Here is a 115,343-nt window from a genome sequence, read left to right on the forward strand (position 1 = left end):
CATCGGTCACGGCATGAAGTTTGGTGTTCATACCGCCCTTCGTCCGGCCGATCAGGCGTCCCGGACCCCCTTTTTTACCCCAAGGCTCGACGCCGTGCGGTGGGCCTTCAAATAGGTCGCGTCAATCATGATCGTCTTGCGCTCTGGCGCCTGCGGTGTCGCCAAGCCCTCCATCATGCGGATGAAGACGCCTTTGTCGCTCCACCGCTTCCAGCGATTGTAGAGCGTCTTCGCCGGGCCATATTCTCTCGGCGCATCGCGCCACCTCAGCCCATTGCGGTTGACGAAGATAATGCCGCTCAAAACCCGCAGGTCATCGACACGCTTGCGGCCATGGCTCTTCGGAAAATAGGGCTGAAGACGCGCCATCTGCTCGTCCGTCAGCCAGAATAAATCGCTCAAATTCAGGCTCCTTCCCGGCCGCCTGAATCATAATCGCTGCCTCAAATCAATGGGTCCTGACCCTAGTGCCGCCCCTATCCAGATTATCCAATGATCATATTTCGGCGTGCGAGTAACGCACCGGGCCTTTCCATTCCAGTGGCTGGTGATAGGTAATTTGTTGCGAGCAATAAATTGGGGGCATGAATGCGGTGTAAAACAGGGCAACGATTTCACGCGACCGCGCGAACTCGATACAAGATAATTCTATCCGCGCTTTTCTTTTCCGCCTGCGGCACGCCAGCGCTCGCGGACAATATGAAACCGACGGAATCCGGTAGCTTTATTCCCCTGCCGGTCAGTGCCTTTGCCGAGCTTCCCTTTGTCGAAGATGTGGAGCTGTCGCCCGACGGCACCCAGTTGGCGGGACTCTTCGGGATCGGAGGCGAGCAGCGCATCATGATGATGCCGATCGTCGGCGACAGGTCCAAGGTGGTCGTGATCGCCGTTCCGGATCAGACCCAGGTTGCCTGGATTCGCTGGGTTGGCAACGACAATGTCGTCGTGGGCCTATCCGCGCTTTTGCCGGTCGAGACCGATCGCTGGTATATATCGCGCCTGATCGGCATCGACCGCGGCACCGGAAAGATAACCAAGCTCCTGTGGGACCTTGGCGGGCAGAATGCCTCTGATGTTCTGTGGATGCCAACCGATGGCAGCAAGGAGATACTCGTTGCCGCTCAAAGCTCGATCTACGGCAACACCCCTGGCTTCTGGCCGGCGGTTTATCGGGTTGACGTGGCGACCGGGCGCAAACGTGTAGTCGAAAAGGGCCGGACCGATGTCATCGACTGGGGCGCCGATCATCTCGGCCGCGTGCGTTTCGGCATCGGCTATCGCGACGCGACGACCAAATCGACCCTGCTCTTCCGATCGAGCGGTGAACGCGCGTTGCGTGTCATCGACAGCGCAAAACTCGGTGACGAAGAGGAACTGACCATCCCTTTTACTTCGTCCCCGACAGCAATCGCGGCTTCGTGATCAAGGAGAACGCAAGCGGTCGATCAGCAGTCGTCGAGATCGACATTCCGACCGGTAAGGACGTGCGAACGGTTTATGCCGATGACGAAGCGGATGTCGAACGCGTTTTGATGGCGTCCGACGGATCAAAACTGCTCGGGGTCAGCACAAGCGATCGGGATACGCCGCTGCGCTGGCTCGATCCGGCGATGGCCGCTCATCAAAAGACGCTTGAAGCGGCATCGCCGAATTCGGTCGTGCGGGTTCAAAGCTTCAGCGACGATCAAAAAAAGTTGCTCGTCCGGTTCAGCACGCCCGACAATCCGGGCCTGCTCTTCTATTACGATACGGTGACCGGCGACCTTATCAAGCTGGCAGCGATGAACGATACGCTCGACGGCAAGCGTCTCTCGCGGGTCAAGATGATCCAGTACAAGGCACGCGATGGGCTGGAGATCGAAGGCGTGCTGACGATGCCGCGCGGGCGGAGCAGCAAGAATCTGCCGCTCGTCGTCATGCCGCATGGCGGGCCGTGGGGGCATGACACGCTGACCTACGATTATTGGGCCCAGTTTCTTGCCGAGCGCGGCTACGCCGTGCTCCAGCCCAATTTCCGCGGATCGACCGGTTACGGAATTGCCTTCGAAAAGGCCGGCCAGGGACAGCTGGGCTTCGCGATGCAGGACGACATTACCGACGGCGTGCACTGGGCCGTTGCGGAAGGGATCGCCGATCCCAAACGTGTCTGTATCGTCGGCGGCTCATATGGCGGCTACGCGGCGATGTGGGGGATCGCGAAGGACCCTGACCTCTATCGCTGCGCGGTCTCGATCAACGGCGTCGCCAACCTCCGCCGCGAAGTCAACGACTTCGGCGGCATGATACGCGAGCGCCTCTATCGCGGGCAGTGGCAGAAAATGACCCCCGACTTCGCGGCAGTTTCCCCGATCAACGCCATAGCGCGGATCAAAGCTCCGCTGCTGCTGATCCATGGAAAGAAGGACGTGACGGTCGACCATGCTCAGTCGGCACGCATGTATTCCGCCATGACGAAGGCGGGCAAGGCTGTCGAATTTATCTCGGTTCCGCTTGCCGACCATTATTTTACGCGGGAAGCCGACCGGATGACATTGCTCATGTCGATCGAACGCTTCCTCGCCAAGCATAACCCGCCCGACTGACCAGCGTTAGGGGAACACCCACAAAACGTTCGACGAGTACAACATATCAAACGAACCCGCCAAGCAAGGCATCTTCTCGCCTTAAATCGAAACTTCAAGCGGGTTATAATAATGGTGTGCCCGCGAAGTCGGGAACGACGAACGGTTTTTTCTTCGCTGTCTTCATTTCGTAAACGAACTGACGCGAGAACAGCATCGACTTCTGGCATGCGCGGCCCCGGACCCACCTTGTTCCGGGAGACTCGATTCCATGGCCAGTCAGCCCAATCGCAAGATCGCCGCCGCCGTCGTTCGCGAAGATGCCGAGCCGACGCAGCGCCTGCTCGACCGCGCCTTCGCGCTGGCCTTCCGGGGGCTCGTCTATGCGCAGATATGGGAAGATCCGGTCGTGGATATGGAGGCGCTGGACATCCAGCCCGGCAATCGCATCACGACGATCGCCAGCGGCGGTTGCAACGTCTTCTCCTACCTCACCGCCGATCCGGCGGAGGTCGTCGCGGTCGACCTCAATACCGCGCATGTTGCGCTCAATAATTTGAAACGCACCGCGGCGGTACGGCTTCCCGACTATCCGAGCTTTCGCCGCTTCTTCGCCGACGCCGATAGCCGCGACAATGTCGCTGCCTATCGGAGCCATATCCGTCCGCACCTCGACGAAGTGAGTCGCCGCTATTGGGAAGGGCGTGACCTGATCGGACGCCGCCGTATCAACGGCTTTGCGACGGGGCTCTACAAGCGCGGGCTGCTCGGTCATTTCATCGGGGCCGCGCACCTGCTCGCTCGTATGATGAAGGTCGATCCGCGCCTGCTGCTCGACGCGCGCGACATCGACGAGCAGCGGCGCATTTTCGAAACGAAATTCGCGCCCTTCTTCGACAGGAAGTTCGTCCGCTGGGTCACCGATCAACGCTCGTCGCTGTTCGGGCTGGGCATCCCGCCGGCGCAATATGACGCGCTCGCGGGCGGCAAGCCGATGGCCGATGTGCTACGCGCGCGGCTTCAGAAACTGAGCTGCGATTTCGACCTCAAGGATAATTATTTCGCCTGGCAGGCCTTTGGCCGCGGATATGGGCGGGGCGCGGAAGCCCCTCTGCCCCCCTATCTGCAGGAAGCCAATTACGAGGCGGTCAAGATTCGCGCCGAGCGGGTAACGATGTTGCACGCGAATATGACCGACATGCTCGCCGCTTCCGGGGATGCGAGCTTCGACCGCTATATCTTCCTCGACGCGCAGGACTGGATGAGTGACGCGCAATTGATCGCATTGTGGACCGAGGTCACGCGCACGGCGCGAACCGGCGCCCGCGTCCTGTTCCGCACCGCTGCCGAGCCGAGCTTGTTGCCCGGACGGCTCCCCGAAACCTTGTTGGGGCGGTGGGATTATCGCGCCGATGACTCGCGCGGTTATACACGGCGCGATCGGTCCGCGATTTATGGCGGGGTCCACCTCTATATCCTGAAAGGCTGAGCATGATGGCGGGGGAGGGGCATGCCGCACTCATGGATGGCGTTTATCGCGGTCAGCGTCATATCTATGACCTGACGCGCAAATATTACCTGCTGGGGCGCGACCGGTTGATCGACGAATTGATGCCGCCTGCAGGCGGACATGTGCTCGAAATCGGTTGCGGCACGGGGCGCAACCTGATTGCCGCCGCGCGCTGCTGGCCGGGGGCGCATTTCCACGGCATCGACATTTCCGAAGAGATGCTGAAAACCGCGCGCGCGGCGATCGCGCGCGCCGGGCTGGGGCGGCGCGTGAGCGTAGCGCAAGCCGACGCGACCTGCTTCGACCCGCACAGCCTGTTTCGGATCGACCGGTTCGATCGCATCTTTCAGAGCTACACGCTGTCAATGATTCCCGAATGGCAGGATGCGATCCGCGAGGCCGTGCGTCACCTGTCGGCCTATGGCTCCCTGCATATTGTCGATTTCGGCCAGCAGGAGGAAATGCCCGGCTGGTTCCGCGCCGCCCTGTTCGGCTGGCTGGCGCGTTTTCACGTGTCTCCGCGCGCCTTTCTGATCGAGGCGGCACGCGAGGCGGCGAATGATATCGGCGGGCGGCTATCGGTGACCCGGCTTCATCGCGGCTATGCCTGGTCGCTCCGGATCGACCGGCATCCCCGCTGAGCCTTGCCAAGCGGCAGGGCGCCTGCTCTGTTCCCCTACGGAGGCGCGATGACCGAAACGATCCTGCCTGCGGGGGACGACGAACTGCCCGCGGTCGCCGAAACGCTGACACAGGCATTTCAGACCGATCCGGCGCTGTCTTGGATCCTGCCCGATGCGAGTCATCGCGCGCGTGCCTTGCGCAGCCTTTTCCGGACGCTCATTCCCGCCGACATGCGCGCGGGCTTGGCGCTGCGTGCGGCGGGCGACGAAGCGGCGGCACTGTGGCGCGCGCCGGGGAAAGCGCATAGCGGCGGCCTGGAATTCCTGCGTACGGTCGTCCCGCTAGTCGCAACCTTCGGCTTGGCGCTGCGGCGCGGGCTGTCCGTGCAGGGCAGCATCGACGCACACCGGCCGAAAGGGAGCTTCTGGTATCTCCATTATGTGGGCGTGCGTCCCGCGCATCAGGGCAAGGGCCACGGCGGACGGATCATCCGGGCACAGACGGCGGTGGCCGACGCCGAAGCGATGCCATGTTGGCTCGAAACGGCGACGTCCGAAAATGTGCCGCTTTACGAGCGGCTGGGCTTCGTCACCCAAGCCGAATGGGACATCGCCGGCGGCGGTCCGCATTTCTGGGGGATGATGCGGCCGCCGGGCTGAGGAATTCAGGACGCAGGGCGCGTCGCGCTGAACGAAAAATCGATATCGACGCGGGCGGCAATAGCATCGGTCGCCGCCCATTCGCCCTGACCGACGCCGAACGCCGTGCGGTCGATCCGGGCAGTACCGGCCACCCGCGCGCGGTCGCCGTCGATGCGGAGAGCGAAGCGTAGCGTTGTCGGCTTTTCCACCCCGCGCAGGTCGAGCGTGCCGCGCGCCTCGTAGCGCTCGCCGCCGAGGTGCCGGATGTCGCGTGCCGTGTAGACGGCCTTGGGGTGCGTGCCGCTGTCGAAGAAATCGCTGCCCTTCAGCGAATCGTCGCGCTGTCCGTCGCCGGTGTCGGCGGAGGCGAGGTCGACGGTGACGCGGATGGCCGATTTGGGCAGGTCGTCGGGGCTGAACCGGATCGCGGCGCGCCAGCGGCCGAAGCGGCCGTCGACCGCCTCGCCGTTCCAGCGGGCGGTGAAGCCAAGCCGGCCGCCCGAGGCGACCGTCCAGTCGGCGAGCGGCTGCCGGCTTTCCTCGGCTTCGGTTTCGGCTGCGGCTTCGGGTGCAGGCTTTTCGCTTTCCATGTCGGCGGCTGCCGGTTCGGCGGCGATTGGCGCTGCGGGCACGATCGGCGCGGCCGCCTGCGCCGCACCGGGTTTCGCGGAAGGCTGGCTCTTGTCGGGATAGATGATGGTGCCGACGGCAAAGGTTGCGGCGACGAGCGCCAGCGCGCCGGTCGCGGCGCCTCCCGCTTTCCCGCGTGCAAAGGGGATCATCCGCTGGAGTTCGGGCTTGCCGAGCAACCACTGATGACGAAGCGCGCCCGCGATATGGAGCAGGAACAATCCGATCGCGAGCCACGCCATCGCGCCGTGGATGCTTTCGGCGGGTTCATGCCAAGCGCGCCCGATGGGCAGGTGCGGCCAAGGGACGATCCCGTATAGCAGCGTCGGGACCTGCACTCGCGCGGTCGAGACGAGCAGCCAGCCCGTGAGCGGGCCGAGGATCATGACGACGTAGAAGAGCCAATGGACGGTATTCGCGAGCATGCGCGTCCACGCCGGACCCTCGGATGCGGGCGGTCGCGGCGTGAACAGGCGTGTCGCCAGCCGCGCGAGGCTGAGCAGCAGGATCGTGATACCGACCGATTTGTGAAGCTGATAACGCGCGAAGAGTTCGGGGCCATTATCCCCTTCGAGCGTCCAGCCGAGCGCGATCTGGAAAGCGAGGAGCAGCGCGATGAGCCAATGGAGTGTGATGGCGGTATAGCTGTAACGCGTTGCAGGCATGGCGATCCTTCTTCGACGGCGTAGGATTCACGCCTTACCTATCGCCTCGCGGAGGGGCTGTCGCTGGCGAATCAGTCGTCGAAACCGACGAACCGGACTGCTTCGTCGACGCTTTTGCGGTTCGACACCACGGCATTCGCCGGGAAATCGGCATCGGGCCAGCCCATCGCGACGCAGATCATGATCACCTGATCGTCGGGGATTTGGGCATGTTCGCGCACGACCGGCGACTGCATGATCCCTTGGCTGTTGATTACGCAACCGAGCCCGCGCGACCAGGCGGCGTTGACCAGCGCGTTCGTGACCGCGCCGCAGTCGAACGGCGCGATGTCGCTTCCGAGCAGCACACGGTCGTACGTCACGACGACACTGACCGGCGCGTCGAACTGGCGAAAACCGCGCAGCACCCAATCCTGCCGCGCATCCTTGTCTTCGCGCGCGATTCCCATCGCGCCGAACAATTGCTTGGCGATCTCGATCTGGCGCGTGCGGTGGTCATCGGCGATGCCGTCGAAGCGGCGAAATTCGCGGCTGTCGGGCTTTCCGGCAAGAATGCCGTCGGTATTGCCCCTTCGGATGGCGGCGAGCGGCTTGCCGGTGACAACCGCAAAGTTCCAGCACTGGTTGTTGAATGATGAAGGCGCGCGCATCGCGACCTCGAGAATCTCGGCGATCAACTCGCGCGGGACAGGCTTGTCGAGAAAGCCGCGGATCGAGCGCCGCCCGACGACGACCTCGTCGTAAGCGGGCGCGGGTTTCACGCGGCCTTCTGGAGCTGCAGTTCGAGACGGTCCCAGATTTCGACGAGCGCGCTCGTCAGCTCGCGCATCATCGCTTCATCATGCGCCGGCCCGGGCGTGAAGCGCAGGCGTTCGGTGCCGCGCGGTACGGTCGGGAAATTGATCGGCTGCACATAGACCCCATATTCGGCGAGCAGAATGTCGCTGATCTTCTTCGCGCGCACCGGGTCGCCGACCATCAGCGGGACGATGTGCGTCGTCGAATCCATCACCGGCAGGCCCGCGTCGCGGAAGCTCTGCTTCAGGTAAGCGGCGGCTTCTTGCTGCGCGTCGCGTTCGACGCTCGACGATTTGAGGTGGCGCACGCTCGCGAGCACGCCCGCGACGAGCACGGGCGACAGGCTGGTCGTGAAGATGAAGCCCGGCGCGTAGGATCGGATCACATCGACGATATTCTTGTCGGCGGCGATATAGCCGCCCATCACCCCGAATGCCTTGCCGAGCGTGCCTTCGATGATCGTGACGCGGCTCGCGGCCTCGTCGCGATCGGTGATGCCGCCACCGCGCGGGCCGTACATGCCGACGGCATGGACTTCGTCGCAATAGGTGAGCGCGTTATATTTTTCGGCAAGGTCGCAGATCGCGTGGATCGGGGCGACGTCGCCATCCATCGAATAGACGCTCTCGAAGGCGATCAGCTTCGCGGCCTCGGGGTCGTCGGCGGCCAGCAGTTCCTCGAGATGATCGAGATCGTTGTGGCGCCACACGCGCTTTTCGCAGCCCGAATTGCGGATTCCCGCGATCATTGATGCGTGGTTGAGCTCGTCCGAATAGATGATGCAGTTCGGCAGCAGCTTGCCAAGCGTGCCGAGCGTCGCCTCGTTCGAGATATAGCCCGAGGTGAAGAGCAAGGCGCCGTCCTTGCCATGCAGGTCGGCCAGTTCATGCTCGAGGTCGATGTGATAATGCGTGTTGCCGCCAATGTTGCGCGTGCCGCCCGAACCGGCGCCGACGTCGTGCAGCGCCTCTTCCATCGCCTCAATAACCTTGGGATGCTGTCCCATCGCAAGATAGTCGTTCGAGCACCAGACGGTGATAGGCTTCGGCCCGTTGTGGCCGGCGAAGCAGCGTGCGTTCGGAAACGCGCCCTTGTTGCGCAGGATGTCGATGAAGACGCGGTAGCGCCCCTCTTCGTGCAGCCGGTCGATCGCGCGTGCGAAGATATCGTTGTAATTCACGTTTCAGCCCCGCAGTCAGGTGCCAGTCCAAGCTGTTCGGCCGCTCCCTCCGGCGGCTATTAACACGCGGGCCAATAACGCCGAAGACTTCAGAAAGCCAGTGCGAACGATTCGCAGCACTTGGGCAAATCGTCCTATCAGATGGTTTCGATCACGCCGATGCCATAGGGAGCGAGCGCAGCGAGCGGCGGGGGCGGTCGGTCCTTGCTGCGCGTAAACACCGCGATGCCGGGTGCGTACCGATCGGGCCATTCCTGGCCCTTAGTCAGGTGCGCGATGCGCCGCGCGATACCCGCCGCGCCGTCGATCAGGCGAACATCGGGACCTGCCGCGGCCTGCAATTCCTCTTGCAACAGTGGAAAGTGGGTACATGCCAGGACGATCACGTCCATCGTATCGCCGCCGTGCTGGTCGCGCAGGCCCGCGATCGCCCGCGTTATGACGTCGGGATCGATCGCCTCGCCGCGCAGCTTCGCTTCCGCGCCGGTGACGAGCCCCGGGCTGCCGTGGCGCAGGACAGTCTTGCCGCGCGCGAAGCGCGTGCCGAGATCGTCGACATAGGGCTGGCGCACTGTGGCCTCGGTCCCGAGCACGCCGACCACACCGCTTTTCGTCATTTCGGCCGCCGGCTTGATCGCAGGCACCGTGCCTACGATCGGCAGGTCGAGCGCGGCGCGAACATGCGCGAGAGCAATCGTCGAGGCGGTGTTGCATGCGATAACGGCGAGCCGCGGCTGGTAGCGTTCGACAAGCCGACCAAGCAGCGCAGGCACGCGTGCCGCAAGTTCAGCCTCGCTCTTCTGCCCATAGGGTAGCCCGGCATAGTCGGCGGCGTAGACGATCGGCGCGGTCGGTAGCAGCGCGCGGGTCGGGCCGAGCACGGTGAGCCCGCCAAGGCCGCTGTCGAAGAAAAGGATGGGCGCATCGGGAGCGGGGACGTGCATCGGCGTCGCCTAGCAGGCAGCGGCATCGTCTATCAAATCCATTTTGGCGGGGCCGGCGTGCTAATCGATTGATTGCATCGGCGAACATCGCCACATTGACCGAACCGGCGTGAGGCTGAGACGGAGCGGGGATTTCTATGGCGTTGTTTTTGCTGGTCGCGGTCGGCTATCTTCTCGGCTCGATCCCTTTTGGCGTGATCGTGACGCGCCTGTTCGGCGCGGGCGATCTGCGCCGGATCGGGTCGGGCAATATCGGCGCGACCAATGTGCTGCGTACGGGGCGGAAGGGGCTGGCGGCGGCGACGCTGGTCCTCGACGGGGCCAAGGGCGCCGTCGCGGTCCTGCTCGCTCGGCACTTTGTCCCCGAACTGGGCGACCACGCCGCGATGATCGCCGGTGCGGCGGCGATGATCGGCCATTGCTATCCGGTCTGGCTGGGTTTTCGCGGCGGCAAGGGAGTTGCAACGCTGCTCGGCCTCGCGCTCGCGCTTGCCTGGCCGATCGGACTGGTCTTCGCCGTCGTGTGGATCGGCACCGTATTGCTTGCGCGTATTTCGTCATTGGGCGGGATGCTGGGTGCGGTGTCGGCGCCGGTTGCCGCGCTGGCCTTCGGTTATCCGGTCTATGCGATCGGTCTGGCAGGGCTCGCGGTGATCGTGCTCTGGCGGCACCGCGAAAATATCGCGCGGTTGCGCGCTGGAACCGAGCCGCGGGTCGGCGCCAGCAAGGAGCCTGCGTGACTCACGCCGAGCGGCTCGCACGGCTGCGGCTGATCCGCACGCCGCACGTCGGACCCGTAAGCTGGCACCAGCTCATGGCACGCTTCGGATCGGGCGAAGCCGCACTCGATGCCTTGCCCGACCTTGTCCTGCGCGGCGGCGCGGGACGTCCGCGAATCGCGCCGCTCGACATCGCGGAGCGCGAGGTCGAGCGTGTCGCAGCGCTTGGCGCCCGGCATGTCTTCAGCGACGACCGGGATTATTCGCCATTGCTGCGCGAGGTCGAGGGCGCGCCCCCGGTCATGGTGGTGCGCGGGGATACCGCAATGCTGCGCCAGCCGTGCGTGGCGATCGTTGGTGCACGTAACGCTTCGGCGGTCGCATGCCGCTTCGCCCGGCAACTCGCCGCCGATCTGGCGGCGCGCGACATAACGGTCGTCAGCGGCCTGGCGCGGGGGGTCGACACGGCGGCGCATGTCGGCGCGCTTGGCGGAGCGACGGTCGGCGTGATCGCGAGCGGAATCGATATTGCCTTTCCGCCCGAAAATGCCGCGCTGCAGGAAAAGATCGCAAGCGATCAGCTGCTGATCGCCGAACAGCCGCCGGGCGCTGAACCGCTCGCGCGGCATTTCCCGTCGCGCAACCGGATTATCGCGGGGCTGGCGCATGGAACGGTCGTGATCGAGGCGGCGCCGAAATCGGGATCGCTGATCACGGCGCGGCGCGCCGGCGATTATGGCCGAGAGGTGATGGCGGTGCCGGGCTCGCCGCTCGATCCGCGCGCACAGGGCTGCAACCTGTTGATCCGCGAAGGCGCAACGCTGGTCCAGACCGTTGACGATGTGCTGGAAGCGGTCGGCCCGATCGATACGCGTATGGTTCGAGAGCCGCCGTCGCGATATGCTGGCGCGCTTCCATCGTCCGACGCCGGGGACGGCGAGCGCCGAACTCTGGTCGGCCTGCTCGGGCCGACCCCGGTCGCGGTCGACGAGTTGGTTCGGCAATCGGGACAGGCGGCGTCGACCGTGCAACTGATTCTGCTCGAACTCGAACTGGCGGGGCGCGTCGAACGCCATGCAGGGGCAAAAATTTCGCTCCTGTGATCCGGCGCATAGCATCATGACTCGCTGTAAATAACGCTTCATCGCGGTTCAGCCACGGTTCAGCGGCAGGGCGACAGCTTGATGATATTGTGTCACATGGCGGGGAGATTGATGATGCGTAGCCGTTTCATGACGAGCGTTACGATGGTCGCGATTATAGCCGCCGCGCCGCCACCCATTCCTGCGGCGATGGCATATAGCTCTACGACCGGCGAACACGGCTATTGCCGCAATGCCGGCTCCCTGCCGCAACTCGGGCCCGAGGCGCGGCCGCAACAGCAGCAATCGAGCGGCGGAATCAAGACGAAGGGCAGCAAGCGTACGCGCGCCGAGGCGATGCCGACCATGGCGCCGCCGCCTCCTCCGCCGCCGCCCTCGCCGTCGCCGATATACGAGGAGTCCGCGCGCGATGTCGTGGTAACCGGTTCGCGGGTTGACGGCACGGCCCGCGAGGCCACAGCCGGGGCGTCCCCGCCGCCCGCGGGCTCGTCGTCGGACTTTTCGCGCGTTGCTCCCGGCGTCGTGCCGCCGCGTCCCTATCCGCGGCCGCAACCGCAGTCCGGCATTTTGACCGCAGGCGAGCATGACGATCTGCTTAACCCCGAGCTCTATGCCGCCTATGTCGGGCGCAGCGGCGATCTGGGGCAGGAGGTGCGCAGCCTGCCACGCGTCGACACCACGCGCGTCGTGACGGTCAAGGTCAATGATCGCAACGGCCAGCCGGTCCCTTTTGCCGACGTTGTCGTGACATGCAGCGACGGCAACAGCATCACAATGGCGACGCAGGCCGACGGCAGCACGGTCTTTTTCCCCGGCCTTGACCGGCTGAGCGAGCGGATCAGCGTTTCGGCGCGCAAGGCCGGGCGGAGCATCGCCGACGCGCGCCCCGTGCTGGTCTCCAACGCCGCGGGAGGACAACTCGTCGGGCTCACCGCAAACCAGGCGGCGACCAAGGTGACCAAGCTCGACCTGATGCTCGTCGTCGACACGACCGGAAGCATGGGCGACGAGATCAATTATCTACAGGCTGAGCTGCGCTCGATCATCGGCGCGATCACTGCGAAGCATCGCGATCTCGACATCCGGATCGGCTTTGTCTTCTACCGCGACCTGAGCGACGATTATGTTACGCGGACCGTGGCGTTCGATCGCGATATCGGGCGCGTGCAGGGCGTGCTGGCACGGCAGGATGCCAATGGCGGCGGTGATTATCCCGAAGCGATGGACCAGGCGATGATCCGCGCCATCGGGCAGGACTGGCGCCCCGATGCGGTGAAGTCGCTGCTGCTCGTCGCCGATGCGCCGCCGCACGACGACCGGTTCGGGCGGACATGGGCCGCCGCGGAAGCGGCGCGCGCGAAACGCATCCATATCACTCCCGTCGCGGCCTCGGGCGTCGCCGACAAGGCCGAATATGCGATGCGGGCGATGGCGGCGGCGACCCAGTCGCGCTACCTGTTCCTGACCGACGACAGCGGGGTGGGCAATCCGCACGCGCCGCCGGCGGTCGACTGCTATCTCGTGACCAAGCTCGATGCGCTTGTCCGCCGCGTGATCGATAGCCAGATCAGCGGTCGCCGGATCGAGCCCGAAGACCGGGAGATTATCCGCAGCGTCGGCAAATATGATGCGGGTAAATGTATCCTTCCCGCCGATTTCAAATGGCAGAACAGCTGACGCGATGAGGCGCCGGTCTCGGTTGAGGGCGAGTTGTAGAAGAGGCAGACGCCTCGACCGGCGCCGCGAAGGCGGTGCAATCGACGGCGAATGTCGTAGCCGGACTCGCGGCGGCGGCCAATATCGGGCTGCCGCGCTTCGGAAAGACACGCAAATTCCAGTTCACCGCCAAGCCGAGGCTTATGAAGCAGGAGTGGTGAAGGCGGCGAGTCCGCCAAATACATTGCTGGTCGGGCGGCTCGGAGCGCTTCGCGGAAAATCTCCGGCCCGGGCGCTCCGATATCCTCTTGACGGAAGGGCAGGGCGCCCGCCACCCTCGCGCGTACGTACGTAAGAGTTTTCGGGGAACGAATTTTTCAATGCAATTGGTAATTGTGGAATCGCCTGCAAAGGCGAAGACGATCGAGAAATATCTCGGCCGCGATTTCAAGGTCCTGGCGAGTTATGGTCATGTCCGCGACCTGCCGCCCAAGGACGGCTCGGTCGATCCCGACGACGGCTTTGCGATGCAGTGGCAGCTTTATCCCGACAAGGCGAAGCGGCTGAAGGAAATTTCGGACGCCGCCAAGGGCGCCGACCGTCTGATCCTCGCGACTGACCCTGACCGAGAGGGCGAGGCGATCAGCTGGCATGTACAGGAATTGCTGCGAAGCAAGAAGGCGTTGCCGCAGTCGGTCGATCGCGTGACCTTCAACGCGATCACCAAGCAGGCGGTGACCGACGCCATGGCGCATCCGCGCGAGCTCGATACCGATCTGATCGACGCCTATCGCGCGCGCCGCGCGCTCGACTATCTTGTAGGCTTCACCCTGTCGCCGGTACTGTGGCGCAAGCTGCCCGGCGCCAAGTCGGCGGGGCGCGTGCAGTCGGTCGCGCTGCGCTTGGTTGTCGAGCGCGAGCGCGAGATCGAAGCCTTTGTCGCGCAGCAATATTGGTCGGTGACCGGTCTGTTCGAGATGGGCGGCACGCCGTTCAGGGCACGGCTGTCGCGGTGGAAGGGCGACAAGATCGAGCGGCTGTCGATCACGAACGAAGCCGATGCCCTTGCCGCCGAAGCCGATGTGAAGGCGGGCCATTTTACCGTCGACACTGTCGAGACCAAGCCACTGACGCGCAACCCGCCGCCGCCCTTCACCACCTCGACGCTGCAGCAGGAGGCGGCGCGCAAGCTCGGTTTCTCGGCGAGCCACACGATGCGGATCGCGCAGGCGCTCTATGAGGATGGCGCGATCACCTACATGCGGACCGACGGCGTCCAGATGGACGGCAGCGCGATCAGTGCGGCGCGCAAGGCGATCGCGACACGCTACGACGGCGGCTATGTTCCCGACCAGCCGCGGCAGTATCAGACCAAGGCAAAGAATGCGCAGGAAGCGCACGAAGCGATCCGTCCCACCGATTTTAGCAAGGACAAGGCAGGCAGCGGGGACCACGCGCGCCTCTATGAGCTGATCTGGAAGCGCGCGCTGGCGAGCCAGATGGCGTCGGCGCGGCTCGAACGCACGAGCGTGGACCTCACCGACGGCACCGGCAAGACGGTGATGCGCGCGACCGGGCAAGTGGTAAAGTTTCCGGGCTTCCTCGCGCTTTACGACGAAGGCCGCGACGATAGTGCCGACGATGACGATGCGCGCCTGCTGCCCGCGATGGCAAAGGGCGACGCTCCCGCCAAAACCGGCGTCGAGGTCGAAAGCCACGAGACGCAGCCGCCGCCGCGCTATTCGGAAGCGAGCCTCGTCAAGAAGATGGAAGAGCTCGGTATCGGGCGCCCGTCGACCTATGCCTCGATCCTCCAGGTGCTGAAGGACCGCGCCTATGTGACAGTCGAGAAGAACCGCTTCATTCCCGAGGAAAGCGGACGATTGCTGACGGCCTTCCTCGAACGCTTCTTCGAACGCTATGTCGGCTATGATTTCACCGCGGGGCTCGAGGAAGAGCTCGACGACGTCTCGGGTGGCCGCGCGCAGTGGCAGGCGGTGCTCGAACGCTTCTGGCGCGATTTCAAGCCGCGCACCGGCGAAGTGATGGAGCAGAAGCCGTCGGAAATCACTGCTGCGCTCGATGAGTTCCTCGGCCCCTATCTCTTCCCTGACAAGGGCGACGGCAGCGATCCGCGCCTCTGCCCCAACTGCGGAACCGGGCGCCTGGCGCTGCGCGGCGGCAAATTCGGGCCGTTCATCGCGTGCAGCAATTATCCCGACTGCAAATATACGCGCAAATTCGCGCAGCCGGGCGGCAGCGACGGCGCCGATACAGGACCCGAAACGCTCGGCAACGATCCCGAAAGCGGTCTGGAAGTCACAAAGCGTAGCGGGCGTTTCGGTCCTTATATCCAGCTCGGCGACGGCAAGGAAGCGAAGCGCTCGTCGATTCCCAAGGATATTCCGGGCGAGGATTTCGATCTCGATTATGCGCTGCGGCTCTTGAGTCTGCCGCGCGAGGTTGGCGTGCATCCCGAAAGCGGCAAGCCGATCATGGCGGGGCTGGGGCGCTACGGTCCCTATCTGCTCCACGACGGCAAATATGCGAAGTTGACGGGCACCGCCGAAATTTTCGACATCGGGATGAATGCCGCGGTCGTCCGCATCGCCGAAGCCGCGGCGGGCGGTGGACGGGGGCGGGCCAAGGCCGAACCGCTCAACACCTTCGGCCCGCACCCGACGAGCGGCGGCGAGATGAAGCTGATGGAAGGGCGCTTCGGTCCCTATGTTACCGACGGCACGACCAACGCAACGCTGCCCAAGACCTCCGATCCGGCGACGCTCACGCTCGAAGAGGCGATCGCGCTGATCGACGCGCGTGCGGCGAAGGGGCCCGCAAAGGGCAAGAAGAAGGCTGCGCCGAAGAAAAAGGCTGCCGCGAAAAAGCCTGCGGCCAAGAAAGCGTCGGCGAAGAAGAAGGCCGCCGAATAGCGTTAATTTGCGGCGTTTGCGTCGCAGAAGAGCCGTGATAGGGTGGCGCATCGGGAGGTCTTTCGATGCGCCATGTCTATGCCGTAGTCCTGTTCGCCATCCTGTTTGCGCTGTCGCCGCTCGCGGCGGCGCAGGCGTCGCGTTACCTGATCGCGGCCGAGCCGATGACCGACACACCGTTGGGCACACGGGCGTGGCGCGTGCAATATTGGACGACGAACGGCAACGGCCAGCGCCTCGCGGTCACCGGCATCGTCGCCGCGCCGATGGAGGCGGTTCCGCCGCGCCCGCGCCGGGTGATCGCCTGGACGCATGGGGCGTGGGGGGTGGCGGAAAGATGTGCCCCGTCGCTCAGCCCCAATTTCTTCGAATATTCGACGGGGATGGATGCGGTGCGTAGCGGCTATGTCGTCGTCGCGCCCGATTATATCGGGCTGGCCAGCCCGACGATGCACCCCTTTCTCGTTGGCCCGGACACCGCCAATGCGGTTCTCGATGCGGTGCGCGCGGCACGCGAGATCCCCGGGGCAGCGGCGGGCAGCGACTTTGCCGTCTGGGGCGAATCGCAGGGCGGCCATGCCGCGCTGTGGACCGCGACGCACGCGCGGTCCTACGCTCCCGACCTGACCCTCGTCGGCACCGCCGCAGCGGCGCCGCCGACCGACCTCGCCGCCAATCTGCGCGAGGGGAGCGACAAGAATGCGCGTGCGCTGCTTCTGTCTTTCGCGCTGCATAGCTGGTCGAGTCTCTACGGCTTTTCGCAGGACGGTATCACCGGCCGCGCGAACCAGGGCATCATCCGCCGGCTCGCCGAGAATAATTGCGTCAGCTTCAACAAGAAACCCAAGCTCGGCACGATCCTCGGCATCCTCACCATCGCCCGTGCGACGAAGAACAAGGACATCGCCAAGATCGAGCCCTTCGGGTCCTTCGCGCGCGCGAACAGCGTCGACCCCGCGCGCGTACCCGGGCCGCTGCTGATCGCCCAGAGCAGCCGCGACACGATCGTCGCCCCCGCGGTGACGCGCAAATTCGCGAAAGCGGTGTGCCGGGGGCGGACGCGCGTGCGCTGGATCGACATGACCGGCGACCATGGCGCGAGCGCTAAGGACAGCGCGGGAGAGACGATCGGCTGGATCGGCGCGCGCTTCGATGGGCAGTCGCCGCCTGACGATTGCCGGCGGATTTAGCGACCTAGCTGAAGATGCCGGGGTCGACCGGCGCTTTCCCGGTCAGCCAGGCAACCGCGTCGGCGCGGAACAGGCAGGCAATAGACGCCAGGGTCAGCAGCGTGGAAATCAGCGACGCGACCAGCGCGGCGCCGCGAACCGCAGCGGGGTCGAAGAGCGAGACGAGCGTCCACAGGCTGCCGAGGCCCGTCCACACGACGTAAATCCATTTCGCGACATTGCTGCCGCGGCGCGCGATAAAATACCAGAAGGCGATCGAAATCCCGACGGTAATAGCAAGAACGAACCCCAAAAAGACGAGCCCTGTGGTCGCGCTCATCATCGCCGCGTCGCGTTCGATCTCGCGCGCCATGTCTTTCCAAGCGAAGCCGGCGGAGAGAAAGCCAATGAGGATCGATCCCCAGAAAAATCTTTCGAACCAGATGATCGATGGCGGCCTCTGCATAGTCTTCTCCCCTCAGTCGACCCAGTCGAGCCCCATGTCGCGGTATACCCCGCGGTCCTCGTCCCAATTTTCCTTGACCTTGACGTGCAGGAACAGATGGACCTTGCGGCCCATCAGCTCGGTCAGCTCGGCGCGGGCGCGGGCGCCGATTTCCTTGATCCGGCTGCCGCCCTTGCCCAGCACGATCGCGCGTTGGTTGTCGCGCGCGACGAAGATCTGCTGGTGAATCTCGGCGCTGCCGTCGGGACGAGTCTTGAACAGCTCGGTCTCGACTGTCGACTGATAGGGCAATTCTTCGTGAAGCTGGCGATAGAGCTGTTCGCGGGTGATCTCGGCCGCGAGCATGCGTTCGGGCGCGTCGCTGACCTCGTCTTCGGGGAAATGCCAGGGCCCCTCGGGCATCAGTTTGGCAAGATGCGCCTTGAGTTCGGGAACGCCGTCCCCGCTGCTGGCCGAAATGAAGAAGGTTTCGTCGAAGGCGACCCGGCCGTTGAGCTCGGTCGCGATCGTCAGCAGCTTGTCCTTCTTGGTCAGGTCGACCTTGTTCAGCACCAGATATTTCTTCTCGGGCCGGTTCGCGATGCCTTCGAGCACGCGCTCGACGCGCCCCGTCAGCTTCGCCGCGGCATCGACCATCACGAGAATCGCTTCCGCTTCTTCGAGGCTGCCCCAGGCGGCAGCGATCATCGCGCGGTCGAGCCGCCGCGTCGGGGCAAAGATGCCGGGCGTGTCGATCAGCACGATCTGCGCGTCACCCTCCATCGCGACGCCCATCAGGCGCGTCCGCGTCGTCTGCGCCTTGGGACTGACGATCGCGACCTTCTGGCCGACGAGAGCGTTGACGATGGTCGACTTGCCCGCGTTGGGCGCGCCAACGACAGCAACAAATCCGCAGGTGCGGGTCATGGCTTCATTCCTTCAAGTTGGGCGAGCAGCGCCGCCGCCGCGGCCTTCTCGGCCGCCTGTTTCGACGCGCCCTCGGCTTCGGCGCGGGCGAGCTTGCCGACGCTCACCGCGACGCGAAAGCGCGGCGCATGGTCGGGTCCCTCGCGCGAGACGATCTCATATTCGGGCGGGCGGCGTTTGCGTGCGAGTGCCCATTCCTGCAGCGCCGCCTTGGGATGTTTGGGCGCGGCCTGCTGGCCGTCGATCATCTCGCCCCAGTGCGCGAGGATGAAACGGCGCGCGGCATCGGCGCCCTTGTCCAGCCAGAGCGCGCCGATCAGGGCCTCCATCGCGTCGGCGGCGATATTGTCGCTGTAGCGCCCGCCATCGTTGCGCGCCTGCGCACCGAACCGAATGAGCGCGGTGAGGTCGATCTTGCGCGCGACCGCGGCGCAGGTAGCTCCCGACGCCAGCACATGCAGCCGCGACGACATTTCGCCTTCGCTCGCGGTGGGGAAGCGTGTGTAGAGTTCGGCAGCGATCACGAGCCCGAGCACGCGGTCGCCGAGAAATTCGAGCCGCTGATAATCGGCGCGTCCGGTGCTTCCGTGCGTCAGCGCCAGATCGTAGAGCGCCGGATCGCCCGGAGCGCCGCCGATGATGCCGGCGAGCGCTCCGGTGTCGAGGGGATCGTTCAAAAACCGTCCCCGATGCGGCTCCAGCGGGCGGCAGTGAACCAGCTGATCGGGTTGATCCAGCTGGCCGACCCGTCGGTCGAGAACATGCCGACGAGCGCATGGCCGACCAGATTTTCTTCGGGCACAAGGCCGATGCCCTGATTTTCCATCGCGGGGAAGCGGCTGTCGGCGCTGCGGTCGCGGTTGTCGCCCATCAGGAACAAATGGCCGGCGGGAACGGTGACGAGCGGTGTATTGTCCTCGGGAATGTTGACGATGTCGAGGATTGCATAGCTCTTGCCGCTGGGCAGCGTCTCGCGAAATTGCTTATAGCGGCACTGGCGCTGACCATCGGCGGTGATTTCTTCGAACTCGGGCGAATAGCAGGGCAGCGTGCCTGTCGCGCGCGATGCGTCGATCATGTTCGGCGTTACCGGAATGACAAGATCGGGCATCGCTTCGCGCTTCAGGGGCTTGCCGTTCAGCCAGACGATGCCGTCCTTTACCTGCACGCTGTCGCCGGGCAGGCCGATGACGCGCTTGATATAATCATTGTCGTTGACCGGCGGCGCCTTGAACACAACGACATCGCCGCGTTCGGGCGTGCGCGGGAAAATGCGACCCGGGATCAGCGGAACGCTGAACGGCAGGCTGTATTTCGAATAACCATAGGCCATCTTATTCACGAGCAGATAGTCGCCGATCAGCAGGCGCGGCTGCATCGATTCCGACGGGATGTTGAACGGCGACAGGAAAAAGCTGCGGAAGATCAGGACCGCGATCGCGAGCAGCGCGAGGAAGCGGACGGTGTCGACGGCTTCTTCCTTCGCGGACACTGGCGCCGGGGTCGGGGCGGACGGCGCGGGTTCGGTTGGGGGCGTCACATCGGCGGTAAAGCTGGCGTTGGTCATGCCGCGCATTGGCGATGAATAGGTTGCCACGTCAAGCGAATATCGGCGGACGGCACTGGCGTGCGAGGAAGCGTGGGCTTAGAGAAAGTCGGAAGATTCACTCCGTCGAGGACATATGCGCATGACGACCGCCACTCAGGCCTGGCAGGCTCTTTCCGACTGGCAGCCGCAAAAGCTGATTGAACTGGTCGCCGCCGATCCGCAAAAGCGGCTGCAGGCGCTGGTGCGGAGCGTCGCGGATATCCGCTTCGATTTCGCCAAGACGCATCTCGACGACGCTGCAATCGCAACGCTGTTGGATCTTGCGGCGGCGCAGGATTTCGAGGGACGCCGGAAAACGCTCTTCGCCGGCGGTATCGCCAATCCAGCCGAGGGACGCGCGGCCGAACATAGCGCCGAACGCGGCGAGGGGGCGCCGGAATCGGTACATGTCGCGCAGGCGCTGCATCAGCGAATGCGGATGATGATCGACGCGATCGAAGCGGGGGCGTTCGGCGAGATCCGCCATCTGCTCCACATCGGCATCGGCGGATCGGCGCTTGGCCCCGACCTGCTGGTCGATGCGCTCGGTCGCCACAGCGACCGTTACGACGTCGCCGTGGTGTCGAACGTCGATGGCGCGGCGCTCGACGAAGCGTTCGCGAAATTCAGCCCCGAACATACGCTCATTGCCGTCGCATCGAAGACTTTCACCACGACCGAGACGTTGCTCAACGCCAATTCGGCGCTTCAATGGTTGGACGAGGCGGGAGTCGAAGACCCGCTCGGCCGCTTTATCGCGCTGACCGCCAAGCCCGAGCGCGCGATGGAGTGGGGGATCGACGAAACGCGCATCCTGCCGTTCAGTGAAACCGTCGGGGGGCGCTATTCGCTCTGGTCATCGATCGGCTTTCCCGCGGCGCTCGCATTGGGCTGGGACGCCTTCGCCGACCTGCTCGAAGGGGCGGCCGAGATGGACCGCCATTTCCGCCTCGCCGACGGCGCCGACAATATCTGCCTGCTCGCGGCCTTCGCCGATCAGGTTTACGCGAACCGGCTTGGTTGCCAGACGCGCGCGGTCTTCGCTTACGATGAACGATTGCGCCTGCTTCCCGATTATCTCCAGCAACTCGAAATGGAATCGAACGGCAAGTCGGTGACTTTCGATGGCCAGCCGCTTGCGCAACAGACCGCGCCGATTACCTGGGGCGGTGTTGGCACCGACGCGCAGCATGCGGTGTTTCAGCTGCTGCATCAGGGGACGCATCTGACCCCGGTCGAATTTGTCGTCGCGCGCGAGCCCGATCACCTGCTCGACGATGCGCATCACGAAACGCTCGTGGCCAATTGTATCGCGCAGGGCGCGGCGCTGATGGCGGGACGTGCAAGCGAGGATGGCGCCCGCAACTACCCGGGCAACCGCCCCTCGACGACGATCCTGCTCGATCAGGTGACACCGCGCAGCCTCGGGGCGCTGATCGCCTTCTACGAGCATCGCGTCTTCGCCAACGCCGTGCTGCTCGGCATCAACCCGTTCGACCAGTTCGGGGTCGAGCTGGGCAAGGAAATGGCGAAAGGGCTTGCCGAAGGAACGGTCGAGTTCGATGCCGCGACGCAGGCCCTGATGCGGGCGGCGCTCGGCGATTGAGCGTGCATCGCTGACACTGAGCGCAAATTTCGATTGGCAAGCCGCGCCGGTGTAACCACATAGGCGCCGAGCGCGAACAAGCACGCGACCGTCATATCAGGGGTTCCCTATGAGCGAGTTTGATTACGACCTGTTTGTTATTGGTGCGGGCTCGGGCGGCGTGCGCGCGTCGCGCATCGCGGCATCGCACGGCGCGCGCGTTGCGGTGGCGGAGGAGTATCGGGTCGGTGGGACCTGCGTGATCCGCGGCTGCGTGCCCAAGAAATTGCTCGTTTACGGCGCCCATTTCGCGGAAGATATCCACGACGCGCGCAAGTTCGGCTGGAACGTCCCCGACTGCAAGTTCGACTGGCCGGTGCTACGCGACAATGTGCTGGCCGAGGTCGACCGGCTCGAGGGCCTCTACGGCCAGACGCTCGACAATCACAAGGTGACCGTCCTCCGAACGCGCGCGACGGTCGCCGGGCCGCAGAAAGTGCGCCTGGCCGACGGGACCGAGCTTACCGCCGAACGCATCCTGATCGCGACAGGCGGCTGGCCGCACGTCCCCGAATTTCCGGGCAGCGAACATGCGATCACATCGAACGAGGTATTCCACCTCGAAACGCTGCCGAAGCGCATCATCATCGCAGGCGGCGGCTATATCGCCAACGAGTTCGCCGGCATCTTCAACGAATTCGGCAGCAAGGTGACAATCGTCAATCGCGGCGACACGATCCTGCGGGGTTATGACGAACAGATCCGCGACCGGCTGCTCCAGATTTCGATGACCAAGGGGATCGATTTCAAGTTTAACGCGCCGTTCGAGTCGATCGAGAAGAATGACGATGGATCGCTGACGGTGATGCTCGAAGGCTACGAGCCGATGCAGGCCGATGCGGTGCTGCTCGCTGCGGGGCGGGCTCCCAACAGTCGCGGGATCGGGCTGGAAGAGGTCGGCGTCGAGCTCGACGACAAGGGTGCGATCACGGTCGACGAGCGGAACCAGTCGTCGGTGCCGAGCATCTTCGCGGTCGGCGACGTTACCGACCGCATCCAGCTCACGCCCGTCGCGATCCGCGAGGGTCAGGCCTTCGCCGATACCTTCTATGGCGGCAAGCCGACGGTGGTCGATTATCAGAATGTGCCGAGCGCGGTGTTCAGCCACCCCCCGATCGGCGCGGTCGGCATGACCGAGGCAGAGGCGCGCAACAAGCTCGGCTCGGTCCGTGTCTACACCAGCGATTTCCGCGCGATGAAAAATGTCCTCGCCGGCCGCAACGAGCGCGCGCTGTACAAGATGATCGTCAACGCCGCGACCGACCAAGTTGTCGGCCTGCATATGATCGGCCCCGATGCGCCCGAAATATTGCAGGCAGCGGCCGTCGCAGTGAAGGCGGGGCTGACCAAGGCGGATTTCGACAACACCGTCGCGCTGCACCCCAGCATGGCCGAGGAACTGGTGCTGCTGAAATAGCCGCCGCGATCCCTGGCTTTCGCCGGGGCGCACCCAATGCTAGGCTTGTTCCCGAAAATCGCGGGAGGGACGCATGGCGGGAACGGCTTTGGTCACCGGGGGCAGCGGCTATATCGCGGGCTTCCTGATCCGGCAGCTGATCGCAAATGGCTGGACCGTTAAGACAACCGTCCGCAGCCTGAAGCGCGAAGCCGAGGTTCGCGGCTGGCTAAAGGTCGACGACGGCAAGCTGCATTTCTTCGCCGCGGATCTGGAAGATGACGCCGGCTGGGCGGGAGGCGATGGCGGGGTGCAGCCATGTCGCGCATGTCGCGTCGCCCTTTCCGCTCGACGTTCCGAAACATGCCGACGAACTCGTGGTCCCGGCGCGTGAAGGCGCGCTGCGTGCGCTGCGTTTCGCCAAGGGAGCAAGGGCGAGGCGCTTTGTCCTCACCTCGTCGATGGCGGCGATCGCCTATGGACACGGCAAGGGGCGGGAACTCTACAACGAGGCGGATTGGACCAATCTCGATAATCCCGACGTCATGCCCTATCCGCGTTCGAAGACCGTCGCCGAGCGCGCGGCGCGCGCTTGGGCAAGGACGGAGGCGCCCGAAATCGAGTTCGCCTCGGTCAATCCTGCCGCGGTGTTCGGGCCGCTGCTTTCCGACGATCTTTCGACATCGATCGAGGTCGTAAAGCAGCTGCTCGAAGGCAAGGTCCCGATGTGCCCCGATGTCGGCTTCGGCATAATCGACGTGCGCGACGTCGCCGACATGCATTATCGGGCGCTGACCGCCGACGGAATCCGGGACGAGCGTTTCGTCTGCTCCGGGCCGTTCCTGAAATTTGTCGATGTCGCGAATATCCTGATCGCAAATCTGGGCGAACAGGCGCGCAAGGTGCCAACGCGCCGGATGCCCGACTGGTTGCTCAAGGCGCTGGCAGTCTTCCGTCCCGAACTCAAGCAGGTCGTTGCCGAACTTGGCAACATCCGCGGCGGCGACAGCCGCCACGCGATGCGGCGGCTCGGCTGGACGATGCGACGGCCGGAGGAAGCGGTCCTCGCGACCGCGCATAGTCTGATCGAGCGGGGGATCGTGGCAATCTAGCCGATCCGGTACGGCACGACGTCGCGGCGGTCGGGGTCGACAAGGATCGGGCGGTCGCTCGGCGGGAAGGCGCGTTGATCGCAATCGTCGCGTGGGCAGATGCGGCACGACAGGCCGATGCGCGTCGCGGCTTGCGGCGCATTCACATCGACTCCGTCGGCGTAGACGAAGTCGGCGGCATATTGCGCCTCGCATCCGAGCGCGACGGCGTAACGGCGCGGTGAGCGGGCGTAGCTGCCCGAGGGTTTTACCAACCCTTTCGCCATCGACACATAGCGCAGCCCGTCGGGCGTCTCGGCAAGCTGGAAGAGAATACGGTCGGGAATCGCCGCCGCTTCGTGGACGATCCACAGCGGACAGGCGCCGCCGAAGCGTGCAAATTGCAGGCGCGTCGCGCTGTGGCGCTTGGTGATGTTGCCCGCCATGTCGACGCGGCAGAAGAACATCGGGATGCCGCGCGCGCCGGGGCGCTGGAGGGTCGAGAGGCGGTGGCACGCCTGCTCGAAACTCACCCCATATTCAAGGCGAAGGCGATCGATATCGTGGCGCAACGCGCGCGCGCTGGCGCGGAAGGGGGCGTAGGGCATCAGCACCGCGCCCGCCGCATAGTTGGCGAGCCCGACGTGGAGCAATTGTCGCGCCGCCGCGGTGCGTAGCGGGCTGGCCTCGACCACCGCCGCGATCTCTTTCGCCAGCGCGAGGGCGGCGAGCTGGTGCGCGAGCTGGAAGCGCCGCGTTTCTGTGGGCTGCGACGGGTCGATGACAAGGTGGCGCATCGTCGCGTCATAGTCGCGCAGCGCCTGCGCCTGATTATAGACGATCGAGATGCCGAGCGCATCGCGCAGCCGTCGCTCGATCGTTTCGATTGCGGGCGAGGGGTCCTTGCCGCGGAGCTGCGCGGCGAGCGCCTCGGCGGCGCGGTCGATGCTGTCGACATAATTGCCCGCATCGTGAAACCAGTCGCGTACCTCTTCCCACGGCAGGCGGCTCCCCTCGGCGGTGCCGCCGGTCAGCGCTTCGTCGATGATCTGGAGCCGCTGTCCCGCGCGGCGGTAAGCGGCGTGGAGCGCGACGAACTGGTCGGCGAACTGCGGCTGCTGGAGCGCCGCGCGTTCGACCTGTTCGGGGGGCAGCGGCGCGGCCGCGAACAGCGGATCGGCGGCTGCTTCGCGGAGCGCGCCGGCGCGGCGGTCGCCCGCATCGGCGGCGACCTCTTCCCATTCGAGCGGAAACAGCTTTTGCAGGCGGTCGAGCAGCGCGGGGGTGAGCGGGCGGTCGTCATGCTCGATCTGGCTGAGGTAGGAGGCCGAGATGCCAAGCTGGCCCGCGAAGTCGGCCTGGCGGAGGGCGCGGGTTTCCCGAAGTTGGCGAAGTTGCCGCCCAGCGTAGAGTCGGGTTTGCACCATCCGCACGATGCTACTTTGCAAACCTGTACTTTGCAACTTTGCAAATTCGCATTTGCATCGACTGTGCGAGCGAGGCAGACGGCGCTGTCGCCATTGTTGAAGGGGCTCGCATGTCTGCCAATATCGCCGAAATGGAACGCCGCCGCGCTGCCGCGCGGCTGGGCGGGGGGCAAAAGCGCATCGATGCGCAGCATGCCAAGGGCAAGCTGACCGCGCGCGAGCGGCTCGACGTGCTGCTCGACGAAGGATCGTTCGAGGAACTCGACACCTATGTCGAGCATGATTGCGTCGATTTCGGCATGGAAAAACAGAAGATCCCCGGCGACGGCGTCGTCACCGGCAGCGGCACGATCAACGGCCGCCTCGTCTATGTCTTCAGCCAGGATTTCACGGTGTTCGGCGGATCGCTGTCGAAGCGCCATGCCGAGAAGATATGCAAGGTGATGGACAAGGCGATGCTCGCGGGCGCGCCGGTGATCGGGCTCAACGACAGCGGCGGCGCGCGCATCCAGGAGGGTGTCGCAAGCCTTGGCGGCTATGCCGACGTGTTCCAGAAGAATGTGTTGGCGTCGGGCGTCGTGCCGCAGATCAGCCTGATCATGGGGCCGTGCGCGGGCGGGGCGGTTTACAGCCCCGCGATGACCGACTTCATCTTCATGGTGAAGGATTCGAGCTATATGTTCGTCACCGGGCCTGACGTGGTCAAGACGGTGACCAACGAGGTGGTAACGCAAGAGGAGCTGGGCGGCGCGATCACGCACACGACCAAGAGCTCGGTCGCCGATATCGCGTTCGAAAATGATATCGAGACGTTGCTGGCGACGCGCGATTTCTTCGACTATCTGCCCGAAAACAACCGCAGCGGCGTTCCGGTCCGTCCGACGAGTGACCCTTATGACCGCGAGGACAAGAGCCTCGACACGCTGATCCCGCCCAATGCGAACCAGCCGTACGACATGCACGAGCTAATCCGTAAAACGGTCGACGAAGGCGATTTCTTCGAAGTACAGCCGGCGCATGCAGGCAACATCATCTGCGGCTTCGGGCGCATCGAGGGGCGCACCATCGGCATCGTCGCGAACCAGCCGCTGGTGCTCGCCGGGGTGCTCGACATCAATTCGTCGAAGAAGGCGGCGCGCTTTGTGCGCTTCTGCGACGCGTTCGAGATACCGATTGTCACCTTCGTCGACGTCCCCGGCTTCCTGCCGGGAACGGCGCAGGAATATAATGGCATCATCAAGCATGGCGCAAAGCTGCTCTTCGCTTATGCCGAGGCGACGGTGCCCAAGATCACGGTGATCACGCGCAAGGCCTATGGCGGCGCGTACGACGTGATGGCGTCGAAGCATCTGCGCGGCGATCTGAACTATGCCTGGCCGACCGCCGAAATCGCGGTGATGGGCGCGAAAGGCGCGGTCGAAATCATCTTCCGCAGCGATATCGGCGACCCCGAAAAGATCGCCGAGCGCACGAAGGAATATGAGGACCGCTTCGCCAACCCGTTCGTCGCGGCGCAGCGGGGGTATATCGACGAGGTGATCTATCCGCACTCGACGCGGCGGCGGATCGCGCTGGGCTTACGGAAGCTCAGGAACAAGAGCCTCGAAAATCCGTGGAAGAAGCATGATAATATTCCTCTCTAGCATTCTGCTCACGACTGCCGTCGTTCAGCAGCCGGTGTCGGTGCCGGTCACGCCGCCTCGCAACGAGTTGGAGCGACGACTTCTGGCTCCCGGCGATGACGTGCTCAGTGATGTCCAGGCTTGGGTCGACGTAAATGCCAAAGATCCGGATGCGCTACAAAGCGCTATGACGGAAGCCGGGTTCGGACCAGCTCGCACAGACGCGGAATGCTGGTTCCGTCGTTACGAAAGAATCGTTGCGCCCGACGGGCTGCGGCGCATGGCGACCATCAGGTTTTGTGAGGGCCGAAAGCCGTTCGCTTTTGTCCTGATAGGCTATCCTTATCCTAGCCGGGCGCCGCAGCCGGGCGCGGTCCGTACATCCCGCCCTAAACAATGAGACCAATCATGAAACTAGGCCGCCTCAACCATATCGGCGTTGCGACGCCGTCGATTGCCGATAGCATCGCCTTTTACCGCGACGTGATGGGCGCGACTAAAATCCATGATCCGTTCGACCTGCCCGAGCAGGGGGTGAAGGTGTGCTTCGTCGATACCCCCGGCGCCGACGGCGCGCTGAACGGCACACAGATCGAGCTGATCGAGCCATTGCCGGGCAACACCTCGATCGCGGGCTTCCTTGAGAAGAACCCCGCAGGAGGCCAGCATCATATGTGCTACGAAGTGCCCGACATTCATGCCGCCAAGGCTGCGTTCGAGGCGATGGGCAAGCGCGTGCTCGGCGAACCCCGCATCGGCGCGCATGGGACGCCCATTTTCTTTGTCCACCCCAAGGATATGGGCGGGGTTCTCACCGAAATTATGGAAACTCCGAAGGATGATCACGCATGATTTTTTACGATAGCCCCAATCCGGCGCCCAACCCACGCCGCGTCCGCATCTTCGCGGCGGAGAAGGGCATCGACCTGCCGAGCGAGACGATTTCGATCGTCGCGGGTGAGCAAAAGACGCCCGCCTATCTCGCGATCAACCCGCGCGGTCAGACGCCGGCGCTCCGGCTCGACGATGGTTCGGTGCTGACCGAGAGCGTTGCGATCTGCCGCTATCTGGAGGCGCTATACCCGGACGCGCCGCTGTTCGGCGCGACCCCGGCCGAGATTGGGGCGATCGAAATGTGGATTCGCCGGGTCGAACTTGTGCTGATGGAGCCGATCAGCAAGATTTGGCTGCATACCCACCCCTTTACCGCGCGGCTGCCGATCCAGCGCTTCCCCGACTATGGTGAGGCCAACCGCCCGCGTGCGATGGATGCTTTTGCGATGTGCGACGCTGCGCTCGGTCAATCGCCGTGGCTGGCGGGCGAGGCATTCAGCGTGGCGGATATTCTGTTGCTGACCGCCGTCGATTTTGCCGCCTTCATCGGCGTTCCGTTCCCCGATGACCTTGGCCATTTGCGCAGCTGGCGCCAGCGCATGTCCGCCCGGCCCAGCGCGACGGCCTGAAAGCGAAGATCATGCCAGATAAACTCACCCTCGACCAATGGGCCGCCGCCGCCGCGAAGGAGGCGAAGGGCAGGGACCTGACGTGGCACACACCCGAGGGGATCGACGTCAAGCCACTCTATACCGCCGAGGATGTGCGCGAAGATCCCGGTCTCCCCGGCTTCGCGCCGTTCACCCGCGGTGTGAAGGCGACCATGTATGCGGGGCGGCCGTGGACGATCCGGCAATATGCGGGCTTTTCGACCGCCGAGGAATCGAACGCCTTCTATCGCCGCAACCTTGCCGCAGGGCAGAAGGGGCTTTCGGTCGCCTTCGACCTTGCCACCCACCGCGGCTATGACAGCGACCATCCGCGCGTTGTCGGCGACGTCGGCAAGGCGGGGGTCGCGATCGACAGTGTCGAGGATATGAAGATCCTGTTCGACGGCATCCCGCTCGATCAGATGTCGGTCAGCATGACGATGAACGGCGCGGTAATCCCCATCCTCGCCTTCTTCATCGTCGCGGGCGAGGAGCAGGGGGTCGATCGAAAGCTGCTCGACGGAACGATTCAGAACGACATCCTCAAGGAGTTCATGGTCCGCAACACCTACATCTACCCGCCCGAGCCGAGCATGCGGATCATCTCGGACATCTTCGGCTACACCAGCCGCGAGATGCCGAAGTTCAACAGCATCTCGATCTCCGGCTATCATATGCAGGAAGCCGGCGCGACGCAGGTGCAGGAGCTGGCCTTCACCATCGCCGACGGCGCCGAATATGTGCGCTATGGCGTCGCGTCGGGCCTCGACATCGACAAGTTCGCGGGACGCCTGTCCTTCTTCTTCGCAATCGGCATGAACTTCTTCATGGAGATCGCCAAATTGCGCGCGGCGCGCGTGCTGTGGCACCGCGTGATGACCAACCTCGGCGCCAAGGACGAACGCAGCAAGATGCTGCGCACGCACTGCCAGACGTCGGGGGTCTCGCTCACCGAGCAGGACCCGTACAACAATGTCATGCGCACGACGATCGAGGCGATGGCGGCGATGCTCGGCGGCACCCAGTCGCTGCACACCAATGCGCTCGACGAAGCGATCGCGCTGCCGACCGATTTCTCGGCCCGCATCGCGCGCAACACCCAGATCGTCATCCAGGAAGAGACCGGGATGACCAAGGTGGTCGATCCGCTCGGCGGCTCCTATTATGTCGAGGCGCTGACGCAGGAACTGGTCGACAAGGCGTGGGAGATCATCGAGCGCGTCGAGAAGGAAGGCGGGATGGCCAAGGCTGTGGCCGCTGGCTGGCCCAAGGCGATGATCGAGACGGCGGCGGCGGCGCGGCAAGCGCGCGTCGACCGCGGCGACGATGTCATCGTCGGAGTGAACAAATATCGTCTGAAGGACGAGGATCTGCTCGAAACGCTCGAGGTCGATAATAGCAAGGTTCGCGAAGCGCAGGTCGCGCGCATCAATCGCGTCAAAGCGAGCCGCGATGAAGCCGCCTGCCGGACGGCGCTCGACGCGCTGCGCAAGGCGGCGGCCGCGCCGCAGTCGATCGAAACCAATCTGCTCGCGCATGCGGTCGAGGCGGCGCGCGCTCGTGCGACGCTCGGCGAAATCAGTTCGGCGATGGAGGAGAGCTTCCAGCGCTATGCGACGCAGCCGACGCCGGTGAAGGGCGTCTATGCCGCGCCCTACGAAGGCGACGACCGCTGGAGCCAAGTGCTCGAAGGCGTAAAGGCGGTCGAACGCCGCATGGGCCGAAAACCGAAACTGCTCGTCGCCAAGATGGGACAGGACGGCCACGACCGGGGCGCCAACGTCATCGCTTCGGCCTTCGGCGACATGGGTTTCGACGTCGTTTCGGGGCCGCTGTTCCAGACGCCCGAGGAGACGGTGGTGCTGGCTTTGGACGCGGGCGTCGACGTCGTCGGCGCCTCGAGCCTGGCCGCGGGGCACAAGACACTTATCCCCGAACTTATCCACAAGCTGAAAGAAGCCGGGCGCGGCGACATCAAGGTCATCGCGGGCGGGGTGATCCCGCCGCAGGATTATCAATATCTGCGCGACGCGGGGGTGCAGGGTATCTATGGCCCCGGTTCCAATGTGGTCGAATGCGCCGCCGACGTGTTGCGCCTGCTTGGCCATAATATGCCCCCGCTGGAGGATGCCGCATGAGCGACCATAAACCCGAAACGTTGAGCGTTCACGCCGGCACCGCGCCCGATCCGACGACCAAGGCGCGGATCACGCCGATTTACCAGACGGCATCCTACGTGTTTGACGATGTCGACCACGCCTCGCGATTGTTCAACCTTCAGGAATTCGGGAATATCTATACCCGGATCATGAACCCCACCAACGGCGCGCTCGAAGGCAAGATTGCGGCGCTGGAGGGCGGGCAGGCGGCGCTCGCGGTCGCCTCGGGGCACGCCGCGCAATTCCTGGCTTTTCATACGATCATGGAACCGGGGTGCGAGATCGTCGCAGCGAAAAAGCTGTATGGCGGCTCGCTCAACCAATTGGGGCAAAGCTTCCGCAAGATGGCGTGGACGACGCATTTCGTCGATGCCGACGATCCGGCGAAGGTCGCGGCGGCGATCAATGACAAGACGCGCGCGGTGTTCATCGAAAGCCTCGCCAATCCAGGCGGGGTCGTTCAGGATATCGCTGCAATTGCCAAGATCGCCCACGATGCCGGCGTGCCGCTCATCGTCGACAACACGATGGCAACCCCGATGCTGTGCCGGCCGATCGAGCATGGCGCCGACATCGTCGTTCATTCGGCGACCAAATTTTTAAACGGTCACGGCAATGCAATCGGCGGCTTGATTGTCGATGCCGGGACGTTCGACTGGGCGAAAGGCGGCAAATATCCCGCGCTGAGCGAACCGAATGCCTCCTATCACGGGCTCAAATTCACCGATGCGTTCGGGCCGCTGGCCTTCATTCTCGCGGCGCGGACGCTCGGCCTGCGCGACCTGGGCCCCGCGCTCGCGCCGATGAATGCCTTTCTTGCGCTCACCGGTATGGAGACGCTGGCGCTGCGCATGGACCGGCATTGCAGCAATGCGATCGCGCTCGCCAAATGGTTGCGGGATCATCCGGCGGTGAGTTGGGTCTCTTATGCCGGGCTGCGCGACAGCCCCTATCACGAATTGGCGCACAAATATCTCGGCGGGCGCGGCGGCGCCGTGTTCACCTTCGGACTCAAGGGCGGCTACGACGCCGGCGTCAAGCTCGTCTCCTCGGTCAAGCTGTTCAGCCATCTCGCCAATCTTGGCGATACCCGTTCGCTGATCATCCACCCCGCCTCGACAACACACAGCCAGCTTTCGGAGGCCGAACTGGTCGAAGCCGGCGCCGGCCCCGACGTCGTCCGTGTGTCGGTGGGGATCGAACATATCGACGACATCATCGCCGACCTGGCGCAGGCATTGGAGACCGAAGCGTGACCGACACCCGTACCGACTGGACCCGCGAGGAAATCGCCGAGCTGTTCGATCTGCCGTTTGACGAACTGATGTGGGAGGCGCAGGGCGTCCATCGCCGCCATCATGCGCGTGGGCAAGTGCAGCTTTGCACCTTGCTCAGCATCAAGACCGGCGGCTGCGTCGAGGATTGCGGCTATTGCTCGCAATCGAAGCATGCCGACAGCGGGCTGAAAGCGACCAAGCTGATGGACGTGCGCGCGGTGCTGCAAGCCGCGGCGCAGGCAAAGGATGCGGGCTCAAAGCGTTTCTGCATGGGCGCCGCGTGGCGCAACCCCAAGGACCGCGACATGCCCGCGATCGTCGAGATGGTCGAGGGCGTGCGCGCGATGGGCATGGAAACCTGCATGACGCTGGGGATGCTCAGCAAGGAACAGGCGCAGACGCTGGCGGTCGCGGGGCTCGACTATTACAACCATAATATCGACACGAGCCCGGAGAATTACGATAATATCATTTCGACCCGCACCTTTCAGGATCGCCTCGATACGCTGGAGGAGGTGCGCAGCGCGGGTATCAACGTGTGCAGCGGCGGCATCGTCGGCATGGGCGAGACGCGCGCCGATCGCGTCGGCTTCATTCATGCGCTGGCGACCCTGCCCGAACATCCGGGCAGCGTGCCGATCAACGCGCTGGTGCCAGTGAAGGGCACCGTGCTCGGCGACATGCTGGCAGACACGCCGCTCGCCAAGATCGACGACATCGAGTTCGTTCGCACCATTGCGGTGGCGCGCATCACCATGCCGCGCTCGATGGTCCGCCTGTCGGCGGGGCGCGAGAGCATGTCGGAGGCTTGCCAAGCGCTCTGCTTCATGGCGGGCGCGAACAGCATCTTCACCGGCGACAAGCTGCTGACGACAGCCAATGCGGGCGACAATGCCGACGCGGCGCTGTTCGCGAAGCTGGGGCTGCGGCCGATGGAGAGCGAAGAGCCGATGCGGATGGAAGCGGCGGAGTAATTCCCCCTCCCGCTTGCGGGAGGGGTTAGGGGAGGGCCTGTTCCCTCCGAACAAGTTTTCGATCTTCGTTTGCGGACAGGCCCTCCCCCGGCCCCTCCCGCAAGCGGGAGGGGAGTGAAGAGTGTTCAAGAAAATCCTGATCGCCAACCGCGGTGAAATTGCCTGCCGCGTCATCAAGACCGCGCGCCGGATGGGCATCGCGACCGTCGCCGTCTATTCGGACGCCGACGCGCGCGCGCCGTTCGTGCGGATGGCGGACGAGGCGGTGCATATCGGACCGTCGCCCGCGTCCGAATCCTATCTGATCGCCGACAAGATCATCGCGGCGTGCAAGGCGACGGGCGCCGAAGCGGTGCATCCGGGTTATGGCTTCCTGTCGGAGCGCACCAGCTTCGCCGAGGCGCTCGCCAAGGAAAATATCGCCTTCATCGGCCCGCCGGTGAACGCAATCGCCGCGATGGGCGACAAGATCGAGTCGAAGAAGCTCGCGAAGGAAGCGGGGGTCAACGTCGTCCCCGGCTTCGTCGGCGAGATCCGCGATACCGAGCATGCGGTCGAGATTTCGAACGAAATCGGCTATCCGGTGATGATGAAGGCGTCGGCAGGCGGCGGCGGCAAGGGCATGCGCCTCGCCTATGACGAAAAGGACGTCCGCGAAGGCTTCGAGGCGACGAAGCGCGAGGGGCTCAACAGCTTCGGCGACGACCGCGTCTTCATCGAGAAGTTCATCCTGAACCCGCGCCATATCGAAATTCAGATTCTCGGCGACCAGCACGGCAATATCCTCTATCTCAACGAGCGTGAATGCTCGATCCAGCGGCGGCACCAGAAGGTCGTCGAGGAAGCGCCGTCGCCCTTCGTCACGCCCGAAATGCGGAAAGCGATGGGCGAACAGTGCGTCGCGCTGGCGCGGGCGGTCGGCTATTACAGCGCGGGCACGGTCGAGCTGATCGTCTCGGGCGCCGACCCGACGGGCGAGAGCTTCTACTTCCTCGAAATGAACACGCGGCTTCAGGTCGAGCATCCGGTGACCGAAGCGATCACCGGCATCGACCTGGTCGAGCAGATGATCCGCGTCGCCGCGGGCGAGAAGCTCGAGATGACGCAGGACGACATTAAGATCGACGGCTGGGCGATCGAGAACCGCGTCTATGCCGAGGATCCGTATCGCGGCTTCCTGCCCTCGACCGGTCGCCTCGTGCGCTACCGCACCCCCGTTCCGGCGTGGGAGGGCGGGGAACGCGGCGTCGATGGCGTCCGCGTCGATGCGGGGGTCATGGAGGGTGGCGAAGTGTCGATCTTCTATGACCCGATGATCGCCAAGCTTATTACCTGGGCGCCGACGCGCGACGCGGCCGCCGACTTGCAGGTCGCGGCGCTCGACCGCTTCGAACTTGAAGGGCTCGGCCACAATATCGACTTTTTGTCGGCGATCATGCAGCATCCCCGCTTCCGTTCGGGCGAACTGACGACGGGCTTTATCGCCGAGGAATATCCCGAGGGTTTCGACGGCGCCGATACCGGCGAGGATGTGGAGCGCACGCTGGCGGCGATCGCGGGTTTCATGGCGTCGGCCGAGGCGGATCGCGCGCGGCGGACCGACGGCCAGCTTGGCGACCGGCTCGACCCACCCGCCAAATGGCAGGTGACGATGGGCGGCGCGAACCACAAGGTCAAGATCGGCCACAAACATATCAAGGTCGATGGCGACAGGATCGACATCGCGCTGGAATATACGCCCGGCGACCGGCTGGTCGTGGCCGGGATCGACGACAGCGAATTGGCGGTGAAGACCCTGAAGACGCGCACCGGCTGGCGCATGACGACGCGCGGGCGCGTCCACGACGTGCGCGTTCTGCCTTGGCATATCGCGCCGCTCACCGCGCACATGATCGAAAAAATCCCGCCCGATCTCTCCAAATTCCTCATCTGTCCGATGCCGGGTCTGCTTGTCGCGCTGCATGTCGGCGAGGGCGACAAGGTCGAGGCGGGGCAGCCGCTCGCGACGGTCGAGGCGATGAAGATGGAGAATATCCTGCGCGCCGAAAAATCGGGCGTTGTGAAGAGCGTCAATGCGGCGCAGGGCGATAGTCTCGCGGTGGACGCGGTGATCATGGAGATGGAGTAGCGCGCCCTCGTCCTTCTCGCGAAGGCGGGAACCTGGCTAAAGCTGGGAAGAAGCTGGATGGGGTGGAGAGCCGCGTGTCTCTCCGCGCCCTGACGGGATGGTGGAGAGTTGGAATGCACCTGAATCACGACGCAGCAGCCCCCGCGGGCGAACCCATTGCGTTCGACGATTTCCTTCGCGTCGATATTCGCATCGGCACGATCGTGGAGGCCGAACCCTTCCCCGATGCACGCAAGCCGGCGTTCAAGTTGAAGATCGACTTCGGTCCGGCGATCGGCGTCAAGAAGAGCAGCGCGCAGATCGTCGCGCGCTATGGCCTTGAAGAATTGCCTGGGCGACAGGTGGCGGCAGTGGTCAATTTTCCGCCGCGCCAGATCGGCAAATTCATGTCGGAGGTGCTGACGCTGGGATTTGCAGACGAGGAGGGGGACGTTATCCTCTTTGCACCCGACCATCTCGTGCCCAACGGGTCGCGTCTGTTCTGACAATTTTTAGCTGCTAGGGGGTAGCGCCTCGTCGCCCCGGCTAAGGTCCGGAACGACGACCGAGAATATCCTCCTTTTCGCGTAGCGATGACCGATAGGGCAGCCGCCGGGGTGCCGCATTGCCGGACTGTCGCCCGCTCTGGACCAAGCCGCGGGAACATACCGGCCGTCCACATCGTCGGCCGTGCCCGACATTCCTCCGGAGAAAGGCGGTGCGACGGCGCGCAAAATAGGATTTTTCCTATCTTTCCTACAATATATGTTCCTCTTACGTTCCAAATCGAATCAGCTCAATCTCCATCTAAACTGCTGATTTGAAAGAGGATCACCAATGACCATCTCGACTTTTTCCTTTTCCAACGCCACAGGTCCTTATGCTCCCTCCCAGAGTGATGGCGGCGTGACGACGCATGATTTTGTCGTATCGGGTCCGGGCGCCACCTTTGACGGCACCTATCTGAACCTGCCGGCGGGCAGCTATCTGACCGCGGGGATGGCAGGGATTGCCCTGCCGACTGATGCCGATCCGGCGAAAACACAGACCCCCGAGGAAATCACGCTCGAATATGTCGGGATCCTGCCCGCCGACGAGAGCCCGCTGGTGTCGCTCTTCGACTATGGCGATGGCCGCCTCGATCTTTATGCGCACTGGGATAGCGGTCGCCTGCGCGCCAATTTCGAACGCAACGGCACCACGGCCATGATCGACAGCATTGCGGGCCTTTCGACGACCGCTGAAGAGCGCGTCGGATTGCGCTATGTTGACGATCCCTCCGGCGCCGGCGGCACGGTAACATTCCTGCGTAACGGCGTCGCATTCGGTCCCAGCCAGACGATCGCATTCAAACCGCGCATCACCCCCAATGCGGTGCTCGAGTGCAATGCATCGCTCGGCAACACCGCGAACAGCCGTGCACAGAAGGTCCGCGAGATCAAACTCACGCTTGGCGCGCTGACGACGACCAATCCTCCCGGCGGCGGCGGCAATGACGACGGCAAGAGTTCTACCTTTGCCTTTCCTGCCGCGACGGGCCCCTATGCGCCGGTGCAGGCCAATGGCGGCGTGACGACGCAAAGTTTAGCCGTCTCGGGCCCGGGCGCGACATTCGACGGCACCTATCTGCAGTTGCCGGCCGGAACCTATCTGACCGCCGGGAATGCCGGCATTGCACTGCCGACGGATGGCGATCCCGCCAAGACGCAGACGCCCGATGACATCACTCTCGAATATGTCGGCATCCTGCCGGCCACGAACAGCCCCCTCGTTTCGCTCTATGATTATAACGATGGCGAGATTTCGCTCTATGCGCATTGGGACACCGGCCGCCTGCGCGCCAACTTCGAACGCAACGGCACGCGGGCGCAGATCGACAGCATCGGGGGTCTTTCGCTGACTGCCGAGGAACGCGTCGGCCTGCGCTATGTCGACAATCCATCGGGCGCGGGCGGCACGATCACCTTCCTGCGCGACGGTGCCGCCTTGGGAGCAAGCCAGACGCTCGCCTTCAAGCCGCGGATCACGCCCGACGCGGTGCTCGAATGCAACGCCTCGCTCGGCAACATCGCGAACAGCGGCGCGCAAAAGGTCCGCGAGATCAAACTCACCCTCGGAACCCAGACGACGACCAATCCTCCGGGCGGCGGCGGGGGCACCTTTACCGTTTATGGCAAGCCCGGAACGCGGTTTCCGCTCGACATCCCGATTTCGGGAAGCGCGGGTACCTACGCCCTGACGATCCCGTCGGGGTTGGCGGTGCAGGAGCGCGTCGCCTCCAACACACTTATCGACCGGATATCGGCTTACGCTTTCCCGAACACCGGACCGGATTACGCCCCGACCCAGACCAATGACGGCGTCACGTCCAATTCGCTGGTCACCGTCGGCTCGGGCGCGAGTTTCGACGGGACCTATTTGCGGCTGCCGGCGGGAACCTACCTGGCCGCCGGCGCGCTCGGGATCGGCCTGCCGACCAGTTCGGATCCGGCAAAAACCCAGACACCCGTTGCGATCGAACTCGAATTCACGGGCATTCTGCCCGCGAACCAGAGCCCGCTCGTCTCGCTCTTCGACTATGGTGCCGGCGAATTTTCACTGAACAGCCACTGGGACACGGGGCGCCTTCGCCTGACGATGCAGCGCGACGCGCAGAGCATCCAGATCGACAGCGTCGGGGGTCTTTCGACTACGGCGCAGGAAAAGGTAGGCGTGCGTTACGACGACAATCCGGCCGGCGCGGGTGGCACCATCACCTTCCTGCGCAACGGCGCGCCCTTTGGCCCGAGCCAGGCGGTCGCGTTCAAGCCCCGGATCACGCCCGACGCCGAACTTGAACATAATGCCTCGCTTGGCAACACGAGCAATTCGGTCGCGCAGAAGATCGCCAACCTGTCGGTGACGATCGAGATGGCAGGGCAATCCTATGCCTTTCAACCCGTGACGTCGGGAACGATCTCGGCCGCGCAGCTCGAGACGCTCCATGTCGATGCCACCGGCATATCGTCGCCGCAGGCGGCAAAGACCATCTCGGTCGCGCCGACAGGCGGCACGGCCTTTACGGTCGATGTGATCGTCGGCCCGGTCGTCGTGGCGGCAGGGCAGGCCTATCGCGCAGTACTCGAAAACTGGAACAGTGGCAGCCGTGTCGATCATCCGGATGCGCTGGTGATGACGCGCCCGTCGCGCCAGAATTGCCAGTTCGAGGACAGCTTCCTGCGCGCCAATCAAGCGCCGTGGATGGAGTGCCTTCCCGAAGGCGCGGCGCCGACGATTGGCGGCATCGCTTATTATTGCGAGGCGATCCGGTCGGGCAGCTATATCCAGTTCCAGTTCGGCTATGACTGGACGGCGGCGGCGATGCCCGACAATCCATTTGGCGATCCGGCTGGCAAGGAAAGTTATATGGTGCCGCACAAATGGCGCATCGAGGACCAGGCGGGCAATGTGCTGGCGACGGTGGAACGTCCCGATGGCGGGCCGCTCAATGGCACCGACATCCCGCGGATTTTTTCGGGCAGTTATGACGGCAGCGGCGCCGCGATCACCAATGCGACGAACAAATGGTACCCGCACGGCACCGTCCGGTCCGGGGTGATCTGGCGTTCGGGAACGCCCGGCGCCTATGACCAAGCGGCGATCGACGCCAACCTGCCGCGCTATGATGCGGCCGTTCCCTATGGCTCGCATACCCATTTTTCGAGCAACGGCTTCGATGTCCGTCTGTTCGGATCGGACGGATTCAACGGCTTCGGCAATACACGGGTCATGCCCTATCAGCCGACCGACCATGCGACGCTGGTTCCGCAGGCGGGGGTGACAAACGATCCCTACAAGGGCTCGCTCTACGCCGCCTCGTCGCTCGCGGCGGTCGCATCGACCTGGCTGCGCTATACGCCGTTCAACCAGTGCGGCCGCTCGCCGATCACGGGTCCGGGCGGCGTACGCGACGATCGCTGTGCGATCGCCGAACCGGTTGCAGCCTATATGCACGACATCGCCTCGCTTCGCCCGCACGACGGTACGCCGCGAGCGCTGATCGCGCTCGATTATCTGACCGCCTACGCCAGCGATCCGTTCCATTGCTTCGAGGGTGGGCGCAATGTGCCGCTGTTCAAGGGGGCCAATGCCGCCCGCGACATCGGGCTGCGCGGCCATTATTATGGCTATGGGTCGGGTTCGCGCCCTGCGAACAAATCCTATTATGTTCAGGGCGGCCGTCAGTACGACATGGCAGATAGCTATAATCCCTGGTCGTCGAAGGTGCCCTATGGCGGGATGGCGGCGGACAAGCCCTATTTCGGAACCAACGAAATCGACCTGCCACACGCCCACCAATTCCCGCACTGGGGATCGCTGCTGTGGAAATCGCCGGAGTTCGCCTTTCTGGGCCACAAGCTCAGCGACCAGGCGCGGCTGTACGAGAATTGGATCCTCTCGAGCCCGTTCGGCGACCCGAACCTGTTCGCCGAACGGGGGGCAGCGTGGCAGTTCCTGCACGCGGCGCTGATCTGGAAAACCGCGTCGCGTAATTCCGATCGCCTCTATTCGCGCGACGAAATACTGACTTTCGTCGTTCAGGATTTCGAGATGTTCAGCGCGGCGCACAAGACGTCGAACCCCGGGTTCGACAATCCGCCATCCAACGTGATGGTCGGGGGCAGTGTCGACGATACGCGGGCCATCTATGCCGCGACCCACCGCTTCGGTGTGTGCGGACTGCACGATGGCGATGTCGCCCAGCACGACTTCTACATCGGATATTGGCTGACGGCGCTGGGAATCGCCGAGCGGATCGGTTTCAACGCCGCCGTTCGGGCGCGGTCGGCGACCGCGGGTGCGGTGCTCGACTGGCTGATCGCCAAGCATCGCCAACGGATCGTCGGCCGGATCAATGCGGCGGCCAATACCGACTGCGGCACGGGTACGCCCTATCTGCTGAGGATATGGAGTCGCGCCAGCCTGACCGCGGCAGGCGGCAACGTCGCCAGCCTGCCGCAGGGCTATGCGAACCTTGCGGCGGTCAATGGCACCAATGCGTCATGGGATGTGTTCCAGGAAGGCGGCAACATCGGCACCCGCGACGGACAGGCCATGGATCAACTGATCGCCGGACCCTCGATCCTGAAAAACCAACTCGGTCAATCGGGGAGCGACCTCGACCTGGCGGCGGCCACCGTGGCAAGCTGGCGAAGCGAGAAGATCACACAGCAGGATCTGCTCGGTCCGAACGGCGCGGGAACGAGCTGGTTTCGCTATCTCCAGGTCGTGCATAACCCAGCGATTTCCTGATGACCTCGATCGCATGAGGGACGCGCCGGTACAATCCGGCGCCGACTGATTGCCAAAAGTGAAGGGCGGATCGTCATTGACGCTCCGCCCTTCATTTTTGCGCATTTCCGGACCGTTTTTGTCCGGCGACAGATTGCGCGAGGCAATGCGGACCATTGCGCGGGAATTGGCTCGACATTTTGCTCGAAATTAACCTTATCTTGAGCCGACGCGACTAGTCGCAAACCGCTGATAGACCGAAAGATTGTTCATGACAGTACGCCTGTTCCTGCTGATCCTCGCAAGCGTAAGCCTCTCGGCGCTTGCGCAGCTTGCGCTCAAGATCGGGACGACCGCTGCCGCTGGCGGCCGAGCGACGGGCATTGGCGGTGAAATTGGCGGGCTGGCACAGTCGCCGATGATCATACTCGGCCTCGGTCTCTATGGAATCGGGGCGCTACTCTGGCTCTTCGTCCTCGGTCGTGCCCCGCTGTCGCTGGCCTATCCTTTCGTCGGGATCGGTTTCATCCTGACGATGCTCGCCGGCGCCTTCTGGCTGGACGAAAGCATCAGCGTCGCCCGCCTCGCGGGAACCCTGTTGATCGCCATCGGCTGCGTGCTGGTCGCCCGCTCGGCGTAGACCCATGATTCTGCAGGCCTCAACCATTCAGCCGTCGATACTTGAGCGTTCACCGCGCGCCTGTTCGATGTGGCTCGCCGCGATCGTCCTTGTCGCCGTTGTGCTGAGAGTGGCGGGCGCGTGGGTCCTGAAACATCCACTCGATAGCGATTCGCTCGCCTATTTCACGATGGCCCAAGGCCTCGCCGAACGTGGCGAGCTTGCGGATATGTACGGTCAGAAGGCCTTCTACAGCGCCGGTTACCCCTTGCTTCTCGCTCCCTTTTTCAAGGCGCTGGGCAGTTCGGTTGGCGCGGCGATAGCGGTCAACCTGCTGTTGTGCGCGGTGAGCATCGGGTTGATCTACCGGCTCGCGATCGCGCTGTCCGGACATCGCGGCGCCGGGCTGATCGCCGCCGCCATCTATGCTTTGTGGTTTCCGGGCGTCTGGAACGCGACGATGCTGGCAAAGGAAAATCTCTCGACCCCGTTGCTGCTTGGCATTGCGCTGTGCGCGGTTGCGATCGCGCGCGGCTACCGCCCTGCCGGAACCGCGCTGGTCGCCGGCCTTTTGTGGGGCGCGGCACTGGTCACGGGCGGTTCGGCGCTGCTGCTCTGCTTCGGCGTCGCCACCGCGCTGTTGATGCTCTGGCGCGCGCGGGGCCGCTTTGCGCCGGCCTTTTCCGCGGGGCTGTGCTTCATTGCCGGCGCCGCGCTGGTGCTGGCCCCCTGGCTCTATGCGACCAGCCAGATGGTCGGCCGCCCGGTTCTCACCACCAACGCAGCGTTCAACCTGTATCTCGGCCACAACCCCGCCGCGACGGGCAAATTCGTGAGCATCGCCGACACGCCGCTCGCAAAGGATTGGGAGGCGACGCGGCTGCGCCTCGGCGAGGTCGGAAATGCCGACCGCCTGCAGGCCGAGGCGCTCGACTGGATCGAAGCCAATCCGGGCAGGACGGCCGAACTGGCCGCACTCAAACTCGCCTATTTCTGGCAGCCCAATCTGCCCGACGCGAACGATTTCGCGGCATCGAAGGCCGTCGCCTCGATCCGGCTCTTCGAGGTTGCACAATATGGGCTGATCCTGCTGTTCGGGCTGCTCGCCTTTCGTTCGCGGCAGATCGCAAGCGACGGCAAATGGATTTTTGCCGCCATGATCGCGGGCTTCTGGTTGATCCATGCCGCAGCCTATATCATCACCCGCTACCGTGATCCGGCGATTCCGATGCTGATCGTCATGGCTGCCATCCCGGTTGCGGCCTGGATCGAACGGCTTCCCGCGCGAAGGGCCCTACGCGATGCTGCATGAACGACCCGACCGCGATGATGAGGCCGTGCCGCTGTTCGTCGATGTCGACGGGACACTGACGCGCGCGGATATCTCGCTCGAAAGTTTCGTGCGGATCGCGCGATCCGGCTGGTTGGCGATGATCGCGGTGCTGGCATGGCTGGTCGCCGGCCGTGCCGTCGCCAAGACGATGGCTGCGCGGCGCGACCGCATCGATGCCGCGCGGCTGCCGTACCGGCAAGAGGTGCTCGGTCTCATCGAGCAGGCCAAGGCCGAAGGCCGTCCCGTGATCCTGGCGAGCGCAAGCCATTGGCGGCACATCCGCCGCATCGCCGATCATCTGACGCTGCCGGATCCCGTGATCGCGACGCGCGGCCGTTCCAATCTCAAAGGTGTTGCCAAGCTGGCTGCCATCCGCGCCCGTATCGGCCCCGATACGCCGTTCGACTATGTGGGCGACAGCCGTGCCGATGCCTCTCTATGGCGTGAAGCGCGGCGTGGATGGTCGGTCGGCCATATCCCGCCGCGATCGGCGGTCGAACGCCTTGGAGACCCGCGCCCCGGCGCCGTCCGGGCCATTATAAAGGCAATGCGGCCTCACCAATGGGCTAAGAACGCACTGGTGATGGTGCCGGCGTTCACGTCGGGGGAGTTTGTGAAACCAGCCGTGCTCCCGACGGCGGTGGCAGCCGCGTTGCTCATGTCGCTGATCGCCTCGTCGATTTATTTGCTGAACGACCTCCTCGATATCGACTCCGATCGCGCGCACCGTACCAAATGGAAAAGGCCGCTTGCGCATGGCGATCTCCCGATTCCCGCCGCGCTGGTCTTGTCCTTGCTCCTTTCGGCGGCGGGGCTTGCCGGGGGGTGGCTGCTGGGTGGCCCGGAACTGACCTTCTGGCTCCTTGCCTATATGGCGATCACGACCGCCTATTCGTTCCGGTTGAAAGCGGTGATGGTCGGAGATGCCATTATACTAGCCTCGCTCTACACGATCCGTATCTGGATCGGCGGGGTTGCGATCGGGGTGGCACTCAGCTTCTGGCTGCTGCTCTTCTCGGTTTTCCTGTTTCTGAGCCTCGCCTATCTGAAACGTTATGTAGAGATGCGCGACGCGATCGAACCGGAACGCCTGTTGAGCGGGCGCGGCTACGTCGGCGGTGACCTTGACGTGGTGATGATGTCGGGGATTTCGGCCGGGATGGTTGCGATCCTCGTGCTCGCCCTGTTTGCGCACGACCCGGCAACGGCGGAACATTATGCGCTGCCTGAAATGCTATGGCTGCTATGTCTGCCGCTGATTTATTGGCTGAACCGCATCTGGATGATGGCCCGGCGCGGCGAGGTTGAGGGGGACCCGGTGGCCTTCGCGATAAAGGACGGGCGGAGCCTTCTCGTCGGTGCCGCGACGGCCTGCATCTTTCTTGGCGGCCTCTACGGCCCGGCGATCGTCGATCTGATAGCCGATTGAGGGCCGAAATCGGACCGAGGCTGGCGTGGGTTCAGTAACCGTCAGCCGATGGAGCGGCGCCTTGCGCGCCCGAACGGATCATTTGCCTTCAGACCATGATCCTGCGGCGCGGCGACGGCAAGTTTGCCGGTGCGCAAAGAGGAAAGTTCGATCGGAATTTCCGGCGAGAGGCGCGGTAAGGTTCGTGCCATACGCCGCGCCCACGCCGCAACCGGCCGGACGCGCCCGTCAGCGGTCAGCCCAGCAGCGCCACCGCCCTGATCCACCCCGCGCTGGCGCGCTCGATCTTTACCGGGAAACAGCTGAAGGTGAAGCCCGTCGCGGGAATTGCGGAGAGGTTGGTCAGCTTTTCGATCTGGTAATAGGGCCGGATGCGTCCGGCCTTGTGGCCTTCCCAGATGATCGACGGGTCGCGCGTCTCGGCCCAGCGCCGCGCGGTGTGGCTGAACGGCGCGTCCCAGCTCCAGGCGTCGGTGCCGACGACCTGCACGCCGCGCTCCGTCAGGTACAGCGTCGCCTCGGCGCCCATGCCGCAGCCCTGGTCGGTGAAATTATCGGTGCCATAGATCGCGCCCGACTGGACAAGCACGATGTCGAGCGGCTGGAGGTCGTGGCCGATGCGGGCGAGTTCGGCCTCGACCTCGGCGGCGCTGACGACATGGCCGTGCGGGCGATCCGAAAAGTCGAGCTTCACGCCGGGGCGGAAGAAGAGATCGAGCGGCGCCTCGTCGATCGAGGGGGCGCGCGTAGCGCCGCTGTCGGTGGTCGAATGATAATGCCAAGGCGCGTCCATATGCGTGCCGTTGTGCGTGCTCAGCGACAGCATTTCGACCGCCCAGCCTTCGCCGTCGGGCAGGTCTTCGCGCGTCAGCCCGGGGAAGAACATCGCGATCTGCTCCCATGTATTGTCATGGGTCATATAGGTGATGTTGGGGCGCATCACCGGCGGGTCGGAGACGACGCTGTTGGTGATCGGGATCGATAGATCGATGAACTGCATGAGCTCATCCTGCCACCGGATTGACGCTACGCCAAGAAGGCTTGCGCGGCGGCGCTTGCCCGGTAGAGAAGGGCGAAAGCCCCATGCAAAGCGGGGCGGGGGAGAGTATATGACCGAGAGTGCCGCCGCCGCCGGAAACGGGGCCGTTTACGAGCCGACCGCGAAAGATATCCGCATGGTCATCGCCGCCTCTTCGGCGGGCACGGTGTTCGAATGGTATGATTTCTTCATCTACGGCACATTGGCAGCGATCATCGGCAAGGCCTTTTTCCCCAGCGACAATGCGACGCTCGAAATCCTGCTCGTCTGGGCAGGATTCGCGGTCGGTTTTGGCTTTCGGCCACTCGGCGCAGTGCTGTTCGGTTTTCTCGGCGACCGGCTGGGGCGCAAATATACCTTCCTCGTCACCGTCACGCTGATGGGCATTGCGACAGCCGGAGTGGGCATGATCCCGTCGGCGGCGTCGATCGGCATCGTCGCGCCAATCATCGTCATCCTGCTCCGCGTGTTGCAGGGACTTGCGCTCGGCGGCGAATATGGCGGTGCGGCGATCTATGTCGCCGAACATTCGCCACCCGGAAAGCGCGGTTTCTACACCAGCTTCATCCAGGCGAGCGTCGTCGGCGGCTTCGTGCTCAGCTTGATCGTTGTGCTCGGATGCAAGGCGCTGATGTCCGACGCGGTGTGGGAAAGCTGGGGCTGGCGCGTGCCCTTCCTGCTCTCGCTGATCCTGCTCGCCATCTCGCTCTGGATGCGGCTCAAACTGTCAGAAAGCCCGGTGTTCCAGGCAATGAAGGCCGAGGGCGAACTGGCCAAGAACCCGCTCAAGGAAAGTTTCACCTATCCCGGCAATCTCCGCCGCATCTTCATCGCACTGTTCGGTATCGCCGCCGGCCTCACCGTGATCTGGTATACGGCGATGTTCTCGGGCCTGTCGTTCCTGAAAGGGCCGATGAAGGTCGATGATACCGCTGCCGAAATCATCGTCGGCTGCGCCGCCGCGGTCGGCATGGGTTTCTTCATCTGGGCGGGGCGCCTGTCGGACCGGATCGGGCGCAAGAAACCGATCGTCTGGGGCTATGCTGCGACGCTCGTGCTGCTGTTCCCGCTGTTCTGGTGGATGGGCAGCGTCGGCAATCCGGCGCTGTCGGCCGCCGCCGAACGCGCACCTGTGACGGTCACCGGTTCGCGGTGCAGCTTCGATCCGTTCGCGCAGAAACAGGAAACTGCCTGCGGCAAGACGCTGGGCGAGCTGACCAAGCTCGGCGCGCCTTACACCGTCGCCGCGACCGAGGGGGGCTTCGACAGTGTCAAGATCCGCATCGGCGACCGTGAGGTCGCGAGCGAGGATCCCGCGCTGCTCCAGCCCGCGCTCGAAGCGATGGGATATGATTTCGCGAAGCAGGTTCCCGACACCGGCAGCATTTTCATCATCTTCCTCGCGCTGCTCGGGCTCAGCGCGCTGTCGGGCTTTACCTATGGGCCGGTCGCGGCGCTTTTGTCCGAAATGTTCCCGCCGCATGTGCGCTATTCGTCGCTGTCGATCCCCTATCATATCGGCACGGGCTATTTCGGCGGTTTCCTGCCGCTGATCGCCAGTTTCATCATCGCGAAGACCGGCAATGCCTATGCTGGGCTCTGGTATACCTGGGGGGTCGTCCTCGTCGCTTTCCTCGTCACGGCTTTCATGTTGAAGGATCCGGTCGAGGGGCAATGGACCAAGTCCGCGGCTTGATCGCCCCCATTGGCGGAGCGCGCCAAGCGGTATAGGGGCTGGGGAATGATCGCCGTCCCTTCGCCCCTCCGCCTTCGCCTTTCATCCGAAGCCCTCGTCTCCAACTGGCGCTGGCTCGCCAAGCAGAGCGGTTCGGCGGCATGCGGCGCGGCGATCAAGGCCGATGGCTATGGGCTCGGCGCCCGCGCGGTAATGCGGCATCTCGCTGCCGCAGGATGCCGCGACTTCTTCGTCGCGACCTGGGCCGAGGCGGCGGCGTTGATGCCGCTTCTCGAGGGTATATCGCTGTCGGTCCTGCACGGCGCGGGGGCCGCCGACATGGTCGCGGCGCGCACGATCCCCGCGCGCCCGGTCCTTTGCAGCATCGAGCAGGTCCGGCGGTGGCAGCAGATGGGCGAGGGGCGGCCGTGCGACGTGATGGTCGATACCGGCATGAACCGTCTTGGGCTGCGCCCCGAAGAGGCGACTGGCGGCGCACTTGACGGACTGACGATCGAAACCCTGCTCAGCCATCTGGCCTCCGCCGATGAGGACAGCGAGCAGAATGTTCGTCAGTTGGCGGCTTTTTGCGCGATCGGGCAGGTCGTCCGCGCGCGTCGATACAGCCTCGCGAACAGCGCCGGCGTCTGTCTGGGCGCCGATTATGCTTTCGACCTGACGCGTCCCGGTATCGCACTCTATGGCGGCACGCCGCGCGCCGAGGCGGCGGGCCAATTGTGCCAGGTAGCTTTTCCCGAAGCGCGCATCTTGCAGGTGCGCAGTGTGCGCGAGGGTGAAACCGTCGGCTATGGCGCGACATGGACGGCGCGGCGCGCCACCCTGATCGTCGTCACCAATCTGGGTTATGCCGACGGCTATCTGCGATGCCATGCCGGGACGGGGGCCGGGGCGAGATGGCAGGGTCATGCCCTTCCGCTCGTCGGCCGCGTGTCGATGGACCTGACCGCATTTGATGCGAGCGATGCCGGCGCGGTCGACGAAGGCGACTGGATCGCGCTCGATTATGATCTGCAGTCGGTGTCGGCGGCGAGCGGATTGTCGCAATATGAATTGCTGACCGGGCTCGGGTCGCGCTTCGAGCGATATTGGAGCTGACCGGCGCGCGAGGGCGGACGGCCGGGGTTCGGTCGTTCGCTGCGCTATTTCGTTCGACGGTAAAAGAAAAAGGGCCCCGAACCTGCGTTCGGGGCCCAATTTTTCGTTCGATCCTTGCGGATTAGAACTTGAACGACGCGTTCGCGAAGAAGGTGCGGCCGCGATAGTCGTAACCCGAGTACAGCGGCGCGTTGCCGATGGTCGTGTAACCGACTGCCGAAATGCGCGGCGGCTTCGTGTCGAACAGGTTCTGCACGCCGACCGTCAGTTCATACTTCTCCTGGATGTTGAACTGGACCGAAGCCGAATGCAGGAAATAGTCCGCCGCTTCGAGATAATAATTATCACGATAGGACTGAACCAGATCCGGATCCGAAACGCCGGTGAGTTCGTCATAGGCGAAGAACTCGTAGGTCTTGTTGCGGTCGCCATCGATCCAGTCGAGGCCATAACGCAGCGTCACATTGTTGAAGCGATAGGTCGCGTCGAAGCTGCCAACCCAGTCGGGGTTCACAACCGTACCGTTCGAGTCGGTCAGGAACTCTTCGGGGAAGAGGCGGCTCGACTGTTCAGTGTACTTGGTGACGTTCGCGTTCAGCGTGAAACGGCCGCCGAACAGGTCGCGAGCGTAACGACCGTTGAACTCGAACCCCTTGCGGATGTCTTCCGACAGGTTGACGAAGCTGCTGGTCACGGTGAGCGCGTTGTTTACGTCGCGATCCACGAAACGGCAGAAGCCTTCGTTGGGGTTGAAGTTCGGGTCGCCGTAGCAGCGGTTCATGATCGTCGTCGCATCGAGATCGGCAACGCCGTTATCGACCTTGATGTCGAAATAATCGAGCGACAGCGAAAGCTGGCCGACCGATTCGGGCAGGACCGGGCGAACGACGACACCCACCGACCAGTTCTTCGAGGTTTCGGCCTCGAGGCCCGCATCGGCACCGCCGACGCGGAAGGTGGTGATGCCGCTGGTCTGCTGGAAGTCCGCCGGCAGGCCGATCGAAGCGCAGTTCGCCGCGATGATCTGCTGGTTCGGGCTCTGATCTGCCGGCGGCGGCAGATCGTCGCAGGGATCGAGCGTGCTGCCGAGGAAGCCGCTGGTCGCGCCAAGGAACTGTTCCGCAAGCGCCGGGGCGCGATAGGAGGTGCCATAGCTGGCGCGGACGCCGAAGCCGCGGATCGGTTCCCATTCGCCCGCAACCTTGAACGTCATGTCCGAACCATAGGATTTATAATCCGTATAGCGGGCCGATGCCGTCAGGTTGAGACGATAGAAGCCGGGCGTGTCGGCGAGGATCGGGACGAAAATTTCGCCATAGACTTCCTTCACGCTGTCCTTGCCGACCGTCGGTGTGCCGGCGGTCAGGCCGAGCAGATTGCCGTTGATCGAGTTCGGATCCGGCTGGTCGTTGATGCTCTGCTTGCGATATTCCGCGCCCAGCGCGAGCTGGACATCGCCGCCGGGCATTTCGAACAGCGGACCGTCGATGTTGAACGCGAAAGTCGTTTCGCGGAACTGGGTCTTGCCGATCGTGTTGACGAGGATCCAGTCCCGGAAATCCTGCGGAAGCTTCCCGCCGATCACGTCGGCCGAAAGCGCCGGCGCGGCAACGCAGTTCGGGTTGGTCGCGGCGCTGGCGCAGCTGAAGGTGCCATCGCCGTTGTCGACTGCGTCTAGCGAAGCGGCCATGCGATCGATCAGGAAGGATTCGATCTCATAAGTGCCATCGTTCCACGACTTGCCGACATAGGCGTCATAGCGCCACTGCGGCAGGAAGAAGTCGCCGCGAATGCCGCCCGACACGCGGGCATAGTCCACCTGCTGACGCGAATCCGTGAGGCCGAAGCCAATGAACCCGCGAGCGGCGACGAGCTTGCCACCCGAGGTTTCGTTCGGGTTGAGGAAGGCGCCGTTGCGAATGTCGGCGGGAAGCAGCGGGCTGCCCTGGACATAGTCGAGCGAAAGCTGACGATACAGGGGCGAAGCCGACTTGCGGCGCGTGACGAGCACTTCGCCATAGATTTCCGCGTCGCCAAGGATGTCGGTGCTGTAAGTACCCGAAAGATAGCCGGTGTAGATTTCGGCTTCGGTGATCAGCGGCTCTTCTTCCTGCGTCGGATCAAACGTGTCGCGGTCATAGTAACCGACACCCAGATAGCCGGGGAACGGGCCCGTCGTCTGGCCCGGGGCCGGAACGAAACGGTTGAAGTTGCCAACCGCGCCGCTGGTGCGGCCGATCCCCGGACGCGTCGGCAGGCCGAGCGTGTTGATCGTCACGCCGCCGTTGTCGAGCGTGAAACAGGGCGTGCCGTCGAAGCCGACACCATCGCCCGAACCGAATTCGGTGCCTTCGCCGGTCAGGTAGCCGCCGACCGGGCAGTCGAGCCACGAAACGTCGTTACGCGCCAGCTTGTCGCGCTTGCGATATTCGAGCGAGCCGATGATGTTCAGGCGATCGCTTTCGAAACCGAACGAGGCCGCGACGCGCTTGTCGACGCCTGCGCCCACTTCCGGCACGTTGACCTGCGCTTCGATGTTCAGGCCGCGCAGCTTGTTGTCGGTGATGATGTTCACGACGCCTGCGACGGCGTCCGAACCGTAAATCGACGAAGCGCCCGACTTCAGCACTTCGATGCTGCTGACGATCGCGGTCGGAAGGACGTTAAGGTCGGCCGCGAGGACCGAGCCGCGCGTGCCGCCGGGCGCCAGGCGGCGGCCGTTGAGCAGGATCAGCGTGCGGCTGGGGCCAAGGTTGCGCAGGCCGAGCGTGTTCGCGCCGGTGCCGCCGTCGGTGACGAAGCCACCGTAGAAGTTGTTGATCTGGCCCGAACCCTGGGTCACGGCGTTGCTCTGCAGCGCGTCGGCCGCGCTGTTGAAGCCCGCCTGGGTGATTTCTTCGGCGGTCACGACAGTGATCGGTTCGGCGACAGAGAATTCGTCGCGGCGAATGCGCGAGCCGGTGACGACGATCGCGTCGGTCGTGGCGGTATTCGTGGTGGTTGCCTCGTCCGCCGAAGCGGTGTCTTGGGCAAGCACAGGCTGGCTCACGGAAATTGCCACTGCAAAGGCAGCAGCACCCACAAGCAGGTGCGTCTTCATCATAGATAACTCCCCGGTTGGCCCGCTCGTAAATCGGAAAATGAACGGATTGCGTCGTAGAAAGACGGAAAAAACCGCCAGCACAAGCCCTGCGTGGCAATTTTGTGTCAGACCTCCTTCATGACGGTGGCGGTGTGTCATTTTGGCAACAGTGCGATGTGCCGGCGCGGGTTTGCTCGCGATAATATGCTTATGTTCCAGCGATATGAATCACCCTCCAGCTCGCTTCTCGGCGACGATAGTTTCGCTTGTAACATTATATGTGTAATAAAATTACGTTTTGGGTTTTTCGAGCTCGAGCAGGAAAGACACGGGCCGATCTCGACGAGCCGAGGGGCCTTGCGCGGCGAAGCGAGTGACTTTCGGTCCGCGAATGCGAAAGCGGCGAGCGAATCGCCATCGCGCCATCTGGGCTGGGCGGGCGGATGCGGCGATTGTTGCGACGCATCATTATTTGATGCTAATGCGCTGGCCTGTCCGGCGCGGCGCGGTCGCCAATGTCCCGGGATGCAAGGAGCGCAGGTCAAGATGGCGAAGTCCAGGACGGCGGCGGATAATGACGTTGTCACGATCAAGAAATATGCCAACCGGCGGCTCTACGATACCGAGCGCAGCTGCTACATCACGCTGGAAGATCTGGGCGCGATGGTGCGCGACGGCCGCGAATTTCGCGTCGTCGATGCGAAGAGCGGCGAGGATATTACGCATAATGTGCTGACGCAGATCATCATGGACGAGGAAACCCGCGGCGAGACCCTGCTGCCGGTGAATTTCCTGCGCCACCTGATCGGCATGTACGGCGACAAGATGCAGTCGATGGTGCCGCAATATCTGGAAGCGTCGATGGCGGCTTTCCGCAAGAACCAGCAAGATGTCCGTTCGGCGCTCGAAGGCGCGCTCGGATCGAACCCGCTGGCGGAAATGACCCGGCGCAACATGGAAATATTCCAGCAGGCGGCGGGGGCGTTCATCCCGGGGGCCGGCGGCAGCAAGGCCAAGGATGCCGAAATTGCGGCGCTGAAGGCCGAAATTGCCGAGCTCAAGTCGGAACTCGCCAAAAAGAAATAAGCGGGGCGCCCAGCCCCAGTGACGGAAAAACAAATATCATGGTCAAACATGCGCTCAGCGTAACCCGTCAGGCCGACTTCGCGGCCTGGTATCAGGATGTCATTGCCGAAGCCGACCTTGCCGAGGAATCGGGGGTGCGCGGTTGCATGGTCATCAAGCCGTGGGGATATGGCATCTGGGAACGCATCCAGACGGTGATGGACGCCGCGATCAAGGAGGCCGGAGTCCAGAACGCCTATTTCCCGCTGTTCATCCCCTTGAGCTTCTTTGAGAAGGAAGCCGACCATGTCGATGGTTTCGCAAAGGAAATGGCGGTCGTTACCCACCACAGGCTGATTGGTGACGGCAAGGGAAAGCTCGTGCCCGATCCCGAGGCGAAGCTCGAAGAGCCGCTGATCGTCCGCCCGACATCGGAAACCGTGATCGGCAATGCGATGAGCCGCTGGGTGCAGAGCTGGCGCGACCTGCCGCTGAAGGTCAACCAGTGGGCGAATGTCGTGCGCTGGGAGATGCGCACACGCATGTTCCTGCGCACCAGCGAATTCCTGTGGCAGGAAGGCCACACCGCGCACGCCGACAAGGATGACGCGATGGCCGAAACGCTGCGCGCGCTCGAAATGTATCGCGCCTTTGCCGAAGATGTGCTGGCAATGCCGGTAATCGCGGGCGAGAAGCCCGAGAATGAGCGTTTCCCGGGCGCCGTCGCGACCTATTCGATCGAGGCGATGATGCAGGACGGCAAGGCGCTGCAGGCCGGCACGTCGCATTATCTCGGCACCGGCTTCGCCGAAGCGGCGAACATCCGTTACCAGGACAAGGATGGTGGCCACAGTCTGTGCCACACGACCAGCTGGGGCACGTCGACACGCATGATCGGTGGCGTCATCATGACGCATGGCGACGATGACGGGCTCCGCTGTCCGCCGCGTATCGCGCCCCACCAGATCGTCATCATTCCAATGTTGCGCGAAAATGGCGAGGATGCCGCGATCCTCGATTATTGCCGCGATCTCGAAGCGCAGTTGAAGGCGCTCGACGCCTTCCGCGAACCCGTGCGCGTGCTGCTCGACACGAGCGGGGCGAAGGCGCAGACCAAGCGCTGGGGGTGGGTCAAGAAGGGCGCGCCGGTCATCGTCGAGATCGGGCCGCGCGATGTTGCCGGCGGCAATGTCGCGGTGATCCGCCGCGATCGGCTCTACAAGGCCGATGGCAAGCTCGACACGGCATTTGTCGGCAAGGGCGATTTCGTCGCCGCAGCCGCCGCGACGCTTCAGGATATCCAGACGGGCCTTCACGCCGAAGCGAAAGAGCGGCTCCACGCCAACATCCGCCGCGACGTCACCGACCTCGCCGCGCATTTCGCCGGCGATGAGAAGTTCGTTGGCTGGGCCGAAGTCCAATGGTCGCGCCCGACTGGCGCCGCGCTCGACGGGATCGTTGCGCAGTTGAAGGCGTTAAAGCTGACGATGCGCAACACCCCGCTCGATGCGGCGCCCGCCGAAGGCGCCTGCTTCTTCACCGGCGAGCCGGCGGTGGAGCGCGTGCTGATCGGCCGGACCTATTGATGCTGCGAGCGGCGCTGAAGGACGGTTATCTGGGGCTGTTCCGTTTCAGTGGCCGCATGGCGCTCGGTCCATTCTGGATTTACGCCGGCATCAACATGTTGCTCGGCGTAATCGCGCAGGCGGTCCTCTTCGACCCCTATATGAAGCAGATAGCGGGCGAGGCGCAGCGCATTGCGCAGGAGCATCCGGAAGATGTGACGATCCGGTCGGGTTCCGGCCATTATTCGGTCGAAATACGGGGAAACCATCTCATCGAAATGCCGGACATCGATACGTATATGGCTGGCACGGCATGGATCGGCTTGATTTTCTTCCTGTTGATGGCCGCTGCGGCGATGCGCCGTCTGCATGACAGCAATCGACGTGGATGGTGGATTTTGTTACCCGTGCCTTTCGTGGTCGCCGCGATCAGTCTCGCGCCATCTTTGTTGAACGGATGGGGGATGGAAGCGACGGCGGCCAATTCCGTTCCCGACATCGGTCCCTTTCTGAAATTCGCGGCGCTGACGGGGGCTTATATGCTTTCGCTTGTCGTCCTGATGTTTCTCCTCGCTTTATCGGGGACCAAGGGACCCAATCGTTTTGGCGATCCGCCGCAAGGACCGGTTTGAATATGACGAAGCGCCCCAAACGCCCGCAGCCGGCTGGCCTGCCCAGCGCCGACCAGATCCTTCGCTTCATCGAAGAGAGCAAAGACGCCGTCGGCAAGCGCGAGATTGCCAAGCATTTTGCGCTGCACGGCAATGACAAGATCGCGCTGAAGGCGCTGCTCAAGGACATGACCGACGAGGGGCTGGTCGACCTGGCGCCGGGCCGCGCCTTCCACAAGCATGGCGGCCTGCCACGCGTGACGGTGCTGCGCGTTGCGGCGATCGAGGGCAGCAATGTCTGGGCGGTGCCCGAACGTTGGGAATCCGCCGGTCCCGCACCGCGGCTGCGGGTGATGGAGCAGGGACGGAAAGGCGCGCTCGGCGTCGGCGACCGTATTCTGGCGCGGACCGAGGAACGCGGCAGCGGTCATGTCGCGCACCCGATGAAGCGCCTCCAGGCGAGCGCCGAGATGGTGATCGGTGTACTCGTTGAGGACAAGTCGCCCGGCGGCAAGCCGATGGTCTGGCTGCGTCCCGCCGACAAGCGCGCGCGGTACGACTTCGCGGTCGCCGACAAGGGCGATGCCGAGATCGGCGATCTTGTACGCGCCGAACTGACGGGGCGGGGACCGGCGATCAAGGCAAAGGTCATCGACCGCATCGGCGATCCCTTTGCGCCGAGATCGCTGAGCATGATCGCGATCGCGCGGCACGAAATTCCGCACATCTTCGACGGCGAAACGCTTGCCGAGGCGGAGAAGGCGGCGAAGCTGCCGCTCACCCCCGACGGGCGCGAGGATCTGCGCGAACTGCCGATCGTGGCGATCGACCCGATCGACGCGCGCGACCATGACGACGCCGTCTGGGCCGTCCCCGACGAAGATTCGACCAACAAGGGCGGCTTCCGTGCGATCGTCGCGATCGCCGACGTCAGCTATTATGTCCGCTCCGACGGCGCGCTCGACCGCGAGGCGCGGCGGCGCGGCAACAGCGTCTATTTCCCCGATCAGGTCGTCCCGATGCTGCCCGAAACCCTGTCCGCCGGCGTCTGCTCGCTGAAAGCGGGTGAAGATCGCGCCGCGATGGCGTGCCATCTTGTTATCGACAGGCACGGCAAGGTGACGTCATGGCGTTTCGCGCGCGCGCTCGTTCGCCTGCGCGCCAACATCGCCTATGAACATGCGCAGGCAGCCTATGACGCCGATGCGCCGCGCGACGAGTGGGATGCCGAGGTGCTCCCGACGCTCAAAAACCTGTGGGCCTGCTGGGCGCTGCTCGCGAAGGCGCGCGCGGCGCGCGCGCCCCTGGATCTCGACCTTCCCGAACGACAGGTCATCCTCGACGAGCAAGGCAGCATTGCGGAGATTCGCGTCCGCGACCGGCTCGACTCGATGCGGCTGATCGAGGATTATATGATCGCGGCGAACGTTGCGGCGGCGAAGGCGCTCGAGGCGAAGAAATCGCCGGTGATGTACCGTATCCACGAACCGCCGAGCCGCGAGAAGCTGGTCAGCCTCAAGGATTATCTCGAAACCTTCGAACAGAGCTTCGCGCTCGGGCAGGTGATCACGCCCGCGGTGTTCAACCGGCTGATCGACGGCTTTTCCGAAGACGACCGGCTGCCCGAGATCATGCAGGCGATTTTGCGCAGCCAGACTCAGGCCTATTATGGTCCTGCCAATGCGGGGCATTTCGGCCTTGCGCTTGGAAGCTATGCGCATTTCACTTCGCCGATCCGCCGCTACGCCGACCTGATCGTCCACCGCGCGCTCGTCGATTCGTACAAGCTCGAGGTGCCCGGCAAGGTCAGGGATCTGCCCGCGCGCACCGGGCTGGGCGAGGCCGATGCCAAGGGGCTGTCGAGGATCGGTGAGACGATCAGCGGGCTCGAGCGCCGCGCGATGGAGGCCGAGCGCGAGACGGTCGACCGCTATGTCGCGGCTTACCTCGCGACCAAGACGGGTGAAATTCTCGTCGCGCGCATCACCGGCGTCCAACCCTTCGGCTTTTTCTCAACCGTCGACGGGCTAGGCGGCGACGGGCTGGTTCCGGTATCGACGCTGGGGAGCGAGCGCTTTTTCTATGACGAGGCGGCGCGTAGCCTCGACAGCGAACATGGCCGGGTGAGCTATACGGTCGGTCAGCGGATCGAATTGCGGCTGATGGACGCCAATCCGGTCAGCGGCGCGCTGCGCTTCGAATTGCCCGATGCGCCCGAGGGCGGCTTCCGCAATCGGCCGCCGCGCCGCGCCGGGGGGAAGGCGAAGGGACCCATGAAGGACAAGGCCGGCAAGCATATGGTCGGCGACCGCGGACGGCCGGCGAATATCAAGCACAAGAGCAAGCGGCGCTAAGCCGGTTCGGCTATTGTGCCGCCATAGCCTGTAACAGGGCCGCACTTTCCGCATCGGCCGGGAAGAAGGCCTCGATCGCCAGCTCCGACAGCGTGATATCGACCGGCGTGCCGAAAATCGTCACGGTCGAGACGAAGCGGATTTGTCCGATCGGCGTGTCGAGGATCAGCGGCACCGCAATCCCGTTTGCCGCGCTCCCATGATCGCCCGCAAGCTCGGCGTCATAGTCCGCGAGTTCGTCGCGCAGCGCGATCAGCCCGGCATCGGCGCTCGCGTCGATCTGGTGGCTAAGCCGCTCGAGCAGATGCGCGCGCCACTCGCCACGATTGACGATATGCGGGGCGAGGCCCTGCGGGTGTATCGCGACGCGCAGCACATTGACCGGAGGCTCGAGCAGTTCGGGCGCCGCCAACTGCATCAGCATCGCGACGGCCGCGTTCGCGGCGACCATGTTCCAGTGCCGGTCGACCGCGAGCGCCGGATAGGGCTCATGCCCTTTCAGCACATGCTCTACGATCGCTTTCATCCCCGCCATCTCGGGGCTGTCGAGCGGGCGTTCCTGATAGTCGGGCGCATAGCCGCCCGCAAGCAGCAGCGCGTTGCGCGCCCGGTGCGGGACGTCGAGGCAGTCGGCAATGCGCGCGAGCATCGCCGCGCTCGGTTTCGAGCGGCCGGTCTCGATAAAGCTGAGGTGGCGCGTCGAAATCTCGCTGTCGAGCGCGAGGTCCATCTGGCTCATCCGGCGCCGGACGCGCCATTCGCGAAGCTGCTCGCCGAGCGAAGCGGGTTTCATCGTCCTTCTCCTTCGTAACGTCCGCTATACCCCGGACTTCGCGTTTTCCATTACCTCGCGCGTAATCGACGCCATTCAATCCGCGGTCCAATCGGGGCGGGTCGAAAGGAGAATCATCATGTCGATCCGCAACCTCAGGAATATCCTCGTTACCGATGCCGTCACCGCTGCGGCGGTCTGCATTGCCGGCCTTTTTGCCGCCGCGCCGGTCGGCGCGCTGTTCGGATTGCCGGCGAACATTGTCGCGGTGGGCGGCTGGATCTGCCTTGTCGCAGGCGTGCTGATGCTGATTGCGGCCAGGCAGGCCATGCCGAATCCGGCGCTGGTCAAGCTGATCGCGGTCGGCAATCTTGGCTGGGTTGCCGCCAGTTTTGCCGTGGTCGCCGTCTTTGCGGGACAGATGACGGCGATCGGTATCGCGGCCGTCATCGCGCAGGCGTTCGGAGTCCTCGGCTTCGCGATCCTCGAATGGAAAGGCGCGACCACGGGCGGCCGCGCCGCCGCCGCCTAACTCAGCGCGTCGAGTCGGGCGACGTCGATCCCGCCCGGCACCAGCATCACCGGACAGGGGAGGGTTCCCGCATCCTGTCCGGTGAAATGCGCGACCAGCGGCCCCGGCGCCCCCGATGCCGCGGTCGCCAGTACCAGCGCGGCAATCTCATCGCTCGCGCCGATGACCTCGCGGACCACTTCGGCGGGTTTGCCCGACCTGATCATATTTTGCGCCGTGACGCCTTCCTGCTTCACCGCATCGGCGGCGGTGGCTACAAGTTCCTCGGCATGTTCGCGCGCTTCAGCCTCGATGGTCGCCTGCACCCCGCCGAACGCGACGAAATCCTGCGGCGGGATGATCGCAAGGATGATGACACCGCCCCCCGTACGCGCCGCGCGCCGCGCCGCAAAGCGAAGCGCCAGCGACGACTCCGGGCTGTCGTCGATCACCACCAGATACGTCCGCATCGCCCCGACCCCTCTCGTTTTTGCTTGGCACCAAGAGTGCGTCACATTCGTATGAAACGCAAGCTGGCCCGCTGGACCTTGACCGAAGCAGAGCTTATGGCGAGGAAGAATCCGTAGCGGCAGGCCCGGCCTGCAAGACTGACAGGGACACGCCTAGACATGCCAATCGAACTGAAAATGCCCGCTCTCTCGCCGACGATGGAGGAGGGCACCCTTGCCAAATGGCTGGTGAAGGAGGGCGATGAGGTCAAGTCGGGCGACCTGCTGGCCGAGATCGAGACCGACAAGGCGACGATGGAGTTCGAAGCGGTCGACGAAGGCGTGATCAGCCAGATTCTCGTCGCCGAGGGCAGCGACAATGTGAAGGTCGGAACCGTGATCGCGGTGATCGCGGGCGAGGGTGAAGATGCGTCGAGCGCTAAGGCCGCACCGGCCCCGGCCCCGGCGCCTGCCGCCGAACCGAAGGCCGAAGCCTCGGCGCCTGCACCTGCGGCGGCCCCCGCGCCGACTCCGGCACCTGCTCCCGCCGCATCGGGCGAGCGCATCAAGGCAAGCCCGCTCGCAAAACGCCTTGCAGCCGAGCAGGGCATCGACCTCAAGGGCGTCATGGGCACGGGCCCCGGCGGCCGCATCGTCAAGGCCGATCTCGAAGGCGCCCCGGTCGGCGCCGCATCCCCCGCGGCCGCAACCACCGCTCCGGTTCCTGCCACGGCCGCTCCCGCCCCGGCAGTCGCCGGCGCAATCCCGGATTTCGGCATCCCGCACGAGGACGAGAAGCTCAGCGGCATGCGCAAGACGATCGCGCGCCGCCTCAGCCAGTCGATGCAGGAAGCACCGCATATCTACCTGACGGTCGACATCCGCCTCGACGCGCTCCTGAAGCTCCGCGGCGAGCTCAACGCCAGCCTCGAGAGCCGCGGGGTCAAGCTCAGCGTCAACGATATGCTGATCAAGGCGCTCGCGGTCGCGCTCGAACGCGTGCCCGCGTGCAACGTCAGCTTCGGCGGCGATGTGATGCGCCAGTATAAGCGCGCCGACATCTCGGTCGCGGTCAGCATCCCGGGCGGCCTGATCACCCCAATCATCACCGACGCCGGCGGCAAGTCGATGTCGAAAATCTCGACCGAAATGTCCGAGCTCGCGGCAAAAGCGAAGGAAGGCAAGCTCCAGCCCAGCGAATATCAGGGCGGCACCGCCTCGATTTCGAACATGGGCATGATGGGGATCAAGCAGTTCACCGCGGTGATCAACCCGCCGCAGGGCATGATCATGGCGATCGGCGCGGGCGAGAAGCGGCCTTATGTCGTCGACGACGCGCTGGCGATCGCAACCGTCATGTCGGCCACCGGCAGCTTCGACCATCGCGCGATCGACGGCGCCGACGGCGCATTGCTGATGAAGACCTTCAAGGAACTGGTGGAGAACCCGCTGGGGCTGGTCGCCTGATGCAAGGCGAAGAGGCCGATCTGACCGATTCTCTCGGATCGCGTCAGTCCGCCTTGGGGCTGGTGCTCGCATTTTTCGGCGCGGGAACGCTGGTCGCACTGATGGTCGTCACGCCGCAGATGCTTGACGAGCCTGACGGTATGCGCTGGAAGCCTTGGATTTTGGCAGTGGGCGTCTGGAGCGTTGTCGCGGTGGGCTTGGGTCTCCGTCTCCGGAGGTCGGAAGCCAGCCTTGCGATGATCGTCGCAGCGTGCCTCTGGCTTGTGCCGGCGCTCGGGTTGGGTGTCTGGGCAAATTTTCAGTGAATATGTTTGGCGGAAAGGAATAGTCGCTTGGCCGACACCAATTACGATCTCATCGTCCTCGGCTCGGGACCTGGCGGCTATGTCGCGGCGATCCGCGCGGCTCAATTGGGCCTGAAAACCGCGATCGTCGAGCGCGAGAATTTGGGCGGCATCTGCCTCAACTGGGGCTGCATCCCGACCAAGGCGCTGCTGCGCTCGGCCGAAATCTATCATTATATGCAGCACGCAGGCGATTACGGCCTGATCGCGCAGCAGATCAGCGCCGATATCGACGCGGTGGTGAAGCGCAGCCGCGGCGTCGCGAAACAGCTCAGCCAGGGCGTCGCCTTCCTGATGAAGAAGCACAAGATCACCGTCCATATGGGCGAGGGCAAGCTCACCGCCCCCGGCAAAATGGAGGTCAAGGGCGAGAAGGGCAACGAAACCCTCACCGCCAAGAACATCATCGTCGCGACCGGCGCGCGCGCGCGCGATCTGCCGTTCGCGCCTGCCGACGGTAAGCGCATCTGGACCTATCGCCACGCGCTCGTCCCGCCCGAAATGCCGAAGAAGCTGCTCGTCATCGGATCGGGCGCGATCGGGATCGAATTTGCCAGCTTCTACAGCGACATGGGCGCCGACGTCACCGTGGTCGAAATGCTCGACCGCCTCGTACCGGTCGAGGATGCCGATGTGTCGGCCTTCCTCGAAAAGCAGCTCAAGAAGCAGGGTATGACGATCTTCACCGGCGCCGGCGTCGAGGAACTGAAGGCCACGGCGAGCGGCGTCACCGCCAAGATCAAGACCAAAGACGGCAAGACCGAAACCGCCGAATTCAGCCACGCCATCGTGGCGATCGGCATCGTCCCGAACACCGAGAATATCGGACTGGAAGCGCTCGGTGTGAAGACGACCAAGGGCCATATCGATACCGACGCGATGTGCCGCACCAATGTCCCCGGCATCTGGGCGATCGGCGACGTCACCGCGCCGCCGTGGCTCGCGCACAAGGCGATGCACGAATCGGTGATCTCGGTCGAGGCGATCGCGGGCAATCACCCGCACGCGATGGACCCGCGCAACATTCCGGGCTGCACCTATTGCCGCCCGCAGATCGCCAGCGTCGGCCTGACCGAGGCAAAGGCGAAGGAACTCGGTTACGAGGTCAAGGCCGGCACCTTCCCCTTCATCGGCAACGGCAAGGCGATTGCGCTGGGCGAATCCGAAGGCTTCACCAAGACCGTCTTCGACGCCAAGACCGGCGAACTCTTGGGCGCGCACATGATCGGCGCCGAAGTCACCGAGTTGATCCAGGGCTATACGATCGGCAAGACCGCCGAACTGGTCGAGGATGATTTCATCGGCACCGTCTTCCCGCATCCGACGCTGAGCGAAACGATGCACGAAGGCGTGCTGGCGGCCTTCGGGCGACCCTTGCATATTTGACGATCTGATCCTCCCTGTCGCGAAGCGATGGGGAGGGGGACCGCTCGCCGCAGGCGAGTGGTGGAGGGCCCCGTCCGTCGGCCCCTGCGGGACCGCCACCTCCCCATGGCTGCGCCACAGGGAGGATATTTTGCAACGAAGCTCCCATTCGCGCCTGCTCATTGGGGCCGCCGCGCTTCTTCTCGCCACGATCCTGCTCGGCTTCGCAGTCGGGGCGGGTTGGACCGAGACCGCCGACTGGCAAATCTCGCACAGCCTCGCGATTCGCGTCGACGAAAGCAGCCCTGCCTTCATCGCCTTCATGCAAGCCATAAGCTGGATCGGCGGGGGCGTCCCGCGTTGGTTCATCGTCATCCTGCTCTGCGGACTCGTCTGGCGATGGTGCGGCCCACGCTGCGCTGTCGCGCTCGGCGGGGCGTCGCTGCTCTCGAACCTCGCGTCGACCCTGCTCAAGCTCGGCTTTGGCCGCGCGCGCCCCGATCTGATCGATCATCTCGACCATCAAACCAGCTTTTCCTACCCCAGCGGTCACGCGACCAGCGCCGCCGCCGTCTATCTGCTCCTCGCCTGGCTTGCGCCGCCGCGTTGGCGACCCGCGGCATGGGCGCTCGCCGCCGCGATGATCATTCTCACGGGATTTTCGCGCATCATGCTCGGCGTCCATTGGGCAAGCGATATCGTCGGCGGCACGATGCTCGGCACCGTCTTTGCGCTGTCTGGCGCATGGTGGGTCGTAAAGCGCCGGACACCCGCCTGACGCATTTTCCGCTGTCCTATTTTGCGGCGGTTTGCCATCACCATATCCGGGCACCAACAACAGGCGGATCAAACATGCAATCGCGAGTGAAGTTCGGCAGTTTTCTGCGAGGAATCCTTTTCGGCTCGACGGCGTTTCTGGCTGGCTCGATTGCCCCTGCGATGGCGCAGGAAGCGACCGGCCAGACGGTGATCACCGCCGCGCGCTACATCGATGTGCTCACCGGCAAGACGGTCGAATTTCCGGCGATCTTTGTCGGCGCCGACGGCCGCATCGCGAACATCGCCGATGCGCGCACGGTGCGCTGGGGATCGAACGTCAAGCATATCGATCTGGGCGACAAGACGCTGCTGCCGGGCCTGATCGACATGCACGTCCATCTCGACGGCCCCGCCGACATCGGCGGCTATCGCGGGTTGGAGTTCACCGACAGCTTCTGGGGCATGACCGCGGTCAAGAATGCCAACGACATGCTCGGCGCGGGTTTCACCACCGTGCGCAACGTCGGGTCGAGCGACCGCAATGACATCGGGCTGAAGCAGGCGATCGACGCGGGCTATGCGACCGGGCCGCGCATCGTGCCCGCAGGCTATGCGCTCGGCGCGACCGGCGGACATTGCGACAGCACTTTCCTGCCGCCCAGCCTCGAAAATAAGGACGGCAAGGAAGAAGGCATCGGCGATACCCCCGACGAGTTGCGTTACCAGGTCCGCCGCCAGCGCAAATATGGCGCCGAGGTGATCAAGGTGTGCGCGACCGGCGGCGTCTTTTCGCGCAACACCGAACCGGGGCAACTCCAGGTGTCCGAAAAGGAACTCGCCGCGATCGCCGACGAGGCGCATCAATGGGGTCTGCGCGTGGCCGCGCACGCGCATGGCGCCGAGGGGATCCGCGCAGCGATTGCCGCCGGTATCGACACGATCGAGCATGTCAGCCTGGTCGATGATGAGGGCATCCGGATGGCCGTCGTGCGCAAGCAGCCGGTGTGGTTTTCGATGGATATCTACAACACCGAATATACGCAGGCCGAGGGCGCGAAGAACGGCGTGCTCGAGGATAATCTGCGCAAGGACCGGGAGATCGCACAGATCCAGCGCGACAATTTTCGCAAGGCGGTGAAGGCGGGCGTGCGCATGGTGTTCGGCTCCGACGCCGGCGTCATGCCGCACGACGAGGTCGGCAAGCAGTTCCGCGTCATGGTCGAATATGGGATGACCCCGATGCAGGCGATCCAGGCGGCGACGAAGAATGCCGCCGAAGCGCTGGGACGCGAAAAGGATGTCGGGGCCATTGCGGTCGGCCGCTATGCCGACATCGTAGCGGTCGGCGGCGATCCGCTGGCCGACGTGCGCCAGCTCGAAAGCGTCGATGCGGTGGTGAAGGGCGGGGTGCTCGTTCGGGGCGAATAGGCCCTTACACCACCAAGCGGTCCACCAGCGCCTCGCGCTTTTCGGGGGTGAAGTTCAGCACCGCTTCGGCATAGCCTGGAATGTCACCATGGTCGCGGCGCACGGTGGCGAGCGCGGCGTCAAGATAGGCAGGGTTCACCGACATCAGCGCGCGGATCGCATCGTCGTGGATTTCGGCGCCGTAACGCGAGCGGATATGCGCCGCGCCCTGCGCGATCCGCTCCTCGATCTTGCCCGCGGTGTTGGTCAGCAGATAGTCGTGCATCAGGTCGTCCTCATGCACGCCGAGCAGCCGGTGGACGATCGCGACGGCAAAGCCGGTGCGGTCCTTGCCCGCGACGCAATGGACGAGGCTGGGCGCGTCATATTCGGCGAGCGCAGCGAGATAGAGCCGCAGCGTTGCGACGAGCGCAGGGCGATAGGGCATGCCCGCATAGGTATCGATCATCCGGTCGCGCGCCGTCGCGACGTCGATCGTCCCGCCCGCTGCCTGAAGATGCGGCGCGAGGCCGGCGGTTACCCCGCCGGCGAAGAGGACGCGCGCCGAGAAATTCTCGGACCGCCGGCACGGGTGCAACTCGCGCTCGTCGTCGCCGCGCAGGTCGATCACCGTTTCCAGCCCCAGCGCGTCGAGCGCGGTGAGATCCTCGTCGGTTGCCGCTTCATGATGCGCCGAGCGCCACAGCGTCCCTTCGCGCAGACGCCCGCCGCCCTCGACGGCATAACCGCCATAGTCGCGGAAATTGTGGATACCGGATAGTGGCAGGACACGCTCGGCGAGCATGGTCATTCTCCTGTAAAAATAGGGGCGCGCTTTTCGACGAAGGCATTGATCGCCTCGCGGTTATCCGCGGTTTCGTGGACGATCGCCTGATAGGCTGCGCTCAGTTCCAAAATATCGCTCATCCGGCTGTGCTGCGCCTCGCGCAGCAAACGCTTCGTCAGGCGCAGCGCCCGGGGCGGGTTGCAGACGATCCGCTCGGCAATCGCGATCGCACGGTCGAGCAGCTCCGCATCGGGCACGACGTCCGTAACCAGACCATATTCCTTTGCCTGAGCCGCGTCAAAGCGGTCGCCCGTGAGGAACAATTCGGCGGCGCGGGGGTAGCCGAGTATCTTCTGCAGCAGCCAGGCGCCGCCGTCGCCGGGGACGATCCCGACCTTGATGAAGCTGCACGCGAATTTCGCGCTCTCGGCGGCGATGCGGATGTCGCATGTGCAGGCAAGGTCGGCGCCGAGCCCGATCGCATGGCCGTTGACCGCGGCGATCATCGGCACTTCGCAGTCCATCAGCGCGCGGATCACCGCCTGCACGCCCTTGCGATAATTGGCGCGGGTGGAATCGGGCTGGTCGAGCACGCCGATGCCGGTGCGGTCCTGCATGCCTTTGAGGTTGCCGCCGGCGCTGAAGGCCTTGCCGCTGCCGGTCAGGATGATCGCGCTGACGTCGCGGTCGTCGCCAAGGGTACGCAGCGTGTCGATGATATCCTGACAATCCTCGTGCGTGCCGATCGCATTCATGCTTTCGGGCTTGATCATCGTCAGAATCGCGATCTTGCCCCGCCGCTCAACACTCAAAAACTCGCCCATCTTCAATTATCCTTTGCTGCCTAACCAAAGCTATTGCATGGCTGGTACGACATGCAAAGCTTCGCGCTCTATCCCTTTGCTCCGCCCGGCGATGTCGCGGCACTGCGCGCCGATTTACGGGCGTGGCTGGCTGAGCATCAGCCACACGACGACGTCGTCAAACGCGCCAATTGCTGGGCGAGTTTCGACCCCGATTTCAGTCGCGCCCTCGGTGCCGCGGGCTATGTCGGCATGACGCTCCCTGCAATTTATGGCGGCGGCGATCGTCACCCGCTCGAACGCTATGTCGTGATCGAGGAATTACTCGCGGCGGGCGCCCCCGTCGGTGCACACTGGATCGCCGATCGCCAGACCGGGCCGCTGATCCTGCGCTATGGCAGCGAGGAACAGCGGGAGCGCTATTTGCCCGGGATTGCCAAGGGCGAGCTATATGCCTGCATCGGGCTGTCCGAGCCGGGAGCAGGGTCCGACCTCGCCGCGGTGCGGACGTCGGCGCGCGAGACCGCCGAAGGATGGCGCATCAACGGCCAGAAGATATGGACCACCGGCGCGCATTTTTCGCACATCATGCTCGCGCTCGTCAGGACGGAGGGAGGCAGCGAGCGGAATGCGGGGCTCAGCCAGCTGCTGATCGACCTCGACACGCCGGGCATCACGATCCGCCCGATCATCGACATGGCGGGCAACCATGATTTCAACGAGGTCTTTTTCGACGACGCGCTCGTCCCGCACGGTGCGCTCGTCGGAACACGCGGGCAGGGGTGGAAGCAGGTCACCGCCGAACTCGGTCTCGAACGCTCTGGCCCCGAACGCTATCTGTCGAGCCACGCGCTGCTCATCGCATTGATCGATGCAGCGGGGGCCGATCCCGAGCCCGCCATTGCCGGTCTGATCGGCAAGCTCACCGCGGAAATGTGGACGCTGCGCCAGCTCTCCATGTCGACCGCAGCGAAGCTCGCGGCAGGCGAAGATCCGATGGTCGAGGCGTCGGTTGTCAAGGAACTGGGCAATGCGTTCGAACAGGATATGCCGCGCCGCGTACGGGCGATCGTCGACTGCGCGTGGGACGACGACGCGGACCTCGCAAGGCTGCTTCGCGCACTCCTCATCGCCTCGCCGAGTTTCTCGCTACGTGGCGGAACGCGCGAAGTGATCCGCGGGATCATCGCGCGCGGATTGGGACTCAGATGAGCGATGCGCGCGACATGCTCTGCGACACGGCGCGGGCGGTTCTCCGCGGTGCAGACGATATCGCGCCGGTCGAAGAGGTGGGTTTCGCGCTGCTGCTTGTCGCGGAGGGTCAAGGCGGTGTTGGCGGCGACTGGGGCGATGCGAATGCGGTCCTCCATATTGCGGGCATGTTGGCTCCGGACATTCCGGTCGCCGACGTCATCCTTTCCGGTCTCGGCGATGTTTCCATGCCGCACCGTGCCGCCGCAACGGTCAGCCTGATGGCCGGCGCGATGGGGCAGGCGCTGGCGCTGTCGATCGACCATGTGAACACGCGCCAGCAATTCGGGCGCCCGCTCGGGAAATTTCAGGCCGTGCAGCAATCGCTCGCGGTGATGGCGTGCGAGGTTGCGGCGGTCGACGCGGCGGCGGCCGCGATGGCGGCGCGGCTCGATGCGTCGGGGTTCGACGCCGATGCGGCGGTTTTCGAGATCGCCGCCGCGAAACTGCGCGCCAATCGCGCGGTGGGTGTCGTGACGTCGATTGCGCATCAGGTGCATGGCGCGATTGGCTTTACCGAGGAATATGACCTGCGCCGGGTCACGATCCCGCTGATGCGCTGGCGCGGCGAGCATGGCAATGACGCCCGTTGGGCACAGGCCCTCGGGCGGCAGGTCGCCAGCTTCGGCGGGCGCGGCCTCTGGGAAAACCTGACCGCACGCGCCGGTTGACCGGTCAGCGAAGCGCGCCGCCGTTGCGCAGCGCGGCAATGCCCGCTGCATCATAACCAAGGTCCGTCAGCACGGCATCGCCGTCGGCGCCCACCGCAGGCGCCGCGCGCGGCGTGTCGTTGACCGTCGCCGAATAGCGCGGCGCCGGGGCCGGCTGGATCGCGCCGCCGACTGTCAGGAAGGTTTCGCGCTCGACATTGTGTGGGTGCTGCGGCGCTTCGGTCAGCGACAGGATCGGCGCGAAGCAAACATCGGTCATTTCCATGATCGTGCACCATTCGTCGCGCGTCTTCGTCTTGAACAGGACGGTGAGCTTGTCCTTGAGCGCGCCCCATTTCGACGGGTCCATCTGCGCATCGAAATCGGGGTCGTCGGTCAACCCGGTCTTTTGGCGCAGCAGCGCATAGAATTGCGGTTCGATCGACCCGATCGAGATGAACTTGCCGTCGGCACATTCATAACTGTCATAGAAATGCGCCGCGCCATCCAGCATGTTGACGCCGGCCTCGTCCTTGATCCTGCCTGCGGCAAGGAAGCCCCAGGTCATGCCCGCCAGCAAAGCCGAGCCGTCGGTCATCGCGCAGTCGATCACCTGCCCCTCCCCGGTACGCGCGGCGTGAACGAGCGCGCTCGACATGCCGAAGGCGAGCATCATCCCGCCGCCGCCGAAGTCGCCGACATAATTGACCGGCGGAACGGGCTTTTCGCCCGCGCGGCCGATGCCGTGGAGAACGCCCGACAGCGAGATATAGTTGATGTCGTGGCCGGCGGCCTGCGCATAGGGGCCGAACTGTCCCCAGCCGGTCATGCGCCCGTAAACAAGCTTCGGGTTGTCAGCGAGCAGCACATCGGGGCCGAGGCCTAGCCGCTCCATTACGCCCGGACGATAGCCCTCGATGATCCCGTCGGCACTCTTGCAAAGCTCGCGCGCGATGCGGACGGCGTCGGGGTTCTTCATATCGAGCGCTATCGAGGTGCGGTTGCGGCTCAGCGGATCGCGTGGGTCCATGAAGCCGCCGGGGCGATCGATGCGGATCACCTCGGCACCATGGTCGGCGAGCATCATGCCGCAGAAGGGGCCGGGACCGATGCCGGCGAACTCGATGATCCTGATGCCCTTCAGCGGCCCGGCCATGATGCTCTCCTGTTCCTCAGATACGTTCGATGATGATCGCGGGCGCCATGCCGCCCGCAGCGCACATGGTGACGAGGCCGTAGCGGCCACCCGAGCGTTCGAGTTCGTCGAGCGCGGTGCCGATCAGGATCGATCCGGTGGCGCCGATCGGATGGCCGAGCGCCATCGCGCCGCCGTTGATGTTCACTTTCTCGCGGGGCAAGTCGAGGTCGCGGATGAACTTTTCGGCAACGACCGCGAAAGCCTCGTTGATTTCCCAGACGTCGATGTCTTCCTTCTTGAGTCCCGCCTTTTCGAGCACCTTCTTGGCCGCCGGAACCGGCGCGTTCAGCATCAGCGTCGGATCGTCGCCGATGTTCGCATATGCGACCACGCGCGCGCGGGGCTTGAGGCCATGCTTGTCGGCATAGTCCTTCGAAGTCAGCAGCAGCGCCGCGGCGCCGTCGACGACGCCCGACGAATTGCCGGCATGGTGGAAATGCTGAATTTCGAGATCGGGGTAGCGACGGTTGATCTGCTTGCGGAAGGTGAAGCCGCCGCCCATGTCGAAATCGGCGAGGCCCGCGAAGCTCGGCTTCAGCGCCGCGAGCCCTTCGGCGGTGGTTTCGGGGCGCGGAAATTCCTCACGGTCGAGCGCGACGCCGCCGTCGGGGTTGTGCACGGGCACGACCGATTTGTCGAAGCGGCCTTCTTTGATCGCGCGGTCGGCGCGCTGCTGGCTGACCAGCGCGAGCGCGTCGAGATCTTCGCGGCTGATGCCCTCGATCGTCGCGATTGCGTCGCCGCAAATGCCCTGATGCGATTGCGGGTGGAGTTCGTCGAGCGCTTCGTGACCCGAGCCCATCAGGCGCGGCGGCAGGCCGGCATTCGCCTGTTCGGCGGCATGCGCGCTGGTGTAGCTCATCATTTCGGTGCCGCCCGCGATGACGCAATCTTCCATGCCGCTCATCACGCTGGCCGCGGCGAAGTTTACCGAGCTGATGCCGCCGCCGCAGAAGCGGTCGAGCGTCGTGCCGCTGGCCTTGGTGTCATAACCCGCCGACAGCGCCGCCATGCGGCCGAGGTCGCCGCCCTGCTTGCCATTCTGGCTCGATGTCGACCAGACGATGTCGTCGACGGTCGCGGTGTCAAGATTGTTGCGGTCTCGGATCGCGGCAAGGACCGTCGCGGCGAGGTGCTGGGGGTGGAGGTGCGACAACGCGCCCTTGCCTGGCTTGCCGATCCCGCGGGGAGTGCGAACGGCGTCGATGATATAGGCCTCGGCCATGATGATATCCTTTCGTGGAGAGCTTCTAAGATAGCGGATCGATTGAAAAGCGGATTGGCGGGTTGGTCAGCGGGGGGCCATGCGGATCGCGCCGTCGAGGCGGACGGCCTGGCCGTTGAAATAGGTGTTGCGGATCATCTCCATCGCGAGGCTCGCATATTCCTCGGCCTTGCCGAGCCGCTTGGGGAAGGGCACCGATGCCTCGAGGCTCTCCTTCACCTTCGGGTTCATATTGTTGAGCAGCGGTGTGCCGAATACGCCGGGCATGATCGAATTGACGCGGATGCCAAGGTCCATCAGGTCGCGTGCCATCGGCAGGACAAGGCCGTTCACCCCGGCCTTGGCCGAACCATAAATGACTTGCCCAATCTGCCCGTCCTGCGCCGCGACGGACGCGGTCAGCACGATTGCGCCGCGCTCGCCGTCTTCCATCTCGGGAAGCGTCGCCATGCCTTCGGCGGCGATCGACGCGACGCGGTAGCTCGCGGTCAAAATGCCTTCGACGCCGAAGGCATAGTCGGCGGTGGGTGTACGGCGATAACTGCCGCTTTCCTTGTCATAGGCGAGCGTCTTGCCGCGGCGCGAGGTCATCGCGCAATGGACGCACACGCGCTCCTGCCCATGCACGGCGCGCGCTTTCGCATAACCGTCGAGGACCGATTGTTCGTCGGTAATGTCGACATGCACGAATAGCCCGCCGATCGACGCCGCGACCTCTTCGCCAAGTGCGTCGTTGATATCGAAAATGGCGACCTTCACGCCCGATGCCGCGAGGGCCTCCGCTGTCGCGCGACCCAGGCCCGAGGCGCCTCCGGTGACAACGGCGGCGATGGTGGAATCGAAATTCATGGGGGGGCTCCTCAGGCGGGAATCTGGTTGAAGGGGACGCCCTTGTCAGGGCGGTGGTCCTGCGGCAGGCCGAGAATGCGTTCGGCGATCGTGTTGAGCAACGTCTCGTCCGACCCGCCCGCGATGCGACCCGTCGGCGCGTTGATCCAGCTCGACGCCCAGTCGTCCTTGGGCGAGGTACGTTCGTCGAACGCGAAGCCATCGGTGCCCTGCAGATCGAGGGCAAGTTCCGACAGCTTCTGCCGCGAGCGCACCGCGACAAGCTTGTTGAGCGAGCCTTCGGGGCCGGGGGTCATGCCCGCCTGCATCATCAACCGCGCGCGCATGTTGATCGAATCGAGCCCGGCGCGCATCGCGTGGTTGCGCGCGATCTGCTGCCGGATACGGCCATCCTCGATCGCCGGGCGACCGTTCAGTTGGACCTCTTTGGCAAGCTCGACGAACAGGTCGAGGTGCGGCCCGAAGCCCGCGCTGTCGGTCGCGACATAACGCTCGATCATCAGCGTCGCGAGCGCGACCGCGAAGCCGCCGCCAACCGGCGACATGCGATGATCGTCGCTGATTTTCACATCGTCGAAGAAGACCTCGTTGACGTGGCTGTCGCCGCCCGCGAGCTTGATCGGGCGCACCGTGACGCCGGGCGCCTTCATATCGACCCAGAAGTAGGTGAGGCCCTTGTGCTTCGCGACAGTGGGGTCGGTGCGCACGACGATGACGCCATAGTCGCTATATTGCGCCCAGCTCGTCCAGACCTTCTGTCCGTTGATCTTCCAACCGTTGCCGTCGGTTTCGGCACGGGTACGCAGGCCGGCAAGGTCGGTACCGGCCGAGGGTTCCGAAAAGAGCTGGCACCAGATTTCCTCGCCCTGCAGCGCCTTCAGCACGCGTTCCTTCACGAACTCGCGGTCGCCGCCGAACTGCATCAGCACGGGAACGGGCATGCCGAGCGAGATGCCGAAATAGACGTTGGGGAAGCCGTGCTTCATCTCCTCGCCTTCGAACGTGATCTTTTCGATATGGCCGAGCCCTTGGCCGGCAAGATCGGTCGGCCAGTTGATTCCGGCATATCCGGCGTCGAACTTCGCCTTCTGATAGCGCCGGCCGAGCGCGAGATCCTCCTCGACGCTGAGCCCCTTTCGCGCCGCCTTTCCGAAGAACGGCACCATCGATTCGCACCAGGCCGCGGCCTTTGCGCGATAGCTTTCGAGGTCGGTCATGTGGTCTCTCCTGCGAGGCGATCGACGAGCATGTCTTCCCAGAAGAAGCTGCTCCCCTGTTCGAGCGCGAGGGTGCGCGATCGGCGCATGTGGAGGTGGAGGCCGATTTCCCACGTCACGCCGATGCCGCCGTGGATCTGGATGCAGTCGCGCGCAGCTGTATCATACGCCTCGGTCGCCGACAGGCGCGCAGCAGCCGCGGCCGTGACGAAATCATCCTCTCCTTCGCGCGCCGCGGCATGGATCGCATTGGCGCGCGCGAGTTCGACGAGTCCGTAAAGCTCAGCGATGCGATGCTTGATCGACTGGAAGGCGCCGATCGGCTGACCGAAGGCTTTGCGCGTCAGCGCATAGTCGCGCGCGATCTCCATCAAGGCTTCGGCGCCGCCGGTCTGTTCGTGCGCAGTGACAACGGCTTGCAGCGCAAGGATATGGAGCGCCGCCGCGCGCGCCGCTTCGCCTGTGACGAGCGGTTCCGCCGAAGCGCCGGCAAAGAGGAGGTCGGCGATACAGCGGCTGTTGTCGAAGCTGTCGATGGCCTTCCGTTCAATGCCGTCGAGATCGACGATCACTAGCGCGCGCGCTCCGCCGTCTTGCGCGAAAAGAATTGCCACATCGGCGAACAATCCGCCGGATACACTCGGAGCCGTTCCTTCGACCTGACCGGCCTTCCATGTCGCCGCCGGTGCAGCGGGCAGGGCATCCGGTCCCGATGCAAAGGCAATGGCGCCGATCGTCTCGCCGCTCGCGAGACCGGGAAGCCAGCGCGCCTTCTGCTCGTCGCTGCCGTAAAGTTCGATCGCCTTGGCAGCGCCAAAGCTGGACGTCAGAAACGGCGCGCCGCTGAGCGTGCGCCCGGCCTGATGAGCGATCAGCCCGAGCTCGACGATGCCGAGGTCGAGGCCGCCATAGGTTTCGGGAAGCGCGAGCGCGGTCCAGCCTTGCTCCTTTGCCGTCATCCAGAACCCGTCATGATATTGGCCGCTCGTCTGGAGCAGCGGAAGCAGGTCGTCCTTGCTGACCCGCGCTTCGAGCGCGCGCCGCGATTCGGTCGCGATCGCCAGTTGCCCTTCGTCGTACAAGATCGACATCGGCCCGATTCCTCTACCCTGTGTTTACGATCATCATCCGGACGTTAACGTAAACGTCAAGTGTTTTGACGCTAGGGCCGCTCGCCAATCAACTGACGGCCGTGTCAGGCGTGCCCGGCTTTCCACTCGCGCTTGATCTTTTTCGCGAGGCTCCATTTGTGAACCTCGGTCGGGCCGTCGTAGATGCGGAAGGCGCGAACCTCGCGGAACACCTGTTCGACGATCGTCCGGTCGGTGACGCCGGTGCCGCCCATGACCTGGACGCAGCGGTCGGCGATGCGCATCAGCGCCTCGGATACCGCGACCTTCGCCATCGAGCTTTCGACGGTGCCGAGCGATCCGGTGTCGAGCACGCCCGCGCACCAGTCGACCATCAACTCGGCCTGTTTGAGGTCGATCATATTTTCGGCGAGCATAAAGCCGACGCCCTCATGGTCGATCAGCGGCTTGCCGAATGCCTCGCGGCGGTTGGCATAGTCGGTTGCGATCTCTTGCGCGCGGATACACGCGCCCAGCCAGCGCATGCAGTGCGACAGACGGGCAGGGGAGAGGCGCACCTGCGCGTAGCGGAACCCTTCGCCCGCTTCGCCGAGCATCTGGTCGGCAGGCACGCGCAGATTGTCGATCGTCAGCGTCGCGTGGCCGCCGGGCATCGAGCTGTCGATCGTGTTCGGAACATGATCGATCCGAATCGCTGGGTCGGGCAGGTCGATCAGGAACATGCAAGCGCCTTCGTTCGCCTTTGCTATCACGATCCCGACGCGCGCACCCTGCGCGCCGGTGATGAAGGTCTTGCGGCCGTTGATCACCCAGTGGTTGCCGTCGGGATGGCAGACAGTCTTCATCATCGACGGGTCGGACCCTGCGCCGCCTTCGTCGGCGGGTTCGGTCATGAAGAAGGCCGAGCGAACGCGCCCCTCGACCATCGGTTTCAGGAACCGCTCCTTGAGTTCGGGGCTGCCTTCCTTGCCGAGCAGGTACATATTGCCCTCGTCGGGCGCCATCGTGTTGCATGCGAGCGGACCGAGCGGCGAGAGACCGCTCTTGATGAGCACCATAGCAGTCTCGCGCTGGTTGAGGTGGCTGCCGTCGCTTAGGATATGCGGTGTGAGTACGTCCGCGGCGCGCGCACGTTCGCGCATTTCCATGACAAGCTCGTCGGTCGGCGCGCCATGGTGGTCGCGGCGCCGATCCGCTTCATATGGGATGACGGTTTCGCGGACGAAGGTTTCGACCTTTTCCGCGATGGCGCGCGCCCGATCCGATATGCCTTCGTGCGCCACCATTTCGATTCCCTTCACTATCTAAGTTTCTTTCCAGTCAACCCGACGTTGACGTAAGCGTCAAGTTATTTCATGGACCGGAGCGAAGATGCCGTAAGGGCAGGAACGCAAAGGAGGGATCGAGATGGCTTTCAGGACACGCATCACCGAAATGCTGGGTATCGAGCACCCGATCGTCCAGGGCGGGATGCAGAGCGTCGGCTATGCCGAACTCGCGAGCGCCGTATCGAACGCCGGCGGCCTTGGTATCCTCACCGCGCTGACCCAGCCGACGCCCGAAGCGCTCCGCGACGAGATCGAGCGTTGCCGCGCGATGACCGACAAGCCGTTCGGGGTGAATATGACCGTCTTTCCGACGATCAACGCGCCCGATTACAAGGCCTATGCGCAGGCGATCATCGACGGCGGCGTCAAGATTGTCGAAACCGCGGGGACGCAGGCGGTGCGCGAGATTTGGGAGATGCTGAAACCCCACGGCGTTACCATCCTCCACAAATGCACTGCGGTCCGCCATGCGCTGTCGGCCGAGCGCGCGGGCTGCGACATCATTTCCATCGACGGCTTCGAATGTGCTGGCCATCCGGGCGAGGACGATATCCCCGGCCTGATCCTGATCCCTGCCGCCGCGGACAAGGTGAAGATTCCGATGCTGGCATCGGGCGGCTTCGGCGACGGGCGCGGCCTCGTCGCGGCCCTGTCGCTCGGCGCCGAGGGGATCAACATGGGCACGCGCTTTTGCGCCACCAAGGAAGCGCCCATCCACGACAATGTGAAGCAGGCCTATATCGACAATGACGAGCGGGGCAGCTTCTTGATCTTCCGCAGCCTCAAGAACACCGCGCGCGTCGGCAAGAGCGCGGTGAGCGAAGAGGTCGTGCGCCGCCTGGCGCAGCCCGACGCGACCTTCGCCGACGTCGCCGAACTGGTAAACGGCAAGGCGGGGCGCGAACTGCTCGAGACCGGCGACCTCAGCAAGGGCGTGTTCTGGGCGGGCATGGTGCAGGGGCTGATCCACGATATCCCGACCTGCAAGGAACTGGTCGACCGGATCATCGCCGACGCCGATGCGATCGTCGGTGAGCGGCTGGTATCGATGCGCGCCTGACGCCCTCAGCGCTGGCGTGCCGCGGCGGCATTCGATATGATCCGATTCATCGCAATCTGGTCATATCGAATGCCGCCGGCCTCTACGCCCGCCGGCGCGGCAAGGGGGATGTTTGAGCCTCATCGAATATAAGGGTTTCGGCGGCGTCGTGCTGGCCGCGGACATGCTGGGCGACGAAAATGATCCCGCCGTGCTGCTGGTCCCCGAAATCGGGCAGGACCGCGCCGCCTGGCGCGATGTTGCCGAAGCCCTGGTCCTGTCGGGCCGCCGCGTCGTGAATCTCGACCTTCGGGATGAGGGCGAACTTGCGCCGCATGTCGAGGATCTGCGCGCCGTGCTCGCCCAGATGGGATCGCGCCCGGTCGTCGTTGCGGCGGGGCGGGGAAGCTGGATCGCAACGCGCGCATTGGGGCTCGAAGGCGGTGACCTTGCCGCGGGCCTTGTGCTTGTCGATATGCCGATCGATGAGAATGCGATCGAAAGCGGCGTCGCGGCGCGCTTGGCGCTGCCGACCCTCGTCGTGCGCGGCGGCTTCGAGCCGGCGCAATGCAGCGCGGTGAGCGATGCGTTCAATACTGCGCTGCCCTTCGGCGAAAGCGCCGACATTAACGAATGCGATCTCGAACTCGCCGCCGACCGCAAGGAAGCGCTGCTCGGGCAACTCCTCGAATTCCTCGAACGCCGCCAGCCGCGCGAGGCGATGGAATTCAAGGCTGGGTCCGACCCGCGCACCCTGCGCGATGCGATGGGATGTTTCGCCACGGGCATCACGATCGTCACGGCGCTCGACGCGGCTGGAATGCCCGTCGGGCTGACCGCCAACAGCTTTACCTCCGTGTCGCTCGATCCGCCGCTCTTGCTTGTGTGTATCGCCAACACGGCCGGAACGGCGCCTGCGTTGCGCGATGCCGCGCATTTCGGCGTCAATGTGCTCCAGATCGGCCAGCAGCCGGTATCGAACCGCTTTGCCGCCAAAGGCGAGGACCGTTTTGCCAACCAGCCATGGGCGCCCGGCGAGACCGGTGTGCCCTTGCTGGGAGGCTCGCTCGTTTCGTTCGAATGCCAGCACGAATCGCTTCACGAAGCGGGCGACCATTTCATCCTCGTCGGCCGCGTCGTTCGCGCGCAGTTCGAACCGCACCGTGATCCCCTGCTCTATTTTCGGGGAAAATACCGCCGATTGCACTTCGCGTAGTGCAAGCCTGTAAGGCGGGCGCGACGTAGATGGCGGGCAGCAACGGACGAGGACGAGCGCTAAGGGAACTATAACCATTTGATGATTATATGATTTTCTCCATTATTCGGTAATCGGCGGGTTTTGGCGGCGATTGGGTAGCTAACAGCGGCCATATCGGCTGTTCGGCGGTCATCTATTCGTCTTGTCGGGCTATACTGGCCGCGCGAAGGCCGTCCTCGCGTCGATGGCTCGTTTCCGGACGACGCATTCCTCCATATGGTCGTTGATGAGGCCCATGGCCTGCATAAAGGCATAAACCGTCGTAGGGCCGACGAAGGACCAGCCCCGCTTCTTCAAGTCTCTCGACAGCGCAATGGATGCGGTCGAAAACGATGCTGTTTGCGGCGCGGCCAGTTCATCCGCCTTCGGCTCGAAGCGCCAGATATAGGCGGCGAGCGAGCCCTCTCGCTTCAGCAGTTCCTGCGCTCGCTTCGCATTGTTCACGACGGCAGTGATTTTGCCGCGATGTCGGACGATGCCTGTATCGTTCAGTAGGCGCTCCACGTCCGCAACGGTGAAGCCTGCGATCCGGTGGAAATCGAACCCATGAAACGCGGCGCGGAAGTTCTCGCGTTTTGCCAAGATGGTCCGCCAACTCAGGCCCGACTGAAATCCTTCGAGGCACAGCTTTTCGAACAGGCGGCGATCGTCATCGACGGGGAAGCCCCATTCGGTATCGTGATAGGCGAGAAATTCCGGCGCTGCCGCACACCAGCGGCAACGTGGGCGTCCGTCCGGGCCGAGAACCGTTGCGCTCATAGCTCAGCTTTTCAGGAAAGCGAGCCGTTCATCGGTGCGGCCCGGTGCAATAGCAAGAATCTCGGCGCTGACCACGCCCTCGGTGACGAAAGGATCGTCCTGCACTCGAGCCTTGATCTGCTCGGGCAACGCATTATGCGCGAGGATCACGCCGCCTGCGTTCGGCTGGAGACTTCCCACCAGCAGGAACACTCCGTCGTCAAAACCCTGTTTGATCCAGGCATTGTGCCCCTCCATGAACTGCGGGGCTTTTGTCTTGTCGGCGAAATGAAGGGTAATGACGAACATGGGTGTTCCCTCAAGCAGGTTGGCTGGAATTGGGTAACGATGCGGTCGGACATTGGGCTTGCAGCCATGCCTCCATGTCGGCAACCTCGCGGCAAATAAAATCGTCATCGTGGAAAGCGGTGGCGAGCGCTGCGACACCTTGACTGCGCATCAGGATGTGAAGGGCCAGCGCATCGGCATCGGTTTCGCGCTCCAGTGCGGCGAACTGCCGCGCGAGCCATTCGTGGAATAACGAGAACAAGCGAGCGGCATCCCCCTTGGCGGCGTGATCGAGCTTCGCCAACTCGTTGCAGAGCGTGCCGATCGGGCAGCCGTGCGCCATGATCTTCGTTCGATTCGTGATGAGAATGTGAACGAAGCTGCGGATGCGTTCGGCTGGCGATTCCGCATCCTGTTCCCAAGCATCGAGCATGGCGCGGATGTTCGTCATGCGCCGCGCAATCACAGCATCGAGAATCTCGTCCTTGGTTTTGAAGTGGTAATAGAAATTGCCGCGCGACAGCCCCACATCCTTGGCGATGTTGGCAAAGGAAGTCGCGTTGAAGCCATGCTCGTAAAACAGGCGGTCAGCGACATCTACGATCTGCTGGCGAGTTTCGCTCGCGCCCATATCCGGCCTCCTCGATCACAATGCGGATGCGCAGAAAGCCATCACTGCACTGTAGGACATTTGACCTAGCGATGTTTAGGGCAATCGTCCTACGATAGCAATGACAAAGGAGACAGCACATCGCGTCTTATGTGATTTGCGCGGCAGGAGGGGGGAGGCACGGAGAGGAACCGGCGGCAATCGGCTGTACACCGTTCGCCGATTTGACCATTTATACAAAAATGGCGGAGCGGGAGGGATTCGAACCCTCGATACGCTTTTGACGTATACTCACTTTCCAGGCGAGCGCCTTCGACCACTCGGCCACCGCTCCGCATGCACTGGAACGCGCGCCCTAATCGCTTGGCGGGGCTTTCGCAAGCCGATTGGGCGTGGCAGACATCGCGCATGCAATATCTTCTTCTGGCCACTGTTGCCGCTTTGCTTGTCCCTCCAACCTATGCGCAGGAGCCCGCGCCCGGTCCGTCGCCGGGCGAGATTGCGGCCGCGGCGCCGGCGAGTGACTGGGTCGCGATCGCGGCGTCGGACCTGATGGTCTTGGACCTGGCCCCCGACGCGCAGGGGCAGGCGCGCCGCGTCGTCATCCAGCTGATGCCCGCGCCGCTCAGCCAGGGGTGGATCAACAATATTCGCAAGCTTGCCGCCGCGCACTGGTGGGACGGCACGAGCGTCAACCGCGTACAGGACAATTATGTCGTACAATGGGGCGATGCGACGGAGAAGAAGGCGTTGCCGGCGGGATTGGTGGTGGTGCCGGAGAGCGACTATGTTACGCCGGGCGGTGTTGGGGGATGGCAGCGTTTCGCCAAACTGCTGATTCCGAATGGGGGTGTCGAGCGCTATGCGAGTTTCGAAAAGGGTTGGCCCGTCGCCGCCGAGCGCACGCCCGATTCCGTTCGCCGTTGGCCAGTGCATTGCTACGGCATGGTCGGCGTTGGACGCAATATGTCGCCCGACACTGGCAGCGGTGCCGAACTCTACACCGTGATCGGCCATGCGCCGCGCCACCTCGACCGCAATATTGCGCTCGTCGGACGCGTAATCAGCGGTATCGAATATCTGTCGAGCCTGCCGCGCGGGACCGAAGAACTCGGATTCTACAAGACCGACGCCGAACGGACGCCGATCATCTCGATCCGCATTGCCAGCGAGTTGCCCGCCGCGAAGCAGCCGCGCTTCGAATATCTCTCGACCGAAAGCGACAGTTTCGCGCGCTACGCCGACGCCCGCGCAAATCGCCGCGACCCCTTTTTCATCAAGCCCGCGGGCGGCACCGACATCTGCAATATCCCGGTTCCCGTGCGCCCGGTCGCAGCGAAATAGCGTCGTTGGAGGATTTTTCCGTCACGACGCCACTGTGGCGCTGGCAGTCGACGACGGCGCCGGCGGCCTGGTTCTTCGTAACCATCTCGGGCGAGGCCGCTGACGGGATTCGTCTCGCCGCCATCGGTGGTCAGTGGCTTGACGGGCGAAGGGGATTCGGATCGGCAAAGGTGCTCGCGACCATAGGCGATACCAGCTGGAGCACGTCGGTTTTTCCGTACAAGGAAAGGGGCGGCTGGCTGCTTCCGGTCAAGGCCGCCGTGCGCAAGGCGGAAGGGATCGCCGAGGGCGACGAGGTTACAGTAACCGTCAGTCTTTAGCCGGATTCTCATCCTTCGCTTCGCGTGCCTGCGCCTTTCGCTTGCGCAGATTTTCGCGCAGCGCCTCGGCAAGGCGGCGTTCGCGGTCGAGATCGGCGGGGGAGGGCGTCTTGCTCACGCGCAAACTCTTGCCCGCGAAATTGCTCGATCGTCAAGCCTCGCACCTTGACAGGCGAGGGACGCCCCGCCATAGGCCGCGCCTGCCCGGCAACATCCGCTCGCCGGCGCATCGGTTGCTGCTGTAGCTCAGTGGTAGAGCGCGTCATTGGTAATGACGAGGTCGACAGTTCAATCCTGTCCAGCAGCACCATTTTCCCCGGCATCGCCTTTTAGACGCGAGCGGCTTCGATCAGATTCTGGCCGCTAACAGCCAGTCGTGGAACAGCTTCACCGCGGGTTGGCGTAGCGCGCGCGGGCGGCACACGAACCAATAGCTGTACGGGCTGTCGACGTCGAAATCGAAAAGGCGGATCAGCCGCGGATCGTTGGCATCGTCGAGGTGATGGCCATGCATGAACGCGACGCCGATGCCCTGCGCCGCCGCTTCGAGCATCAACGGTCCCGAATCGAAATAATCGATCCCGGCCGGTTCCAGATAGGGCATGCCAATTGCCTTTTTCCATTCGGTGAAGGTTTCAGGCATCTCGCGGTGGAGCAGGATCGTCATCCGCTGCATCTGTTCGGGTACGGTGATTGGACGGTTGCCGTCGACGAGCGTTCGCGACGCGATCGGGAAGACCTTGTCCTGATCGAGCCGCGCGGCATAGAGCGCGGGGTCGATCGATCGGGCAAGCGCGATGGCGACGTCGATCCCGTCGCCCAGCCGCGCTTCGGCGTGCGACATGGTATCGATGTCGATATGCAACTCGGGATGTTCGCGTCGCAATTCGGGGAGGCGCGGAAACAAGCGTTGCTGCGCGAACAGCGGCAGGACGTTGAGATGCAGGCGTAACGACGCATCGGGCCTTCCCGCCTGCCCGATGACGGTACGCAATTCGTCGAGAATCGGCGACAATTGTTCGTGCAACGCCCGACCCGTCTCGGTCAGGCTGAGACCATGATGATGGCGATTGAACAAGGGGCGGCCGACGGCATGTTCAAGTGTCTGGATTCGGCGCGACAGGGCAGGCATCGACAAGCCAAGCTCGATCGCGGCAGCCTTTACCGTGCCGTGGCGCGCAACCTCGAGAAAGGCTTCCATGCTGCTGATGGGCGGGAGGCGTGGCATATCGGTCTTTGATGATGGCATGGGTGTGAAAGACTTGCCAGAATTTTGTGCAGTGCGACATAAAATGACCCGTCCGCAGGGGGTCGAAAATCGGGAACAACCACCCTATCTTCGGCGTCCTGACCTTTTTTTGAGGGAGACGCGCTTTGGCCGACGCCGCAGTAAAAGAAAAAGAAGTGAAACTGCAGGTCGCGAATTCGCGTGCAGAGGAAAGCGGCGGCGGGATTGCCCGCATTCCGCGGTCCGCCATGATCGAACTGGGCGTCACCGAAGGCGACATCATTCAGATCAGCGGCAAGCGCCAGACCGCGTCGCGAGTCCTTGCGCCCTATGCGGAGGACGAGGGACTGGAGGTAATCCGGCTCGATGGGCTTCAGCGCGCGAATGCCGGCGCCGGGGCGGGCGACATGGTCGCGCTGAGCCGGGTCGAGACGCGTCCCGCGACGCGGGTGGTCTTTGCGCCCGCGCAGGAAAACCTGCGGTTGCAGGGGAATGCCAACGCATTGAAGCGCAGCTTCTTCGGTCGTCCGGTCGTCGCGGGCGATACGGTTGCGACAGCCGGGCAGCAGCGGCTCGAATCGGGCAATATGCCGCCACAGCTTCGCCAGATGCTCAATGCCCCGGCTTATGCCCTCGCCGAAGTCCGCCTGCTCGTCGTGTCGGCGACCCCAAAAGGCGTGGTCTTCATTGACGAAAATACGGAAATCGAACTGCTCCCCGAATATCAGGAGCCGCAGGACGCTCGCCGCACCGACGTCACCTATGACGATCTCGGCGGGCTTGGTGAGACGATCGACCAACTGCGCGAAATGGTCGAACTGCCGCTTCGTTACCCCGAACTGTTCCGCCGGCTGGGCGTCGATCCGCCGCGCGGCGTGCTGCTCCACGGCCCGCCGGGAACGGGGAAGACGCGGCTTGCCCGGGCGGTCGCGAACGAAAGCGAGGCACAATTTTTCCTGATCAACGGTCCTGAAATCATGGGGAGCGCCTATGGCGAGTCCGAAAAGCGCCTGCGCGAGGTGTTCGAACAGGCGACCAAGGCCGCGCCCTCGATCCTGTTCATCGACGAGATCGATTCGATCGCGCCCAAGCGCGGGCAGGTGACCGGCGAGGCCGAGAAGCGCCTCGTCGCGCAGCTTTTGACGTTGATGGACGGCCTTGAACCCCGCACCAATCTGGTCGTCATCGCGGCGACCAACCGTCCCGATGCGGTCGACGAGGCGCTGCGCCGTCCTGGCCGGTTCGATCGCGAGATCGTGATCGGCGTTCCCGACGAAAAGGGACGGCGCGAGATACTGGGTATCCACACGCGCGGCATGCCGCTCGGCGAGAATGTCGATCTCGACGAACTCGCCCGCACGACTTTTGGTTTTGTCGGGGCCGACATGGCGGCGCTGACACGCGAGGCCGCGATCGAAGCGGTACGGCGAATCATGCCCAAGCTGAACCTCGAGGAAGGGACGATCCCGCCCGAAGTGCTCGAAGAGCTTCGCGTGACGCGCGAGGATTTCAACAATGCGCTGAAACGCGTCCAGCCTTCGGCCATGCGCGAGGTGATGGTCCAGGCGCCCAAGACGCGCTGGAGCGACATCGGCGGGCTCGACGCGGCACGCGACAAGCTGGTCGAGGGAATCGAACTGCCGCTGAAAAATCCCGAAGCCTTCCGCCGCCTGGGCATCAGGGCTGCCAAGGGCTTCCTGCTCTATGGGCCACCCGGAACGGGCAAGACCTTGCTCGCCAAGGCCGCGGCACGCGAATCCGACGCCAATTTCATTTCGATCAAATCGTCGGACCTGCTGTCCAAATGGTATGGCGAGAGCGAACAGCAGATCGCGCGCCTGTTCGCGCGCGCACGCGCCGTCGCGCCGACGATCATCTTTATCGACGAGCTCGACAGCCTGGTTCCCGCGCGCGGCAGCGGCACGTCCGGCGAGCCACAGGTGACCGAGCGCGTCGTGAACACGATTCTCGCCGAGATGGACGGGATCGAGGAGATGCAGTCGGTGGTCGTAATCGGGGCGACAAACCGCCCGAACCTGATCGATCCGGCGCTACTCCGTCCGGGTCGGCTCGACGAGCTGATCTATGTGTCGGTACCGAATGCCGAGGGGCGCAAACGCATCCTCGAAATCCAGACAGCGAAGATGCCATTGGCGGAGGATGTCGATCTGTCGCTACTTGCCGAAAAGTCCGATCGCTTCACCGGGGCCGATCTGGAAGATCTGACCCGCCGTGCGGGGCTCGCCGCACTCAAGCGGTCGATGGACAGCGACACGGTGACAATGGGCGATTTCGAAACCGCGCTGAAGGACACCCGCGCCTCGGTGACCGAGGCGATGGAAAAGGATTATGAAAAAATCCAGGGCGAGATCAAACAGGCCGCGATGAGTGTCGATCCGATCGGCTTCTTCGCGCCCGGGATGCTGAAGCCCGTCCGCGAACGCAAGCACGGTGAAGACGAGAGCGGCTAGGAAACCGCGGGCTGGTCCGTGCGCAACGCGGACCAGCCCCATAGGATGAGCCCGCCGCAGAAGCTGGCCATTAAGCCATATGCGACCATCGAATGCCAATTATAGAGCAGCACGCCGATAGCGGGCGATACGATATAGGCCGACCCGTTGATTGACGCGGTCATTCCGGCGACCGCTCCTTGGTCGCGCCGCGGAACCGAGAGCGAGGCGCCGGCGGTAAAGCCCGGCCGGAATAGGCCAAAGCCGAGGGAGGCAAGGGCGAAGCCGATGATGATGCCGTGAAGGTTCTGCGCAAGACCGGTCATCAGTATCCCGCAAATGGCGAGAGCGGCGCCCCAAAGGACCGTCGGGCGCGGGGTCATTTTGAAAAGCGGAATGAGCCCCCATTGCGCCAGCAGTGTCGCAAATGCGCTGGCCATCAAGACTGTGCCTGTTAGCTCGGCAGCGGTTTTTGGATCTCCGCGCAAATGAAGCCGATCAAGGACCAGGAAGCCGATGACGCCGATCATCATCGCTTGTGCCTGCCCCCCGAAGAAGCCGGCGAGCAACCATGGTCGAACCCGTGTGTCGCGCCAACTGAGCGATTCTTGTTCGGGGGCGCTCGGGTCATTCTCTTCCTCAGCCGAGGGCTCGTTCGGGCCGGCTGAAAGAGGATAGGGAGCGATCGCGCCACGCGCCGCGAAGCGGGGGGTGTCATTGGGTAGTCGCCAGCGCAGCAGGATTAGCACGATCATCCCGATTAGCGCGAATATCAGCATCGGACCTGCCATTCCAACGACCGGCAGAATGAAATAGGGGGCGACAGCAGGCCCGATGACCGTCCCGATCCCAAAGGAGGAAGATACGAGCGAAAGGGCCTGTGTGCGTTGTTCGGGGTCGGTGCGTGAGGCGACATAAGCTTGCACAGCGGGAGGTGCGGCCGAGCCCAATCCGCCGTAAAGGCTACGGAACAGCGCGAAAACGATGAAGGTGATCCCGGCGCCAATGAGTCCCTTCAGGCCCGCCCACAGCACCAGACCGCACAATGCCATAGACGACAGGAAGCCCACGACGCCAAGAGCCATCAGGGCTTTGCGGCCGCGCTTGTCCGACTGGCGCGCCCAATATGGCGCGGTCAAGACCCAGAGTAGCGCCGACCAGCTGAACGCAAGGCTGACCCAGACATCGGGTATCTTCAGTTCAGTGCCGATCGCAGGCAGGATCGACTGCATGGCCGTGTTTCCCGCGGCCGCCACCAGCATCACGGCGAACAGCACCGCCATCCGGTCCGAGGGAATGGAGTGCGCAGTCGTCGCCATGTCCACCCCTCCTTCATCGTGAAACGCCGCCTCTCCCTACACGCGAGCGCGAGCCTGTCCAGAGTCAAGACCACATCTTTCCTTGCGCCATCGCGCCGATTTTGCCACGCCTGATGTGACTGCAACAATGCGAAAGCCGACATGACCAATCCGCGGGCGCAGGCCCAAGAAACGAAAACCCCGCTGGCCCGTCGGCTGCGCGTGGGTCTCCAGCGCTTTTTCGGACCGTGGGGCATGTTTGTCCGCGGCTTTATAAAGCATCCGGTCATGGTGGGATCGATCGTGCCGTCGTCGCCGACGCTGATCCGCCACATGCTGCGCCCGGTGGATTGGAAAAACACCAAATTATTTGTCGAATACGGCCCGGGCGTGGGCACTTTTTGCCGCCCCGTGCTCGAACGGATGGCGGGCGATGCGACGCTTATCGCAATCGATACCAATGAGGATTTCATCGACTATCTGCGCAAGGACATTCGCGACAGTCGCTTTATCGCGGTCCATGGTTCGGCGGCGGATGTCGAAGAAATCGTGCGCGCACATGGTTTCGAAGAGGCCGACTATGTCCTGTCGGGCCTGCCTTTTTCGACCCTGCCCGCCGGCGTCGGCCCGGCGATCGCGGCGGCAACGCATCGCGTGCTGCGCCCCGGCGGCGCCTTCCTCGTGTATCAGTTCCGCGCCCGCGCGCGCGACTTCCTCACCGCGCATTTCAGCCGTATCGACAATGCGTTCGAATGGGTGAATGTCCCCCCCTGTTTTCTGTTCTGGGGCTGGAAGGACTAAACTTCGGGATCGGGATCGCCGAGGCCGAAGTTCAATTTTCGCGAAACGGTATAATCGACCACGCCGACGACGAACCAGGCAAGCGTCCAGCGGATGCGCGTCAACCAGTTGCCGCGCGCCTTGTGCGATGTCGGCGTAATGATTTCGCAATCGGGCTTCTGGCTCGCCAGGAAATAGCGCATTTTGGCGGCGAAATCGGCGTCGGCGATACGCACCATGACTTCGATATTCACGAACAGGCTGCGGACGTCGAAATTGGCGGATCCAATATAAACAATATCGTCGATGACGATCAATTTCATATGCAGTCGGCACGGACGATATTCCCACACTTCTGCGGTCTTGCGTAAAAGATAGCCATAAAGAAGGCGCGACGCGCCGATGGTGGCCGGGTTGTCGGACTTCCCTGCCATGACGAAGCGCGCGCGCCCGCGCCGGGCCACCCGGCCAAGCCGGCGGAGCATGCCTTGGCCTGGTGAAAAATAGGCCATCGCCATATCGAGTTGTCGCGCATTCTCGAGATCGGTACGGACCGCTCGCGCCCATGGGGAAAGCCGCTGTGTCGGACCCCCGACGAGCCACGACACCGGCCCCCCATCGACCGGCCATTCGCGGATCAGCCGTCGCAAAATCAGCAGTTTTCCGTCGTCATTCACCGTGTAAAAGTGGATTTCGGCAAACCACTCCGCTGCGCGAGCGACGGTCGGCCCTTTCACGACCAGCCCGATATCGAACCAGCAATCGCTGCGCGGCGCGCTCAGATAGTCTTCGGCGATGTTGAACCCGCCGGTGACGGCAATCTCTTCATCGATCAGGATCAGCTTCTGGTGGTTCCGGATCAGATATGTCGAGCGCCAGCGGCGCGAGAAGAAGGTCACGCTGCCGCCCGCTGCCCGCAGCGGTGCGAACAACGCGTCGGGCGTATCGCCCGACCCGAAGCTGTCTAGGACGGCGCGAACGCGAACGCCCCGTCTTGCAGCGACAAGCAGGGCGTCAAGAATCCGCACGCCCGCCGCGTCGCCCTCGAAAATATACATGATGATGTCGATGCTGCGCGCGGCGCCATTGATCAGGTCGAGCAGCCGCGTTAGCCGTTCGCTGCCGTCGAAGATCAGTTCCAGCCGATGATCGGCAACATCGGCCGCCAGACTTTGCGACAGGTCGACGGGCGTGCAGTTTTCGGTCATCGCCGCGTCATAGGCTGGCGGCGCCGCACGCCGCAAGGGCAGGGCTTTGATTGACATTGCGGGCCGCGGCTGCTAGCGCGCAGCGCTTGCCGCCAAGCCCCAAAAGGCTGGCCTCTCCTAATCTTTAAGGAAACAACATGGCCCGCGTTACCGTCGAGGATTGCGTCGACAAAGTACCCAACCGTTTCGACCTGGTTTTGCTATCGGCGCACCGCGCCCGCGAAATCTCGGGCGGTTCGGAATTGACGATCGACCGCGACCGCGACAAGAACCCTGTCGTCGCGCTGCGCGAAATCGCCGAACAGACCGTTCGGCCCAAGGATCTTCAGGAAACGCTCGTCGGTTCGATGCAGAAGGTTGTCGTCGACGACGACGATACGCCCGATGAAATCAGCTCGATCAGCCGGTCGGCCGAAGCGCTGCGCCTGACTGCCGCTGCGCCGCCGCGTAGCCCAGCAGGCGGCGGCAGCGACTTCGAATAGGAACGGATCGCAATCGATCATCAGGAGGGCCGCGGGAAACCGCGGCCTTTTCGATTCAATCGACCTGCGTCAGTTCGACGACGCGGATCGCTTTGGACGCGAGCATCGGGTCGAGAATGCGCTGAATCCGGTTTGCGCGCTGTGACCGCACGGCGATGTTGAACAGGCTGTTGGCTATGACATCGGCGATTTGCACACCATCGCTCCGCCGGCTGTCGGCGAGCGATGCCCGCCCCCACTGGCCAAGCCCCGCCTGGATATCCTCGCGGATGTGCGCGAGGATCTTGGGATCGTAGCGACCGTCGTCGATGACAACGTCGGTACAGACCCCGCCAGTTTCGGGAAGCCAGCGTCCGATCGCGGTATTGAGCAATGCTGCGTAGAGCGCGAGATCGCTTGGCAGCGTTCCGCCCGGGTTTTGTGAGAGCTTGTCGCGTTCGGCGACGGCGACCCATGCGCGGCCGCCCGCACGATCGAAGAGTTCGAGCAGATAAGCGCGCTCGACGATGCTGATCCGGCTGCCTTTGAGTTCGCCGCGCAAACCCGTGACTCCGCGGAAGCGTTCATGGATTTCACCTGCGGCGTCCGGCGTCAGCATGACGGCCGAAAAGGTCATCGCGCCCGCATTCAGGCCGCCCGATTCATCGCAATAGATCGTCATTTCGCCTCGTTAGCGGACGCGGGCGAAGAAGGCGACCGAACGGGTCTGGCCGGGACCGATCGCCTCGGCCCACTTCCAGCGAACATGCGTGAGGTCGGCAGCGGTCGCGGGGCGCGGCACCGAACCATCTACCGGCACCGTCAAATCGGCGAGAGGGGCAAATGTCTCGCCACCGTCAATTGATACGCCAAAGCCAGCCTGGTCGTCCGTGCTGTCGAACATCAGCCCGGGCGGTATGGGGTTGGCGACGACGACGCCCGACGCCGCATCCGTTCCATCATTGGTGAAGGTGAGCGAAATGCGCACCCGATCGCCGGGAACGACAACGTCAGGCGTGACGTAGGACTTGCTCGCGGGCTGCCCATCCTGACCGGGAACGGACTTTTCGACTTCGACCTTGGTCGTGAGATTACCGTTACCCTGCGCGATTGCGGGCGCGCTTGTCGCAAGCGCCGCGAGGGCCAAACCTTTCCAAATCCTGCCGATCATTGCCGTCTCCTTTGGCCCGCGCCTTTCATGGCCGATCAGGCGGGGCAGGGGTAGCGTTTCTTCATCAGTGCGTCGAAGGCCGTGTTGATGCTGACCGACCTGCGCGCGGCGGCGGGATAGCTTCGAAGATGCGCGAGCCATTGATCGGGCGTCAGCGTGCCCGTTTCGGGCGGGCAACTCGTCGTCTTGCGCCCAGCCTTGCGCTGCGCATCGATCCGCGCCTTGTATCGCTTGCCCGCCGCGATGACTTCGCTTTTCAGCCGGTGGCCTTGCGGCGTCGCGAGCGCGAGCGGTCCCAGCCGTTCAACCGAAGCGGCGCGCGCCAGAAAAGCGGCGACGCTCATATCGCCGGGCGCCATTGCACATAGAAAGGGGGCGGCAAGGAATGCAGGCACAAGGCGCAGGTATCGGCCGATCATCCTGCGCCGAAGCTTGCCCTCTGCCAATGGAATAGTCCCTGAATCGAAGGGGCAAGAAGCGACGCCTAGGCCCCTTGGGGATTGGCGTCGCCGAACGGACGCGGCTTGCGCTTGATCTGCGGCATGCCGCCGGCGTGCCCCGAAACGGGTTTGCCGCGCTTGTCGGCGTCGTCCTCGCGGCCGATATCCTCGCCCTTGATCGCACGCTTCGCTTCCTCGCCCGACAGCGTTTCATATTCGAGCAGCGCCCCGGCGAGCAGGTGAAGCTGGTCGAGATGATCGGTCAGCACCTTGCGTGCGGTTTTTTCGCCTTCCTCGACGAGGCGGCGGACTTCGGCGTCGATCAGCTTGGCAGTCTCTTCGGACATATTCTGCGCGCGCGACACGCTATGACCCAGGAACACCTCGTCCTGATTGTCGCGATAGCGCAGCCAGCCGAGCTTTTCCGACATGCCATATTCCATGACCATGGCGCGCGCCATGTCGGTCGCCTGCTGGATGTCATTCGACGCGCCGGTGTTGAGCTCGTCCTTGCCATAGATCAGCTGCTCGGCGATGCGTCCGCCGAAGCAGAGCGCGAGCCGCGCCTTCATCTGCTTCATATTCTGCGAATAACGGTCGCGTTCGGGGAGGTTCCACGTCACGCCCAGCGCGCGGCCGCGCGGAATGATCGTGACTTTGTGCAGCGGGTCGTTGTGTTCGACATGCAACGAGACAAGTGCATGGCCCGCCTCGTGATAGGCGGTCGCCTTCTTTTCCTCCTCGGTCATCACCATTGAGCGGCGTTCGGCGCCCATCATGACCTTGTCCTTCGCTTCCTCGAATTCGTTCGAGGCGATCAGCCGCTTGCCCTTGCGCGCCGCGAGCAGCGCGGCTTCGTTGCAAAGATTAGCCAGATCGGCGCCCGAAAATCCCGGGGTTCCGCGCGCGACGCGGCGGAGGTCGACATCGGGAGCGAGCGGCTTCTTGCGCGTATGGACTTCGAGGATTTTTTGCCGCCCCTCGATGTCAGGGCGCGGCACGACGACTTGGCGGTCGAAGCGGCCGGGACGCAGCAGCGCCGGGTCGAGAACGTCGGGGCGGTTGGTCGCGGCAACGATAATGATGCCCTCGTTAGCCTCGAACCCATCCATTTCGACGAGCAGCTGGTTCAGCGTCTGTTCGCGTTCGTCATTGCCGTTGCCGAGACCCGCGCCGCGATGGCGGCCGACCGCGTCGATTTCGTCGATGAAAACGATGCACGGCGCGTTGCGCTTGGCCTGCTCGAACATGTCACGCACGCGAGACGCGCCGACGCCGACGAACATTTCGACGAAGTCCGAGCCCGAGATCGTGAAGAAGGGGACGCCCGCCTCGCCAGCGATAGCGCGGGCGAGGAGCGTCTTGCCGGTACCGGGCGAACCGACGAGCAGCGCGCCCTTCGGGATCTGGCCGCCCAGTTTCGAAAATTTGGTCGGGTCCTTCAGGAATTCGACGATTTCCTCGAGCTCTTCGCGCGCTTCGTCGATGCCGGCGACATCATCGAAGGTGACGCGGCCTTGCTTTTCGGTGAGCATCTTGGCGCGCGACTTGCCGAAGCCCATCGCGCCCGAGCCGTTATTCTTCTGGACCTGGCGGAACACGAAGAAGGCGATGCCAAGGATCAGGAGGAAGGGGAGCGACTGGACAAGCATATACATCCAGAAGTTGGGGACTTCCTGGGGCTTGCCGTCATATTTGACGCCATTGTCGTTGAGCATCTTGAGCAGTTCGGGATCGCGCACGACATTAGCGCTGAACCGGTCGCCGTTCGACAGCGTGCCGGTCACCTTGTCTTCGGACAGGACGACCTCTTTGACACTGCCTTCTTCGACCTTTTGGCGGAATTCCGAATAGGCAAGCGGATCACCCGCCGGCTGCGCCGCGCCGCCGAACATAGAGGCGACGAGGAGCATGGCGAGCAGGATGCCGCTCCAGATCATCACGCTCTTCATCCAGGGGTTACCCTGCGGTTCCTTGTCGTCCTGCATCCGGAATCTTTCCTGTCGCCCGCGCACATCGCGAAGCTTGTCCCCGACAAGATAGGACAATCGGGTTAAATGACAATGAGGCAATCAGGGCTTTTTGAGCGCTTTCCGGCGCGGTGCCGCAGAAATGCGCCAGATCGTCCTTTCAAGCCCGCGCACCGCGTCGATCAGCAGCGCCCCGACCATCGCGCGGCGGCCTTCGCGCATGGCCGCGATCACCCCGTCGAGCGAAGCGCCGCGCAATACGAGTTGCGGCGCGTTGGCGCGCAGACGCTGTGCGACGATGCGGCGGAAAATTTCGGCCGGATAGCCTTCGTCGCGGATGACTGCGACGTCGGAGGCATCGGGCCAGGACGCGATCAGTCGCTCGACCGCCCAGTCGAGCGCCTCGTCGGCTTCGGCAAGCCATCCCGCCGAGGTCGCCGCCGCGACCGGATCGATCGCGGTTTGCGATTGCAGCGCATGGCGGAGCCGCGCGCGATCGAAGCGATTGTCGCTGTTCGAGGGGTCTTCGACGAATGGCAGGTCGTTTTCGAGCGCGAGATGGACAAGCTCGCGGCGCCGCCAATTGAGGAGCGGGCGCAGGATCACGCCATTTTGCGCGCGGATTGCGGCGAGCCCACCGACCCCGCTGCTGCGGTTCAGCCGCATTACGATCGTTTCGAGCTGGTCGTCCGCATGATGCGCGGTGACGACATGGCTCAGCGCATTGGCTTCGCGCCATTGTTCGAGAAGGCGGTAGCGTTCGGTCCGCGCCGCCGCCTGCTGCGACCCCCGGATCGGTGCCGGCGGTCGCAGCGTCGAATGCGGGATATGCTCGCGTTCGCAAAAGCCCGCGACCATCCGTGCTTCGTCGTCGGACCCCTTGCGCAGCCCGTGATCGACCGTCGCCGCCCAGATCTGGCCCGGCAGCAAGGTCGCCATCAACCAGAGCAGCGCCATGCTGTCGGGACCGCCCGACACGGCGACGCCATAATGGAGGCGATGCCATTCGGGCCCGAGAAGCGCGAGGAGGTCGCCGGCCAGCCTGCCGGCGCTGTCGCGATCAGCAGCCGGCTTTTGCTTTTGCGGCGGCTGCATCGGTCCGGACATCCTGTGGCGCCTTGTCTCCATAGACTTCGTCGAGTTCGCGGAACGCCTTGCATGCGTCGGCCTTGCGGCCGAGCTTGTCGAGCGCCACGCCCATATACATCAGGCTGTGCGGCGCACGCGCGCCGCTGGGTCGATCCTTGTAATTGTTATAGAAAGCGACTGCGGCAAGGCTGGGTTTGCCTTCGTCGAGATAGGCACGGCCAAGCAAATTCTGCGCGTAGCTCGCCTGGCTGCTCTTCGGCCATTTCGCGACGACGGTTTTCAACTGCGCCTGCGCTTCGGGGTAAAGCTTGGCATCCCACAAGCGAAAGCCATAGTCATAGGCATCCTTGACTTCGTTCCCGCTCGACGGGACCTCGACCTTCTTGACCAGCGCCAGCCGCGCCGCGTCTGACTTCGCCGGCTTTGCCGCTGTCGCCACGGGTTTTTTTGCCGGCGTCGCGGCGGCTGTGGTCGACGTCGCTGCCGGCGGCCTTACCGTTGGCGCGAGGCTTGCCGGCGTCGCTTCGACCGCCGCGGCGGCAGGGTCGGCAAAGCGCTTGTCCATTTCGGCCTTATAGGCGGCAAAGGCTTTTTCGAGTTCGCGGAGCTGGAAGGCATTTTGTTCGGTCTGGCCGGTCAGCGTCTGCAACTGGCTTTCCAGGGCGTCGACGCGCGCGGTCAAGTCGATGACCGGGGCATTGCTGCGCGCGCGTTCGCCGGGCGTGTTGTCAGGGGCGATCTCGCCCTCGAAGAAGGTCGGGCTTCCGCCTGGGAAAACCGTTCGCTGCACCGCGCGCATTTCTTTTTCGAGCCGCTCGACCCGTTTGTCGATGGCGCCGTCCTGCGCCGCCGCCGGCATCGCAGCGGCGAGGGCAATCGTCGCGGCTCCGAAAAAAATGGTGTAACGCATGCTCATCTGCCGATAGATCCCCGCCAGTTAACTATTTTTCCGCTCATAACGCGGCAACGTATGACAGCGCAAACCCATTTCGGCGCGCCGCGCTTTCGATCTGCCTGAATGCCCGCCCGTGAGGCGGCAAAGTCAGCCTTTGGGTTGCGGCCTTGCCGCCGGCGCAGCCCCGCCGGTCGCACCATTGCCTTCGGCACGCGCGACAAGATCGGAGGGCTTCAGCGAGACACCCTTTACCAGCGTGTCGGCAGGGCCGATCGGGCCGATGTCGCGTCCGCCGACGGTGACCTTGAGCGCCTGCGGGATGCTCGTGCGCAAGGTGAATTGCTCGACGTAGGCCGGGGGAACCTGATAGGTTTCGCCCGCGTCGAGCGTGCGCCAATTCTCGGTCTTCCCTTGCGCATCGTCGAACCCGATCCAGACCTCCGACAGGCCGGTCAGCACGACCGGCGCGCTTGCCGCGACCGCCGCCGGCGATGTTCCCGCCTTGGTTGCCGGCGCCGTTGCCGCATCGCCGTCGGGCGCCTCCGATTCATCGGCGGCGCGATTCTGGGCGGCGATCAGCGCTTCGTCGGGCTCGACCGACAGAAAGCGCCACACGCCATAGGCCGACGCCAGCAAGAGCGTGATGATAACCAACGTCCAGGTCAGCCGTGCCGTCGGCAGGCGCGCCGGATCGGTCGGTTCATAGGCTTCATAGAGCGGGCGCGCGCCATAAGCCTCTTCTTCCAGTTCGCGCCGAACCGCCGCGGCGATCTCCGCCTCGGGCAGGTCGATCGCGCGGGCATAGGCGCGTGCAAAGCCGGTGACATAGGTGCGCCCGGGAAGCTCGGAAAAATCGGACTTTTCGATGGCGGCCAGATGGCGCTGGGTGATACGCGTCCGCGTCGCAACATCGGCGAGCGACAATCCCGCCGCCTCGCGTGCCAGCCGAAGCCGATCGCCGGTGCGCGTAATCGCCAACTCGCCCTGTTCCGGGGCGGCTTCCTCGTCTGCCATTACTGTCTCCGTGCCGGTCGGTTGCAACCCAGCTTGACCGTGTCGCGATGTTCATCGCATTGACGGCGCGCCAAAGTCAAATGAAGTTCGGCGAACGAACGGCTGAAAAGATGCAGATTTGAGACCGTCGGCGGCGTGAGGGGGTTGTAGGGCGAGCGGGGCGATGAACGACGGTTTTTGGTAGCGAGAGCTACCGCTTCTTCCTTCCCTGCGCCATCCCGGACTTGATCGGGGGTTCACCGCGGCGCCTAAGTCATGCCCCCCGGATCAAGTTCCGGCGTGACGATAATGTATAGGCCCACCTTCGGTCGCTGAAGGACGGCGCCGTGCCGGCGGATTCCCTATGCAAAGCCGTTTCGCTGTTGCTTCGCGATGGCGGGCGCCGGGTCAGAGGACATATTTGCTGAGATCAGTATCGCCGACGACATCGGCAAGCTGTTTATCGACGTAGGCGGCATCGATATCGAGCGTCGTGCCCCCGGCATCTTCGGCTGTGAAGCTGATCTCCTCGACCAGCCGTTCCATGATCGTCTGGAGGCGGCGGGCGCCGATATTTTCGACCTTTTCGTTCACATCGGCGGCGAGTTTCGCGACGCGGGCGATCGCGTCGGGAGCGAAGTTCAGCGTAACGCCCTCGGTGCCGAGCAGCGCTGCATATTGTTCGGGCAGACCGGCCTTTGTCTCGCTTAGAATGCGGACGAAATCAGCCTCGCTAAGCGCGCCGAGCTCGACGCGGATGGGGAGGCGGCCCTGAAGTTCGGGGAGGAGGTCGCTTGGCTTGGCGACGTGGAAGGCGCCTGACGCGATGAAGAGGATATGGTCGGTCTTCATCGGGCCATATTTCGTCGCGACCGTCGTGCCCTCGATCAGCGGAAGCAGGTCGCGCTGGACGCCCTCGCGGCTCACCGAGCCGCCGCGCACGTCGCTGACCGCGATCTTGTCGATTTCGTCGAGGAAAACGATACCGTTCGCTTCGGCATCGGCGAGCGCGACGCGCGCGACATCGTCCTGGTCGAGCCTTTTGTCCTGCTCTTCCTCGATCAGCCGCGTCGCGGCGTCGATGACCTTCAGCTTGCGGCGTTTCTTGGGCAGGCCGCCCATCGCCTTGCCGAGCATGTCTGAAAGGTTGATCATGCTCATCTGGCCCGGTTGGCCGGGGAGGTCGAACGGCATCGACGGCGCGTCGGCAATCTCGATCTCGACCTCATTGTCGTCGAGATGGCCTTCGCGGATACGCTGGCGAAAGCTCTGGCGCGTGGCCTCGCTCGCGCCCTTGCCGGTCAGCGCGTCGAGCAACCGCTCCATCGCAGCTTCTTCGGCGGCAGCGCGCACGGCTTCGCGTCGGCGGTCCTTTTCGAGCCGAACGGCTTCCTCGACAAGGTCGCGCGCAATCTGTTCGACGTCGCGGCCGACATAGCCGACCTCGGTGAACTTGGTCGCCTCGACCTTGATGAAGGGCGCATCGGCAAGCTTGGCTAGCCGCCGAGAAATCTCGGTCTTTCCGCAGCCGGTGGGGCCGATCATCAGGATATTCTTGGGGCTCACCTCGTCGCGTAGGTCAGGCGACAGCTGCTGGCGGCGCCAGCGATTGCGCAGTGCCACCGCGACGGCGCGCTTGGCGGCATCCTGGCCGATAATATGCGTATCGAGCGCAGCGACGATCGCTTTGGGAGTCAGGTCTTTGTTCATAGGATCAGGCCTGGATTTCGATGGTTTCTTGGGTGAACTGGTCGTTCGTATAGACGCAGATGTCTGCGGCGACTTCCATCGCCTTCCTTACCAGTGCCTCTGGATCTTTTTCATAATCGGCGAGCGCGCGGGCGGCGGAAAGCGCGAAATTGCCGCCCGAACCGATCGCCGCGATGCCGCCCGTGGGCTCGAGCACGTCGCCGTTGCCGGTGATGACGAGCGTCACCTCCTTGTCGGCGACGATCATCATCGCCTCGAGGTTGCGGAGATATTTGTCGGTGCGCCAATCCTTCGCAAGCTCGACCGCAGCGCGCAGCAGCTGCCCGTTATGGCGTTCGAGCTTGGCTTCGAGCCGTTCGAAGAGGGTGAAGGCGTCGGCGGTCGCGCCCGCAAAGCCGCCGATGACGCTGCCGTCGTGCAGACGGCGGACCTTGCGGGCGTTGGGCTTCATCACCGTCTGTCCCATCGAGACCTGGCCGTCACCGATGACGACAACCTTGTCTTCGCTGCGGGCCGAAAGGATGGTGGTTCCGTGCCAGGGCGCGGCACTTTGCGCATGGGGATTGGTCATGGCGCGCGATATGGGCAATTGCCCGCCGCGCCGCAAGGGGAGGGGTCAGGCCCAAGCGAGGAGGGCGCGACCTCCTTCGTCGATTTCGATCGCCGATGGATCGGTGAGCAGCACCGCTTCACCGAGTATGATGTTTTCGCCCGTCACGCGGCAGCCCGTCGAAAGCGGCACGAAAGTCAGTTCGCCGACGGCGCGTTCGATCAAAGTCGGGTCGACGGGCCCTGCGAGATGCGCGAGGCGGAAGTGCGGACCATCGACGAGCATGAGATTGGTGTGGGGATCGACGACGGTGTCGCGCGGATCGTGGACCGGCACCGGGTTCGATACCTTCAGCCCCTCGTCTAGATGGAGTTCGCGCGGGCGGCCATAATCGTAGAGGCGGTAAGTGCAATCGACATTCTGCTGCACCTCGACGACCGTCAGGCCGGGCCCGATCGCATGGATCGTACCCGCGCGATTGTAGACGAAATCATTTTCATGCGACGGTCGCCAGTCGATCATATCGACGATGCTGCCGTCGAGCGCGGCGGCGCGCAATTGCTCGCGGCCGATTTCGCGATTGAGCCCGACGCCGAGTTCGGCGTCCGGCCGCGCATCGAGGATCAGCCAGCATTCTTCCTTGCCGCGCGCAAAACCCGCGGCGCGGGCCGCCTCGTCGCCGGGGTGAACCTGGATTGACAGGCGCTGCGAGGTGAAGAGGAATTTGACCATGATCGGCGCGTCGTCGCCGGCAGGATGCGCGAACCAGATCTCGCCGATGCGGCGGCCGCCGAAATCGCCAAACTCTGCGGGGATGTCGGTGCGGCCCCAAGGCTTTTCGACAACAATGGTTTCGAGGCGGGTCAGCATCGCCACAGAATGGGAGCGCCAGGCGAGAGCGTCAAGCGGCCCGATGCAACCGATTACCCGCCGCACCGTTCGGCTGGTCGAGCCAAAGGCCGCGTGTGTCGTAAACGATCTTGTCACCGCGCTCCTCGATCGGGATCGACTTGAAGAGGTCGTGATCGACAAGGACGATGAGGAGGTCGCAGCCGGCGAGCGCGCTGTCGAGGTCGATCAGTTGGGCGCCGGTGCCCGCAAATTCCATCGGCAGGCCGCGGGCATAGGGCTCCACGATCTCGATCTGCTTCCCGAAGCGGCGCGCGAGCGCGGCGGCAACCTCGACCGCGGGGCTTTCGCGGAAATCGTCGATATTGGGTTTGAAGGCGAGGCCGAGACACGCAACGCGCGCTTTCGGGTGCTGCGAGACGAGCATTTCGGCGGCGCCGATGACGTGCGCGGTCTTGGCCAGATTGACCTCGCGCGCGGTACGGATCAGACGGCTGTGGTTGGGGGCGCCATGGACGAGGAACCAGGGATCGACCGCGATGCAATGGCCCCCGACGCCAGGCCCCGGTTGCAGGATGTTGACGCGCGGATGGCGGTTGGCAAGGCGGATTACCTCCCACACATCGACGCCCAGATGCTCGGCCATCATCGACAGTTCGTTGGCGAAGGCGATGTTGACGTCGCGATAGCTGTTTTCGACCAGCTTCACCATTTCGGCGGCGCGCGCGGAGGTGGTGACGCAGGCGCCGCGAACGAACTGGCGGTAAAAGGTCATCGCGCGCCGCGCGCAGCGCGGGGTGATCCCACCGATGCAGCGGTCGTTATCGACGAGTTCGACGAGAATACGGCCCGGAAGCACGCGCTCTGGGCAATAGGCGACAAAGATATCCGCGGCGCCGTTGCACGCGCCGGGGACCTTGAGGTCGGGGCGGAGTTCGGCCAGCAACGCCGCGACCTTTTCGGTCGTGCCGACGGGCGACGTCGATTCGAGGATGACGAGATTGCCGGCTTCTAGCTGCGGCGCGATAGCACGTGCGGCCGACAGGACATGGCTGATGTCGGGGCGATGATTTTCGTCATGCGGGGTCGGAACGGCGATGACAAAGGTGTCGGCGGGAACGACCGCGATCGACGCGGTCAGCGCGCCGCGGGCAACGACGCCCTGGACGAGACCGTCGAGATCGACCTCCTCGATATGCACCTTGCCGTTGTTGACCGTATCGACGACCGACTGGCTGACATCGACCCCGGTGACCTTGCAGCCCGATCGCGCGATCAGTGCCGCCGTCGGCAAGCCGATATAACCCAGTCCGAGGACGGTGACCTTCTGTTCGGTATCAATGGGCACGCGCAACTATCTCCGCAATCTGTTTCGCCGCCGTGCCGTCGCCGAACGGATTGTGGGCGCGGGCCATGGCTGAATAAGCGTCCTTGTCGTCCAAAAGCTTGAAAATTTCGGAAACAATACGCGCTTTATCGGTTCCGACAAGCCGCGCAGTCCCGGCTTCGACGCCTTCGGGGCGTTCGGTCGTTTCGCGCATCACGAGCACCGGCTTGCCGAGCGACGGCGCTTCCTCCTGCACCCCGCCGCTGTCGGTGAGTACCAGTTCGGACGTTGCGAGCAGGCGAACAAAATGCGGATAATCGAGTGGGTCGATCAAGGCGACATTGTCCAGCCCGGCGAGGATCGGTTCCATCGCACCGCGGACGTTCGGGTTGGGGTGGGCGGGGAAGATGATCGCAACATCGTCTCGCGCCGCGATCGCGGCGATGGCGTCGGCAATGGCCTTCATGCCCTCGCCGAAATTTTCGCGGCGGTGCGAGGTGATGGCGATGATCCTTTTGCCGGCGAAGCGCTCAATGAGCGGATCGAGGCCAGCAGCGAGCGCGGGCTCTTCCTCGATCCGTGCTGTCGTTGCCAGCAGCGCGTCGATAACGGTGTTGCCGGTAATATGAATGCGGTCGGCGGACACATTCTCGGCGCGCAGCGCGGCGGCGGCGGTTTCGGTCGGGGCGAAATGGAGATCGGCGACCGCGCCGGCGACCTTGCGGTTCACTTCCTCCGGCCAGGGATGATAAATATTGCCGCTGCGCAGCCCGGCCTCGACGTGGCCGACGGGTATCTTGCGGAAATAGGCTGCAAGCGTCGCCGCCATTGTCGTCAGCGTGTCGCCATGGACGAGGATGCGGTCGGGCTTTTCGATGTCGAACGCGGCGCCAAGTCCCATCACCACGCGAGCGAGGAGGCTGTCGAGGGACTGATCGGCTTGCATGACGTCAAGGTCGATGTCGGGCTTGATCCGTGCGATGTCGAGTACCTGGTCGAGCATTTCGCGATGTTGGGCCGTCACGCACACCCGCACGTCCATGCCCGACTGCTCGTATAGCGCATGCACGACCGGGAACATCTTGATCGCCTCCGGGCGCGTCCCGAAAACCGTCATTATTTTCATATTCTTGGACTCCGGTCCGGGTGAATGCCATTGGTCGCGCCGCCCGTCGATGGTTGACGGCCTGATTAGCGGGAAAATGTTTATGACAGTCTTAAGGATATCCTGCGCTTTTCGCCGATATTGCGCCGCGGATGCAACTTTTCTGGACCGTCAGCGTATGTTGCCATCGGCGGAGGGCATGGTAGAGGGACGCGCGTTGCGTTTCCTGGAGCCGACGGACTCCGCCACTCGCAGTTTGATGTTGGAGCCAGTTTTTACCGATGTTCTGGAAGCGCAAGACCAAATCGGCTCCACCGGTGCGCAGTGGACACGCGATACCCGAGGGACAAAGAGTTTATGCGATCGGCGACATTCACGGGCGCGACGACCTGTTCGCACGGATAATCGATACGATCCGTGCCGATAACGCCTCGCGCGCGCCCGCAACGATCACGCTGATACTGCTGGGCGACCTGGTCGATCGGGGCCCGGATTCGGATCGGGTCGTCGAACGCGCGATGCGGCTCAAGGACGAATTTCCGGATACCCGGCTCTTGATCGGAAATCATGAGGAATGCTTTTTGGCGGCGCTGACCGGCGATGTGCGGCGGCTGCGCTATTTCATGCGGATCGGCGGCGACGCCACGGTTCGCAGCTATTGGCGCGGCGACGACTGTTTCGACAGCGCCACCTTCGAAGAAGTCGCCGAACGTTTACCGCATATGGTGCCCGCCGAGCATGTCGATTTTCTAGGTCGTGGCGAGGACGTTATCGAGATCGGCGACTATGCCTTCGTCCACGCCGGCATCCGCCCGGGCGTGCCGCTCGACCGGCAAAAACCCACGGATCTGCGCTGGATACGCGACGAGTTTCTCGACGACCTGGGCGACCACGGCAAGATGATCGTTCACGGGCATAGCATCACGCGAGAACCCGACGAACAGGCTAATCGCATCGGGGTCGACATCGGCGCTTTCCGGAGCGGTGCGCTGGCGGCGATCGGGCTCGAGGGCCATCGGCGCTGGTTTATCTTCGCCCGTGAGGAAGAGGCCTGCGCCGACGCGGCCTGACCGCCGGGACCAAGCCGATGCCATCCGAGCAAGCTTGCCATCGGGGGTATCGCCCTTTAGTTGCCCGCAAACGGGGCGTTGAGGCGACGCTTTCTCCCCCAACAATGCCAGAATAGCGAAATCATGAACAGCAAAACGAAAATGGCGACGCGTTTCGGGGCGCATGGTGAGGGAGAGTGGTCGCGCTGGATGCCACTGCTTTTTCTTGCCTTTGTTCTTTTGACCGGCGGTGCATCGCGGAGCGATGTTGCATCGTTGCCGCTCCTTCGCGGGGGCGCGGTTTTGTTCGGCTGCTGGGCGATAATGGGTATGAAGCGGGGGGATTGGCTGCGCATTCGTACGCCGCTCATCTTTCTGTCTGCGTTGACGCTGTTGATCGCCTTCCAACTCGTCCCGCTGGCGCCGTCGATCTGGCATGGCCTCCCCGGGCGCGAATTGATCGCCGCCGCCGACAGGCTGCAAGGCCAGCCCGATCTGTGGCGTCCGATCACGCTCACCCCTTCGGAAACCTGGAACAGCCTCCTCGCAATGACGGTCCCGCTGGCGGCACTGCTGGTTGCGGCCCGCGTTGCGGCCGATGACGTTGCGCGGATATTGCAGGCGCTGGTCGTCATCGCGGTTGCCAGCGCGTTGCTCGGCGTGCTCCAGATTGTGTCGGGAGCCGGCAGCCCCGCATTCCTTTACCGGATTACCAATAGCGGTTCGATGGTGGGCCTGTTTGCCAACCGTAACCACCACGCTATTTTCCAGGCATGCGCGATTATTTTCGCCGCCGCGCTACTTCGCGATGAATTGATGCGCCGGCAACAGCGCTCGATCGTTCAGCTCGGACTGGCTGGAGCGGCGCTGCTCTTTACGATCATGACGATGCTTATCGGATCGCGCGCCGGCCTCGCGGCGGGGGGCGCGGCTTTCGCCCTAAGCTATGCCATGCTCGTTCCGGCATGGCTTAACCGGCCGAGCCAAACAGCGCGCCGAACGCGATCTGTGCAAGGTCCGGGGCGGTGGAGGAATTTGATCCTCATCATTCCGCCGATCCTGTTGGGCGTGCTTTTCGTCACGATCCTGCTGCTTGCCGACCGCAATACCTCGATCAGCCGCATCGCCGATAACCGCGTTGCGGAGGATTTGCGGGTTCTTGCGTGGCCCACGATCCAACAGATGGTTGAAACCCATTGGCTGGTGGGCGCCGGCTTCGGATCCTTTCCCGCCGTCTATCGCATTTTTGAACCCGACGCGCTGCTCCAGCCGGCCTATTTCAATCATGCGCACAACGATTGGGCTGAAATGTTGATTACCGGCGGCCTGCCGATGGTGCTTATTGCCGCGGCCGCGATCATTTGGCTTGCGAGGGCGGCGACGGCGGGTGGTTTGCGGACTTTGATCAAGGGCCATCGCGGCGATTACCGGCTTGCGATCCTTGCGGCCGTCGGGTTGATCGCGGCCGCCAGCCTGGTCGATTATCCGCTGCGACTGCCATCGATTCAGGCGATGCTCGTCATACTTCTGGTGTCGTTCGCTTGCCCCAAGGCAGCCACGGCGCAACGGGAATAGGGTTGCGGCACCTAGGATAGCCGGTATAGCCATCGTCGCCATTACAGCCTGGATTTGACTGTCCCTTATGAACAGATTTTTCTTATGTTCCGCCGCCATGGTTCTGCTCGCGGGATGTGCAAAAGATGCGCCTCCGGTTGCGAGCGCGCCCGGGACTCCGGTCACCGCGATGTCGACGCTACCCCAGCCCGAGGCATCGGACGTTATCCGGTCGACGCGGCTGGCTTTTGTCGGGCCCTTTACCGAGCTTCGCGTCGAAGTGTTCGGCGTAGAGGAAATGCAGCGCGACATCATGACCGACGGGGAAGGGAATTTCGCTTTCCCGCTCATCGGCAATGTCGTTGCGGCGGGAAAAACGCCGGTGGTCATCGCCGAAGAAATCCGCACCAAGCTTGCCGGGAAATATATTCGTGACCCGCGCGTAACGGTGAATTTCAAGGCGCCGACAAGTGCGGCGCTCGCCTTCCAGTCGATGGCCGTGTCGGTCGACGGCGAGGTCAAGAAATCGGGTTCCTATCCGGTGGTAGGCCGGATGACCTTGATGCGCGCCGTGGCGTTGGCTGGCGGCATCACCGAATACGCGAAGCTCGACGATGTCGTGGTGTTCCGGAACGTCGGAAAGCAGCAATATGTCGGCATCTATAATTTGGGAGCGATCCGTCGGGGCAATTATGAGGATCCCGAAATCTTTCCCAATGACGTCGTGGTGGTCGGGGATTCCCCGCAGCGCCGTCAATTCAAGGATATTCTCGCGACTACACCGGCGTTCCTCTCGCCGTTGATCCTCCTCGCCAGAGAATTTTGACAGAGATGAATCGCAAAATGACTGAAGTTTCCAGCGACCAGAGTGTTGCGAGGTCCGCCGAAGCGGGTACGTCCCCTTATGACGAGGGCGGTGACGCGGGCCATTCGACGAACCTTCCGGACATCGAAAAGATACTGACCGCGATTTATTCGCACAGGATATGGGTCATCGCGTCGATCGTTGGCGCGTTGATCCTCGGCGTGGTCGCAACCTTTCTGGCGACGCCGGAATATACGTCGACGGCGCGGGTCGAGATTTTGCCGGACTCGCCGATCGACACCTCGGTTGACAGCAATCGGGATCGTGCGGCGGTCAACGAACTGGCCTTCTACAATACGCAATATTCGCTTTTGAAGTCGGAATCTCTCGCCGAACGCGTCGTGCGTGCGGGCAACCTTACCGCCGACAAGGCCTTTATCGAAGCCTTCGGTCTAGAGGCGTCGGAGGCCGGCATGACCAGCGCGCAGCGTCGCGATGCTGCTGATAATGCGGCTGACAAGCTGCTCGATCACCTCACCGTTTCGCCGGTTCGGACTTCGAGCCTCGTCGATATCAGTTTTTCGACGCCGTCGCCCACCGTCTCGGCCAAATTGGCCGACATGTGGGTTGCGCAATTCGTTCAGGCGACGATCGATCGCCGGTTCGCAGCGACCTCCGACGCGCGAAAATATCTTGAAACACGCCTCGAAACGCTGCGGAAAAATCTCGAAACGTCTGAAAGCGCCCTGATCAACTATAGCGTGAACAAGGGTATCGTGACGCTCTCATCGGGCCCCGACGGTTCCGGGCGGACGCGCACGCAGACGCTTGTCGCTGCCAATATTGCCCAAATCAGCGACTCCTTGGCAAAAGCTCGTGAAGCGCGCATCGCGGCAGAATCCGACCTTGCGAACACTATGACGGGTGTCGCCCAGGTCAGCGCTCCGGCGATCGGTGCGATGCGCCAACGGCGAGCCGAGGCGCAGGCCGAGCTGGCCCAGTTGCTCACCACCTTCGCCGACGATTATCCAACCGTTGTGGCGCTTCGGGCGCAGGTTGCGACGCTCGACAAGAGTATCGCGGCCGAAACCAGCCGCGCGTCGGGCGGCAACCGCGAAGCTTACAACGCAGCTCTAAAGCAGGAACGCGAGTTGCAGGCCGAACTCGACGGTTTGACCGATCGATATAATCGCCAGCAGCGTGAATCTATCGAAATGGCGATCCTTCAACGCGAGGTGGATTCGAACCGCCAGCTTTATGAGGGATTGTTGCAGCGCTACAAGGAAATCGGCGTTGCGGGCGTCGGGACCAACAATGTCTCGCTCGTCGATCGGGCAAAACCCGCGGACTCGCCCTCGAGTCCCAGCCTTTTGTTCAATATGGCAATTGCGCTGCTGGCCGGTCTCGGGTTGGCCGCAGGTATCGTACTGCTGCTGGAAAAAATGGATAGCTCGATCCGCGATCCGCAGGACGTGCAACCGCGCTTCGGCCTACCGCTCCTCGGCGTCATTCCAGAGGTATTCGGGCAATCGGTGGTCGAGGAGATATCCGACAAGAAATCCGCTGTTTACGAAGCCTATCTGTCGTTGATGACCAACCTGACGTTCCTGACCGAACATGGCGCGCCGCGGTCGATCATGCTGACGTCCTCGCGCCCGCAGGAAGGGAAGAGCAACTCGTCGCTCTGCCTCGCGACGGTGCTCGCAGCGACCGGAAAATCGGTCATCCTTGTCGATGCCGACGTCCGCAATCCGTCGCTCAATCGCTACTTGGAAATTCCCAATCAGCGCGGCCTTAGCCATTATCTGTCGGGCGATGATGATCTGAACGGCATGATCGCCGAACTTCCGAAATATGGCTTTTCGATCATTACTGCGGGCAAAATGCCGCCAAATGCAGCGGAATTGCTAGGCAGCGACCGGTTGGGAGGCCTGATTTCCACGCTTCTGAACCGGTACGACCATGTGCTGGTCGACTCTCCGCCTTTGCTCGGACTTGCCGACGCGCCGCTGATCGCCCGCCGTGTCGAGGGTGTCTTGTTCACGATCGAGGCGAATTCGACCAAAAACCGCGTGATCGCGACAGCGCTGAACCGTCTGCGGATGTCGGGCGCCAAGTTGTTTGGCGCGATCGTTACCAAGGTCGGCTTGCGGAACCAGGTCTATGGCTATGGTTATGGCTATGGTTATGGTTATAGCTACGGAGCCGGCAAGGGCGGCGGCGACGAATAGCGGTGCCCGTTGACAGCGAAACCTTGGTGAAGCCGTGAATATGACCCGAGCAATCTTGTGGCTGACTGGCGTCGCCGTGGCGGGCTTTGTCGGAGTGGCGAGTAGCGCGATCGTACATCAGGCAAAGCGGCCCGCGACGTCCTATATGCTCGGTGTCGGTCCGCTTGGAACTGCGCAAGGAAACCTGGCCTTTGCTTCTTACGCTGCACGGGTCCAGTCGAATCCCCGCGCGCAGGTGACCGCACGGGAACGCGAGCTTGCAGCAGCGGCTTATCGCAGCGAGCCTCTGTCGTCGTCGGCGCTTGGTCTGCTGATCCTCTCGAGGGACGGGAATGATCCAGCGCGGCGTTCCTTGCTCGATATCGGCGGGAAGCTGACACGGCGAAGCTCGCTAATCACCGCCGCATCGATCGATGCAGCGGCGCGAAGCGGTGACGAGGGCGCGTTTTTTCGCTGGCTGTCCCGCGCGATCCTGACGAACGAAAGCATGCGTGCCACCTATATCCGCGCCATGGCCCAGGCGACGGCGCGTCCGGGCGCGGTCGCAACGCTCGCGCCTGTTCTGGGGCCCAAACCCAGCTGGTCCGATCGCTATTGGGGCTATGTCGCGGCGATGCCTGAAAGCCTTGAGAATGCGGTCAAATTGCGCCTGCTTCTTGCAGGGGCACCCTGGCGGCAAACCGAAGTCACCGCTACTGATCGCAATCTCGCGCTGGCGCTGACAAAACGGCGTCAGTTCGACACCGTGCAACAGCTGGCATCGGGATTGCAGCGCGTTTCTTCCCGCCGCACGGCGCAGCACAATCTCCTGACCAACGGCAATTTCGATCAACCGTCGCAAATGCCGCCGATCGATTGGGAACTGGCGAGCGAGGGAAATTTGGGCGCCTCGATCAACGTGCGTGCCAAGAAACTGATTATCTCGCCCATCGCGGGCGCACATGGTTACGCCGCCCGTCAGCTGGTTCGGCTCGAGCCGGGACGCTATGATTTGAGCTGGACGCTGGCGAGCAATTCCCGGATCGGACCGGATGAACTGGTCGCGCACCTGTCCTGTGCCGAGAGGCAGGAGAAGGGCGGGATGCCGCCCGTCGAATTGGCCGTCGGGTCGCACAGCAAGGTGGTAGAGGTTCCGCAAACCCCGTGCCGTTGGTATCAGCTTTCGATCGACGCAGACCTTCCGGACATGGGAAGCGGCTTTGACGCTGAGCTTCGCACCATCCGCTTGACGCCGGCCTCGGCAAATCGGCTTTCTGGCTAAGCACCACATCTCCGCTTCGATCCGATTTTATCCGTTTCGCTGACTATCGCGGCTTGCTGGCGATAAAGGATTCGAACTTTTTCAAAATTGTTTCCGAAGATCCGATGTCTTCGAGGTGAGCCCGGCATTGGGCGCGGGCGTGCGCCAGTTGCTCCGGCCCGCTCAGTATCGCACGGATTGCCCTGGCCATATCGTCGGATGATTCCGGGTCGAAATGATATTCATCTCCCGGGGGCAGATAGCCGCGTGTCCCGCTATCCCGGGAGATGAGGACGGCGCACCCGGCCCAAGCGGCTTCGACGGGCGATACCGCGGCGGGTTCGTTCCGGGACGGGAGGATAAACAGGTCATGGCCCGAATAGACATCTGCCATCTGGCTGTGCGGGATATTCTTCAGGAAGGAAACGCGCTCCGAAATGCCAAGGTCCGCGGCTTGGTTTTCGAGGGCGTTTCGGAAACGGGTGTCGGCATCGGACGCTTCTTCCCCGCAAAAGCTGATCGTGAAGGGAGTCTTGGCCGCAGTCTTGCCCAGCGCGGCCAGGAGGAGGGCGTGCCCCTTGCGGTCACGATATTTGGCGACCATCAACAGACGAGGCGGCCATGCCAGTGGCCGCGTGGCGAAAGCGCGTGTCTCCTCTTCGCCTAGCGGGGAACCGAAAGGCAAGCTTACAGCCCGTCCGGCATTCGCTTCGCCTTCGCGGGTAAGGTCGACCCGCGACGTGAAATGCGGAATGCCCAGCCGCTTGAGCAGGGCGCGTCTGAGCCAGGTCCCGCTCCATTTGGCGGGTGCGACATCTTCCTGATCGTAGATGACCAGCCGGCGTCCCTGCAGGACGGCAAACAGGGCGGCCAGGCGGCAGAACCATCGGGTGATGCCGCGCACGATCACGACATCGGGGTCGATCGTCTGCATGTGCCGCCAATAGGCGCGAACGCCGGGGAAGCTTTGGAGTTCCCGCTTTTTCCCAATGCCTATCGCGCCCATGAATCGCGACAACCGTCCGCTATCATGTCGGACGGGCTGTATGAGTTCGTAGTTTTCCGTTGGGCCGAGCGCCATGACATCGACGGAAGGCTTATGCCCGGCAGCGGTCAATATTCGCATCCATGGCACGGCATTCGTGTGGTAGCGAGGCAGGCAAAAGAGATAGCTAGCCATCCGAACCGGCCTTGTTCTCATGCGCAATTCGGCTCGCGCCGCGCAGTTCAAACCGTGCCGTTATCAACATCGCCACGTACATCAACATGGCCCCGATAACGCTGGCAACCGCGACGCCGTTCACGCCGACAGGCCCCGCCAGCACAACCGACAAGGAGAAAAACAGCAGAAGCGCTCCGGTCGATATCAAAAGCAAAGGCCCGGTGCCGCGGAGTCCCTGGATGACCGCGTTCAGGTGAAGCCCGGCCAGGCCGATGCACTCGGCGAGAAACAGGAGGCCGAAAATGGTTCCGGCGCCCTGGTAGCCGGGGCCTGCAGCGAGCAGGACGATCGGCTCGCGAACGAGGTAGGCGAATGCGGCGAGCACTACGGCGATCGCCGCCGCGATGGCCGAAAGCCGCCACGTCAGTCGAGCGGCGTCAGAACCGCTACTGCTATGCGTGATCTTTACGATCTCCGGAAACAGGACCTGGTTCAAGGGGCCGGATATACGATTGACCATATTCGCGAGCTTCGACCCGACGGCGAATACACCCGTCGCGGCCGGTCCGATCAAGGCGCCGACGAGGAACAACGACAGGTTGCGTCGCATATTCCAAAGCGTCGACAACAGGCTGGTGCCCAGCGCCATGCGAAGAACCTGACGCAGATATCGACGCGTCAGCGCCGATCGAAGCGGATTCACCAAGGCGACGCCGTCACGTCGCATATGAACCAGCATGCGAATGAAAAGGGAAAAATTATAGGTCGCGGCAATGCTCGCAAAGCATATGACATAGATTTCAAGCCCGGCTTCGAAGAACCACAAGGCTGCCGATGCGCACAGCAGGGCCAGGCCCTGCGTAATCTGATTGCCGACGAGAACTGAGTAGCGGCCTCTCAGCCGGAAAAAGCCCTTGGGCGTACCCGCCACGCCCGCGAGCAGTGAGAGGCTATAGATAACGGCGAGTTCGCGATACCCGTCGGCTATGCCAACCGCCGGGGAGAACAGCAATATTCCGCCGATGGCAACCGTGGTGGCGGCCACCGCGGCGCAGATATCGAGCAGGATTCCGCTGCTGAGCGTCAGCCCCAGTCGCAGTCGCGACGTCACCCCAAGGCGGATTACGGGTTGCCAGCTTTCGAACGTGGCGAGCGATGAGATCATCGCAGCATAGGCCTGAACCAGCGCCAGAATGCCGAAATCCCGGACGCCCAGCGCCCGGGCATTCATGGCGAGGGCAAGCACGGCGCAGACGGCCTGAAATCCGCTCGAAGAGACGGTCAGGAACATCTGGCCTGCGATATGGCGGGCTCTTTTGCTTCCAAGGAGAATCATGACATCGACGGTCGCATCATGAGAAGGGTCTAGGGTCAGGGCCCATTATTTCCACGTTCGAGGCGTCGAAATGGCGAAGATTTCGGGCTTGGTCGGATGCAGCGGGTAGCATCGCTACCCGCAAGGCCGCGCGAGCCTGAGATCGAAGCCATTTCGGCGTCCCTTCGGGATTTGACCGATTTTGCCCATGGCTTCGTCGAAAAGTCTTGAAATATCGACATATTCCTGCACCTTTCCTCCTCGTCCCGAGCAAAATCGCTTCGCACCTCGAGCGCGGAATTAACGGGTCCTTACCCTAAGCCGGGCGAAGCTTTCGGGGGGTAAGCATACGAACGGCATAAGCCAACCCATATACGAGTAGGACGACGAGTATAACACGCTTGGCAGAAACGATGCCCCCGATCAGTTCTTTTCGCTGAATATATACAGTCAAATTGATAATCGACAGGATGAGCCCTGTCTTTAACAAAGGGCTCCTAATTCTATTCATGAAATATTCGAGGGCTTTGCACAGTCCTACAATGGCTAATACGACAAGCGGAATTCCCGCATATCCGAAAATGGCATAGAACTCCGCCCATATGTTCGCCGCCACGCCGCCACGGTATGCCGAAAAGAAAACTTGCTGGACTTGCGTGTTGTAGCCGCAGGTCGATACGTCCACAAATTCGTCCATGAAGGGAATCAAGGATATCGGAATATTCCAGAGATTGGAGCATGGCAGCGAATAGTCGTACGTGACTACGAAATCCAAGTGGGCAAAGGTCAGGAACTGCTCCAACCCGATAACGGCATTATCCATCAGGGGGTTCTCGGTCAGTCGGGTCTTGACCGCCGAGAAATCTCCCATCTTTACTGCGAGGTAGATGGATTTGTAGACGGCCAGAAAGAGAATCATGCCCAATGCACCAATGATATGCAGTGGCTTGAGCTTCAGCAGCGATTTGTTGCGGAATTGCAGGTAGACGCATCCGGCGATCGCAATCGCGAGGGCTGATCGGTGCCCGATATACATGACCAGCGCGAGCCCGGACAAGCTGAGCAGGACAAGCATCATATGCTTTTTCCATCCGACCATCAGCGAATAAACCAGACCAATTGCGCAAATGTTGTAGAATATATAATGGCCTCTGTTCGTGCTTTCGAGGACGAGGGACTTTGCCGATTCAAAAAGTTCCGGTGTATAAAGGGTATAGATGCCGAATACAGCGATAAATATCGCTATTGCTATTGCCTCATGCGAATAGTTTCCTTCAATGGACAGGTCCATTTTTTTGTCTCTGATAAAGAGTATTGCGGCAATTATGCTTATCAAAGCCAGCGCTACGGCGTAGATGGTGCCACTGTTGTAATCGATCCGATATCGGCCGCCATATTCCGATATATATTCGTAAGATCCGACCCAAAACGGAAGGAAATATAGTATCGTGGATACTAGTAGCCACACTTGGGGACGGAGAGCAAAAATCGGCGCATATGATGTAGGTTTGCGCTGCATTATCGATTGCCCATAATGGCTGCAAAGAAACGGGCGGAGTCCCGTGCATCGAGAAATTCGGTTATTTGCATGTTCCGTGAACCGGTATCTATCCGTTCCAAAGTGTCAGCCAGAGCCTCCGCTGTGTTTGCCTGCGCGACATGGACCGACGGGATGCTGTCCAGTCCGCCGGCACAATCGGTGGTTGCTATGCCGTATATGCCGCTGGCAAGCATTTCCAGAAAGACATTCGGAAAACCTTCGATGTCCGAAGTCAGCAAACCCACCTTGCATAACATGAACGCCGGGATCGGGTTGGCAAGATAGTCGGTGAAGGTGACATATTCGCTCAAACCCGATTGCCGGGCGTAATTTTCCGTTGCCTCGCGAAGCGGTCCGTCGCCGATGAATACCAGATGCATATGCGTCGCGCCGCGGCCATGGAGGACCTTCAAGACGTCCACTGCGCGCTGCGGATTCTTTACATCGAGAAGACGGCCGCACCATGCGATGAGGGTTTTGTCGGCCGGCAATGCGGACAATATCTCTGGTGAGGGCGATTGCAGGCCCTGCGCGATCCGGTCGGTATCGATCGGGTTGGGGATGACGGTCAATAAATGACGGAGGCGGTGATGCGTATTCGCATCCAGCGATTCCTTCATTCGGTCGGTTTGACAGATGATGAGGTCCTGCTTGCCGTACAGCCGATAGAGGATGGGATAAAAGCGCCCGAGACCCTTGAAGGTCCGTTCGAACATCATGGTGGATTCGCGTGCAACCAGCCGTTTCGTCCGCAGCAGACCGATCCATCGCGCGGCGCTGGATACCGCATTCAGGTGGATGAGCGAACTGAAGACAAGGTCGTAGCGGCGCCGCGCGAGGATACGGAGGAGACCGAATATCCCGCCACCTTCATTCCTGGCGAGTGTGTAGTGGAGCTTGACGTTGTCAAACTGCTCCAGGCCGTCGAGCGTGCCGCTTCGCGCCCGGCACAGGATAAAGCAATCGATCGTGTCGAACGCGCCGGAACGAGCCGCCTCGACGGCCATGGTTCGGGTGATGCGCTCGGCTCCCCCCATCCGGTCGCTCGGGAAAAGGAACAGCGCGCGGCGTGCTTTCGTCATCAGTCCGGCTTGCCCTGAACGGGCTTACGCAAGACGTAGATAAATGTTTCGGCGGCGTTTTTGCCCCTGAACAGAAAGGAAATCCCCTGAAACGCCCGCCACATCAGATAGGCTGGAACGAACGCCATGAAATAAGAACTGATCCAGAAAAGCTGCCGCTTTTCGACGACCAAGCCGTTAATCTTGGCCGAATGCTCGATCTCCCTCGGCGTGCAGCCGTTGTAGAACGCCGGAAAACCGTCGTGACCGAGCGCTTTTGCGGGAAAGAGCGCGAACAAGATTTTCTTCTTCACGCCCTCTGGAAGCAGAAGGTTCAGACGGGCAAACAGCGCATTGCGCGACGGCGCAAAGAGATATGCGCGTCCCCCTGGTTTGAGGATCGTCGCAATTGCCCGCATCGCGCCAGGGCCATCGGGAACATGCTCGAGCGTCGCTTGGCATATAACGACGTCGGCGTCGGCGTCGCCCACAAAGCTGCACAGATCAGCCGCGATGGTCCGATCGTAAATGCCAGTCGGCGCGAGCGCCAATTCCTCGGCGCTGATGTCGAGCCCGACAACCTTGAGCCCGTAACGCTTCTTGTCCTTCAACGAGGCATAGGGCTGGGACCCTCCGCCCAGATCGTACATCATGGGCCCTTGTTCGAGCGCTTCTGGCGCATAGGTTTCGCGGAAGGTACGCCCGCCGTCGCGCCGAACCGAGGCCGGTAGAAGCCGGTCGATCGCTTGCGAGGTTGCGATGTTGATTTTGGCGAACGCGCTAATGAAACCCAAGATATTTTGTCCTGCTAATATCGTGCACTCGGATGCCGGTCAGAGGCGCGCGTCGACGATGTTCCGGTCGAGCGCATATTTGAGGTCATAAACGACGCAGTTTTCCTTGCCGAAATCCCGGATGCGTTCCGGCTGAACAACGCCGTAATCGCTATGCGCCACCGCGAGCAGAATAGCGTCATACCGGCCCGGCTCCGGCGCTGCGATCGGCTCGATACCGAATTCCCGCTTTGCCTCGGCTGGATCGATCATGGGATCATACACGTCCACCGCAACGCCAAAGTCGCCGAGTTCATGGATCAGATCGACGACCTTGCTATTGCGGAGGTCGGGGCAGTTTTCCTTGAAGGAAAGCCCGAGCACCAGCGTGCGTGCGCCTTCCACCTGAATGCGACGTTTCAGCATCGTTTTCACCAGCTGACCGGCAACATAGCCCGCCATGCTGTCGTTCAATCGCCGGCCGGCCAGAATGATCTCGGGACGATAGCCGATCGCCTCGGCTTTGTGCGTGAGGTAATAGGGGTCGACGCCGATGCAGTGGCCTCCAACGAGACCCGGGCGGAACGGCAGGAAATTCCATTTGCTTCCGGCCGCTTTCAGAACGCCTTCGGTATCGATTCCCATGCGGTTGAAAATGATCGCAAGTTCGTTGATCAGCGCGATATTGAGGTCACGCTGGGTGTTCTCGATGACCTTGGCTGCTTCGGCCACTTTGATGCTTTCCGCCCGAAAGGTGCCCGCCGTGATAATCTGGCCGTAGAGCCGATCCACCCGCTCGGCCGTTTCCTCGTTTGACCCGGACGTTACCTTCATGATGCTGGGAAGTCGGTGTTCCTTGTCACCGGGGTTGATGCGCTCGGGCGAGTAGCCGACCGTGAAATCGACATTGAAGGTCAGGCCTGATCGTCTTTCGAGCACGGGCACGCAATCTTCCTCGGTACAGCCGGGATAGACCGTCGATTCAAAAACGACGAGGTCGCCGCGTTTCAAGACTGCGCCGACCGTTTCCGACGCCGAGATGAGCGGCGTGAGGTCAGGTCGCTTGTGACGGTCGATCGGCGTGGGGACCGTGACGATATAGACGTTGCAACTCCGCAGCGCTTCGGGGTCGGAAGATAATTCGAGCCGCGATGCCGCCTCGAGTTCCTCCGCCGTGGTCTCGCGGGTCTCATCATACCCCTCGCGCAGCGCAGCGATCCGGTCGGTTTTGATATCGAAGCCAACGACCGGAAACAGACGGCCGAATTCCACCGCCAGCGGGAGGCCGACATAACCGAGCCCGACTACGCCAATCCTGACGTCTTTCAACCATTCATCCACTGAATTCATCCTATTGTCTCTCGATCGCTTCGCACAGGAACCGGCCACACATCGAGCGCCAGGTCTCGAAGGCATCGCGGCCCCTGTTTACGGAATTTTTGGGGGAGTCAGGAATAGACTATCCGGCAATTTTTCGATCTTCTCTACGCGAAGCCATGTCCGTCCAACAAGCTCATATAGGCGTCGATAACAATCCTTTCATCGTAATCGCGCTCCATTCTTTCCCGCGCGGCGCGGCCCATCTCGACCTGTGCGGTATGGGACATCCCAAGAAACTCGACACATGCTCGCGCCAGATCCTCGCTGTCGCGAGGGCGAACGAGTATCCCGGAAACGCCTGCAGCAATGGGATCGCGGCACCCCGGCATGTCGGACGTAATCGCGGGACGTCCCGTGGCGCCCGCCTCCAGCAATGTGCGAGGCGTCCCTTCGCGGTAATAGGAGGGTAGAACGATACAATGGGCCTGCTCGATGGCCGGTCGCACATCGGCTGCCGAACCGAGATAGACGAGCCTGCCTTCCTCGACCCATTGATCGATCTGGTGTTGGCCTATCCCGGTTTTGCTGTCGGGATCGAGCGGGCCCAGCAATTGGAAAAGTGCCTCGGGGTGTGTGCGTCTCACTTGTTCCGCGGCGTCGGCGAAAATGCCGACCCCTTTGTCCCAAAGCATGCGCGCGACCAACAGGAACCGTATGCTGCCGTTGTGAGGGGGCACGGGCTGAAATGCGAAACGGGTCAGGTTCACACCGGATCCGGGCAACAGACGGACACGATCGGACGGTACGAGATGCCCGGCTAGGAAGATGTCGCGGTCGCTTTCGTTCTGGAAAAATACCGCTTCGGCGCGGCGGAAAGCTGCGCGGTAGAGGATGCGGACTACGCCATTCAACAGTCCGCCATCGTTGAAAGCAGGACCGAGCCCGGTCACGTTCGCCGCGAAGGGAATGCCAAGCAGCCGGCACGCGAGGCCCGCATAAATATTGTTCTTGATCGTATAGCCGAAAACGAACGTGGGACGGAGGCGGCGAAGGGTACGGAAGATGCTTATCAGCAGAGCAAGTTCGGCTATCGGCGAGGTGCCGTTGCGGTCCATGCTCAACGGAACAAAATCGCAGCCCATGTCCCGTACAGCGCCGACATAGTCGTCGGGCGGCGCAAGCACGGTCACCCTGTATCCGGCGGCAATCAGACGCTGAACCAATCCGGCGCGAAAATTGGCCAGCTTGAATGTCGTGTTGCCGGTCAGGACGATATGCATGCGATCGCCTTTCATCGCGATGCGCTATTTCCGGTAATATTCACGGAACCATGTCACAAATTGCGCGATCCCGTCGCGAAAGTCGGTTTGGGGACGATATCCCGTCAGGCGCTGCAGCAGTTCGGCGTTGGCCCAGGTAGCTGGGACATCGCCCATCTGCATCGGCATGTAGTTCCGGACGGCCTTGATTCCCAGTTCGGCTTCGATCGCCTCAACAAAATCGAGCAGACGTACCTTGTCCGAATTGCCGATATTCACGACGCGAAACGGCGCGACGGGCGACAGGCTGTCGCCTTCCTCGATTTCGTCCTTCGACGCGGGGCGAACGGGAGGGGTGTCGATGAGCAGGCGGATGGCTCGGACCAGATCGGTGACGTAGGTGAAGTCGCGATACATGTCGCCATGATTGTAGATATCGATCGGGCGGCCATCGAGGATCGCGTCGACAAATTTGTACAGCGCGAGATCGGGCCGTCCCCAAGGGCCATAGACGGTAAAGAAACGAAACATCGTCGTCGGCAGATTCCAGAGATGGGCATAGGAATGCGCCATGCTCTCGTTCGCCTTTTTCGTGGCGGCATAAATGGTCAGTTGCGTGTCCGCCTTCTCCAGTTCCGAAAAGGGCATTTCGTCGTTTGCGCCATAGACCGACGACGTCGATGCCATCAGGAGATGCTCGACCTCGAGCTTGCGAGCAGCTTCCATGACGTTGAACGTGCCGACGACATTGCTTTCGATATAGGCGCGGGGGTTCTCAAGGCTGTACCGGACTCCCGCCTGGGCAGCGAGATGGACGATGATATCCGGCGCAAAAGCTTCGGCCGTTTGCCACAATTTCTCGTCATCTTCGAGCAGGGCCTCGGTCGCGTGAAAATTTGCGTGCTGTAACAGGGTCTGATGCCGCCGATGCTTCAAGTTGACGTCATAATAGTCGGACATGCCGTCATAGCCATGAACCTCGAAGCCCTCGTCAAGCAGCAGGATG

The 115,343-nt window shown here is 63.3% G+C and carries 100 protein-coding genes, 2 tRNA genes and 1 pseudogene (1 of these 103 running past the window's edge); 52 read left to right on the top strand and 51 right to left on the bottom strand.

Going from position 1 to position 115,343, the window contains the following annotated elements; all coding sequences use genetic code 11:
* Window positions 1–402, bottom strand: a pseudogene (locus HDC35_RS00005) (IS5 family transposase); the annotation flags it as partial.
* Window positions 403–699: 297 nt separating this feature from the next.
* Here HDC35_RS00005 and HDC35_RS00010 point away from each other — a divergent pair.
* The 5 genes from HDC35_RS00010 (at window position 700) to HDC35_RS00030 (ending at window position 5,354) form a co-directional block, all read left to right on the top strand.
* Window positions 700–1,422, top strand: a complete 723-nt coding sequence (locus HDC35_RS00010) for a hypothetical protein (RefSeq protein WP_184642845.1) — start codon at window positions 700–702, stop codon at window positions 1,420–1,422.
* On the top strand, window positions 1,419–2,582 hold the full coding sequence (locus HDC35_RS00015; protein WP_184642846.1) for a S9 family peptidase: 1,164 nt from the start codon (window positions 1,419–1,421) through the stop codon (window positions 2,580–2,582). Before HDC35_RS00010 ends, HDC35_RS00015 begins: the two co-directional genes overlap by 4 nt.
* Before the next feature lie 250 nt (window positions 2,583–2,832).
* Entirely contained in the window at window positions 2,833–4,050 is a 1,218-nt protein-coding gene (locus tag HDC35_RS00020; RefSeq protein WP_184642847.1) for a DUF3419 family protein, read from the top strand.
* A 2-nt stretch (window positions 4,051–4,052) separates the two neighbouring features.
* A complete protein-coding gene (locus tag HDC35_RS00025) occupies window positions 4,053–4,712 on the top strand; it encodes a class I SAM-dependent methyltransferase (protein WP_184642848.1) in 660 nt (219 codons plus the stop codon).
* 48 nt (window positions 4,713–4,760) lie between these two features.
* Window positions 4,761–5,354 carry a GNAT family N-acetyltransferase gene (locus HDC35_RS00030; protein WP_184642849.1) on the top strand — a complete coding sequence of 198 codons (594 nt, stop codon included), beginning with the start codon at window positions 4,761–4,763 and terminating at the stop codon, window positions 5,352–5,354.
* 5 nt (window positions 5,355–5,359) lie between these two features.
* On the opposite strand, the gene HDC35_RS00035 is transcribed toward HDC35_RS00030, so the two are convergent.
* From HDC35_RS00035 to murI, 4 genes are all read right to left on the bottom strand, one after another.
* Window positions 5,360–6,631 carry a YceI family protein gene (locus tag HDC35_RS00035; protein WP_184642850.1) on the bottom strand — a complete coding sequence of 424 codons (1,272 nt, stop codon included), beginning with the start codon at window positions 6,629–6,631 and terminating at the stop codon, window positions 5,360–5,362.
* 71 nt (window positions 6,632–6,702) lie between these two features.
* Entirely contained in the window at window positions 6,703–7,392 is a 690-nt protein-coding gene (locus HDC35_RS00040; RefSeq protein ID WP_184642851.1) for a nitroreductase, read from the bottom strand.
* Entirely contained in the window at window positions 7,389–8,609 is a 1,221-nt protein-coding gene (hemA, locus tag HDC35_RS00045; RefSeq protein WP_184642852.1) for a 5-aminolevulinate synthase, read from the bottom strand. The genes HDC35_RS00040 and hemA overlap by 4 nt, the downstream gene beginning before the upstream one ends.
* A 137-nt stretch (window positions 8,610–8,746) precedes the next feature.
* Window positions 8,747–9,553: a glutamate racemase gene (gene murI, locus HDC35_RS00050; RefSeq protein ID WP_184642853.1), complete on the bottom strand. Its 807-nt coding sequence runs from the start codon at window positions 9,551–9,553 to the stop codon at window positions 8,747–8,749.
* A 137-nt stretch (window positions 9,554–9,690) separates the two neighbouring features.
* Between murI and plsY the strand changes: the two genes are divergently transcribed.
* The 5 genes from plsY (at window position 9,691) to HDC35_RS00075 (ending at window position 17,154) form a co-directional block, all read left to right on the top strand.
* A complete protein-coding gene (gene plsY, locus HDC35_RS00055; protein WP_184642854.1) occupies window positions 9,691–10,293 on the top strand; it encodes a glycerol-3-phosphate 1-O-acyltransferase PlsY in 603 nt (200 codons plus the stop codon).
* Complete coding sequence (dprA, locus tag HDC35_RS00060) at window positions 10,290–11,375, top strand: DNA-processing protein DprA (RefSeq protein WP_184642855.1); 1,086 nt, start codon at window positions 10,290–10,292, stop codon at window positions 11,373–11,375. The genes plsY and dprA overlap by 4 nt, the downstream gene beginning before the upstream one ends.
* Window positions 11,376–11,486: 111 nt before the next feature.
* A complete protein-coding gene (locus HDC35_RS00065; protein WP_260397363.1) occupies window positions 11,487–13,052 on the top strand; it encodes a VWA domain-containing protein in 1,566 nt (521 codons plus the stop codon).
* 359 nt (window positions 13,053–13,411) lie between these two features.
* The gene (gene topA / locus HDC35_RS00070) at window positions 13,412–15,964 is read left to right on the top strand and encodes a type I DNA topoisomerase (RefSeq protein ID WP_184642856.1); all 2,553 of its coding nucleotides are present in this window, start codon (window positions 13,412–13,414) and stop codon (window positions 15,962–15,964) included.
* Between the two features lie 65 nt (window positions 15,965–16,029).
* Entirely contained in the window at window positions 16,030–17,154 is a 1,125-nt protein-coding gene (locus HDC35_RS00075) for a lipase family protein (RefSeq protein ID WP_184642857.1), read from the top strand.
* A gap of 4 nt (window positions 17,155–17,158) precedes the next feature.
* On the opposite strand, the gene HDC35_RS00080 is transcribed toward HDC35_RS00075, so the two are convergent.
* From HDC35_RS00080 to lepB, 4 genes are read right to left on the bottom strand one after another with little or no spacing between them, the layout of a single operon-like run.
* Window positions 17,159–17,599: a hypothetical protein gene (locus HDC35_RS00080; protein WP_184642858.1), complete on the bottom strand. Its 441-nt coding sequence runs from the start codon at window positions 17,597–17,599 to the stop codon at window positions 17,159–17,161.
* Between the two features lie 12 nt (window positions 17,600–17,611).
* Entirely contained in the window at window positions 17,612–18,505 is an 894-nt protein-coding gene (gene era, locus HDC35_RS00085) for a GTPase Era (RefSeq protein ID WP_184642859.1), read from the bottom strand.
* Window positions 18,502–19,182, bottom strand: a complete 681-nt coding sequence (gene rnc, locus HDC35_RS00090; RefSeq protein WP_184642860.1) for a ribonuclease III — start codon at window positions 19,180–19,182, stop codon at window positions 18,502–18,504. Before rnc ends, era begins: the two co-directional genes overlap by 4 nt.
* A complete protein-coding gene (gene lepB / locus HDC35_RS00095) occupies window positions 19,179–19,997 on the bottom strand; it encodes a signal peptidase I (protein WP_184643853.1) in 819 nt (272 codons plus the stop codon). Before lepB ends, rnc begins: the two co-directional genes overlap by 4 nt.
* A gap of 196 nt (window positions 19,998–20,193) precedes the next feature.
* Here lepB and pgi point away from each other — a divergent pair, with 196 nt between their 5' ends.
* From pgi to HDC35_RS00110, 3 genes are all read left to right on the top strand, one after another.
* Complete coding sequence (gene pgi, locus HDC35_RS00100) at window positions 20,194–21,699, top strand: glucose-6-phosphate isomerase (protein ID WP_184642861.1); 1,506 nt, start codon at window positions 20,194–20,196, stop codon at window positions 21,697–21,699.
* Between the two features lie 109 nt (window positions 21,700–21,808).
* Window positions 21,809–23,155 carry a glutathione-disulfide reductase gene (gor, locus tag HDC35_RS00105; RefSeq protein WP_184642862.1) on the top strand — a complete coding sequence of 449 codons (1,347 nt, stop codon included), beginning with the start codon at window positions 21,809–21,811 and terminating at the stop codon, window positions 23,153–23,155.
* A gap of 257 nt (window positions 23,156–23,412) precedes the next feature.
* Complete coding sequence (locus tag HDC35_RS00110; RefSeq protein WP_311770688.1) at window positions 23,413–24,246, top strand: NAD-dependent epimerase/dehydratase family protein; 834 nt, start codon at window positions 23,413–23,415, stop codon at window positions 24,244–24,246.
* Here HDC35_RS00110 and HDC35_RS00115 read toward each other — a convergent pair.
* Window positions 24,243–25,652, bottom strand: a complete 1,410-nt coding sequence (locus tag HDC35_RS00115; RefSeq protein ID WP_184642863.1) for a short-chain fatty acyl-CoA regulator family protein — start codon at window positions 25,650–25,652, stop codon at window positions 24,243–24,245. The two genes, HDC35_RS00110 and HDC35_RS00115, sit on opposite strands and share 4 nt — an antisense overlap.
* Window positions 25,653–25,762: 110 nt before the next feature.
* Between HDC35_RS00115 and HDC35_RS00120 the strand changes: the two genes are divergently transcribed.
* The 12 genes from HDC35_RS00120 (at window position 25,763) to HDC35_RS00175 (ending at window position 43,927) form a co-directional block, all read left to right on the top strand.
* Window positions 25,763–27,295, top strand: coding sequence for an acyl-CoA carboxylase subunit beta (locus HDC35_RS00120; protein WP_184642864.1), 1,533 nt, complete (start codon window positions 25,763–25,765; stop codon window positions 27,293–27,295).
* Between the two features lie 387 nt (window positions 27,296–27,682).
* Complete coding sequence (mce, locus tag HDC35_RS00125) at window positions 27,683–28,126, top strand: methylmalonyl-CoA epimerase (protein ID WP_184642865.1); 444 nt, start codon at window positions 27,683–27,685, stop codon at window positions 28,124–28,126.
* Window positions 28,123–28,737 (top strand): glutathione S-transferase family protein, encoded by a 615-nt coding sequence (locus HDC35_RS00130; RefSeq protein WP_184642866.1) that lies wholly within the window; start codon window positions 28,123–28,125, stop codon window positions 28,735–28,737. The genes mce and HDC35_RS00130 overlap by 4 nt, the downstream gene beginning before the upstream one ends.
* 11 nt (window positions 28,738–28,748) lie before the next feature.
* Entirely contained in the window at window positions 28,749–30,896 is a 2,148-nt protein-coding gene (scpA, locus tag HDC35_RS00135) for a methylmalonyl-CoA mutase (RefSeq protein WP_184642867.1), read from the top strand.
* Entirely contained in the window at window positions 30,893–32,173 is a 1,281-nt protein-coding gene (locus HDC35_RS00140; RefSeq protein WP_184642868.1) for an O-acetylhomoserine aminocarboxypropyltransferase, read from the top strand. Before scpA ends, HDC35_RS00140 begins: the two co-directional genes overlap by 4 nt.
* Window positions 32,170–33,168, top strand: a complete 999-nt coding sequence (gene bioB / locus HDC35_RS00145; RefSeq protein ID WP_184642869.1) for a biotin synthase BioB — start codon at window positions 32,170–32,172, stop codon at window positions 33,166–33,168. The genes HDC35_RS00140 and bioB overlap by 4 nt, the downstream gene beginning before the upstream one ends.
* A gap of 121 nt (window positions 33,169–33,289) precedes the next feature.
* A complete protein-coding gene (locus tag HDC35_RS00150) occupies window positions 33,290–35,296 on the top strand; it encodes an acetyl/propionyl/methylcrotonyl-CoA carboxylase subunit alpha (protein ID WP_184642870.1) in 2,007 nt (668 codons plus the stop codon).
* Window positions 35,297–35,409: 113 nt separating this feature from the next.
* A complete protein-coding gene (locus HDC35_RS00155) occupies window positions 35,410–35,781 on the top strand; it encodes a tRNA-binding protein (RefSeq protein ID WP_184642871.1) in 372 nt (123 codons plus the stop codon).
* 331 nt (window positions 35,782–36,112) lie between these two features.
* Entirely contained in the window at window positions 36,113–40,567 is a 4,455-nt protein-coding gene (locus HDC35_RS00160) for a hypothetical protein (protein ID WP_184642872.1), read from the top strand.
* A gap of 250 nt (window positions 40,568–40,817) precedes the next feature.
* The gene (locus tag HDC35_RS00165) at window positions 40,818–41,186 is read left to right on the top strand and encodes a small multi-drug resistant family protein (protein ID WP_184642873.1); all 369 of its coding nucleotides are present in this window, start codon (window positions 40,818–40,820) and stop codon (window positions 41,184–41,186) included.
* A 4-nt stretch (window positions 41,187–41,190) separates the two neighbouring features.
* A complete protein-coding gene (locus tag HDC35_RS00170) occupies window positions 41,191–42,477 on the top strand; it encodes a glycosyltransferase family 39 protein (protein WP_184642874.1) in 1,287 nt (428 codons plus the stop codon).
* The gene (locus HDC35_RS00175) at window positions 42,467–43,927 is read left to right on the top strand and encodes a UbiA family prenyltransferase (RefSeq protein WP_184642875.1); all 1,461 of its coding nucleotides are present in this window, start codon (window positions 42,467–42,469) and stop codon (window positions 43,925–43,927) included. The genes HDC35_RS00170 and HDC35_RS00175 overlap by 11 nt, the downstream gene beginning before the upstream one ends.
* 235 nt (window positions 43,928–44,162) lie before the next feature.
* Here HDC35_RS00175 and HDC35_RS00180 read toward each other — a convergent pair whose 3' ends face one another.
* Window positions 44,163–44,927 carry a cyclase family protein gene (locus HDC35_RS00180; RefSeq protein ID WP_184642876.1) on the bottom strand — a complete coding sequence of 255 codons (765 nt, stop codon included), beginning with the start codon at window positions 44,925–44,927 and terminating at the stop codon, window positions 44,163–44,165.
* Between the two features lie 109 nt (window positions 44,928–45,036).
* Between HDC35_RS00180 and HDC35_RS00185 the strand changes: the two genes are divergently transcribed.
* Both HDC35_RS00185 and alr read left to right on the top strand, forming a co-directional pair.
* Window positions 45,037–46,662, top strand: coding sequence for an MFS transporter (locus tag HDC35_RS00185; RefSeq protein WP_184642877.1), 1,626 nt, complete (start codon window positions 45,037–45,039; stop codon window positions 46,660–46,662).
* Between the two features lie 45 nt (window positions 46,663–46,707).
* Entirely contained in the window at window positions 46,708–47,757 is a 1,050-nt protein-coding gene (alr, locus tag HDC35_RS00190; RefSeq protein ID WP_184642878.1) for an alanine racemase, read from the top strand.
* 121 nt (window positions 47,758–47,878) lie between these two features.
* Here alr and HDC35_RS00195 read toward each other — a convergent pair whose 3' ends face one another.
* Window positions 47,879–50,860, bottom strand: a complete 2,982-nt coding sequence (locus HDC35_RS00195; RefSeq protein ID WP_260397368.1) for a TonB-dependent receptor domain-containing protein — start codon at window positions 50,858–50,860, stop codon at window positions 47,879–47,881.
* 525 nt (window positions 50,861–51,385) lie between these two features.
* Here HDC35_RS00195 and phaR point away from each other — a divergent pair.
* From phaR to HDC35_RS00215, 4 genes are read left to right on the top strand one after another with little or no spacing between them, the layout of a single operon-like run.
* Complete coding sequence (gene phaR, locus HDC35_RS00200) at window positions 51,386–51,925, top strand: polyhydroxyalkanoate synthesis repressor PhaR (RefSeq protein ID WP_184642879.1); 540 nt, start codon at window positions 51,386–51,388, stop codon at window positions 51,923–51,925.
* Window positions 51,926–51,963: 38 nt separating this feature from the next.
* Complete coding sequence (locus HDC35_RS00205; protein WP_184642880.1) at window positions 51,964–53,490, top strand: aminoacyl--tRNA ligase-related protein; 1,527 nt, start codon at window positions 51,964–51,966, stop codon at window positions 53,488–53,490.
* Window positions 53,490–54,101, top strand: a complete 612-nt coding sequence (locus HDC35_RS00210) for a DUF805 domain-containing protein (protein WP_184642881.1) — start codon at window positions 53,490–53,492, stop codon at window positions 54,099–54,101. Before HDC35_RS00205 ends, HDC35_RS00210 begins: the two co-directional genes overlap by 1 nt.
* A 2-nt stretch (window positions 54,102–54,103) precedes the next feature.
* Window positions 54,104–56,434 (top strand): ribonuclease R family protein, encoded by a 2,331-nt coding sequence (locus HDC35_RS00215; protein WP_184642882.1) that lies wholly within the window; start codon window positions 54,104–54,106, stop codon window positions 56,432–56,434.
* 10 nt (window positions 56,435–56,444) lie between these two features.
* Here the strand turns inward: HDC35_RS00215 and HDC35_RS00220 are convergent, their stop codons facing one another.
* Window positions 56,445–57,227 (bottom strand): helix-turn-helix domain-containing protein, encoded by a 783-nt coding sequence (locus HDC35_RS00220; protein WP_184642883.1) that lies wholly within the window; start codon window positions 57,225–57,227, stop codon window positions 56,445–56,447.
* 118 nt (window positions 57,228–57,345) lie between these two features.
* Between HDC35_RS00220 and HDC35_RS00225 the strand changes: the two genes are divergently transcribed.
* Window positions 57,346–57,738, top strand: a complete 393-nt coding sequence (locus HDC35_RS00225; protein WP_184642884.1) for a hypothetical protein — start codon at window positions 57,346–57,348, stop codon at window positions 57,736–57,738.
* Here the strand turns inward: HDC35_RS00225 and HDC35_RS00230 are convergent.
* Window positions 57,735–58,187, bottom strand: a complete 453-nt coding sequence (locus HDC35_RS00230) for a universal stress protein (RefSeq protein WP_184642885.1) — start codon at window positions 58,185–58,187, stop codon at window positions 57,735–57,737. The genes HDC35_RS00225 and HDC35_RS00230 overlap by 4 nt on opposite strands.
* Window positions 58,188–58,346: 159 nt before the next feature.
* Here HDC35_RS00230 and HDC35_RS00235 point away from each other — a divergent pair, with 159 nt between their 5' ends.
* The 5 genes from HDC35_RS00235 (at window position 58,347) to HDC35_RS00255 (ending at window position 63,529) form a co-directional block, all read left to right on the top strand.
* The gene (locus HDC35_RS00235; RefSeq protein WP_184642886.1) at window positions 58,347–59,633 is read left to right on the top strand and encodes a pyruvate dehydrogenase complex dihydrolipoamide acetyltransferase; all 1,287 of its coding nucleotides are present in this window, start codon (window positions 58,347–58,349) and stop codon (window positions 59,631–59,633) included.
* A complete protein-coding gene (locus tag HDC35_RS00240) occupies window positions 59,633–59,938 on the top strand; it encodes a hypothetical protein (RefSeq protein WP_184642887.1) in 306 nt (101 codons plus the stop codon). Before HDC35_RS00235 ends, HDC35_RS00240 begins: the two co-directional genes overlap by 1 nt.
* Window positions 59,939–59,965: 27 nt before the next feature.
* Window positions 59,966–61,363, top strand: coding sequence for a dihydrolipoyl dehydrogenase (gene lpdA / locus HDC35_RS00245; RefSeq protein WP_184642888.1), 1,398 nt, complete (start codon window positions 59,966–59,968; stop codon window positions 61,361–61,363).
* Window positions 61,364–61,493: 130 nt separating this feature from the next.
* Window positions 61,494–62,120, top strand: coding sequence for a phosphatase PAP2 family protein (locus HDC35_RS00250; RefSeq protein ID WP_184642889.1), 627 nt, complete (start codon window positions 61,494–61,496; stop codon window positions 62,118–62,120).
* Between the two features lie 74 nt (window positions 62,121–62,194).
* On the top strand, window positions 62,195–63,529 hold the full coding sequence (locus HDC35_RS00255) for an amidohydrolase family protein (protein ID WP_184642890.1): 1,335 nt from the start codon (window positions 62,195–62,197) through the stop codon (window positions 63,527–63,529).
* A gap of 4 nt (window positions 63,530–63,533) precedes the next feature.
* Here HDC35_RS00255 and HDC35_RS00260 read toward each other — a convergent pair whose 3' ends face one another.
* Together HDC35_RS00260 and HDC35_RS00265 are read right to left on the bottom strand one after the other, a co-directional pair.
* Window positions 63,534–64,313, bottom strand: coding sequence for a tyrosine-protein phosphatase (locus HDC35_RS00260; protein WP_184642891.1), 780 nt, complete (start codon window positions 64,311–64,313; stop codon window positions 63,534–63,536).
* A gap of 2 nt (window positions 64,314–64,315) precedes the next feature.
* Entirely contained in the window at window positions 64,316–65,119 is an 804-nt protein-coding gene (locus HDC35_RS00265) for a crotonase/enoyl-CoA hydratase family protein (protein WP_184642892.1), read from the bottom strand.
* A 51-nt stretch (window positions 65,120–65,170) separates the two neighbouring features.
* Here HDC35_RS00265 and HDC35_RS00270 point away from each other — a divergent pair, with 51 nt between their 5' ends.
* A complete protein-coding gene (locus HDC35_RS00270) occupies window positions 65,171–66,310 on the top strand; it encodes an acyl-CoA dehydrogenase family protein (protein WP_184642893.1) in 1,140 nt (379 codons plus the stop codon).
* Complete coding sequence (locus tag HDC35_RS00275) at window positions 66,307–67,020, top strand: acyl-CoA dehydrogenase family protein (protein ID WP_184642894.1); 714 nt, start codon at window positions 66,307–66,309, stop codon at window positions 67,018–67,020. The genes HDC35_RS00270 and HDC35_RS00275 overlap by 4 nt, the downstream gene beginning before the upstream one ends.
* Window positions 67,021–67,024: 4 nt before the next feature.
* Here HDC35_RS00275 and HDC35_RS00280 read toward each other — a convergent pair whose 3' ends face one another.
* The 6 genes from HDC35_RS00280 to HDC35_RS00305 all read right to left on the bottom strand — a co-directional run bounded on the left by HDC35_RS00280 (window position 67,025) and on the right by HDC35_RS00305 (window position 73,865).
* Window positions 67,025–68,155 (bottom strand): CaiB/BaiF CoA-transferase family protein, encoded by a 1,131-nt coding sequence (locus tag HDC35_RS00280; protein WP_184642895.1) that lies wholly within the window; start codon window positions 68,153–68,155, stop codon window positions 67,025–67,027.
* Window positions 68,156–68,171: 16 nt separating this feature from the next.
* Complete coding sequence (locus tag HDC35_RS00285; protein WP_184642896.1) at window positions 68,172–69,422, bottom strand: acetyl-CoA C-acetyltransferase; 1,251 nt, start codon at window positions 69,420–69,422, stop codon at window positions 68,172–68,174.
* 66 nt (window positions 69,423–69,488) lie between these two features.
* On the bottom strand, window positions 69,489–70,271 hold the full coding sequence (locus tag HDC35_RS00290; RefSeq protein WP_184642897.1) for an SDR family NAD(P)-dependent oxidoreductase: 783 nt from the start codon (window positions 70,269–70,271) through the stop codon (window positions 69,489–69,491).
* Between the two features lie 11 nt (window positions 70,272–70,282).
* Window positions 70,283–71,488 (bottom strand): acyl-CoA dehydrogenase family protein, encoded by a 1,206-nt coding sequence (locus HDC35_RS00295; protein WP_184642898.1) that lies wholly within the window; start codon window positions 71,486–71,488, stop codon window positions 70,283–70,285.
* Entirely contained in the window at window positions 71,485–72,579 is a 1,095-nt protein-coding gene (locus tag HDC35_RS00300) for an acyl-CoA dehydrogenase family protein (protein WP_184642899.1), read from the bottom strand. The genes HDC35_RS00295 and HDC35_RS00300 overlap by 4 nt, the downstream gene beginning before the upstream one ends.
* Before the next feature lie 104 nt (window positions 72,580–72,683).
* Window positions 72,684–73,865: an acyl-CoA dehydrogenase family protein gene (locus HDC35_RS00305; RefSeq protein WP_184643857.1), complete on the bottom strand. Its 1,182-nt coding sequence runs from the start codon at window positions 73,863–73,865 to the stop codon at window positions 72,684–72,686.
* 121 nt (window positions 73,866–73,986) lie between these two features.
* Here HDC35_RS00305 and HDC35_RS00310 point away from each other — a divergent pair, with 121 nt between their 5' ends.
* Together HDC35_RS00310 and HDC35_RS00315 are read left to right on the top strand one after the other, a co-directional pair.
* Window positions 73,987–74,967, top strand: coding sequence for a nitronate monooxygenase family protein (locus tag HDC35_RS00310; RefSeq protein WP_184642900.1), 981 nt, complete (start codon window positions 73,987–73,989; stop codon window positions 74,965–74,967).
* Between the two features lie 112 nt (window positions 74,968–75,079).
* A complete protein-coding gene (locus HDC35_RS00315) occupies window positions 75,080–76,162 on the top strand; it encodes a flavin reductase (protein WP_184642901.1) in 1,083 nt (360 codons plus the stop codon).
* Window positions 76,163–76,354: 192 nt separating this feature from the next.
* Here the strand turns inward: HDC35_RS00315 and HDC35_RS00320 are convergent, their stop codons facing one another.
* The 4 genes from HDC35_RS00320 to HDC35_RS00335 all read right to left on the bottom strand — a co-directional run bounded on the left by HDC35_RS00320 (window position 76,355) and on the right by HDC35_RS00335 (window position 78,174).
* Window positions 76,355–76,963: a DNA-3-methyladenine glycosylase I gene (locus HDC35_RS00320; protein ID WP_184642902.1), complete on the bottom strand. Its 609-nt coding sequence runs from the start codon at window positions 76,961–76,963 to the stop codon at window positions 76,355–76,357.
* 3 nt (window positions 76,964–76,966) lie between these two features.
* Window positions 76,967–77,251 carry a YciI family protein gene (locus tag HDC35_RS00325; protein ID WP_184642903.1) on the bottom strand — a complete coding sequence of 95 codons (285 nt, stop codon included), beginning with the start codon at window positions 77,249–77,251 and terminating at the stop codon, window positions 76,967–76,969.
* Between the two features lie 10 nt (window positions 77,252–77,261).
* A complete protein-coding gene (locus tag HDC35_RS00330) occupies window positions 77,262–77,861 on the bottom strand; it encodes a TetR/AcrR family transcriptional regulator (protein WP_184642904.1) in 600 nt (199 codons plus the stop codon).
* 222 nt (window positions 77,862–78,083) lie between these two features.
* Window positions 78,084–78,174: transfer RNA gene (locus tag HDC35_RS00335), tRNA-Ser, on the bottom strand.
* Between the two features lie 74 nt (window positions 78,175–78,248).
* On the opposite strand from HDC35_RS00335, the gene HDC35_RS00340 reads away from it, so the two are divergent.
* Entirely contained in the window at window positions 78,249–79,184 is a 936-nt protein-coding gene (locus HDC35_RS00340) for a peptidylprolyl isomerase (RefSeq protein WP_184642905.1), read from the top strand.
* Window positions 79,185–79,189: 5 nt separating this feature from the next.
* A complete protein-coding gene (locus HDC35_RS00345; RefSeq protein WP_184642906.1) occupies window positions 79,190–79,504 on the top strand; it encodes a DUF1905 domain-containing protein in 315 nt (104 codons plus the stop codon).
* On the opposite strand, the gene HDC35_RS19525 is transcribed toward HDC35_RS00345, so the two are convergent.
* Window positions 79,494–79,622 carry a hypothetical protein gene (locus tag HDC35_RS19525; protein ID WP_260397517.1) on the bottom strand — a complete coding sequence of 43 codons (129 nt, stop codon included), beginning with the start codon at window positions 79,620–79,622 and terminating at the stop codon, window positions 79,494–79,496. The two genes, HDC35_RS00345 and HDC35_RS19525, sit on opposite strands and share 11 nt — an antisense overlap.
* A 117-nt stretch (window positions 79,623–79,739) precedes the next feature.
* Between HDC35_RS19525 and HDC35_RS00350 the strand changes: the two genes are divergently transcribed.
* Window positions 79,740–79,814 (top strand) — tRNA-Thr (locus tag HDC35_RS00350).
* A 39-nt stretch (window positions 79,815–79,853) separates the two neighbouring features.
* On the opposite strand, the gene HDC35_RS00355 is transcribed toward HDC35_RS00350, so the two are convergent.
* Window positions 79,854–80,732, bottom strand: a complete 879-nt coding sequence (locus HDC35_RS00355) for a LysR substrate-binding domain-containing protein (RefSeq protein ID WP_184642907.1) — start codon at window positions 80,730–80,732, stop codon at window positions 79,854–79,856.
* 146 nt (window positions 80,733–80,878) lie between these two features.
* Between HDC35_RS00355 and HDC35_RS00360 the strand changes: the two genes are divergently transcribed.
* Window positions 80,879–83,203 (top strand): CDC48 family AAA ATPase, encoded by a 2,325-nt coding sequence (locus HDC35_RS00360; RefSeq protein ID WP_184642908.1) that lies wholly within the window; start codon window positions 80,879–80,881, stop codon window positions 83,201–83,203.
* Here HDC35_RS00360 and HDC35_RS00365 read toward each other — a convergent pair.
* Entirely contained in the window at window positions 83,200–84,501 is a 1,302-nt protein-coding gene (locus HDC35_RS00365) for an MFS transporter (protein WP_184642909.1), read from the bottom strand. The genes HDC35_RS00360 and HDC35_RS00365 overlap by 4 nt on opposite strands.
* Before the next feature lie 141 nt (window positions 84,502–84,642).
* Here HDC35_RS00365 and HDC35_RS00370 point away from each other — a divergent pair, with 141 nt between their 5' ends.
* Window positions 84,643–85,281, top strand: coding sequence for a class I SAM-dependent methyltransferase (locus tag HDC35_RS00370; RefSeq protein ID WP_184642910.1), 639 nt, complete (start codon window positions 84,643–84,645; stop codon window positions 85,279–85,281).
* Here HDC35_RS00370 and HDC35_RS00375 read toward each other — a convergent pair.
* The gene (locus tag HDC35_RS00375) at window positions 85,278–86,525 is read right to left on the bottom strand and encodes a phosphatidylserine/phosphatidylglycerophosphate/cardiolipin synthase family protein (RefSeq protein WP_260397370.1); all 1,248 of its coding nucleotides are present in this window, start codon (window positions 86,523–86,525) and stop codon (window positions 85,278–85,280) included. The genes HDC35_RS00370 and HDC35_RS00375 overlap by 4 nt on opposite strands.
* 80 nt (window positions 86,526–86,605) lie before the next feature.
* On the opposite strand from HDC35_RS00375, the gene rpoZ reads away from it, so the two are divergent.
* A complete protein-coding gene (rpoZ, locus tag HDC35_RS00380) occupies window positions 86,606–86,950 on the top strand; it encodes a DNA-directed RNA polymerase subunit omega (RefSeq protein WP_058801606.1) in 345 nt (114 codons plus the stop codon).
* 55 nt (window positions 86,951–87,005) lie between these two features.
* Here rpoZ and HDC35_RS00385 read toward each other — a convergent pair whose 3' ends face one another.
* The 12 genes from HDC35_RS00385 to wecB all read right to left on the bottom strand — a co-directional run bounded on the left by HDC35_RS00385 (window position 87,006) and on the right by wecB (window position 99,049).
* Entirely contained in the window at window positions 87,006–87,611 is a 606-nt protein-coding gene (locus HDC35_RS00385) for a DUF3800 domain-containing protein (RefSeq protein WP_184642911.1), read from the bottom strand.
* A gap of 9 nt (window positions 87,612–87,620) precedes the next feature.
* Window positions 87,621–88,100, bottom strand: a complete 480-nt coding sequence (locus HDC35_RS00390) for a DUF11 domain-containing protein (RefSeq protein WP_184642912.1) — start codon at window positions 88,098–88,100, stop codon at window positions 87,621–87,623.
* 35 nt (window positions 88,101–88,135) lie between these two features.
* Entirely contained in the window at window positions 88,136–88,444 is a 309-nt protein-coding gene (locus tag HDC35_RS00395) for a hypothetical protein (RefSeq protein ID WP_260397372.1), read from the bottom strand.
* 140 nt (window positions 88,445–88,584) lie between these two features.
* Window positions 88,585–90,528, bottom strand: coding sequence for an ATP-dependent zinc metalloprotease FtsH (gene ftsH, locus HDC35_RS00400; RefSeq protein WP_184642914.1), 1,944 nt, complete (start codon window positions 90,526–90,528; stop codon window positions 88,585–88,587).
* An 84-nt stretch (window positions 90,529–90,612) separates the two neighbouring features.
* Window positions 90,613–91,617, bottom strand: coding sequence for a tRNA lysidine(34) synthetase TilS (gene tilS, locus HDC35_RS00405; RefSeq protein ID WP_184642915.1), 1,005 nt, complete (start codon window positions 91,615–91,617; stop codon window positions 90,613–90,615).
* Window positions 91,571–92,509 carry a tol-pal system YbgF family protein gene (locus HDC35_RS00410; protein ID WP_260397373.1) on the bottom strand — a complete coding sequence of 313 codons (939 nt, stop codon included), beginning with the start codon at window positions 92,507–92,509 and terminating at the stop codon, window positions 91,571–91,573. The genes tilS and HDC35_RS00410 overlap by 47 nt, the downstream gene beginning before the upstream one ends.
* A gap of 132 nt (window positions 92,510–92,641) precedes the next feature.
* The gene (locus tag HDC35_RS00415) at window positions 92,642–93,508 is read right to left on the bottom strand and encodes a helix-turn-helix domain-containing protein (protein ID WP_184642917.1); all 867 of its coding nucleotides are present in this window, start codon (window positions 93,506–93,508) and stop codon (window positions 92,642–92,644) included.
* A gap of 387 nt (window positions 93,509–93,895) precedes the next feature.
* Window positions 93,896–95,197 (bottom strand): ATP-dependent protease ATPase subunit HslU, encoded by a 1,302-nt coding sequence (gene hslU / locus HDC35_RS00420; RefSeq protein ID WP_184642918.1) that lies wholly within the window; start codon window positions 95,195–95,197, stop codon window positions 93,896–93,898.
* Window positions 95,198–95,201: 4 nt separating this feature from the next.
* Window positions 95,202–95,768, bottom strand: coding sequence for an ATP-dependent protease subunit HslV (gene hslV, locus HDC35_RS00425; protein ID WP_184642919.1), 567 nt, complete (start codon window positions 95,766–95,768; stop codon window positions 95,202–95,204).
* Window positions 95,769–95,813: 45 nt separating this feature from the next.
* Window positions 95,814–96,617 carry a class I mannose-6-phosphate isomerase gene (locus HDC35_RS00430; protein ID WP_184643861.1) on the bottom strand — a complete coding sequence of 268 codons (804 nt, stop codon included), beginning with the start codon at window positions 96,615–96,617 and terminating at the stop codon, window positions 95,814–95,816.
* A gap of 31 nt (window positions 96,618–96,648) precedes the next feature.
* Window positions 96,649–97,944 carry a UDP-N-acetyl-D-mannosamine dehydrogenase gene (wecC, locus tag HDC35_RS00435; protein ID WP_184642920.1) on the bottom strand — a complete coding sequence of 432 codons (1,296 nt, stop codon included), beginning with the start codon at window positions 97,942–97,944 and terminating at the stop codon, window positions 96,649–96,651.
* Window positions 97,934–99,049 (bottom strand): non-hydrolyzing UDP-N-acetylglucosamine 2-epimerase, encoded by a 1,116-nt coding sequence (wecB, locus tag HDC35_RS00440; protein ID WP_184642921.1) that lies wholly within the window; start codon window positions 99,047–99,049, stop codon window positions 97,934–97,936. Before wecB ends, wecC begins: the two co-directional genes overlap by 11 nt.
* 260 nt (window positions 99,050–99,309) lie before the next feature.
* Here wecB and HDC35_RS00445 point away from each other — a divergent pair, with 260 nt between their 5' ends.
* Window positions 99,310–100,098 carry a metallophosphoesterase family protein gene (locus HDC35_RS00445; protein ID WP_184642922.1) on the top strand — a complete coding sequence of 263 codons (789 nt, stop codon included), beginning with the start codon at window positions 99,310–99,312 and terminating at the stop codon, window positions 100,096–100,098.
* 56 nt (window positions 100,099–100,154) lie between these two features.
* Here HDC35_RS00445 and HDC35_RS00450 read toward each other — a convergent pair whose 3' ends face one another.
* Window positions 100,155–100,712, bottom strand: a complete 558-nt coding sequence (locus HDC35_RS00450; protein WP_184642923.1) for a hypothetical protein — start codon at window positions 100,710–100,712, stop codon at window positions 100,155–100,157.
* Between HDC35_RS00450 and HDC35_RS00455 the strand changes: the two genes are divergently transcribed.
* The 4 genes from HDC35_RS00455 (at window position 100,693) to HDC35_RS00470 (ending at window position 105,928) form a co-directional block, all read left to right on the top strand.
* A complete protein-coding gene (locus HDC35_RS00455; protein WP_184642924.1) occupies window positions 100,693–101,652 on the top strand; it encodes an O-antigen ligase in 960 nt (319 codons plus the stop codon). The two genes, HDC35_RS00450 and HDC35_RS00455, sit on opposite strands and share 20 nt — an antisense overlap.
* Window positions 101,653–101,821: 169 nt before the next feature.
* The gene (locus tag HDC35_RS00460) at window positions 101,822–102,457 is read left to right on the top strand and encodes a polysaccharide biosynthesis/export family protein (protein ID WP_260397378.1); all 636 of its coding nucleotides are present in this window, start codon (window positions 101,822–101,824) and stop codon (window positions 102,455–102,457) included.
* Window positions 102,458–102,474: 17 nt separating this feature from the next.
* Entirely contained in the window at window positions 102,475–104,667 is a 2,193-nt protein-coding gene (locus tag HDC35_RS00465) for a GumC family protein (protein ID WP_184642925.1), read from the top strand.
* A 40-nt stretch (window positions 104,668–104,707) separates the two neighbouring features.
* Entirely contained in the window at window positions 104,708–105,928 is a 1,221-nt protein-coding gene (locus HDC35_RS00470) for a hypothetical protein (RefSeq protein ID WP_184642926.1), read from the top strand.
* A gap of 43 nt (window positions 105,929–105,971) precedes the next feature.
* Here the strand turns inward: HDC35_RS00470 and HDC35_RS00475 are convergent, their stop codons facing one another.
* The 8 genes from HDC35_RS00475 to HDC35_RS00510 form a co-directional block, all read right to left on the bottom strand.
* Complete coding sequence (locus HDC35_RS00475) at window positions 105,972–107,087, bottom strand: glycosyltransferase family 4 protein (RefSeq protein WP_184642927.1); 1,116 nt, start codon at window positions 107,085–107,087, stop codon at window positions 105,972–105,974.
* Complete coding sequence (locus HDC35_RS00480; RefSeq protein WP_184642928.1) at window positions 107,080–108,360, bottom strand: lipopolysaccharide biosynthesis protein; 1,281 nt, start codon at window positions 108,358–108,360, stop codon at window positions 107,080–107,082. The genes HDC35_RS00475 and HDC35_RS00480 overlap by 8 nt, the downstream gene beginning before the upstream one ends.
* A gap of 340 nt (window positions 108,361–108,700) precedes the next feature.
* Window positions 108,701–109,675 carry a hypothetical protein gene (locus HDC35_RS00485; protein WP_184642929.1) on the bottom strand — a complete coding sequence of 325 codons (975 nt, stop codon included), beginning with the start codon at window positions 109,673–109,675 and terminating at the stop codon, window positions 108,701–108,703.
* Between the two features lie 227 nt (window positions 109,676–109,902).
* A complete protein-coding gene (locus HDC35_RS00490; RefSeq protein WP_184642930.1) occupies window positions 109,903–111,006 on the bottom strand; it encodes a glycosyltransferase in 1,104 nt (367 codons plus the stop codon).
* Window positions 111,006–111,779 (bottom strand): bifunctional 2-polyprenyl-6-hydroxyphenol methylase/3-demethylubiquinol 3-O-methyltransferase UbiG, encoded by a 774-nt coding sequence (locus HDC35_RS00495; protein WP_184642931.1) that lies wholly within the window; start codon window positions 111,777–111,779, stop codon window positions 111,006–111,008. The genes HDC35_RS00490 and HDC35_RS00495 overlap by 1 nt, the downstream gene beginning before the upstream one ends.
* Before the next feature lie 39 nt (window positions 111,780–111,818).
* Window positions 111,819–113,099, bottom strand: a complete 1,281-nt coding sequence (gene tviB, locus HDC35_RS00500; RefSeq protein WP_311770689.1) for a Vi polysaccharide biosynthesis UDP-N-acetylglucosamine C-6 dehydrogenase TviB — start codon at window positions 113,097–113,099, stop codon at window positions 111,819–111,821.
* Between the two features lie 143 nt (window positions 113,100–113,242).
* On the bottom strand, window positions 113,243–114,358 hold the full coding sequence (locus HDC35_RS00505) for a glycosyltransferase family 4 protein (RefSeq protein WP_260397379.1): 1,116 nt from the start codon (window positions 114,356–114,358) through the stop codon (window positions 113,243–113,245).
* Window positions 114,359–114,382: 24 nt separating this feature from the next.
* Window positions 114,383–115,343 carry the 3' portion of a GDP-mannose 4,6-dehydratase gene (locus tag HDC35_RS00510; RefSeq protein ID WP_184642933.1) on the bottom strand. Its footprint extends 86 nt past the window's final position, so the window shows 961 of its 1,047 coding nt (coding positions 87–1,047); its start codon lies off the right edge, out of view; it ends in the stop codon at window positions 114,383–114,385.

Origin of the sequence: Sphingopyxis sp. JAI128, assembly GCF_014207235.1 — a bacterium.
Classification (GTDB): domain Bacteria; phylum Pseudomonadota; class Alphaproteobacteria; order Sphingomonadales; family Sphingomonadaceae; genus Sphingopyxis.

What these genes read in the sequence shown, in the direction of transcription:
- HDC35_RS00010 (WP_184642845.1), top strand. Translation starts at nt 700, where the DNA reads ATGAAACCGACGGAATCCGGTAGCTTTATTCCCCTGCCGGTCAGTGCC.
- HDC35_RS00020 (WP_184642847.1), top strand. Translation starts at nt 2,833, where the DNA reads ATGGCCAGTCAGCCCAATCGCAAGATCGCCGCCGCCGTCGTTCGCGAA.
- HDC35_RS00025 (WP_184642848.1), top strand. Translation starts at nt 4,053, where the DNA reads ATGATGGCGGGGGAGGGGCATGCCGCACTCATGGATGGCGTTTATCGC.
- HDC35_RS00030 (WP_184642849.1), top strand. Translation starts at nt 4,761, where the DNA reads ATGACCGAAACGATCCTGCCTGCGGGGGACGACGAACTGCCCGCGGTC.
- HDC35_RS00035 (WP_184642850.1), bottom strand. Translation starts at nt 6,631, where the DNA reads ATGCCTGCAACGCGTTACAGCTATACCGCCATCACACTCCATTGGCTC.
- murI (WP_184642853.1), bottom strand. Translation starts at nt 9,553, where the DNA reads ATGCACGTCCCCGCTCCCGATGCGCCCATCCTTTTCTTCGACAGCGGC.
- plsY (WP_184642854.1), top strand. Translation starts at nt 9,691, where the DNA reads ATGGCGTTGTTTTTGCTGGTCGCGGTCGGCTATCTTCTCGGCTCGATC.
- HDC35_RS00065 (WP_260397363.1), top strand. Translation starts at nt 11,487, where the DNA reads ATGATGCGTAGCCGTTTCATGACGAGCGTTACGATGGTCGCGATTATA.
- topA (WP_184642856.1), top strand. Translation starts at nt 13,412, where the DNA reads ATGCAATTGGTAATTGTGGAATCGCCTGCAAAGGCGAAGACGATCGAG.
- HDC35_RS00075 (WP_184642857.1), top strand. Translation starts at nt 16,030, where the DNA reads ATGCGCCATGTCTATGCCGTAGTCCTGTTCGCCATCCTGTTTGCGCTG.
- HDC35_RS00080 (WP_184642858.1), bottom strand. Translation starts at nt 17,599, where the DNA reads ATGCAGAGGCCGCCATCGATCATCTGGTTCGAAAGATTTTTCTGGGGA.
- era (WP_184642859.1), bottom strand. Translation starts at nt 18,505, where the DNA reads ATGACCCGCACCTGCGGATTTGTTGCTGTCGTTGGCGCGCCCAACGCG.
- pgi (WP_184642861.1), top strand. Translation starts at nt 20,194, where the DNA reads ATGACGACCGCCACTCAGGCCTGGCAGGCTCTTTCCGACTGGCAGCCG.
- gor (WP_184642862.1), top strand. Translation starts at nt 21,809, where the DNA reads ATGAGCGAGTTTGATTACGACCTGTTTGTTATTGGTGCGGGCTCGGGC.
- HDC35_RS00110 (WP_311770688.1), top strand. Translation starts at nt 23,413, where the DNA reads ATGACGCCGGCTGGGCGGGAGGCGATGGCGGGGTGCAGCCATGTCGCG.
- HDC35_RS00115 (WP_184642863.1), bottom strand. Translation starts at nt 25,652, where the DNA reads ATGGTGCAAACCCGACTCTACGCTGGGCGGCAACTTCGCCAACTTCGG.
- HDC35_RS00120 (WP_184642864.1), top strand. Translation starts at nt 25,763, where the DNA reads ATGTCTGCCAATATCGCCGAAATGGAACGCCGCCGCGCTGCCGCGCGG.
- mce (WP_184642865.1), top strand. Translation starts at nt 27,683, where the DNA reads ATGAAACTAGGCCGCCTCAACCATATCGGCGTTGCGACGCCGTCGATT.
- HDC35_RS00130 (WP_184642866.1), top strand. Translation starts at nt 28,123, where the DNA reads ATGATTTTTTACGATAGCCCCAATCCGGCGCCCAACCCACGCCGCGTC.
- scpA (WP_184642867.1), top strand. Translation starts at nt 28,749, where the DNA reads ATGCCAGATAAACTCACCCTCGACCAATGGGCCGCCGCCGCCGCGAAG.
- HDC35_RS00140 (WP_184642868.1), top strand. Translation starts at nt 30,893, where the DNA reads ATGAGCGACCATAAACCCGAAACGTTGAGCGTTCACGCCGGCACCGCG.
- HDC35_RS00155 (WP_184642871.1), top strand. Translation starts at nt 35,410, where the DNA reads ATGCACCTGAATCACGACGCAGCAGCCCCCGCGGGCGAACCCATTGCG.
- HDC35_RS00160 (WP_184642872.1), top strand. Translation starts at nt 36,113, where the DNA reads ATGACCATCTCGACTTTTTCCTTTTCCAACGCCACAGGTCCTTATGCT.
- HDC35_RS00165 (WP_184642873.1), top strand. Translation starts at nt 40,818, where the DNA reads ATGACAGTACGCCTGTTCCTGCTGATCCTCGCAAGCGTAAGCCTCTCG.
- HDC35_RS00170 (WP_184642874.1), top strand. Translation starts at nt 41,191, where the DNA reads ATGATTCTGCAGGCCTCAACCATTCAGCCGTCGATACTTGAGCGTTCA.
- HDC35_RS00175 (WP_184642875.1), top strand. Translation starts at nt 42,467, where the DNA reads ATGCTGCATGAACGACCCGACCGCGATGATGAGGCCGTGCCGCTGTTC.
- HDC35_RS00180 (WP_184642876.1), bottom strand. Translation starts at nt 44,927, where the DNA reads ATGCAGTTCATCGATCTATCGATCCCGATCACCAACAGCGTCGTCTCC.
- HDC35_RS00185 (WP_184642877.1), top strand. Translation starts at nt 45,037, where the DNA reads ATGACCGAGAGTGCCGCCGCCGCCGGAAACGGGGCCGTTTACGAGCCG.
- alr (WP_184642878.1), top strand. Translation starts at nt 46,708, where the DNA reads ATGATCGCCGTCCCTTCGCCCCTCCGCCTTCGCCTTTCATCCGAAGCC.
- HDC35_RS00195 (WP_260397368.1), bottom strand. Translation starts at nt 50,860, where the DNA reads ATGATGAAGACGCACCTGCTTGTGGGTGCTGCTGCCTTTGCAGTGGCA.
- phaR (WP_184642879.1), top strand. Translation starts at nt 51,386, where the DNA reads ATGGCGAAGTCCAGGACGGCGGCGGATAATGACGTTGTCACGATCAAG.
- HDC35_RS00205 (WP_184642880.1), top strand. Translation starts at nt 51,964, where the DNA reads ATGGTCAAACATGCGCTCAGCGTAACCCGTCAGGCCGACTTCGCGGCC.
- HDC35_RS00210 (WP_184642881.1), top strand. Translation starts at nt 53,490, where the DNA reads ATGCTGCGAGCGGCGCTGAAGGACGGTTATCTGGGGCTGTTCCGTTTC.
- HDC35_RS00215 (WP_184642882.1), top strand. Translation starts at nt 54,104, where the DNA reads ATGACGAAGCGCCCCAAACGCCCGCAGCCGGCTGGCCTGCCCAGCGCC.
- HDC35_RS00220 (WP_184642883.1), bottom strand. Translation starts at nt 57,227, where the DNA reads ATGAAACCCGCTTCGCTCGGCGAGCAGCTTCGCGAATGGCGCGTCCGG.
- HDC35_RS00225 (WP_184642884.1), top strand. Translation starts at nt 57,346, where the DNA reads ATGTCGATCCGCAACCTCAGGAATATCCTCGTTACCGATGCCGTCACC.
- HDC35_RS00230 (WP_184642885.1), bottom strand. Translation starts at nt 58,187, where the DNA reads ATGCGGACGTATCTGGTGGTGATCGACGACAGCCCGGAGTCGTCGCTG.
- HDC35_RS00235 (WP_184642886.1), top strand. Translation starts at nt 58,347, where the DNA reads ATGCCAATCGAACTGAAAATGCCCGCTCTCTCGCCGACGATGGAGGAG.
- HDC35_RS00240 (WP_184642887.1), top strand. Translation starts at nt 59,633, where the DNA reads ATGCAAGGCGAAGAGGCCGATCTGACCGATTCTCTCGGATCGCGTCAG.
- HDC35_RS00255 (WP_184642890.1), top strand. Translation starts at nt 62,195, where the DNA reads ATGCAATCGCGAGTGAAGTTCGGCAGTTTTCTGCGAGGAATCCTTTTC.
- HDC35_RS00260 (WP_184642891.1), bottom strand. Translation starts at nt 64,313, where the DNA reads ATGCTCGCCGAGCGTGTCCTGCCACTATCCGGTATCCACAATTTCCGC.
- HDC35_RS00265 (WP_184642892.1), bottom strand. Translation starts at nt 65,119, where the DNA reads ATGGGCGAGTTTTTGAGTGTTGAGCGGCGGGGCAAGATCGCGATTCTG.
- HDC35_RS00270 (WP_184642893.1), top strand. Translation starts at nt 65,171, where the DNA reads ATGCAAAGCTTCGCGCTCTATCCCTTTGCTCCGCCCGGCGATGTCGCG.
- HDC35_RS00275 (WP_184642894.1), top strand. Translation starts at nt 66,307, where the DNA reads ATGAGCGATGCGCGCGACATGCTCTGCGACACGGCGCGGGCGGTTCTC.
- HDC35_RS00280 (WP_184642895.1), bottom strand. Translation starts at nt 68,155, where the DNA reads ATGGCCGGGCCGCTGAAGGGCATCAGGATCATCGAGTTCGCCGGCATC.
- HDC35_RS00285 (WP_184642896.1), bottom strand. Translation starts at nt 69,422, where the DNA reads ATGGCCGAGGCCTATATCATCGACGCCGTTCGCACTCCCCGCGGGATC.
- HDC35_RS00290 (WP_184642897.1), bottom strand. Translation starts at nt 70,271, where the DNA reads ATGAATTTCGATTCCACCATCGCCGCCGTTGTCACCGGAGGCGCCTCG.
- HDC35_RS00295 (WP_184642898.1), bottom strand. Translation starts at nt 71,488, where the DNA reads ATGACCGACCTCGAAAGCTATCGCGCAAAGGCCGCGGCCTGGTGCGAA.
- HDC35_RS00300 (WP_184642899.1), bottom strand. Translation starts at nt 72,579, where the DNA reads ATGTCGATCTTGTACGACGAAGGGCAACTGGCGATCGCGACCGAATCG.
- HDC35_RS00305 (WP_184643857.1), bottom strand. Translation starts at nt 73,865, where the DNA reads ATGGTGGCGCACGAAGGCATATCGGATCGGGCGCGCGCCATCGCGGAA.
- HDC35_RS00310 (WP_184642900.1), top strand. Translation starts at nt 73,987, where the DNA reads ATGGCTTTCAGGACACGCATCACCGAAATGCTGGGTATCGAGCACCCG.
- HDC35_RS00320 (WP_184642902.1), bottom strand. Translation starts at nt 76,963, where the DNA reads ATGAGCGCAACGGTTCTCGGCCCGGACGGACGCCCACGTTGCCGCTGG.
- HDC35_RS00325 (WP_184642903.1), bottom strand. Translation starts at nt 77,251, where the DNA reads ATGTTCGTCATTACCCTTCATTTCGCCGACAAGACAAAAGCCCCGCAG.
- HDC35_RS00330 (WP_184642904.1), bottom strand. Translation starts at nt 77,861, where the DNA reads ATGGGCGCGAGCGAAACTCGCCAGCAGATCGTAGATGTCGCTGACCGC.
- HDC35_RS00340 (WP_184642905.1), top strand. Translation starts at nt 78,249, where the DNA reads ATGCAATATCTTCTTCTGGCCACTGTTGCCGCTTTGCTTGTCCCTCCA.
- HDC35_RS00355 (WP_184642907.1), bottom strand. Translation starts at nt 80,732, where the DNA reads ATGCCACGCCTCCCGCCCATCAGCAGCATGGAAGCCTTTCTCGAGGTT.
- HDC35_RS00365 (WP_184642909.1), bottom strand. Translation starts at nt 84,501, where the DNA reads ATGGCGACGACTGCGCACTCCATTCCCTCGGACCGGATGGCGGTGCTG.
- HDC35_RS00370 (WP_184642910.1), top strand. Translation starts at nt 84,643, where the DNA reads ATGACCAATCCGCGGGCGCAGGCCCAAGAAACGAAAACCCCGCTGGCC.
- HDC35_RS00375 (WP_260397370.1), bottom strand. Translation starts at nt 86,525, where the DNA reads ATGTCAATCAAAGCCCTGCCCTTGCGGCGTGCGGCGCCGCCAGCCTAT.
- rpoZ (WP_058801606.1), top strand. Translation starts at nt 86,606, where the DNA reads ATGGCCCGCGTTACCGTCGAGGATTGCGTCGACAAAGTACCCAACCGT.
- HDC35_RS00385 (WP_184642911.1), bottom strand. Translation starts at nt 87,611, where the DNA reads ATGACGATCTATTGCGATGAATCGGGCGGCCTGAATGCGGGCGCGATG.
- HDC35_RS00390 (WP_184642912.1), bottom strand. Translation starts at nt 88,100, where the DNA reads ATGATCGGCAGGATTTGGAAAGGTTTGGCCCTCGCGGCGCTTGCGACA.
- HDC35_RS00395 (WP_260397372.1), bottom strand. Translation starts at nt 88,444, where the DNA reads ATGAGCGTCGCCGCTTTTCTGGCGCGCGCCGCTTCGGTTGAACGGCTG.
- ftsH (WP_184642914.1), bottom strand. Translation starts at nt 90,528, where the DNA reads ATGCAGGACGACAAGGAACCGCAGGGTAACCCCTGGATGAAGAGCGTG.
- tilS (WP_184642915.1), bottom strand. Translation starts at nt 91,617, where the DNA reads ATGTCCGGACCGATGCAGCCGCCGCAAAAGCAAAAGCCGGCTGCTGAT.
- HDC35_RS00410 (WP_260397373.1), bottom strand. Translation starts at nt 92,509, where the DNA reads ATGCGTTACACCATTTTTTTCGGAGCCGCGACGATTGCCCTCGCCGCT.
- HDC35_RS00415 (WP_184642917.1), bottom strand. Translation starts at nt 93,508, where the DNA reads ATGGCAGACGAGGAAGCCGCCCCGGAACAGGGCGAGTTGGCGATTACG.
- hslU (WP_184642918.1), bottom strand. Translation starts at nt 95,197, where the DNA reads ATGAACAAAGACCTGACTCCCAAAGCGATCGTCGCTGCGCTCGATACG.
- hslV (WP_184642919.1), bottom strand. Translation starts at nt 95,768, where the DNA reads ATGACCAATCCCCATGCGCAAAGTGCCGCGCCCTGGCACGGAACCACC.
- HDC35_RS00430 (WP_184643861.1), bottom strand. Translation starts at nt 96,617, where the DNA reads ATGCTGACCCGCCTCGAAACCATTGTTGTCGAAAAGCCTTGGGGCCGC.
- wecB (WP_184642921.1), bottom strand. Translation starts at nt 99,049, where the DNA reads ATGAAAATAATGACGGTTTTCGGGACGCGCCCGGAGGCGATCAAGATG.
- HDC35_RS00445 (WP_184642922.1), top strand. Translation starts at nt 99,310, where the DNA reads ATGTTCTGGAAGCGCAAGACCAAATCGGCTCCACCGGTGCGCAGTGGA.
- HDC35_RS00450 (WP_184642923.1), bottom strand. Translation starts at nt 100,712, where the DNA reads ATGACGACCAGCGCCTGCAATATCCGCGCAACGTCATCGGCCGCAACG.
- HDC35_RS00460 (WP_260397378.1), top strand. Translation starts at nt 101,822, where the DNA reads ATGTCGACGCTACCCCAGCCCGAGGCATCGGACGTTATCCGGTCGACG.
- HDC35_RS00465 (WP_184642925.1), top strand. Translation starts at nt 102,475, where the DNA reads ATGACTGAAGTTTCCAGCGACCAGAGTGTTGCGAGGTCCGCCGAAGCG.
- HDC35_RS00470 (WP_184642926.1), top strand. Translation starts at nt 104,708, where the DNA reads ATGACCCGAGCAATCTTGTGGCTGACTGGCGTCGCCGTGGCGGGCTTT.
- HDC35_RS00475 (WP_184642927.1), bottom strand. Translation starts at nt 107,087, where the DNA reads ATGGCTAGCTATCTCTTTTGCCTGCCTCGCTACCACACGAATGCCGTG.
- HDC35_RS00480 (WP_184642928.1), bottom strand. Translation starts at nt 108,360, where the DNA reads ATGTTCCTGACCGTCTCTTCGAGCGGATTTCAGGCCGTCTGCGCCGTG.
- HDC35_RS00485 (WP_184642929.1), bottom strand. Translation starts at nt 109,675, where the DNA reads ATGGACCTGTCCATTGAAGGAAACTATTCGCATGAGGCAATAGCAATA.
- HDC35_RS00490 (WP_184642930.1), bottom strand. Translation starts at nt 111,006, where the DNA reads ATGACGAAAGCACGCCGCGCGCTGTTCCTTTTCCCGAGCGACCGGATG.
- HDC35_RS00505 (WP_260397379.1), bottom strand. Translation starts at nt 114,358, where the DNA reads ATGCATATCGTCCTGACCGGCAACACGACATTCAAGCTGGCCAATTTT.